We start from the raw sequence: 115,343 nt of genomic DNA, 5'->3' as shown, positions 1-115,343 counted from the left end.
GCAGAAAAAATCAGTCAGCATGGCTTTGATTTTATTAAGAATACAACATTCCAGGATTATAATGATGCGGCTACGCCTTCCTATTGTGCACGGTTCATAAAGGAAAATAAAGACCAGCCTTTTTTGCTGGTAGCCTCTTTTTTGAACCCGCACGATATTTGCGAATGGGCCCGGGGCGATGCCTTAAAGATGGATGTACTTGCAGCGGCGCCACCTCCATCCCAATGCCCGCAACTGCCCGCTAACTGGGCCATTCCTGCCAATGAGCCCCGGATCGTACGGGAACAGCAGTCGTCCAATATACGCACCTATCCTTCTGTGAACTGGACAGGAGATCAGTGGCGGCAATACCGCTGGGCCTATAACCGGCTGGTGGAGAAAGTAGACCAGTATATTGCAATGGTGGTGGCTTCCCTGAAAAAATACGGTGTAGATAAGAATACCATCATCCTGTTTACCGCCGATCATGGTGATGGCTATGCAGCGCATTCCTGGAACCAGAAACAGATCCTGTATGAAGAATCGGCCCGGGTCCCTTTTATCCTTTCAAAACCGGGAAGTTGGAAACCCCGGACCGATGCGGCACTGGTATGCAATGGTACGGATATCATTCCAACGATCTGCGGGCTTACCGGTGTGCCGGCTCCGGCTTACCTGAAAGGAGCGGATCTTAGCAAACGCCTGAATGACCCAACTACCGTGCCTAGAGACACGCTGGTGATTGAAACGGATTTTGCGGATAATGAAACATTGCTGGGCATCAGCGGAAGAGCGGTGATCACAAAGGATTTTAAATACATTATATATAACAAAGGGCAGATCCGGGAGCAATTGTTTGATCTTAGTAAGGACCCGGGCGAAATGGATAACCTGGCCATAAAGCCGCAATACAAAAAGCAGTTGCAGCAGATGAACCGATACCTGAGGACCTGGTGTAAAATGAGCGGGGATCCTTTTGGAAAAGAGCTGTTAGGCTTATAAAACCTAACAGGTTTGCGCATTCGACTGCAGCAACATTGGTGTGGAAAAAACCCGGCTGGCACAGCCCAGCAGGCATGCTTCGTTTTCCATTTGTGAATGAACGATCATCGCATTACTGAAGGTATCCGGCATTGCGCGCCCGGCCACCCGCCGGCTGATTTCCTGTGCATAAAAGCTGTCTGCACCAGAAACACCTCCGCCGATGATCAGTTTTTGGGGACTGAAAATATTGATCAGGCTGGTGACACCGATGGACATATAATGCAGGTGTTGTTCCATTACTTCCACTGCTGCGGCTTCACCCGAAAGATAATGATGGGTAATCATCCGCCCGTTTAAACCGGAGGACGCTTTACCCGTCAGCTTCGCATAATCCCGGATTAGAGCTTTTATAGAAGCATAGGCCTCAAAACAGCCGCGGCTGCCACAGGAACAGAGCGGCCCGTCGAAATTGATGATGATATGCCCAAATTCCATTCCTTTGTTCCTGTAACCGCCATATAGCTTGTTATTGATCACGGCACTGCCGCCGATACCAGCTCCCACAGTGAGGAATACCGCATCGGAGCAGTTTTTCCCTGCCCCGAACTGGATCTCCCCCCAGGCCATCATATTGGCATCATTATCTACCACCACATTCAACCCGGTTGATGCAGCAATCAACGCCCCCAGGTCTACATGATGAAACCCCGGCAGGTTATCGGCACCTCCCAGGATCACATTGTTTTCCACAATCCCCGGGAAGCCTACACCCACGCCCAGGATCTGGCCTCCCGCAGCGCCGGCACATTTGCGCACGGCAGCATTAATAAGTGCAATGATTTCGCCTTCCGACAAAATATCCCTGGAAGGCATTTTAAACGAATAAAGGATCTCACCTTTCAGGTTGACCAGGCCGCATCTCACATAGGTGCTGCCCACATCAATGGCGATTGCATACATCTTTACCAGCTTTTCTGTTTATGAATTTCCGGAACCCCATGGCCTCGTTTCTTTCTCAAAATAACAGCATGCAATAAAAAGACGGTTTCAAAAATGGATTTATTTCTTTAGAAATGGGAGATTTTGGCCGGTTATGACTCGGTCTGTTTTTTCGATATGTATTCCGTAGGCAAACATCCGTAATATTGCTTGAATGATGTTGAGAAATAAGACAGGGAACTGAAGCCCGACATATAAGCGACCTCTGTAACGGAGTATTCCTTACTTTCTAAAAGGGCAGCCGCTTTTTTGAACTTAATACGTTTGATAAAATCGGTGGTGGACTCACCGGTTATGGCTTTTAACTTCAGATAAAGACTGGAGCGGCTCATGCCGATGCTCCGGCTGAACTTGAGCACGGAAAATTCCGGATCGCTGAGGCTTTCCTCAACGATGGTGATGGCCTTGCGCAGAAAATCTTCATCAAGGGTGTTGAGCGCAATGTTTTCCGGAACAATTTCGGTTGCCGAGGAATAGTATTCCTTTAGTCGCCGCCTGGACCGGAGGATATTCTGCACTTTTGCATCCAGCACCGGAAGCGAAAAGGGCTTGGTTACATAATCGTCAGCGCCTGCCTCCAGGCCTTTTACCTGGTTGGTAGGTTCGCTTTTAGCGGTTAACAAAATTACAGGAATGTGGCAGGTGATGATGTTTTGCTTAATCTTTTTACAAAACTGGATACCGTCTGTTTCCGGCATCATCACGTCACAGATAATCATATCCGGGGCCTGCGCTTCCACCCGTTGCAGGGCTTCCTGTCCGTTGTAAGCCGTTACCACCGTAAAATGATTTCCAAAATAACCGGCCAGGTAATCCACGATCTGCTCATTATCGTCTACAATGAGCAGCTGTTGCTCATGGGCAACAGCTGCTACGGGAATTGCTGCTTCTTTATCGTCTTGCACCGCTGTGGTAAGATTATCCAGCAGCAAGGTATAATGATTTTCTGTGTTGAATGCTTCAGCCTGGTAGGCATCACGGTTTGCGGGCAGTTGAACCGTAAAAATCGTGCCTTTATCCGGTACGCTTTCTATAGAAATGGTACCCTGGTGTAATTCGACCAAACTTTTGGCAAAAGCCAGCCCTACACCAGAGCCCCAGTTGGCGTCAGAATGGTTCACCTGGTAAAACCGCTGAAAGACCCGTTCATGGTCTGCAGATGCAATGCCCACGCCGGTATCGCTTACGGTAATCAGCATCTGTTCGTTCCGGTGTTCAAAGCTCAGTTCCACCGTGTCTTCCGGGTGCGTGTACTTGAACGCATTTGATAAAAGGTTGTTGCAGATCTTTTCCACAGCATCCCTGTCGAAGTAGCAGGAAAATTCCGACCGGTTTGCTTTGAAATAGTATTTAATATTTTTTTGCCGGGAAAGCTCAAGAAAGGAGGAGTAGATTTCCCGCATAAAAGAAACGATATCGCCCTGTGTTAATTCCAGCTTTTTCAAACCGTTTTCGGTTTTCCGGAAGTCCATCAGCTGATCTACCAGCTGGTAGAGCCGTTTGGCGTTGCCCAGCATGCGCTCATGGTATTTCCGCAGTTTCTTTTCAGGAACAGGTTTGGCCATCATTTCTTCCAGCGGTGCAATAATAAGCGTAAGCGGCGTTTTAAATTCATGCGAGATATTCGTAAAGAAATCCATCTTCATCTGGTTCAGGTATTCGGCTTTCTCCCGGTCATTACGCTCTTTTTTCAACGCCGTTTTTGCTTTTATACGTTCATTAATGACGCGGTAGGCGATATAAGCGATGACGCCCAGAACTGCCGCAAGCAATAAATAGAAGCCATTGCTCCGCCACCAGGGAGGTAACACCCGGATCTGCAGGGTTCGCACGGGACTTTTCTCGCCAACAGGGCCGGTTGCCTGCACTTCAAGGGTGTAATCACCGGGCTTTAGATTGGTGTACATAGCCTTGGGAATATTGTCGCATACCTGCCAGTTATTGTCAAAACCCTTTAGCCGGTAATGATATTGAATGCTTCCGGGAGCGATATAATTGAAGGTGCTGAAATAAACGGTGAATTGTTTGTACTCATGAGACAGGCGCAGACTATTGGTTTCACTGATGGAATGATTCAATACCTTGTAGCTGCTTCCGGGGGTTACATGGGTATTAAAAATATCCAGTCCTGTAAAGGTAACACGAAGATCAAAGGGCTTGAGCTGGATGGATTGCGGGTAAAAATAAATAAGCCCGTTCAGCCCACCGAAGAGAACCAGGCCGTCGCTGGCTTTGCAAAATGCAGGAAGGCTGAGTTGCATATTGCCCATGCCGGTTTGGTTATTAAAGACCTGGAGTTTATTGAAGGCGTCGTACAATTTGATCAGTCCCTTGCTGGTTGAGACCCAAACCCCGCCCTGGTCATCGGACTGAACGCCGAATATGGCACCTTCGATCGTATGGTCGGCACCGGTATAGGCAATAAATCGCTGCTGCCGTTCGTCAAAAAAATTCAGGCCGTCGCGGGTGCCTACCCAAATGCGGCCTTGCTGATCCTCTGCGATGCAGTTCACCAATTCATTGGAAAGGGTGGTGCCCGCAAATACATTAAGGCGGCTAAGGTCCGGGCTCAGTGCGTTCATGCCATTAATAGTACCGATCCAGATCCGCCCTTTCCGGTCCTGCAGCAGGGAAGTGATACCTTCGGAGCTGAGTTGCTTTCCCGACGGGTCTTTATCAAAACGAATAAACCGCTGTTGTACCTGGTCAAAGCGGCTGAGCCCGACGCGGGTGCCCACCCAGATCCGGTTCTGCTGGTCGCGGAGCAGTGCATGCACCATATCACTGTTAACAGAAAAAGGATCTGACGGATCGTGCATATATTTTTTTACGGCGCCTGTTTTTTTGTTCACGATATTCAAACCTGCATTAAAAGTGCCGATCAGGGCGTTGCCATCCGGATCAAAAGCGATGGCCTTGATATTATTGGAGCTGATGCTGTTGGCATTGGCTTCTGTATGCGACAGGTAGGAGAGCTGGTTGGTTTTCCGGTTCCAGATATTGATCCCTTTATCATTGGTGCCGATCCAGATGTGCTGAGCCGGATCTTCCTTGATCACATTCACCACCTGGTCGTTTAACAATACGCTTCCGGTGGTTTGACTAAGAATATTAAAGCGGATATCATCTTTGTGATAATAGTTCAGTCCACCAAAAAAAGTGCCCAGCCACATACCGTTCTGCCGGTCTTTGAAAATGCAGCGAACGGAATTCTGGCTAAGGGTCAGATGCCGGTTGGATTGATGATCAAAATTGCTGAAACTGGCCGTTCGGGTATCCAGAATCGAAAGGCCTCTGAATGTACCGATCCAGAGATGTCCCATCTCATCCCAGGCAAGGCTCCGGATATCATCATCGATGAGGCTGTTGGCTGTTTGAGACTGGTGAACGTAGTTGGTAACCTGATCATTTTTGAGATCCAGGCAAAACAGGCCGCTGTTCTCGGAGCCCATCCACAGTAATTGCCCTTGCGGCAGCAGCGCATTAATACGCGCATTGACCTGTGCCGGTTGCCGTTGCCTTGCGGTTTGTGTACCAGGATCGAGGTCATAGACCCCCTTATCCGTAGCCAGGAATAAATGGCTGCCGATAAAAAGCAATTGCTGGATGGTATGGATGGGCGTACCGCTCACTTTATAGGGAAACGGTACAAAGCGGTTGCCTGCAGCATCGAGATAATAGAGCTCTCCGGTATTGGCAGCAATCCATAAGCGGTTGTTTTGATCAGCTGTGATGCCGGAGACAAACCATTCGCCCGGTTTTACGGGCAGCGGATAATTGTCGAACCGCTCTTTTTTATAGTTGTAGCAGCTCACTCCCTTGTTGCCTCCAACCCACAGCATACCCCGATGGTCGGTATACAGGCTCCTGATATAACTGGAAAAAAGACTGCTACCATCTTTTTTACTGGGCCGGAACACGGTAAAGGCTTTCCCGTCGTAGCGGTTCAGTCCATCCTGTGTGCCCACCCAGATAAAGCCCTGCTGATCCTGTTGCACAACAAATACCGTGCTTTGCGACAATCCCTGGTCAACAGAAATGGTTCTGAAGTACCTGTTTTCAGCGATTGATTTTAGGGGTTGTCCTGGGGAGAAGTGGTAGATCTGTAAGCAATAGAATAGTATCCAAAAACCCTTTCCTTTCATTGGCGGCAATTTAAGCAAAATAGCGCTTCGGCCCTTGTCCGGAGACCGCGAATAAATGCGAAAGGTTCGGAGAAGCAGAATATGCGTTTGATTATTTGGCTCGCTTTGAAAGAGTCTTTGAACGAAAGGTTTCACAACGGGAGCATATTGCATGTTCAAGTAAGCATGCAAAGTGCCTTAAGTGATGTAGTTTTTGAAAAATAAACTGTTCGGCTGTAGACGTCTATAAGCCGGGCCATTATCCGGTCCGTTGATTTGCTACAGTCGCATGCTTTAATCGCGCAAACAAAAAAAGAGCTGCGATTAAAGCACAACTCTTTGATTTTTAAGTGGTCCCACCTGGGCTCGAACCAGGGACCCTCTGATTATGAGTCAGATGCTCTAACCGGCTGAGCTATAGGACCAATGCTGTTTACAGCAATAATATTTTTAAAGAACCGAATGACAATGGCCAGACCCCGCAGAACCGGTTTCCTCCGGGGGAGGGCGAAATTAAACAAAATAATCATTCCGCAAGCAGAAAATCTGGTTTTCAACGAGAAAAGTTTTCAAAGAACAAGGGGGTATTAACCTAATTTTAACCCAAAGACAAGCTATATTTGCGCAACTTAAAATATTTATGAAGAAAATAGTTCTATTCCTGGTTGCCAGCTTTTTATTGGGCGGAGCATTGCATGCTCAGGTTGATACATCCATGGCCGCCGCCGTAGTGGCTGCAAATCCTCCCAAACCTAAAAAGAAGAAATATGATCTGTCCAAGAGGGCTAATGATCATTTCTTGCTTCAGCTGGGGTATACCAATTGGGCCAGCTTGCCGGATAGCATCAAAACAGGAAACCTGCCCCGGAGCATCAATGCGTATTTTATGCTCGACTTCCCTTTCAAAAGTAATCAGAAACTGAGTGCCGCCATCGGACTGGGTGTAGGATCCGATCATATGACCCTGGACAAAAATCTGAACTTTGTAAACGTAAAAGCCACCGGTACAAGGCTTCCGTTTAATGATACAACCCGCTTTGACGTTAAGAAAACAAAACTATCTACGGCTTATCTGGAGGCGCCTATAGAACTCCGTTTTGTATCTGACCCGGAACATAGCGACCGGAGTTTTAAAATGGCGCTGGGTGTGAAACTAGGCACCATGATCAAGGCCTCCACCCGTTCAAAAGTGTTACAGTCGGGCGGCGACTACCTCTTGAAAGAGTCCAGTAAACGTTATTTTAATACCACGAGGGTAGTGGGTACTGCCCGGGTGGGCGTTGGTCATTTTACCTTATTTGGAACCTATCAGTTTACCAAATTGCTGAAGGATGGTGCAGGTCCGGAAATAAAACCCTATACAATCGGCTTGAGTTTTGGCGGCCTGTAGGATTTTCAAATTTTTTGATGAGCGGATCCCGGCAGGATCCGCTTTTTTTATGGCATCAATGGCTGATTTTATTATCTTTCCGCACCCGTGTGGTTGTAGAAGCGCAGCTGTTTGTCCAAAGAACTGTAGTTTCAAAGTAACAAAAGATATTGCCATGTAAACAACGACGCGGGTTCATCAAAACAGGGAAATGAAAAGAACGTTCAATTTTTTGTTGCAGGGTAGGGTAAATGCCCTGCTGCTTTTAACGATGCTGGTGCCGGGCACTTCTTTTGCGTACGTAAAAAGGGACCTGCTGCAAAAACAGGCCAATGTTCAACAGGTGAAAAATATGTTATTGCCCCGGGAGCAGTGGATCCCTTATCCGGCCTATAAAGACCGTGCAGGTTGGGACCGGTTGACCGGCAGCTATAAAAACGCCTTTATTGAAAAGGGCAATGCAGCACTGACGTATCAATGGAAAGTAATAAAAGCCACCGATTACCTGGAATATACCCGCAGCGGCTCCCGGGTGATCATGGAGACTCCATTGAATGAGAATGTAACAACCATTGTAAACCTGTTTACCGCGGAGCTGGCTGAGGGAAAGGGCCGGTACCTCGATCAGCTGGCCAATGGTGTTTTTGCTGCTTGTGAAATGACTTCCTGGGCCCTTTCGGCGCACCTGAGCCTGCAATCGAGTAAAATAGGATTTCCGGACCACCGTGAGCAGGTCATCGACCTGATGGCTGGAGATATGGGATCATTGTTTGCCTGGATCTATTATTATTTTCATGATGACTTTAAAAAGATAAACCCGCTGCTTGAGCTGCGGTTAAAAAAGGAACTGGAAGACCGCATCCTTATTCCTTATATGAACACGGATCACCTTTGGTGGATGGCGCTGCGGTACAAACCCGGGGCTCTGGTGAATAACTGGAACCCCTGGTGCAACTCCAATGTACTACAAACATTTGCACTGATTGAAGACGATCCGGAAAAACTGGCCCGCGCCGTTTACCGTACGATGATGTCGGTAGACCAGTTTATCAACTATACTAACGAAGACGGCGCCTGCGAAGAGGGCCCCTCTTACTGGGGGCATGCGGCCGGTAAACTGTATGATTATCTTCAACTGTTATACGATATCACGGGCGGAAAGATCTCCCTCTTCGGCGAACCCATTATTAAAAACATGGGTACCTATATTTCCCGCGCCTATGTGGGCAATGGCTGGGTGGTGAATTTTGCGGATGCATCTGCAAAGCTTTATCCGGATGCGCCGTTGATTTACCGTTATGGCAAGGCCGTAAACAGTACAGAATTAATGCAGCTGGCGGCTCTTATCCGGAGCAGCCGGCAAGATGGACCGCCGGCAGCAGGAAGGGATGCTTACCGGTTGTTTCAAACGTTGCGCTTCGATAAAGAGCTGGCCGCCTGTACGGCGGCGCATAACACACCGGCGTTTACCTGGTATCCGCAAACGGAAGTATGCTTTATGAAACAGGGTGCATTGTTCTTCGCAGCTAAAGGCGGTCATAACAATGAGAGCCATAACCACAACGATGTGGGTTCATTTAATTTATACATAAACGATATGCCCGTCTTTATTGATGCCGGGGTGGGAACCTATACGCGTCAGACCTTCGGGCCCGGGCGCTATTCGATCTGGACGATGCAGAGCGGTTATCATAATATACCGGTCATAAACGGGTACGAAGAAAAGAATGGCGCTACCTATAAAGCAGGGGACGTGCAATTTGATGCCCGTACAAAAACCTTCTCACTGAACATCAGCAACGCTTATCCTGATGCAACCCGTGTAACGCGATGGTTGCGGAGCTACCGGTTGAGCGATGGCCAGTTAGAAATCAGCGATGCGTTTTCGATCGATCGGCCGGAAAAAGAAAACCGGATTCACTTTCTTTGTTATGGTACCATAAAAAAAGATGCACCCGGAAAAATCCTCATTCAACAGGAAAACGGTAACACACAGCTTACTTATAATAGCCGGGATTTTGAAGCTGTTATTGAGACGGTTCCGCAGGAAGACGCCCGCTTATCGGCGGTTTGGGGAAAACAGATTTACAGGATCGTGTTAACAGCCCGCAAGCTGCAGCGGTCGGGAACTTATGTATTCCGGATCCGGCGCTTGTAACAGGCAGGAATACAAGAATGATTTTGAAGTGGAATGACAGGCCCTGCTTCGGGGAACCTGCTGATTTCCGGATCGGCAAATTAAAAAATAAAACGTAACATGAAGCCCTGGACAAGAAGGAGGCTGTATCAGGGAACTCCATCGATGCTGCCTCTCCTTTTTGAATCAAAAAAACGTAAAATGAAGATAAAGTTGTTACTGGTTACTGTGGGATTTGTATCCGTTTGCGGGACTATACAAGCTCAAAAGCGAAATTTCGTTTCCATCGCTCCCGGCGAGTCAGAGAAACAGATCATTCAGCAAGCTGCTAACATTGTGCCCACAGCCCGGCAGTTACGCTGGCAGCAACTGGAGCTTACAGCCTTCTTTCACTTTGGGGTGAACACCTTCACCGGCAGGGAATGGGGCGACGGTAAAGAAGATCCGGCAATCTTTAACCCCAAGAAGTTGAATGCGCAGCAATGGGTAAAGACGATGAAGGACGCGGGCTTCAAACAGGTGATCATTACGGCCAAACATCACGACGGGTTTTGCTTATGGCCTACCAGCACTACTTCGCATTCCGTAAAAAACAGCCCCTGGAAAAACGGGCAGGGCGATGTGGTAAAGGAAGTGGCGGAAGCCTGTAAAAAACTCAACATGGGCTTTGGCGTTTATCTGTCTCCCTGGGACCGTAACGCTCCGGTTTATGGTACCGATGCCTATAATGATTTTTTCGTACAGCAACTGACTGAACTGCTGACGCGGTATGGTAAAGTAGATGAGGTTTGGTTTGATGGTGCAAACGGCGAGGGTCCCAATGGTAAAAAACAGGTATATGATTTTAACCGTTGGTACCGGCTGATACGGAAATTGCAGCCACAGGCAACTATTGCGATTATGGGTCCGGATGTACGGTGGGTGGGTACCGAAAGTGGCCGCGGACGGCGGATGGAGTGGAGCGTGGTTACGACCAATAATCTGGATCAGGATCAAATCGCTGCAAACTCGCAACAAGGCATGCTGTTTAAACCGGTAAGTGACCTGGTGGGGGATGATCTTGGAAGCCGTGAAAAGATTGTAAAGGCAAAGGGACTGGTGTGGTATCCCGCCGAAACCGATGTATCGATAAGACCCGGATGGTTTTATCATGCGGACCAGGATGAAAAAGTAAAAACACCGGAGGAACTGTTGAAGATTTATTTTACGTCGGTGGGCATGAACAGCGTATTGCTGCTGAATATTCCTCCCGATAAACACGGGCTAATTGCCGATGCCGATATAAGATCTCTGCAGGAGTGGACGCAAATACGCAACCGGCTATTCAGTACCAATTACCTCCGGGGAGCAGCGATCTCCTGCAAAAACGGCATTGGCATGAGTACCCTGCTTGATGGTAACAACGCTACACATTTTACTACAACTGGTACAGATACCGCTACAACCATCCTTTTCAAACTCAAAAAGCCGGCAACCTTCAATGTGCTTTCACTCCAGGAAAACATCCGGGTGGGACAGCGTGTGGAAAAATTCAGTGCCTGGTATAAAGAGGGCGGTGTGTGGATGCCTTTCGCAAACGAAACCACCATCGGGTATAAACGCTTGCTTCATTTTGAACCCATAACCGCCGCTGAAATAAAAATTGAAATAGAATCGTCGCGGTTAAACCCCGCAATCGCGGAGGCAGGGGTCTATTTTTGTAAGGAGCTGGCCGGAATGGGAAATAAATAGCTTCGGTTTGTGAGGATACAAACCATTGCTGCTCGTACTCAGTGCCTCACCGCCCTGCAATGAAAATAACTTTCCGCCGTGTTCAGTGTGCCCACTGACCTGTAATAAGCATCAGATACCATGCTCTTCAAAATAGAGCAACACATGGTCTTTTAAGAAATTTTCCTGCTCCACGGGACTCATCACCGGCATTTGTTTTAGCTGTTTGAAATGGGGCCAGCCATCCTTGTCCTTTCCTTCATAGGCATAATAGCCGCTGGGAGCCAGCAAACTACAGATAGCCACATGCATCAGGTCCTGCTTTTGCTCCTTTGAGAATTTGGGCTTTATCTGCCCGAATTCCTGGATGCCGATTAAAAATAAAAGCGTCTCCATATCGGGTTTTTTCCCAAACCGCTCTACCAATTTTGCTTCCAGGTTCCACCAGCGCACCTGCAGATCATCACTCATTACCATACTGCAAAAATACAGGGTTCTGAAATACCTGTACACAGCCTTTTTACGCTGGCTGGCAACCCTTATCTTTGCAGCCCCAAAAGGGATGGCTGCGGCCGCCTCTTAAAATAAAATAAAATCAGCAATGAAAGCGTATAATTTTCTGATAAAGTACCGGTTACCGATCAGCATTATCTTAATCCTGGCAGGTGTATATGTAAACTATGCAGGCAGTTTCTGGCCGGCCTTTCCCCTGTACCTGATCGGCGTTATTCTTTTATTCAGCCATTTTTTCTTTGGACCGCTACGCCTGATCCAGGAGTATATGGAAACCGGAGACCTGGAGGGCGCTGAAAAAGTGCTGAATTCGATCCGCTTCCCCAACCTGCTTTACAAGCCGATCCGCTCAGTGTATTATACCTTGAAGGGAAATATTGCCATGAGCAAGCAGGATTTTGACAGCGCTGAAACGATGATGAAGAAAGGACTGGACCTGGGCATGCCGATGAAAGAGGCAGAGGGTGCCAGTTTACTGCAAATGGGGATGCTGGCCATGCAAAAAGGTAATACCCGGCAGGGCGAGAGTTATATCCGCCAGGCCATCCGAAAAGGACTGCCCGATAAAGAGAACGAAGCAGCGGCTTACCTGCAGATGTGCAGCATTATGATGAATAAAAGAGAGTTCCGGGCGGCAAAGGATTTCTTCCGCAAGGCTAAGGCCTGTAAACCTACCACACCGCAGATCGTAAGCCAGATCAAAGAAATTGAAAAATACATTTCCCGGATGCCGGGATAGCCGTTTTCAGGATCGGGAATTGAGAAGCCCGATTTGAAAATTTGAGAGTGTGGAAATGTGAAAATGAAAATGCCGTTACTGCTCATAATCGTATTCCGGTCGGATCACAGGGAATAGCGGGTAGTGAACCGGAAAAAGCGAAGTCCACCAAGCAGAAACCAAACCCAACCTGAAACAAAAGCATTCAGCGTTTAGCTTTCGGCATTTGGCCTCTGGTAGGAAGCGTAATCTAACAAAAGTTCTCAGGTTTAAGTATGATCATCAGGTCATAAAACAAACTTAAACTTTAACCCTCAAATCAGGAAACATCCCTTCGGAAATGCCAAATATCCAATAAAAAATATTAAGTGCAAAAATGACGGCGGCGTTACAGCTCTGTGATCACACTCCTGTAAAAGATCATTAAATCCAGGAATTGAGCATCGCTCACCAAGCAGAAACGAAGACCAACCCGCCACGGCGGGCACGCCTGAAGCTTTAAACCTCAAACCTGGAACTTCAAACTAACTATTTCGGCGGCGGTTTTAAATTGATCTCCGGTTCCAATGTCCAGTTTGCTTTAAAATTGAGCTTACGGTCCAGGGGCACAATGATCTCCGGCTGAATGTGTTTGCTAAAATTCCCAGCATCCCATTTCCCGTTACCGTTCCGGTCAAAAAGAACCTGCAGGTCATAATCCCCCGGGGTATACAGGTCAATTTCAAGAATATTGGAGCGGAGCGGGAATGCATTTTTTAGCTGCTCGCCCTGCGAAATCAGCAGTACCGGGTGAACCGAAGTATCCAGATTGTTAAAGGTGATCCGCGCCTGGCCGTAATCCTTTCGCGCCAAGGTAGTGAATGTAAGGGTATCGGGTTTTAGCAGGCCCCGGTCCAGGCTGTCGGAGGCAAAATCCTTGGGCAGGATCAAATTATATCTCTTTCCTTCCTCCCATTGTATGTTCATCGTAATGATCTTCCGGGTACTGTCCAGCGTAAATTTATACCCGGTGGCCGAGGCAAAACTGCTGTCGGTGGTAAGGATCATTTTTTCAGGAAAATAGTTCTTTAAAGGATGTGTAAAGGTGATCCTTAGCGGGGACAACAGATCCTGCTGCTGTGCCTGCAAATTGGTTTGAAATTTCAGGCGTTTCTCTTTTTTATCAAGTTCCGGTTCTTCGGCCGCCCCTTTATCTTTCTGTTCCTCTTCCTCTACATACGCGTAGAGCCGGACGGGCGGTGGTGGAACGGCACGCACAACGATCGGAGTATCTGCAAAAGCAAATACCTGTTGTTTACTGGTATACATATAGGAGCTGCCCTCGCTTTTGATCGCATAAAGCCGGTAAGCGCCCGGTTTTAAATAACGGAACAGGAAGTCGCCGGTGCTATCCAGCTTGGCAATATAATCGGGGTTCTGTTTAAAAACAGCACTGTCTTCCAGGTTGGAATGCAGCATAACGGTTAAGGTGGAATCCGGCTTCACGGTTTTTGCCATTTTTACATTGCCGCTCAACTGCAGTGAATCAAAATAATCCCCGGTGGTGACTACGTACAGCATATCCTTGGCCTTATTTCCCTCGGTGATATCTTTAATTACATTGGTGAAATTGAGCACATAAGTAGTATTGGCTTTCAGGCTGTCTTTAAGCCGTACCGTCACCGTTTTCAGTTTCCGGTCTACCTGGGGCATGATCTTCGGCAGGGGAGATATCACCAGGTTCTGATACACGTCATTCAACTCCACGTATTCGTCGAAGTAGAACGTGATCCGCTGCTGGTCAAAATGTTTGGTTTCATTCGCCGGAGTTACCCGAACGATTTGTGGTGGCAGACTATCTTTGGGACCACCCGTTGGGGCAATAATATTAGCGCATCCGCCGCCTGAATAGATCAATATGATCACAGCAGCAGCAGCGAAAAATACACCTGTAAGACGCTTTATTTGCATATGAATTGCAAACATAATCGCTTTTGGGGAAATGGAACACCCCCCGTTGCTTACTGAATGTTAATATCCGCGGATTTCCGCCAGGTGCCTGCTTCCGGGAGTGGGCTGATAACGGTTCCGGCTTCCTGATTTGACGGGAGAAGCCGGGCATTTTCTATTTTCCGGTGTATCTTTGCGGGATGCAGTTTTCTTCCGGTTTATTGGAATCAGCGGTTAATGAGTTTGCTAAACTTCCGGGTATTGGTAAAAAAACGGCGTTGCGGCTGGTGCTGCACCTGCTGCGGCAGGAGCCCGGTGAAGTGAGCCGGTTTAGCGAAACCATCGACCGGATGCGCAGGGATATTTGCTTCTGCAAGCGTTGCTTCAACGTGGCAGACGGCGATTTTTGTTCCGTTTGCTCCAATTCGCACCGGCAGCAACATACCATTTGTGTGGTAGAAACCATCCGGGATGTAATTGCTATCGAAAGTACCCAGCAGTATAATGGCACGTACCATGTACTGGGAGGGGTGATCTCTCCGCTGGATGGGGTGGGTCCCGACCAGCTGAACATCGGGTCCCTGCTGCACCGGGTAGAACATGAAAAGACCGAAGAGCTCATTTTTGCCTTAAATCCCACCATCCAGGGAGATACTACTATTTATTATATCCAGAAAAAGCTGCAGGATCAGCCGGTGCGCATCACCACCATTGCCCGGGGCATTGCCTTTGGCGGTGAGCTGGAATATGCGGATGAACTTACCCTGGGCCGCAGCCTTCAAAACCGCCTCCCCGTGGAGAAATATATGAGCCGGTAGATAGGCTGTTAGCCATCAGCTATCAGTGATCAGCCATTAGGTACAGGCCGGAGCTTTGGCGCTGAAAGCTAATTGCTGATCACTGAAAGATAAAAAAAGCCTACCTTTGCAGCCGCAGGCGGATTTGTTTATTGTTCAGCCTGTTTAAAAATCTGAACTAATAAACGTTAGAATTCCTGCTAAAGATTTTCCACGTTTATTTTTTTGGATCACAGATTCCGGCAACATTGTTGCCATCACTAAAATTTTGTACAATGAGCAAAATAAAGGAACTGTTACAGCAACGCATACTGGTGCTGGATGGTGCGATGGGTACCATGATCCAGCGGTATCGGTTAACAGAAGAAGATTACCGGGGCGAGCGGTTTCAAACCTGGCACAAGGATGTAAAAGGAAATAACGACCTGTTAAGTATTACGCGACCAGATGTGATCAAGGCCATCCATAAGGAATACCTGGAAGCAGGATCGGATATTATTGAAACCAATACCTTCAGCTCCACTTCGATTGCGCAGGCAGATTACGACATGCAGTCCCTGGCCTATGAACTGAATGTGGCTTCGGTAAAATGCGCCCGCGAGGCGATTGATGCGTTTGTAAGTGAACACCCCGGAACCGGGCCGAAATTTATTGCCGGTGCCATCGGACCTCTGAATAAAACGCTTTCCCTTTCCCCGGATGTAAACAATCCCGGATACCGGGCGGTTACATTCGACGAAGTCGTGGCGGCATATACGGAGCAGATCCATGGACTGGTGGATGGTGGTGCGGATCTGCTGCTGATCGAAACCATTTTTGATACGCTCAACGCAAAAGCCGCCATCTTTGCGGTTAAGCAATTTTTCAGAGACCATCCGGAGAAGGCAGCCCGCTTTGACAATGGTGCCGAAGGGGCACCGGTGATGATCAGCGGTACCATTACGGACGCATCTGGAAGAACGTTGAGCGGACAAACGCTGGAAGCTTTTTATATTTCGGTGGCTCATGCCAGCCCGCTGAGTGTGGGACTGAATTGTGCGCTGGGAGCCAAAGAGATGCGACCGCATGTGAGCGAACTGGCCCATCTGGCCGGTTGTTATGTTTCGGCCTATCCCAATGCCGGTCTGCCCAATGCTATGGGTGAATACGACGAACTTCCGGAAGAGACCGCGGCGTTCCTGGAAGATTGGGCAAAGGAAGGGTATGTAAATATTGTAGGGGGGTGCTGCGGTACCACACCAGCCCATATCGCGGCCATCGCCAAAGCAGTAAAGGGAGTGGCTCCGAGGATATTGCCGGTGGCTGCGTATAACTAAAGATAGTGGTAAACTGCAAACAAACGATATTATAAAACCTTAGCGCCACTCTGTGTATTCCGTGCCTCTGTGGTTCAAATGAGTATTCATGTCAGCAATTACAAAAATTCATTCTTATTTAAGTTTATCGGGGCTGGAGCCATTGGTGGTACGGCCCGAAACGAATTTTATAAATGTTGGGGAACGTACCAACGTAACCGGTTCCAAAAAGTTTGCCCGCCTGATTCGCGAAAATAAATATGAAGAAGCGCTGAGCGTGGCGCGCCAGCAGGTGGAGAACGGAGCGCAGGTGATTGATATCAATATGGACGATGCCCTGTTGGATGGGATGCAGGCCATGACTACTTTTATCAACCTGGTGCAGAGCGAACCGGATATTGCCAAAGTGCCGTTGATGATCGACTCGTCCAAGTTCGAGATCATCCAGGCCGGGCTTAAATGTGTACAGGGTAAATGCATTGTTAACTCCATTTCCATGAAGGAAGGAGAGGAGAAGTTCATTGAACAGGCGATCATCTGTAAAAGCTTTGGAGCCGCAGTGGTGGTAATGGCCTTTGATGAAAAAGGGCAGGCCGATACCAGGGAACGGAAGGTGGAGATCTGCCACCGGGCCTATAAGATACTAACCGAAAAAGTAGGGATCGCTCCGCAGGACATCATTTTTGATCCGAATATTTTCGCCATCGCCACCGGGCTCGAAGAGCATAATAACTACGGGGTCGATTTTATTGAAGCTGTAAAAGAGATCAAACAACTGATGCCGGCCGTAAGCATCAGCGGCGGGGTGAGCAATCTTTCGTTTTCGTTCCGCGGGAACGAGCCGGTGCGGGAGGCCATGCATGCCGTGTTTTTATACTATGCTATAAAGGCCGGTATGAATATGGGTATTGTAAATGCCGGACAGCTGGCGGTATATGATGAAATTGAGCCGCAGTTGCGCCAGTTATGTGAAGATGTGATCCTGAACCGGAACAACGAAAACAATGAGGCCACCGAAAAGTTGCTGGCCTTTGCCGAAACCGTAAAAGCGTCCGGGAAAACGGAGAAGAAAGACCTTGCCTGGAGGAATACGCCGGTGGAAGAGCGGCTGAAGCATGCATTGGTAAACGGTATCACCGATTATATTGATGCTGATACCGAGGAAGCGCGGCTGAACTATCCCCGCCCGCTGGATGTAATTGAAGGACCGCTGATGGCCGGGATGGATGTGGTCGGCGACCTGTTTGGTTCGGGCAAGATGTTCCTGCCGCAGGTGGTAAAAAGCGCCAGGGTGATGAAGAAAAGCGTGGCCTGGCTGACGCCTTTTATCGAGGAGGAGAAACTGGCTAATCCCAATCTGAATGAAGATGCAGCGCCTACCATCCTGATGGCTACGGTAAAAGGTGATGTGCATGATATCGGTAAAAATATCGTAGGGGTGGTACTGGCCTGTAACGGGTATAAGATCATCGACATGGGCGTGATGGTACCTACGGATAAAATACTGGATACGGCTGAAAGGGAAAAAGCCGATATCATCGGGCTCAGCGGGTTAATTACCCCATCCCTGGATGAAATGGTAAATGTGGCACATGAAATGCAGCGGCGCAACATGCCGCAGCCCCTGCTGATTGGAGGTGCCACTACCTCCCGTATGCACACGGCGGTGAAGATCGCCCCACAATTTGATAAGGGGGTGGTGCACGTGCTGGATGCCTCCCGGAGCGTAACCGTGGTGGGCTCCCTGTTAAACCCGGAGCAGAAGCCACAGTTCCTGGAAAACATCCGGGCTGAATATACCAAACTGGCAGAAGATTTTGCCAGCAAGAAAAAAGTAAAAGAGTTTCTTCCGTTTGGCGAAGCTCAAAAGAATAAAGCGGCCATTGACTGGACCGGTTTTCAGCCGGTGAAGCCTTCTTTTACCGGTGTACGTACCTTTAATAACTACGACCTGTCGGAGATACGGAAGTATATCGACTGGCAGCCGTTTTTTATTTCCTGGGAGCTGCATGGCAAGTTTCCGCAGATACTGGAAGATCCGGTGGTAGGAAAAGAAGCCACCAAACTGTACCGGGATGCCAATAAAATGCTGGATCAGATCATTGCGGAAAAATGGCTTACGGCACAGGGGGCTGCCGGTTTTTGGCCGGTAACAAAAACGGCGGATGATACCGTGCTGGTGCAGCCGGGTGAAGGGGAAATGATACCGCTTCAGTTCCTGCGCCAGCAGATAAAAAAGGCGGCGGGCCAACCCAACCTGAGCCTGGCAGATTTTATTTGTCCCTCCCCGGAGGGCGATTTTATCGGCGCTTTCTCCGTAACCATACAAGGTATAGAGCCGCACCTGGAGCGGTTTATCGCCCAGAACGATGATTATAGCAAGATCAACCTGCAGGCTTTGTCTGACCGTTTTGCAGAGGCCTTTGCCGAATTATTGCATGAGAAAGTACGGAAGGAACTTTGGGGATATATAAAAGAAGAGCAGCTTTCAAACGACGAACTCATCCAGGAAAAATATCAGGGCATCCGTCCCGCACCGGGTTACCCGGCCTGTCCGGATCATACTGAAAAATATAAATTATTCAGCCTGCTGGGCGGCGAGGAAGCCACTGGGATCCATCTGACTGAATCCCTGGCCATGTACCCGGCTTCATCTGTATGTGGCTGGTATTTCAGTCACCCGGAGAGCAAATACTTCGGCGTTGGAAAGATCCAGGAGGACCAGTTCCTGGATTATATGCAACGGAAGGTAATGCCGGAAGATGATCTGCGGCGCTGGCTCCGGCCGGTACTGGAATAAAAGATCATCCTTCCAGCTCCCGCAGCAGCGAATCAAAATAATGGTCGAAGGAAGCAGTGGCATAGCCCAGGAGGCGGCCGTTCTTTCCAAGTTCGGAGGACACAATGGACGCCTTTTCCCGGATCTGCGTCATGCAATAGGTATTGATGGCCTGCTGCATCGGCAGGGTAATGTATTGCCGGGCTTCTGCAATTTTACCACCAAGGATGATCAGCTCCGGGTTAAACAGCTGAATGAGCGTTGAAATACCCTTTCCCATATTGGTACCGATATTGGATAATAATTTGATGGCGTATTGATCTCCGCGGTTTGCGGCCTTAATGACCACTTCTGCTTCAATATTGTCAATTTCTTTTTCAGAAAGTTCTGCCAGTATCGAGTTTTTGCCGGAAAGGATTCCTTCCTTGGCCATCTTGGCCAGTGCCAGTCCGGAGGCTACGGTTTCCAGGCAGCCATGTTTACCGCAGTAACATAAATCGCCGTTATCGATAAAAGGGATATGCCCCATCTCCCCTGAAAAGCCGGAAGCACCCTGCCGCACTTTTCCATCCATAATAATGCCCAGTCCAACTCCCCAGTCCATCAGTAATACCAGGGCATTCTTTTTGCCGAGTGCCTGGCCGTGCCGCAACTCAGCCAGGGCGGTACCCTTTACATCGTTCTGCAGTACTACCGGAAGCTTGAACTTTTCTTCAAACGCGTGCTGGAGTGTTTTCCCCGGAATATCGTTGGTGAGATAGCTGTAGTTTTCCCCCTGGAAGGAATCCACCAGTCCGGGCATACCAATGCTCACGCCAATCAGCCGGCTTTTATCGATACCCGACTGATCCAGCAATGAAACCGCCATCTGGTGCACCTGGTCGATCCCATGCCGGTCTTTTGATAGGGTATGTACGGTGGTTACAATGGGAGTGCTCTCCTTATGCACATTGTCCATGACAACCATTTTCACACTGAACAGTTCAATATCGATACAAAGGGTATACAGGGATCCCGCTTTCAACCCGAACAGGTCGGGCTTCCGGCCCCCCATGGATTTTCCGAATCCACGCTTTTCGATCCACTGCTCCCTGCTCAGTTCGCCCAGCAGTTTCAATGTGGTAGGTGTACTTATAGACAGCGCCTTGCAAATTTCTCCCACGGAAGCAGCATCTACCTCATACAGGTATTTCAGCAGCCGTACTTTAAAAAGGTATTGTTTCCTGCTTTCTGATAGCAGCAGCGGGTGTTCATTCTCTACAATCGTTTTTGATTTCATGATCCGATCTGTTTCGTTAAGGTTATCGAAAATAGCCAAACTTACTTTAAAAATTTAATCAAGAAACGAAAATCGATCAAAAAATAAAGAAGATTCTTTTATTAAATGTTTTTTTTACTTAAATTCTATATGAATTATGCTTAATTCGCCATAATATATACAAGTTTTTTAATTCTCCGGACTTATTTCCGGCGGCTCCTTATCCAAATTATAGAAGGGCAAAAAAAAGAAGTCAAACTTGCTAAAAATAGCAGCAGATTAATGGATAACCCTTACTTTTACGTATCGAATCCAAAACAAACCCGGGAAACAATCAATATGATAATCAACTATATGTCGGCGTGCCATGCAGTGCGCCCGGCAATGCAATGTGGCTGCTCTTAGCCCTCTGAACCGTGGCCGCCGGATTTGTAAATCTGGCGGCTATCTCTTTTTATAACGGATCTTTACGGGAACCACGCCGTCGCTTAGCATGCCGAGTTTTCTTGCCGATTTTTTACTGAGATCAATGATCCTGTCCTGAACAAAGGGGCCCCGGTCGTTGATACGTACTTTTACTTTACGCCCGTTTTTCAGATTGGTGACTTTGACGATGGTGCCAAAAGGCAGGGAAGGGTGGGCGGCTGTTCTTTTGTTTTGACGGAACACAGCACCACTGGCAGTTTTCCGGCCGGAGAAACGGTCGGCATAATAAGACGCCTTGCCGGTTTCGCTGATTTTACGACTGCAGGAAAACAATCCCAAAAGCAACAGAAACAACAGGAGCATACGGCGTATCATGGAGAACGATGTTTACGGGCATAGGCGAACTTAAGATAAATCATCGTTAACGACAGACAGAGGATCACCGCGTTTGTCAAAATGATCACCCAATCGTCTTTCAGAACACCATAAATGATCCACAGTACTTCATTTACAGCTGCAATAACAAACATCATCAGCGAAATGTCTTTTACTGATTTTTCGCGGATCGTCTTTAGCACCTGCGGCAGAAACGTAAGGGTTGTAATGGCACCCGCCACATACCCTAAAAGATCCACTCCCGATACAGCCCATGCCATAATAAAAAATTGAATTATTTTTTTGAGGCCCTGCTTGTTGGGGCGGCGGATTTTTTGTCATAATAAGGGCTCAGGTCGATGATTTCCACCTTTCTGAATTCGATAGGATGCCCTTCGCTTTGCAAAGAGATATACCCGGATTGTAAAAGTTGTCCGTCTTTTTTTACAGCCGGGTCAAAATGCGTTACGCTTCCACCGCCGATCTGCGGTTTCTGATAAACCAACACTGTGTCGCCATTAGCGATATGTTTCACCACCGAATCGCCCAGTACCAATATTTCAGCCCGCACCCATTCCTCGTTGCGGAAGGTTTTTGAGGTAGAGTTGATGCAATGCTGCGTTACCAGTTTCCCGTTCATTTCTACATTGGTTCCGGGCGTACATAAGTTGCAGGTGCTTCGTTCGCCGGTGGAATCGCCGCCCAGCAGCTGCACTTCAATGGAAATCGGAAAATCCTGGTCCTTGCCCATAGTAGCCGGCGGCTGACAGTGGATCATTACACCGCTGTTCTTATAAGCCCATCCGGGAGCGCCGCTATTTTGTTTGCCTACAAAGCGGTATTCCACTGCCAGCAGGTAATACGAGAATGGTGTTTTATAGAACAGGTGACCAAAACGGTCGTTGAAGGTTTTATAATGATCGTAGTTCACCGTAAGCTTTTTATCCACTACACGGAAGGTGTTTCCGTAATTATCGCCATAAGCGTAGCCGGTGATCTTGGGCGTCCATCCGGAAAGATCCCTGCCATTAAAGAGCTGTACCCATTTTCGCGGAAAATTTTCCTGGGCATTTGAAAAAAAAGAAACGGCCGACAGCAGGGTAAGGAAAAGGATCCGCATAAAAACAATTTTTTTAATTACGATATCAAACATTTAAAGGTACTACTTTATGCAATCCCTGCAAAAACAGGGAGCGTTTCTGCAGGGATTTTTAAATTCCGTTACAGACGTCTGGGTATACCGGATGGATTGCTGCTGTATTTTATCTGTTTGTTAATTTTCGGAAGTTAATATAAAGGCAACAAGAGAAAGATAGTTTTGACTGCAAATACCTGCTCATGCAATACCTCCGCAACCTCGCCATTGAGCACAGGACGTTTGCCGGCATCCTGTTGCTCTTTGCCTTCCTGCTGGCTTTCCCCAGCCTGCTGATACCAAAGGAATACAGTTTTTTCTGGTTAAACTTTTTTCATTGCAAAGCGCTGGATGATTTTTTTATTGCGTATACCTATGTGGGCGACGGGTTGTTTTCACTGTTCCTGGCCCTGCTTCTTTTTATGCTGAATAACCGGTTGCTGGGCTTTCGCATATTGCTGGCTTTTCTGATCTCCGGACTGATTGCCCAGGTATTAAAGAAGGTGGCGCATTTGCCCAGGCCCATGGCCGCGTTGGGAACCGATACCTACCATCATTTTATCGACGGTGTTACGCATTCGGGTTATAACAGCTTTCCATCCGGTCATACCACATCGGCCTTTGCGCTGGCGCTCCTGTGCTGTTTGCATACAAAGAGCGCCCGATCCCGCATACTGTTCTTTTTTTTAGCCTGTATGGCCGGGTATTCACGCATCTACCTGGGTCAACATTTCCTGCCGGATGTATTTGCGGGAATGCTGATCGGTAGCGTAACGGCCATTGTAGTATATGCATCTGTGCAATGTCCGTTCTGGCTCAAAAAAAGGAATCCCATTCCCGGCGCGGATGGGGTACCGGCTTAAGTGGTTTTATGGAGCGCTTTCAGAAAAAAGTATGGTACCTGATTGCAGGCGTTGTTTTTTGCAAGCTGCTGCTATCGGCTTTGCTGGAACTGGGCAACGACGAAGTGTATTACCTGGCCTATGCACAGCAGTGGCAGTGGAACTATTTCGATCATCCGCCGATGGTGGCCTTGGTGATCCGGATCGGGTCGCTCAACCTGCTGTTAAAACAGGAGCTGCTGCTACGGTTGGGCTTTATTGCTATCGGGGGCATCAATACCTGGCTTGTATTTACAATCGGGCGAAAACTGTACAGCCCATATGCCGGCTGGATCGCCGCCCTGTTATTTACGGCTTCTGTGTACGCCGGTATGATCAGTGGTTTTATGATTATGCCGGATGCCCCTTTATTGCTATGCTGGCTGCTGGCCCTGTCGCTGGCGTTGGATTTGTGCTGCCAGGCAACACGCAGCCGGCAACGCCGCCTACTGCTGTTGTTTGGATTGGTATGCGGACTGGCGGCTATGAGTAAGCTGAGTGGTGTGCTGTTATGGGCCGGACTGGGGAGCTACCTGCTTTACAGCCGGAGTGCGCTGCTCAAAGAGCCGGTGTTGTACCTGTCATTGATGCTTACGCTTTGTATCGTATTTCCTGTTATCTACTGGAATATGGATAATGGCGGGGTTGGCATCGGGTATCACGCGGGGCGCATTGCCATTGATCATTCCCCGGTACGTGTCGATCGCTTTTTGAAGGAGGTGCTGGCCGAAATGGGATATAATAACCCTGTTTGCTGCATCCTGGGAATTTCAGGCGCCGTTTATTGCAGCAAAAAACGGTTATTGCCCCGGAAACAGCAATGGTTGCTGCATAGTTTTATCCTGCCGCTGCTGCTGCCGGTATGGTTTTTTTCCTTGTTTAGAGACGTGCTTCCGCATTGGACAGGGCCTTCATATGTAGTACTGTCTTTGTTGGGCGCAGTGTTGATTGCACACCGGAATAAAGCAGTGCGGCCCTGGCCCGGGGTGCTGCAATGGGCCAATCTGCTTACTGCTGCGGTAGTGCTGCTGATTACGCTGGCTTCTTTTCTCCTACCGGTAACCTTTTCGTCAAAAGAAGCGCTGAAAACCGGTAACGGCGACCTGCTGCTGGATTTCACCGGATGGCATGCTTTTGCCGCAGGTTTCGATACTCTGTACCGAAAAGACCTGGCCACTGGCCGCATGCAACCGGCAGCGTTTATACTCTCGGACTACTGGTTTCCTGCCGGTCATCTCAACTGGTACCTGGCTGCGGCCTATCATTACCCGTTTATGGCGGTGGGAAGTTTGGATGAGATCCATCAGTTTGCCTGGTTAAATCTGCAACGCGCCGGCCTGAAAACAGGGAGCGATGCTTATTATATAAGCGTGTCGAACTATTACCGCGCACCTTCCGGGAGATTGCTGGAGTGCTTTAAAACAGTGGCGGATACAATGGTGCTGCCGCAGATCCGGATGGGAAAGGTAGTTCGCTATTTTTACATCACCCGGTTGCGGTATTATAAAGGAGGAATTGCGGCCACCGGCATCCCGGACGGGGCTGGCTAACGTTTTTCAAACAGCCAGGGAATGCGCCAGCGCTTTTTTATTTTGTAGTTGGTTGTTATATACTGGCTGATATGACGCATGGCTTCATCAATATCGTCTGTTAGCAGCACCAGGTTCAGATCTTCTTTAGAAATCGTTCCCTGAGCCGCCATACTTTCAATGGCAACCATCAGCTCTTTGTAAAATGCTTTTCCGAAAAGTACAATAGGAAACTGGGTAACGGTCTTGGTCTGGATCAGTGTTACGGTTTCAAAAAATTCATCCATAGTGCCAAATCCGCCCGGCATAATGATGAACGCATAACTGTATTTCACCAGCAGCACCTTGCGTACAAAAAAATGATCAAAGGTTACGGATGCGGTCAGGTATTTGTTATAATGCTGCTCAAAGGGTAATTTAATATTGCAGCCTACTGATTCGCCGCCGTTTTCGAAAGCACCCCTGTTGGCCGCTTCCATAATACCCGGTCCGCCCCCGGTCATGGTGGTAAAGCCCAGTTCCGCAATTCTTTTTCCGAATTCTTCTGCTTTTTTATAATAAATATGGTCTTCCTTAAAACGGGCCGATCCAAAAACGGTGATACAGGGCCCTACAAAATGGAGGGTCCGGAAACCTTTTAAAAACTGCCACAGTACATGGAAGGCAAATCCCAGTTCATAGGTTCTGCTTTTAGGACCGTCTAAATAAATATGTTCCTTGGCCGGGATGATCTGTTCGGCACTCCTGCTCTTTTCTTTTGGATCCATATATTGCGTTATCAGGGATACGAATATAACTTATATAACTTTTTAATAACGAAATCCTTTTATTTTTGTTTTGTTTAATCAACAGTACTCTACACTATGCGTATTATAAGCTATAATGTTAACGGGATCCGTGCGGCTATAAAGAAAGGTTTTTGCGACTGGCTGAAGACCGATCCGGCGGATGTGATTTGCGTGCAGGAAACCAAGGCCCTCAAAGATGATGTAGATACCCGGCTGCTACAGGAACTGGGGTATGAAGATTACTGGTTTTCTGCGCAGAAAAAGGGCTACAGCGGCGTAGCCGTATTTACAAAGGTGAAACCGGATCAGGTAATGTACGGAACCGGCCACCAAACCAGCGATGAAGAAGGGCGGGTGTTACAAATGGACTTTGGAGATATCCGGCTCATCAACGCCTACTTTCCAAGCGGTACCAGCGGAGATCTGCGACAGGCCTTTAAGTATATGTGGCTGGACGAGTTTTATACCTATCTGTCCGAACTCAGCAGAACAGTGCCAAAACTGGTGCTTTGCGGCGATTATAATATTGCCCATGAAGCGATCGACATTCATGACCCTAAAGGCAATAAAAACTCGTCGGGCTTTCTTCCGGAGGAACGGGAGTGGATGACCAAGTTGCTGAAGAGCGGATTCAACGACACGTTCCGGATCCTTCATCCGGATGAACCACACCGGTACAGCTGGTGGAGCCAGCGTTTTCCCTCTGTACGGCTCAACAATAAAGGATGGCGCATCGACTATATCACCGTTACCGATGCGTTGAAGAAAAAAGTGGAAGATGCCGAAATCTATCCGGATGTAAAGCACAGCGACCACTGCCCTGTTTACTTAAAATTAAAGCACTGATGAAACCTGCATATATATGGAATATTACCACCAAAGTAACAGCGGCCGCACATATCCGCTGGCTGGCCTGGCTGAAAGATGAATATATACCTGCATTCCTGGCCACAGGATGCTTCTATGATGCCATGATCTTAAAACTGATGCACCAGGAAGATGATGGCGATCCGACCTATGCGGTGCAGTTCTATGCCCGCACCGGTAACGATTACAGGCAATTTTCCGAATGGCATTATGCGCCTCTGAAAGCAAAAATGAAAACCACCTGGGGTACCGACTGCTATAGCTTTGAGTCGGCATTACAGGTTGTGAATTGAATGTGCATAAGATTTTCAGGTGTGGTCGAATGTTTAAAATTATTTGTATATTACCTGAAAGCCTTGCTCAGACTGGATTTCAGGCGATATGGGCTTGAAACCCTTGTCAGCAGCGGGTTTTGGCGTGTGTAGGTACTTTTGAATAGCCGGAAGGGAACTACTTTTTTGCTGGAAGGCTTGCCTGGAGCGGGTTTCGGGGCAATTAAATAAATGAGAAAGTTGTAAAGTTTTTTGCTACTCTCATTAAAAACCCTCTAATTTTGTTTCGTTATAAAAAACACTCCTTAAATATTTTATTATGAACAAAGCAGAATTGATCGACAAATTATCCGGAGATGCCGGTATTACAAAAACACAGGCAAACGCAGCTTTAGATTCTTTTGTAGATGCAGTTACAAGAACATTGAAGAAAGGTGATAAAGTTACACTGGTAGGTTTTGGAACATTTTCTGTAACCAAAAGAGCAGCACGTAATGGCCGTAACCCCCAAACCGGCGCTGTGATCAAGATTAAAGCAAAAAAAGTTGCCCGCTTCAAGGCTGGTAAAGAGCTTTCTTCCAAGATCTAACGGCTTGGCTAAAAGAATAGATGCCCCGTGATTTGATTGCGGGGCATTTTTATTGAACCGTACCCTCCGGATGCCTGGTTTTACAATTTCATCGGCGTATTTGGAGGTAAAAAGACAAGAAACCGTACATTTGCAAAAATTTAAACCATGGGAAGAGGAGATAAAAAAACCGCAAAAGGAAAGCGTTTCCAGGGATCATTTGGCAAAAGCCGCCCTGCAAACCCCAAGAAGGCAAAAGCCGCTGCAAAGAAAAAAGAAGCGGCTTAACCAGGTTGATGGTTTATAGATCATGGGTCATAGAACTGCTATGAGCTGTGATCTATAGGCTATGAACAATATGGATATGCTCAAACGACCCGTTTGGGCTTTTTCTTTTTTCGCCTTCTGCCATACCATACCAGAAAGCCCGTTACGGGAAGCGAGGCACAAATAAGGCTTGCTATAAAAGCAATTATTTTTGTAGGCAATCCCAGGATGGCTCCCACGTGCACATCATAATTGGCACCAATGGCTTTTTCCCCCAGGTTTTTCTCTTTATAGTTGTAATTTTTTAGCAGCGCACCGGAGTTTTCATCAAAGATCAATTGGTGCATAATATGATAGGAATAGCCCAATTGCTTTACGTATATCGAAAAGTTGGGATGCTCATGACTGTCGAGGTGCTCATTGCCCAGGTCTACCGAATAACTGAATGCCGTTGGATAGAGGGTTTCTACCTGCTGACAGATCTTATCAATGGTATGTGCATTACGCAGGCTGTCCGGTGCTTTGGTGGTGATCTGTGAAAAATCCGGCAGGCTGGTCTTTCCCCCGGAGAAGCTGAAATAGATTGCCTGCTGTATAAAAGCAAAAGCATAGAACAGGCCGGTTATGGCAAGGATTAATGCAATAAAGGAAGCGTAAAACCCGAGTATGCTGTGCAAATCATAATTTTTCCGGCGCCAGGCTTTTACATTTTTCCATTGAAACCAGAAACGCTGTTTCCGGGCCTTTTTATTTTTGGGCCACCACAGAATGATGCCGGTAATGATCATGATGAGGAAAATAAGCACGGGTATACCTGTAACGTATTTTCCCCATTCGCTGTTGAGCAGAAAACTCCAGTGAATGATTTTAACGATGCTGAAAAAGCCGTTTTTTTCGTCGTAAACGGCCAGCACTTTGCCGGTGAACGGGTTTACATAAACCGATTTGTAAATAATATACTCCCCGAAATAGTTCCAGGCCCGGGGATTGGTTTCATAGTAGAAGAACTGGTAAGCGCGCCTTTTGTCAATCGGAACATTGACCCAATGGATGTTATAGGGCTCGCGGCATTGCTCCCGTACTTTTGCTTCCAGTGTTCTAAGAGGGAGTACCGCTTTTGTTTCGATGGAAGGTTCATGATGGAAGATCACATTTTTGCGCAACTGGTTTTCGATCTCGTCCTTAAACACATACAGGCACCCTGTAATGGAGATGATAAAAACAAGAATGCCAACGGTCATTCCCAGCCATAAATGTAGCCTGGACGCCCATTTTTTAAAAAAGTCCGGGGTCTTTTTCCCATTCCGGTTTGCCCTTGAAACCGAAGCGGAAGCGTTGCCTGTATCCATAGTTGCAACAAAAATCGGTTACGATACTGCAATATCTTTTCGTAATCCGGAGTTTTGTTTACGAGATCGGGAATTTTTCCATCGAAGCCCGGGTCAGGGTGCCAGGCGCTCTATTTTCCATTGCTGGTCTTCCTGCAGCACATACCGCAGCCGGTCATGTAAACGGCTGGGTCTTCCCTGCCAGAACTCAACGGCTGTGGGCGTTACCAGGTAGCCACCCCAGTGCTCGGGTCGTATAACGGGCTGTCCGGATGCAACCTGGTCGGTAATTGTTTTCGTTTGCTGATCGAGGAAGGCCCGGTCAGGGATCACCGTACTTTGCGGGGAGGCAATGGCGCCGATCTGGCTGCCGACAGGCCTTGAGTAAAAGTACTGGTCGCTCTCTTCTCCGGGAACCTTAGACACTGTGCCGCTAATCCGCACCTGCCGTTCCAGTTCTTTCCAGAAAAAAACCAGGCAGGCATGGGGATTTTGCTCCAGCTCTTTTCCTTTCCGGCTTTGATAATTGGTAAAGAACACAAATCCCCGGGAAGTGAAGTCTTTTAATAAAACGATCCGTGCGTCGGGGAGCCCATCGGCGCCGGTGGTGGCCAGTGTCATGGCATTCACTTCAGAAAGCTGGCTGTTAACGGCCTCCTGCCACCAACTGCCAAACTGGGTAATGGGATCGGTAGCTACTTCGGCTTCTGAAAGGCTTTTTTTTGAGTAGTTGATCCGTATGTCCGCAATCTCCTGGTTCATGTTGTATGTTGTTTATATATGAATGAAATGTTCAACCTTCCGGATTGTCATCTGCTCCGTTCCTGCAATAATGTAACGGGGAATAAACGGTCCATCCTCCTCCTTTTGACCGGTCGTAACCTTTTTTTGTCCAGGCTTCGTTTTTATAAAAAGTATCGCCAACGGGCCGGTACTTCGGATCCGGAAGATGAATATGATCGTTAAACAGTACATTAAAAATGATTGGTTTCCTGCCCGTATCCAGGTTTTCGAGATACAGGCCTTCCAGTTCCTGCACGTTAATACAATAGGGAACAAATCTGGAGCCCTTAAAAACTGTTTCAATCGCCTCCTCAACACGGATAAACATTTCAGAAAATTCGCCCTGGGGTGGAACCACGAAATAATTTGTTGAATAATAACGAGGAAGCCAGTCATCTTCTTTGACCGTTAATATATTCTGGCTTTCACCGGTAATCGTGTAAAAAGGAGCCAAAAGACTTACAAAAAAATGGATGGTGTTTTGATGCGTGCGGTTATTATAGGTGATGGTGTCGGTTATGCGCGTGGCACTGTAACAGCAATGCCTGCCATAACTGGTGTTAATCATTTCTTTGTTGGTGTTGCCCGACAATTCCTTCAGCAGCTGATTCCAGCTGGCGGTAAGCCAGTTGCCTCCTTTGTAGAAATGTTCATTTAAAATCCCGGTAAATTCTATCTGACCCGGGTACGAACGATAAAAGTCCGGATCGGAATCAACACCAATGGGATAATACCTTTTTATTGCCTCATAAATGGGCCGGAAATCGAACTTTTCGGTATTGAATCGAAACCCATTCATTCGTTTTGATTAGTGAATCAATGTTCCTACTTTTTCTCCGTCAACCAGCTTTTTCAGATTGCCTGTTTTATTCATGTCAAATACGATAATGGGCAGGTTATTTTCCATGCAAAGGGTAAAAGCGGTCATATCCATAATCCGGAGGTTCTTTGTCAGACATTCCTGGTACGTAACCTCTTCGTATTTTGTGGCGGTAGGGTCTTTTTCAGGATCAGCCGTGTATACACCGTCTACCCTTGTGCCCTTTAAAATCACATCGGCATTGATCTCAATCGCCCGAAGGGAGCCTGCAGTGTCAGTGGTAAAATAAGGGTTTCCGGTACCGGCACCAAAGATCACCACACGCCCTTTTTCCAGGTGACGGATGGCCCTGCGGCGAATATAAGGCTCAGCGATCTGTTCCATTTTTATGGCACTCTGTAACCGGGTAAACAGACCTGTTTTTTCCAGTCCGGCCTGCAGAGCCATTCCGTTGATTACGGTTGCCAGCATGCCCATATAATCACCATGCGCACGCTCGATGCCGGTTTCGGCCTCGTTCATGCCCCGGTAAATATTTCCGCCGCCAATTACCAGCGCTACTTCCACACCAAGGTCTGTTACGGATTTGATTTCACGGGCATATTGCGAAATGACATCGGAATCCATTCCAAAATTCTTGTTTCCCATCAATGCTTCCCCGGAGAGTTTCAGCAGGATCCTTTTATACTTAGGCATGAATATTCTTTTTGAATGAAGGTGACTATTTTGACGCAGCGAAGATACTGTTTCAGATAAAATTTCTTACGGGTTATTTCTGGTTGTGAGTATAAAAGTTTTTTTGCGCGGCCTCGTATGGAATCCGCCGGCATTACACAGTAGGGTAAAAAAAGCTATAAAAAGGAGAAAAAAGAATGCATCCTTTTCCCTGTTTACCGGGCGTTTTTATCAGAATGATTGTACCTTCACTCCATAGCATTTTAGGCCTTTTTTAGTATATGAATGAAGTTGTGACAAAAAATAAGATTGGTACGAGCGATGTTTCGATAACGGCCATTACACTAGGCGCCTGGGCCATTGGCGGTGCCATGTGGGGAGGTAATGAAGAAGCTGATTCGCTGGCGGCCATTAAAGTGTCGATCGACAACGGCATCACTTCTATTGATACGGCACCCGTTTATGGAATGGGATATAGTGAAGAACTGGTGGGTAAAGCCATAAAGGGCTATGACCGCAGCAAATTGCAGATCCTCACAAAATTTGGTATGGTATGGGACATGGAGAAGGGTGATTTTGCTTTTGAGCGAAAGGACAATGCCGGGGTTCCAAGAAAAATTTATAAGTATGGAGGATATGCAAATGCGATCAGGGAAGTAGAGATCAGTTTAAAACGGTTGCAGACAGATTATATCGATCTGATTCAGCTGCACTGGCCCGACCGTACAACGCCCATCAGCGAAACGATGGAAGCCATGCAGAAAATGCTGGATGAAGGAAAAGTAAGAGCCGTTGGAGTATGTAATTATAACAGCGCGCAGTTGGCGGAAGCGGAACAAACCGTAAAACTGGCTTCGGATCAGGTGCCCTACAGCATGTTAAAACGAAAAATTGAAACGGATGTGGTACCTTATGCGCTTGCAAACGGGCTTTCAGTAATTGCCTATAGTCCGATGGAGCGGGGGCTTCTTACGGGGAAATACAATGCATCATACCGTTTTGCAGAAGATGATCACCGGAATAATTATTTTAAACAATTTGATATGGACAAGGTGGCCCGGCTTACAGCACACCTGGCAGAAATGGCATCTGGTTACCAGGTGTCTGTAGCACAGCTGGTGCTGGCCTGGACCTTTCACCAGCCGGCGGTTGCAGCTGCACTGGCCGGGGCCCGGAATGCAGCACAGGCTGCAGAAAACGCAGGGGCCTTACAAATAAAACTATCCAGAGCCGATTTGGCGCAGATCGAAAGCTGGCTGGTGGCATAAGCAACCGGATACATTAACCAATAAATAAGAATGATTGCTGTTATGTGGAGGAAAATAAAAAAGGCGGCAGGGCTTGCAGGTATATGGTGCTTGTGTACAACGGCCGGTGCACAGGAGCAGGGTATCCATCAACAATCGACCCTGTATGAGTGGCCTACAGATCCGCTTGTAAAACAAAAACTGGATCAGTGGCAGGATCAGAAGTTCGGAATGATCATCCACTGGGGCTTATACGCGGTGCCGGGTATTATAGAATCCTGGTCCATTTGTTCGGAAGACTGGATCGGGCGCGACAGCACGATTCCCTATGATACTTATAAACAGTGGTATTGGGGACTCAGGAGAGATTTTAATCCCGTTCGGTTCAATCCCGATCAGTGGGCTGCTGCCGCAAAAGCCGCCGGCATGCGGTACCTGGTGTTTACCACCAAGCATCATGACGGGTTTAATATGTTTGATACCAAACAGTCGGATTTTAAGATCTCCAACGGCCCGTTTGCAAACAATCCCAAAGCCGATGTGGCAAAATATGTATTTGATGCATTCCGCAAACAAGGCTTTATGATCGGGGCCTATTTTTCCAAGCCCGACTGGCATAATGAGAACTACTGGTGGCCGATGTATGCAACGCCGGACCGGAATGTGAATTATGATATCAAAAAGTTTCCCTGGAGATGGCAGAAATTTAAAGACTTCACTTATAGCCAGATCAGTGAGCTGATGCATAATTATGGGCGTATGGACATTCTCTGGCTGGATGGAGGATGGGTACGGCCCATCTCCACAGTAACAGAAGAGGTGCGGGCATGGGGGATGCGGATCCCGGAATCGGGGCAGGATATCGATATGCCAAAGATCGCAGCCATGGCCCGGGAAGCGCAGCCGGGCATCCTGATGGTGGATCGTACCGTTCATGGCCCCTATGAAAATTATCAGACACCGGAGCAGCGGGTGCCGGATCACCGGATCAACAATCCCTGGGAAAGCTGTATGACCCTGGGCGGTGCCTGGGGGTATGTACCGGGCGACCGGCTGAAGCCGGCATCGAAAGTGATCCATACGCTGGTGGAAATTGTGGCCAAAGGGGGCAGCCTATTATTGGGTGTGGGGCCGCAGGCAGATGGAACCTTAACAGCTGAAGCGGTTTCCCGGTTGAACGAGATCGGCCGGTGGCTGAAAGAAAACGGTGCGGCCATTTATAATACCCGGTCCATTGAGCAGTATCACAGTGGCCAAACCTACTTTACCCGTTCGAAAGACGGAAAAACCACCTATGCCATAACATTGATTCAGGAGCCGGAACTGCCGGTATCGATCCAATGGCAGGGCAACCTTCCGCGGAAAGGATCGGTGATACGGTCGGTTGCAACCGGGGAAAAAGTGAAATGGACAGTAACCGGAGATCTGGTAACACTTCAGGTGCCTGCGAAGCTAAAGACGATGAACCAGACAGCAGCACTGGCTTTTTCTTTTGTAAATGACTAAAAACAGGATATGAAGAAAATTGTAATCAGCTCATTTTTTTGTATGGGGTTATGGGTATGCGGCTTCAGTCAAAAGGTACCACCTCCGGCACCGGTGCATCCTGTACCTTCTGCCCGGCAACTGGCCTGGCACCAGCTGGAAACCTATGCCTTTATCCATTTTACCACCAACACGTTCACCGATAAAGAATGGGGCTTTGGCGATGAGGATCCAAAGATCTTTAACCCAACAAAGGTAGATGCCGGCCAATGGGCATCGGTGCTGAAACAAACCGGTTTTAAAGCCATGATCCTTACCACCAAGCATCATGATGGCTTTACACTCTGGCCCAGCAAATACACCGAGCATTCTGTTAAGAACAGTTCCTGGAAAAATGGTAAGGGTGATGTGGTAAAAGAGGCCAGCGATGCCGCCAGGAAAGCGGGATTGAAGTTTGGCGTATACCTGTCGCCCTGGGACCGGAACCGCTCAGACTACGGAACGCCCTCTTATATTACTTATTATCGCAACCAGTTAAAAGAACTGTTTACCAATTATGGTCCCATCTTTGAAATGTGGTTCGACGGTGCCAATGGAGGCGACGGCTATTATGGTGGAACAAGGGAAAAACGGAAGATCAACGGTGCTACGTATTATGACTGGCCCACTACTTTAAAGCTGGTGCGCAGCATGCAGCCCCAGGTGTTATTCTTTAGCGATGCAGGCCCCGATATCCGCTGGGTAGGCAATGAACGAGGCATAGCCGGCGAAACCAATTGGAACAGCATTACTCCGGATACCCTGTATGCAGGCAAGGCTGGTATTGAAAAGTTGCTCAATACCGGGTCTGCCGATGGCACCAGGTGGATTCCGGCTGAGGTGGATGTTTCCATTCGCCCGGGATGGTTTTATCATGCTTCGGAAGATAGCAAAGTAAAAACCCCCGAGCAACTCTTTGAGATCTATCTGAGCTCCGTTGGAAGGGGATCAAACCTGCTGCTGAATATACCCCCTGACCGCAATGGTGTTTTTCATCCCACGGATGTAGCCTCCCTGCAAGGGTTTAAAAAATTACTGGATGAACGGCTGACCAGCAACCTGGCAAAAAATGCAAAAGTAGTGGTAAGCAATACCCGGGGCAATGCGGCCGCTTACAATGGCGCAAAGATCACGGATGGAAATAATAATACATACTGGGCTACAGATGACGGGATCACATCAGGTGAAATAGAAATACATCTCCTTTCGGAAAAAAAGATCAGCTATATCCTGTTGCAGGAATACATTGCACTAGGCCAGCGGGTACGCAGTTTTACAATAGAAGCAGCTATAAACGGAAGCTGGAAGGAGATCGCTTCAGGAACCACGATCGGATACAAACGGATTTTAAAGATCGACCCCATATCAACCAGGAAGCTGCGCGTACGCATTGCCGATGCAAAAGCATGCCCGTTGATCTCAAACCTGGCCGTGTATTAGCGGTATTGTTGTTGCTGGTATGAACTTTGCGCGTTAAATGAGAAACATAGCATGTTATGACGGAACCAACCTTTACGGCAGTTTGCTTTGGTGAAATTCTCTGGGATGTGCTGCCGGATGGTTCAGAGCCGGGCGGAGCACCCATGAATGTAGCATACCATCTGAATCAACTGGGTATCCGCACCGGTGTGCTCTCAAAAAAAGGCGCGGATGAAGAAGGGGAGCGGTTGATCCGTTTCCTGGAAGCGCATCATGTGGATACGACGTTAATCCAAACCGACAGCATCCATCCAACCGGGAAGGTGCTGGCTACGCCCGGGAAAAACTACGAGATGCTATATGATATTATTGCTCCGGTCGCCTGGGATTTTATTGATGTTACAGAAGGTGTGCCGGAAACGGTAGCGACATCAGCGTTGTTTATTTTCGGGAGCCTGGCAGCCCGCAATGCACATTCGCGCAAAACCCTGTTTAGCCTGTTATCCCAAGCAAAAACAAGGATCATGGATATCAACCTGCGTCCGCCACATTTTACGCAGGAAATCATTGAAGCCTTACTGGATAAGGCTACGGTTTTAAAATTAAACGAGAACGAACTGGAATTGCTCAGTGGCTGGTATCATTTTGCCGGTAATACGCGCGAACAGGCAGCGGCGTTGGGACGCCGGTTCTCCATCCGGGATATCATGATCACGCGGGGCGCCGATGGGGCAGCCTATTACACCGATGGAGCTTTTTATGAACACCCGGGGATCGAAGTGGCGGTTGTAGATACCGTGGGCAGCGGCGATGCCTTTCTGGCGGGCTTTTTATCCAGGTTGCAAAAAGGTAGCAGCCCGGAAGCTGCGCTGGAGTTTGCCTGCAGGTTGGGCGCTTTTATTGCCACGCAAAAAGGTGCCTGCCCCGATTACGATGCCGGCGCAATATAAAAGTTAGATAATTTGGAAATGGGAATATGGAAATGTGGAAGCCATACTGTTTATGAGATCCGGAACGGTGTAAGAGCAATCGCCCCTGCCAACCTAAACTTTAGTTCGCGGTGCAGGACGACCACATCAACCAGAGAACCGTAGGCCTGGGAGGGCATGGTGCATTTCCAAACCGCTTCTCAAAAAAAGCGCGTTTTATAGAGTTTTATATCCGGTATTGTAATGGTCCTGTTGGGGTTCTGCTGGTAAATATGATAGGTCCACCAGCTTTCTTCCGCCTGGGTAAATAACAGGCGTTTGGTTTGGGGATTGTAATTGACAGACTTGATATTTTCCCTGCCGTTTAAAGGTTCAAATTCGCTAAAACGGTCAGCGGGAATATGAAACGTATACACATGATGATGCGTGGTAACGATCATGTTTTCAGCGTCGGTCGCAGACAGATCATGCCCGCCATCCGACGGGAGCTTCCAGTGTTCTTCCAGTTGCAGTTTCGGACTTGATCCTTCCCAGTCTTTTAAAGAATAGGCCCGTAGTTCATCGAAGCCCAATGCAAAAAGCCGCTTGTATTTTTCGTTCCAAACCACACCATGGCCCGAATAAAGCGAATCCCTGAACAGGCGACGCTCCGGCTGATCCACGGCATAGAGCTCAATACTATTGCCCTGCGGGTGCGTGGAAAGGGCCACCACCACCCGGTTTCCTGGCAGCAAGGCGGCGGAATGCGCCATGGGCACATGTGCGTAAAAAAGCGGTTTGCGGGTTTTAATATCCAGCAACAGTACTCCTCCGCCGGATGAGGTAAGCAGCAGGGCCGACCGGTTCTTTACCGGCTTGCATTCGTCCAGGGGCACCATCCATTTCCGGTATGCAGCAGGCAGTGTACCGGCTTCCGAAACCTGCCAGCGCCAGGTAATGGCGGGTGTGGTTACTGATTTCCGGCTGTTTAGCAGCAATACCTTATCGTCTCCGCATACCACAAGGTCCGCATCTCCGGATACTGTTGTGGTTTTTGAAGTGCAGGAGTTGGTCAACAGGGAAAAAATAAGCAGGACGTAAACGGAACGTATCGTTTTCATAATTTCTTTGAAAGGACTTGTGATGTGGTATATTGATAAAACGCTAAAGTTAGGGCATAAGCAGATGCGGGTCAAATTTTCGGCAGGATCATACAGGGCAGTGCCTGCTATTGTTTAAAGACGTTGAAACCGGTACTTTTGATAGGTCAAAAACAGCTAAAATGTCGTATAAAGAATTTAAAACATCATTACTATCCGATGCGCCGCCGACCAGTTTCAGCTCCCTGCAGCAGGGCCTTTGGTATGCTGCAAAAGGTAACTGGGAAGCAGCGCACCAGGTGGCCCAGGATCATGAGGGGGAACCCGACTTTGACCGGCTGCATGCCTGGCTGCACCGGGTAGAAGGCGATGAATGGAATGCCAGTTACTGGTACCGCCGCGCAGGTGCTGTTATGCCCGCCCAATCTTATGAAGAGGAGCTTGAGTTGCTGATGCAGCGCTGGGCCTGATTCCCTGGTCGCCTGGTGCGGATAACGGAATTGCACGGGCTGCGGGTTGCAGGCTCCGGCCTGCTGCAAAACATAAATTGAATTCTCTGGCAGGGTAAAAAAATATTTATCGTAAATTGATCAGGATATTATTATTAATAGACCACTCCAGTAAGTTCAGCAGGCGCCTGCTGCGGGGCCTGGTACAGTATTCCAAAGACTATGGCCCCTGGCTGTTTTACCGGCTGCCCTCGTATTACAAAACACTGCACGGTAAGGAAGGCATATTAAAGTGGGCAAGGAAATGGAAAGCAGATGCCGTCATCGCACATGGCGACGGAGAAGGTACCAGCTTTCTCAAATGCCTGAAGGTTCCTGTAATTGTACAAAACTATAAAATGAGAAGCTCCTGTTTTTCGAACCTTACCGGAGATTACAGGGGTACCGGTATGATTGCCGCCCGGTTCTTCCTGCAACGCCGCTACCGCAACTTTGCATTTTATGGAAATAAAGGAGTGGTATGGTCAATGGAGCGTGCAGAAGGGTATAAAGCGGAGGTTGAAAAAAACGGGGGGAACTTTTATTATTTTGAAACCGAAGCATTGAACGGGGAAGAGTGGGGCAGCAGTCATGAAAAGCTGGATCAGTGGCTACTTTCGCTTCCAAAGCCCGTTGCACTTTTTGCCTGCGACGATCATTTTGCCTTGCAGGTGTCACTGACCTGTAAACTGAACAGCATTGCCATTCCGGAAGAAATCTCCCTGCTTGGTGTGGATAACGACGAGCTGATCTGTAATTTGTCCGATCCACCCATTTCATCCATAGAATTAGACGTGGAAAAGGGTGGGTACGAAACCGGAAGGGTCCTGCATCAATTGGTTACAAAAGCGCACACCGCCCCCCGCAATATTGTGGTAAACCCGGTGCGTTTTGATTTAAGGAGATCTACAGAAAAATACAATGTGACCAATCAGTATATACAGGAAATACTTCGTTATATCGAAACCTCTTTTACCACGCCTATTACGATTGAGGCGCTCACACGGAAAGTGCCGCTTTCGAGGAGAAGCCTTGAAACCAAGTTTAAAAAAGAAATGAACATTTCGCTTTACCAGTTCATATTAAAACTGCGGATCGACTATTTTGCCGATCTTTTATTGGCCCAGCCCGAACGGTCACTGCTGGACCTGGCCATTCAATCTGGCTTCAACGATTCAAGGAATCTTTCGCGCATCTTTAAGAAAATGAAGGGCTACACGCCTACAGACTACCAGAAGAAATTCGCATTCCTTAAATAAAATTTGCGTTTTTTGAAACAATGATTGCGGGATCCGCTCAAGGGATACAGAACGGGTAGTTTAATTTTAACCAAGACGCCCGGGACGCGATTGTTTTTGCCCATTACGAATGGAAATCATTATATGAAATGCCCTATACCGGACGCACCTCTTATAGAAGAATGGATGTAGAAATGCATGCCTTTGTGAGCAACGACAAGGTAGGCACCGGGGACTGGCCTGTTAATAGGGAGGTACTGGCTTCGGGAAATGGATACTCAACAAAGGAATAAGAACGGGTATTTTACGTGCCTGTGTGAGGAGGCCGGCTTATAAGCCTGGGTGCTGCAATGCTTATTTAATTGAATCAATAAGAAATGGAAGACGTCAACAGAATGATGCGGGTAAAAAAATATGCCACGCGTCAGGCGATGGGCTTGGCGGCCGCATTGGCCGTAGCCTCACAAATCGGCCGGCTGCTACAACAGCAGGAAGAGGTTAACATCATTTTTGCAGCGGCGCCCTCTCAAAACGAATTCCTGGCCGCCCTGTTATTGCAGGATATTGACTGGACGCGTATTAATGTCTTTCACATGGACGAATATATAGGGTTGCCGGCTGATGCGCCGCAGGGTTTTGGACATTTTCTGCAATACCGGCTGTTTGGCCGCGTACCGTTGCGAACCGTTCACTATATGAATGGTAACGTACCCGACCCGGAAGGCGAGTGTGCCCGTTATACCCGGCTACTCCATGAACACCCTACGGATATTGTTTGCCTGGGTATTGGTGAAAACGGGCACTTGGCTTTTAACGATCCGCCTGTGGCGGATTTTGAGGACATGAAAACCGTTAAAATAGTGACGTTGGATGGTGTCTGCAGACAGCAGCAGGTGAATGATGGTTGTTTTAGCGCCTTAGCTGATGTGCCGGCCAGGGCACTAACCGTCACCATTCCCGCATTGATGAAAGGCCGCTTTTTGTACTGTACGGTTCCTGCTGCTTCAAAAGCGGCGGCCGTATACAATACGTTCTACAAAAAAATAAGCCCGGAATATCCATCCACTATTTTAAGAACACATCCGGGAGTGTTCATGTTCCTGGATGAAGCGAGCGCCCGGTTGCTGGATGAACGGTTGTTTGAGCCGGGCTGACTTCGGACGCGGCAGGATTCATAAACGGATTGCCGCATTGCGCTTGCTAAAGAACAAAGAATGAACGAATACTTAACAAAAATTTGTTACTCATGAAAAAAAGAAACCTGCTGTCTGTAAGCCTGCTGCTTTGTTTTTTGCTTGCAGGAGCAACCCTCGCTCGGGTGCAGGCGCAAACAAAAACCATTACCGGTACCATTACACAGGAAGGAAGTAATGCGCCATTGGATGGCGTTACCGTAAACGTGGAGGGTACCACCAATGCCATTCTTTCGGATCAGAACGGCCGGTATGCCATTAAGACTGGTCCGGGAGTTACGCTGCTGTTTACCTATGTAGGCATGGATACGGTACGGGTTGGGACCGGCGCATCTTCCACCATAGATGTGGTGATGAAATTGTCAAAAACTTCGATGGATGAAGTAGTGGTGGTAGGGTATGGAACGCAGAAGAAAAGTAATCTTACGGGCGCTGTTGATGTGATTTCCGGTGAGCGGTTGAAAGATCGTGCGGCCAATAATGTGGGCGATCTGATAAAAGGCGCTTCGCCCAACCTCAATATTTCGATGAATATGCGGGGCGGCGAGCCGGGCTCCGCTGCCAATTGGAACATCCGGGGAATGGGGTCCATCCAGGGGGATGCTTCACCATTGATCCTGGTAGATGGAGTGGAAATGAACATCAACAATGTAGATCCGGAGGCTATAGAAAGTGTTTCCATACTGAAAGATGCTTCGGCATCTGCTATTTATGGATCGCGGGCCCCCTTTGGAGTGATCCTGATCACCACTAAAAAAGGCAGCAGGACCGGCGGCGTCAATATTCAGTATACCAACAACCTGTCCTGGAACAGCCCCGTTCGCTTACCCAGCTTTGTAGACTCCTATACCTGGGCTACCGCATACAACCAGGCGGCGGCCAATGCGAAGGCTACCGCTGTGTACAGCGAGGAGCAAATGAAACGAATTCAGGATTATATCAATGGCGCCTACCCATATGAGTATAACCCGGATAAACCGATTGATAATTTATTTGGTGGCCGCCGGGATGGAAATGCCAATAACGACTGGCCGCACCTTCTGATGCGCGATTATGCCTTCAATCAAAAACACAATCTCAATGTTTCCGGAGGCAATGACCGCAACCAGTATTGGCTTGGAGGCGGGTACGTAAACGAGAATGGATTGTACGAGTGGGGCAACGATAGCTATAAACGGGTTAACTTCATCGGTAACTATAATACCACGATCACTTCCTGGCTGAAGTTCAACTCCAGTGTCAAGTATGCCTCGGGAAAAACCGATTACCCCATTGGCTATACGACCGTAGGGCGCGAACATTTCTTTAACGGGCTGCTGACCTTTGCACCCATGATGCCGTTTTATAATATCAACGGTACGGTGCAAAGCCCGCTGGTACGGTACCTGCAGGGCACCGGGCGTGACAAGGGATATACGAATGATTTTTTCATCACCCTGGGCGGCGAACTGGAGCCTGTTAAAGGCTGGAAGACTATTTTATCTTATAACTACAATAACCAGGGCTACCGGAGCACTTCCAACCCGAGGCCGGTTCCTGTTGAACTGGGCACCGGCCAGTTTGCCAATATAGGAAAACCCGTTGCAGGCTATGCATCGGCATTTTCCCAAAACATTTATACCCTGATCAATGGAACTACATCCTATGAGCGGAAAGTAAACAGGCATTATTTTAAAGCGCTGGCGGGTTATGAACAGGAATACCGGTATTATACGGGGCTGAGCGGATCCGGTGCCAACCTGGTCAATGTAGATGTGCCCTCCATCAGCGGTTCATTGGGGACGCGGGTTGTAAGCGACCAGATCTATCATTGGGCTACGCAGGGGGTGTTTGGCAGGCTCAACTATAACTTTGATGAACGGTACCTTATCGAATTCAGTGCCCGGTATAACGGGTCTTCCAGGTTTGCGCCAGGAAAGCGATGGGGCTTTTTCCCCGCGGGTGCAATTGGGTACGCCATTTCAAAGGAGCGTTTTTGGGAGCCCATCAAAGCATATGTGAATACCCTGAAATTAAGGGCCTCCTACGGAGCGTTAGGTAATCAGAATATTATTTCAACCGGCTTGCTAAATGAACAAAACTACCGGTACCTGGCCACGATACCCACGGGCAGTCAGCTGAACTGGATCATTGACGGTGTGCGGCCGCCCTTTGCCAATGTTCCTTTGCTGAAAAGTGCCGATCTGACCTGGGAAACCATTACCTCCTTTAACGCGGGGATCGATGCGGCATTTTTGAATAACCGGTTGAACCTGACAGCCGACTGGTACAAACGGATAACGGATGATATGGTGGGGCCCGCCCTTAGCCTGCCTTACCAGATCGGGGCAACGGCTCCGCCCACGAACAATGCGAAGCTGTCGACCACAGGATTTGAGCTGGTGTTATCATGGAAGGATCAGGTATCGCCTCGCTTTGGCTATAATGCCAGTGTTAGCTTCGGTGATAACCGCTCCGTGATCCTTCAATACCGTAATGATAAGGAGGGCATTGATACCTGGTATAGGGGCAAACAGGTGGGGGAGATCTGGGGTCTTGTCAGCGACGGGTTGATCCAGCGCGAGGGTGAGCCCATGGCCGATCAATCCAAATACTGGAGCACCTGGGGCCCGGGCGATATGAAGTATAAGGATGTGAATGGCGACGGCATTATTAACGATGGCCAGCGGTCACTGAGTAATCATGGAGACCTGGTGGTGATCGGTAATAACCAGCCGAGGTACAATATCGGTATCACCGGTGGAGTAAACTGGCGGCAGTTTGATTTTTCGATGTTCTGGCAGGGCGTTGGAAAACAGGATTATTACCCAGGTACGGATTCGCCGGTGTTCTGGGGTCTGACCACCGCCTGGGGCGGGTCTGCCGTTTTTAAAAACTCACCCAACCTGGACTATTGGCGCCCCGCCGATGAGACCAATATCCTGGGGCCCAATACCGACGCCTACCTGGCCAAACCCTATTTTACGGCAGAAACCAATAAGAACCGGCTGGTACAAAGCCGGTACCTGCTGAACGCTGCCTACCTGCGGCTTCGGAACGTTCAGCTGGGGTATACATTGCCGGCAGATCTCCTGCGCAGGGTTAAGATCAGCAACCTCCGGGTATATCTTTCAGGGGAAAATTTATTGCTGATCACCAGTGTGCCCAAGGTGTTTGATCCTGAAACGATGATCGCTTCAGACAGGAGTTTCGGGGGGTATCAAACCGCCGGTATGATCTACCCGCAAACCAGCTCACTTTCATTCGGATTGAATCTTACCTTCTAATATGTAACTATGAATATCATGAAAAAATATTGCATCATCATGGTACCGGCAATCTTGCTGCTCGGGGCCTGTAATAAAAATTTCCTGGATCGCGAACCGTTGGATGCGACCACGTCAGATGTGTTTTTTGAAACGCCTGACCAGATGCGTACCTATATCAATTCATTCTATAGCTCGGCTAATTTCCCGAAATATGAAAATCATGGAAGCGACTACGAAAGCGATAACCAGGTGACCAATACGCCCAACCAGCGACTCCAGGGCACCCGGGTAGTTACTACTTCCGGCACCATTAGTTTTACCGATGTACGCCGGATCAATTTCTTCTTTGATAATTACCGCAGAGTGGAAAAAAACTACAAGCTTGATCAATATAAGCAATACCTTGGAGAAGCTTATTTCTTCCGGGCGTTGATCTATTTTAAGTTGCTGCAGAGTTATGGAGCGATACAGATCGTTACAAAAGAGCTGGGTGTCGATTCTCCCGAGTTGTTTAACCCGCGGGATCCCCGGAATGCCGTAGCAGACTTTATCATCGGTCAGCTGGATTCTGCTGCCCTGTACCTGACCACCGATAAGACCTCCGGAGCCGGGCGGATCAACCGCTGGATCGCTTTGCTGATCCAAAGCCGTGTGGCCCTGTACGAGGGCTCCTGGGAAAAATACCATGCCAGCACCGCATTCGGCGTAGACAACGCCAAACCGGATGTGTATTTCACAAAGGCAGCTGAAGCGGCCGAAGCCGTGATTAATGCAAAAGTATACAGTGTGTACAGCACCGGCAAACCCCAATCCGATTACAAAGACCTGTTTGCGCTGATGGATTACAGTACCAATAGTGAGATGATGTTTTGGCGGAAATATGATAATAGCCTTACGGGTGGAGATCCGGATTTTACGAATGACCGCTTTTACCGGATGACGACCCCAACGAACCGAACCATTACCCGGCAACTGGCAGATGCCTACCTCTGCGCCAACGGCAAACCCATTACCGGCAATGATCAGTTTATGGGGTACAATACACTGGCGCAGGAGGCCCAAAATCGCGATCCCCGCTTTTATCAAACCATTGCAACGCCCGACCAGGTTTGGAAAATTCAGCCAAATGGAAGTACTGAAAACTGGAGTGGCGCTTATGCACAACTCAATACAGCAGCCGATTATAACGCGCCCAGCGGCTATATCATTCAGAAAGGCTATAATCCCACGATGGCATACCATGTGCAGCAATATGAAGAGTCGCCCGGCATTATTTACCGGTATGCGGAAGTGCTACTTAACTATGCAGAAGCCAAAGCTGAATTGGGCACGCTTACACAGGCCGATATCGACAAGTCGATTAAACCGTTGCGCGACCGTGTGGGCATGCCCAACCTGCTGATCTCCGGTATTGCTACCGACCCCAAATGGGATTTCCCGGAGTTATCACCATTGATCAATGAAATACGCCGCGAGCGCAGGATAGAGCTGGCCGCTGAGGGTTTCCGGTGGAATGATATCGCCCGCTGGGCTGCAGCGGATGAATTGATCGTAGGTACCCGGCCAAAGGGCTTCAAGGCTTCGCAGATTGCAAAAAATCCATTCCCGGTAGACGAGCAGGGGTTTCTTGATCCGTTCCAGAAATCCCTTCCTTCGGGCTATGGGTTTAAACTGAACCGGGACTATTTGAACTCGATTCCGGAGAGCGAAATTTTACTAAATGATAACCTGAAGCAAAACCCGGGATGGTGAGGAAAGTTCAATGTTGCTGGTTTCGGGTTTCAACAGAACAGACGCATCATTTTCGGGGCCGCTGATTCTGCACCGGGGGAATTAATTTTTTGAAACTTTGCTATAATGAATGCGCGTCCGAAAATCTGCGCATCTGTGGCAATTTAATTGAAAAATGGCGAAACAATCATACCGCTGCTATTTATGCGTTCGCCCTGCAGGTTTCAGGTCCGGTATCTTTTGTAAAAAGGCATTCAAGGAATTTCAACTAAAAAATAATTGTATGGCAAAACAACCAACAAGGAGAACTTTTATAAAAAGCTCGTCATTGGCGTTGGCCGGCATAACGGTGTCGGGGGTGGGCACCACAACGTTTGCTGCGCCATTCATTGATTCCGGGCGAAGGATTATAGGGGCTAATGACCGGGTACGCACCGGCTTCATTGGCGTAGGCAACCGCGGAACCCAGTTATTGCATTTGTTTATGGAGCAGCCGGACTGCGAGGTGGCGGCCCTATGTGATGTATACAAACCCTATATTACACGTAACTATGCTGAAGTGGATCCTCGCTATATAAAAGCAATGCCCCGGCAGATCCCTAAAATGGGAGAGCCGTTTGCTGCACAGGTAAAGCGGCATACGGATTACAGGAGGGTATTGGACGATAAAAGTATCGACGCTGTATGTATTGCTACGCCCGACCACTGGCATGCGCTGCAAACCATTGATGCCATAAAGGCCGGAAAAGATGTGTATGTAGAAAAGCCGTTGTCAAAAACGATCCAGGAAGGGAGGGCCATGGTAAACGTGGGGAAAAACAGTAAGCAGGTGATTACGGTTGGATTGAACCGCCGGGGAGCACCCACTTTTCAAAAGCTGGCCAAAGAGATACCGGAGGGCAAAATCGGGAAAGTGACCTTTGCCACCTGTAGTCATATCAGCAATATGTTTGCTAACGGCATTGGAAAGCTGAAGCCTGAGAATCCGCCTGCGAATTTTGACTGGGACCGTTGGTTGGGACCCCGGGCTTACCGGCCGTATCAATACAATATCGCGCCCTATATGTTTCGCTGGTGGAACGATTATGCCAACCAGTTATCGAACAATGGCATTCACTACCTGGACCTGATCCGGTGGCTGATTGGTGAAGAGGCGCCGGTGGCCGTTAGCGCACATGGAGGGAACTATGCGCTGGACGATGACCGCACCATTCCGGACACCATGCATGTTACTTACGAGTTCCGGTCCGGCGTTTTGGTAACGGTAACGATCCTGGAAGCGAGCAGTGGCAGTTTTATACCTCATGGCTTTCTTGAACTCAGGGGCACTAAGGGGACCCTGTATACCGGAGAGGATGATTATAAAATTGTACCTGCCCAACCCGGGCAATTCCAGGCCTGGCCATCGCAGCTGAAGCCGGAAGATTTTATATTGGATAAGAATGATCCGGCACTTCCTAAGGGGGGGTATAAGAGCAGCACCTTTAGTAATATACGGAACTTCCTGGATTGTGTAAAATCGCGTGAAGAGCCATGGGCCACGCTGGAAACAGGCCATCGTTCCACAACAATGGCACATTTGGGCACCATCGCCATGCAAACAAAAAAACGATTGGAATGGGATGCGATAAACGAAAGATTTACAAACGCAGCAGACGCTAATGAACTACTGTCGTATGAGTACCGGAAGCCCTGGAAGTTAGAGGTGTCATGATTGAGGAATCCGTTTTATTTATGATCCCGTTTTCCCTACAATTACAGTGCCGGAGCAACGGATGCGGATGAATCGCTGGCTGCTGGAAAAATTAATGAAATAAAAACCAGATCAAAAATGAAAAAACGATGGGCTGGTGTCAAAATAGGAACAGGAGCATTTGCCGTGGCGATGAGTTTTATTCTTTTTCAATGCCGGCAGGTGCAGCGAGAACCGCAGACCCGGTTTAATATTGTATTGGATACATCTGTGTTGGCTGTACAGGAGCTATCAACCAATAATAAAGTACCCTGGGAGCTCATGTGGGGCCCGGATCATACGCTTTGGTATAATGAACAGGAAGGGCGCATTTACCGGTTGGATCCCGCCAGCGGGAAGCGTAAATTATTGCTTCGTATCAATGATGTTGCAGGTAAAACCACCGCGGGTCTCCTGGGCATGGCATGTTCCGCCCCGGATCCGGGAACCGGCAGGTCCTATTTATTTGCAGCCTATACGTTTGCTATAAAGGATAGCATTGGTTTAAAGCTGGTACGGTACCTGGTTCAGAAAGATACGCTTATTGAGCCCAAAGTCATTGCTGTTGCTTCCGGTTTTCGCGGGCATTATGGCAGCAGGATAGCCATATTGCCGGATCATAAAGTATATTGGGCAACCGGCGATGGAGCACAGCAGGGCAGTGCCCAGGATGCAGCAGATCTTAAGGGAAAGATCCTGCGTTTTAACGTGGACGGCAGCATTCCGGCAGACAACCCTGTGCCCGGAAGCCCGGTTTGGGCCAAAGGGTTCAGGAATATACAGGGGCTTACATTTTCAGATAGTACCCGGCTATATACATCGGAGCATGGGGATGCGGCAGAGGATGAAATAAACCTGGTCCGCAGGGGCGGCAACTTTGGATGGTCCGCCATTGAAGGGAATGCCGACCTTCCGGATGAAAAAGCCTTTGCAGACAGCACTGGTGCCATTGACCCGTTACGGTCCTGGACGCCTACCATCGCACCTTCAGGAATGGTTTTTTATAATCATTCTAGGATCCCCGAGTGGCAGAACAGCCTGTTGCTGGTGTCTTTAAAAGACCGGAATCTCCGGGTGCTCAGTCTTTCAAAAGACGGCCATTCTGTTGTAAAAGAAATGATCTACCTGGATAAACTTTATGGCCGGCTAAGGGCGGTTTGTGTATCACCGGAGGGGGACATTTACCTGTCCACCAGCAACCACGACTGGAACCCCTATAGCAAGCCTGCGCCAGGTGATGATAAGATCATCCGCATTACCAAAGCGGGCCGCATCACTGCCAAACTGCTCCCGGGAAAAGCACCGGAAACAAAGGTGAGCAGGGAAAATGCAATGGGACTGTATACCGTTTACTGCGCCAGCTGCCATAAGGAAGATGGATCGGGAAGTCCGGGTACGTTTCCTTCACTGCAGACAACGCCCTTGCTGGATCAGCCACAGCAGCTGATCGATGTGTTTTTATTTGGAAAGAGTACCGGAAACAATCCAAACCGGATGCCTTCATTTAAATTTTTGAATAATGAGGAAGCGGCTGCGGTACTGAATTTTATAAGAAGCCGCTGGGGCGATAACAACCGAGATTCAATAACGGCAACCGCGGTACAGGAACGGAGGGGCATAAAAAAGAAAGGGTAGCAGGTCGAGCTGCACCATCTCAAAGGGTTTGTGGAGACACGGTCGCACCGCCCGGCTCGGAAATTGATAAAAATAATTTTGATACCGGTTCGTTATTAAATATGCGTTCATGAAAAATTTGTGGATAAATGCTTCAAATACCAAATAAGGTGGTTCACTTCATAAAATTATATGCGCTGCTTGTTGTTTCGTGCGCTTTCTCCTTTCAAACCTACGGTCAGCATCACCAGGCGTTATGGAACCGGATTGCCTCTTGTTTTCATCCCCCTGTTTATTTGAAAAACAGCTATGGCAACTACCGGCCTTTATTACGATTTTACAATGGGGATACGGTTCTGACCAAACGGGCCTGGAAGCAGCGGCGGGCCGAGATCGCAAATACATGGAACCAGATGATGGGCCCCTGGCCACCGTTGATCAGGACGCAAAAAATGGAAGTGCTGGATACCGTCCGAAGAACGGGTTTTACACAATACCGGATCCGGTTTAACTGGACCTCAACAGAGAAAACCATTGCTTATCTCTGCGTGCCTGGCCTAAAGGGAAGGCTGCCTGCAGTGATTACCACATTTTATGAGCCGGAAACCGCAATAGGAAAGGGAAAGCCCAACCGCGATTTTGCTTTTCAACTGGCTAAAAGAGGATATGTTACCTTGTCATTGGGTACCGCTGAAGCATCAAAAGCAGGAACCTATTCCGTTTATTACCCCTCTGTAGAAAATGCAACGGTAGCACCCCTGTCGATGCTGGCTTATACGGCAGCAAATGCGTGGTATCTGTTGTCGGGCTTACCTTATGTTGACGATCGGCGGATCGGGATCATGGGACATTCATTCGGGGGTAAATGGGCGATGTTTGCTTCCTGCCTGTTCGATAAGTTCGCCTGTGCCGTATGGTCGGACCCCGGTGTGGTATTTGATGATACCAGGGGAAGTGCGGTCAATTATTGGGAGCCCTGGTATTTAGGATACTATCCGCCTCCATGGAAAGATGCCTGGCGAAAAAGAGGAAATACGGCGGACGCTAAAGGACTTTATCCAAAATTAATCCGGGAGGGATACGATCTGCATGAGATCATGGCCTTAATGGCGCCGCGCCCATTCCTGGTATCAGGCGGATCTTCGGATCCGGTAGACCGGTGGACCGCATTAAACCAGGTGGTCCGGGTAAATAGCTTGTTGGGTTATACCAGCCGGGTGGCTATGACAAACCGACCCGGGCACGATCCTAACGATGAATCCAACGAAATAGCTTATCTCTTTTTTGATTACTTTCTAAAGAAATAAAAGGCCGGGCTGCATGTTTAAAAGCAATGATTGACTGGATATATTTTATTCTTTCGAAGGTTGCCGCTGCTGGCGCTTACACAATACCGATTTCCTTTGCCTTTTTGTTCAGGAATTCCAGGGCTGCTTCTTTTGTATTGGGGATCTCCCCGTCGAGGATAGCATCTTTTAAAGTATCTTTTAAAATGCCCACGGGTTTTGAAGGTGCAAGATTGAACAACTGCATGATCTCGATGCCGTCGATAGGCGGCTGCCAGTTGCGGATCTGATCTTTTTCTTCCACTTCCTTGCAGCGTTCCCGAACCAGTTTAAAATTATCCAGGAAACGCTGTACCTTCTTCTTGTTTTTACTGGTAATATCGGCTTCACAAAGCAGCATCAGCGCGTCAAAATCCTCACCGGCGTCAAACAACAGGCGACGGATGGCGGAGTCGGTGATGTCTTCTTTGGAAAGGCTGATGGGCCGCAGGTGAAGCTCCACCAGTTTTTTTACAAACCGCATTTTTTCATTTTGCGGTAGTTTGAGTTGCGCAAAGATCTTGGGTACCATACGGCCGCCCACGATCTCATGTCCGTGAAAAGTCCACCCCGTGCCTTCTTCAAAGCGTTTGGTGGCGGGTTTTGCAATATCGTGCAGGATCGCAGCCCAGCGCAGCCATAAGTCATCGGTGGTAGCGCTGATATTATCCAGTACCTGCAGGGTATGGTAAAAATTATCTTTATGTCCGATCCCTTCTTTAAATTCTGCACCGGCCAGTTCTACCATTTTGGGGAAGATGATCTTAAGCAACCCGGTCTTATACAGCAGGTCAAATCCTATCGAAGGTTTGGGCGCCCGGATGATCTTGTTCAATTCATCCGTGATGCGTTCCTGCGATATGATCCGGATCCGGTCTTTGTTTTTGGTAATGGAAGCCCGTGTTTCGGGAGCAATCTCAAAGTTGAGCTGCGTGGCAAAACGGATGGCGCGCAGCATGCGCAGCGGATCATCAGAAAAGGTTTGATCCGGTTCCAGTGGGGTGATGATGATCTTGTCCTGAAGGTGTTGCTGCCCGTTAAAAGGGTCTACCAGCTGGCCATAGCTGTGTTTGTTTAAACTGATGGCCATGGCGTTGATCGTAAAATCACGGCGGTTCTGATCATCTTCCAGGGAGCCCGGACTTACTTCCGGCTTGCGGCTGTTGTGCTGGTAGCTTTCTTTGCGCGCACCTACAAATTCCACATCAAAACCGGCGGTATGGATATGTGCCGTACCGAAATTCTTAAAATAATTAACCTGGGGAGCCGGCTCGCATCTGGCGGCAACGGCTTTTGCCAGCGCAATGCCGTCTCCGATTGTAACGATGTCTGCATCCTTCGTAGGCCGGTTCAGTAGTTTATCCCGCACAAATCCCCCCACCAGGTAACTTTCCATTCCCAGCTCCTGTGCGGCAGCGGCTACCTTATTTATTATGTAGTGTTCCTTATCGTTTAACTGAATGTCCATGTAGCGGGCAAAGATAGTTCAGGTTTCTGATTTGAAATTTCTAATTTCTTATCGCGCTCCATTTGCTAAATGCTGATAGCTGAATGCTAAAAAGCTAAGGACTGAAAGCTTCTTCACCGGATCACTTCAACCTCCCCGTTTTTCCACCGAATGATGGAAGAAGGCTGGTGCGGTGTATGATCATCGCGCCGGTGCTCCACGATATAGTCCACCTGGTCTTTGATGGCACTTGAAATGGCGTCAAAGCGGGCCGGCGTGGCCTCCCCCGAAATATTTGCGGAAGTGGAAACGATGGGCTTACCAAAACGTTTGATGAGCGCCCGGCAAAATTCATCCCCGCAAATGCGTATGGCAATACTGCCGTCCTCCGCCGTAAGATTTTCAGCAAAACCGATCCCGTGCTCATAAATGACGGTCGTTGGCCGTTCCGTGGTTTCCAGGTAGTCGAACAAACTAAGATCGGTGGCAGCCGTATACTGCATTACATCGCGCTCACCGGTTACTAAAACGATCATGGCCTTGCTGTCGCTGCGCTTTTTTATAGCATAGATTTTTGCAACGGCTTCCGCATTGGTAGCATCGCAACCCAGTCCCCATACCGTGTCGGTTGGGTAAAGGATCACCCCACCCTGTTCCAGTATGGTTACGCATTGTTTGATATCCTGTTCAAAAGAGTGCATCTTATAAAATCGATTGATAAAGTTTCATTACATCACCGGCATATACCTCCGGCAGGAAGCGCTGTGCGTTGCTCAGGCCGTTGCTGCGCATATCAGCAGTAAAAGCAACATCGGTGTAGATCTTTCGGAAGCCGGCGGCCATTTCCTCCGGACTGTCCGGGTCTACCAACCAGGCCGCTGTGCCCGCAATTTCCGGGAGGCAGGACGTGTTGGAGGTAATCACCGGCACACCACCCGCCATGGCTTCGATGATCGGCATGCCGAATCCTTCAAAATAAGAAGGGTAGATCATCGCCGTGGCCAATTGGTATAAGGCAGGCAGGTCTTCTGTTGCAACAAAGGGCTTTTTCCCGGCCAGGGCCAGCTGCTCCGATAAAAAATAAACCCGGTCTTCCAGCTGTACTTCCTTCAGGTAGGCCTTTACCTTGTCCTTAAACCCGCCGTCGTTACCCACCACTACCAACGGGATGGGAATTTCATTGCGAACCTGGTTCAGGGCTTTACAAATATTCAGCAGGTTCTTCCGTTCGATGATCGTTCCTACATGAAGAAAGAAGGCTTCCGGCAGGCGATATTTTTGCCGGACCGCTTCTTTTTTTTCTTCCGGTTCTGCCGCCATAAACGCAGGTGCGCAACTCTGATAAATTACGTCGATCTTTTCAGGAGCTGTTCCGTATATCTTTATGATATGGCGCTTGGTTTCTTCACTGATGGCCATGATTTTTGTGGCGTTCCTGCAGGCATAGCGCAGTTTTGCCCGGTAAATCTTCACATCGATGGGCGTATACTGTTCGGGGTAGATCTCGGGAAACAGATCGTGGATGGTTACCACCGAGGGGACGCCCGTTTGCGGCAGACCGGCGGGAATCTCATGACTTAATCCATGATACAGGTTGATGTCCATGCGGACGAGGTCCCTGGTCACCCAGCGGCTTCTCCAGGCCGAGCTGAAAAGCCGGTTCAATACGGTTTGTGGTAACACCTCCCGGATATTGGTTTGCTCCGGGTGAAACGATTTGCCGGGCTTGGGATTAAACAGGTAATAGGTATGCTCCGGATATTGATCGGCCAGCAGTCGGATCAGCACCCGGCTGAAAAAACCCAGTCCCGTATTGTTATGGTATGCCCTTTTAGCGTCGAACCCGATATTCATAGCTGCAAAGAAAGACATTTTTAATTTGAAAATTTGAAGATGTGAAAATATGAAAATGAAAATTCCGTTCCTGCTCCGGACTCCTCCTCGCGCCGATATTCTGTAGATGGTAGACATCTAATGTCTAGTCTCTGGCGTCTGGTATCTAACGCCTTACATCAAGCATAAAACGGATCCAACTTCAACTTTAAGCCTCAAACGTTACACAAACAAGCACCTCGGGCATAACGGAACCAAACCTGGAACTTTAAAGGTGAAACCTGGAGTGCAAAACGCTATCTTTGCCCGAACAAAAAAAGGATTATGCAAGACTTGATTACAGCGGCCTGGGCCAACCGGGAATTGTTAAAAGACAGTAAGTATACAGATGCCATTCATGAAGTAATTGCGGCATTGGATAAAGGGGAACTGCGTGTTGCCGAGCCCGATGGACGTAAATGGAAGGTGAATGAGTGGGTAAAGCAGGCCATCCTTATGTATTTTGGTATCCAGAAAATGCAAACCTGGGATGTGCCTCCTTTTGAGTTCTACGATAAGATGCTGCTGAAAAAGAATTATAAAGATATCGGCGTACGGGCCGTTCCGCATGCAGTGGCACGCTATGGGGCCTACCTGGCACCCAATGTAGTACTGATGCCGTCCTATGTCAATATCGGCGCATATGTGGGAGAAGGTACCATGGTGGATACCTGGGCTACAGTGGGTAGCTGCGCCCAGATCGGCAAGAACGTACACCTCAGCGGTGGCGTAGGTATCGGCGGTGTACTGGAACCCTTGCAGGCAAGCCCGGTAATTATCGAGGATGGCTGTTTCCTGGGGAGCCGGTCCATTGTGGTAGAAGGTGTTATTGTGGAGAAAGAAGCGGTATTGGGAGCGAATGTAGTGTTGACCCAAAGCACCAAGATTATCGATGTAAGCGGTTCCATTCCCATAGAAGGCAAGGGGAGGGTACCGGCAAGAAGTGTGGTCATTCCCGGGTCTTATGCAAAAAAATTCCCCGCAGGAGAGTACCATGTTAACTGTGCACTGATCATTGGTAAGCGAAAGGCAAGCACCGATTTGAAAACCAGTCTCAACGACGCATTGCGCGATTTCAAGATCAGCGTATAAATTTTTGTTTAAGGTTCAACGTTTAAGGTTCAACGTTACGTAGAACCTTAAACTTAAACTTGAAACTTTGAAAGCTTTAGTTTATAAATCAACCGGTAGCTGGTATACCGTAAAAGATGAAACCGGGAAATTTCACAATGCCCGGATAAAAGGCGTTTTTAAAATTGATGGGATCACCAGCACCAACCCGCTTGCGGTAGGCGACTGGGTAAATATAGAAACCGAAGAGGGCGCAGAAGGGTCGGCAATGATTGATGAAATCTTTCCCCGTTCCAATTATATCAACCGCCAGTCGCCGCGTGTAAAATACCAGCAGCATATCATTGCGGCAAACCTGGATCAGTCCATACTGATCGCTACGTTAAAAGAACCCCGTACCTCCCGCGGGTTTATCGATCGCTTCCTGGTGGTTTGCGAAATGTACCACGTCCCGGCGATCCTGCTGTTTAATAAAACGGATATTTACCGGGAAAAAGAGTGGACGGCTTACGAAGCGCTATCGGCTGTTTATCAGTCACTGGGATACCAGGTATATGCAATTAGTGTAGAAAAACAAAGCGGCCTGGAAACACTGAGTACGCTATTGAGGGGTAAAACTACATTGATCAGCGGGCATAGCGGCGTGGGAAAATCGTCGCTGATTAACCGGCTGCTGCCACAAGAAGGTATAAAAACGCAGGATGTCAGCGGCTGGAGCGGCAAGGGCATGCATACCACTACTTTTGCCACCATGTACGACCTGCCGGAAGGCGGCCGGATCATCGATACACCAGGAATCCGGGAGCTGGCTATTACAAATCTTGAACGGGAAGAATTGTCGCATTATTTCCCCGAAATGCGCGAACGGCTCAAAGATTGCCAGTACAATAACTGTATCCATGTAAACGAACCGAAATGTGCGGTGAAGCAAGCGGTTGCGGATGGAGATATTAAAGAAGAGCGCTATGTCAGCTACCTGAATATCCTGGAAAGTCTTAATGAACATAAGGGCTATTAAGCAACCGGCATCCCTGTAAAAGCGGCTGTGTCAGAATTTGCTCCGCACGTCGGATTTTTTCTTTTGGCGTTAAACAGATCTTATAAGGATGTGGCGCTTCAATCCAACCAAAAAATTGCTCGCAAAGACGTGGTGGGGCAAGGGCGCAACGCTTTTTGGGGTCTGTAATAAACTTCACATTCACTATTATAAGCGGTGATTACCCTTTTACATTATATTTTTCTCAGCGGGGTCTCTCACAGAGGACCCTGCGATTTGAATACGCTGTTGCCACTTCGAATCCGATTCAGTGCTGTAACGGTTTAAGATTGCTGAACCGGCTGCTCTGCTTCATTGGCATCTTTAAACCAGCTGGCGTATTTAATATAGTTGTTGGCAATCCGGTCGATCTCACCGCTCAATAGTTCCTGGGAAATGTCTTTGATCTTTTTGGCCGGGGTTCCGGCATAAATGCTGCCCGGACTGCAAATGGTGTTTTCCAAAACCACGGCGCCGGCGGCAATAATGGAATTGCTGTGTACCACTGCGTTGTCCATAACAATGGCACCCATTCCGATGAGCACATTGTCGTGTATGGTACACCCGTGCACAATGGCATTATGACCGATGGAAACGTTATTGCCAATGGTAGTGCCACATTTCTGATAAGTGCAATGGATGACCACCCCATCTTGTATATTCACCTTGTTGCCAATGCGTATGAAATTCACATCACCTCTTACAACAGTATTGAACCAGAAACTGCAGGCATTGCCAGCAACGACGTCACCAACAATGGTAGCATTTGGGGCCACAAAACAATCCGCACCCATCTGCGGGTATTTTCCTTCTACGGGTAATATAACAGCCATAAAAAATTGCTTTCCTGCTAAGGTACAAAAAGGAAATGTGAGAATGCGGGAATGTACGAATTTGAAAATGCAGGTATCCGGTATTAGCTGGTTTCAGACATGGGATTGCAAAGCAAAAACCGTCACCTTAATTTTGATTTAAAATTTTATATTAATTATTTTACATTCCCCGCAGGGCCTCCCTATTTTTGCCGCATGCAGGATAAAATCGAAAAAATAACCGGACTGTTTCAACAGTGGAACGGGCAGTCACCGGATTCCGTGGACGTGTTACAGCAGGCGGGCAGCGAACGCCGGTATTTCCGGATCTGGAAGGATGGCCGGTCTGTTATCGGCACCTATGGTGCGAACATTAAAGAAAATGAGTCTTTTTTTTACTTCTCAGAGTATTTTCAGCAACGCCAGCTTCCTGTTGCCAATATCCTGGCAATCAGCGCAGACAGGGCTTGTTACCTGCAGGAAGATTTTGGAAATATCTCACTGATCAACCATCTGGAAGAACAGGGCGAATGCGCCCCCGTGTATGCGCTGTTTAAGAAAAGTCTTGAAGAACTGGCACGGGTACAGGTGTTGGGCGATAAGGGCCTGGATTATGACAAATGCCTAACCAATAAGGAATTTGGTAAGCAGGCGATTATGGCCGACCTGCTGTACTTTAAATATTATTTCCTGGATGCCTTAAGGAAGCCCTACGATAAACAGGCACTGATCGATGACTTTGAAGCATTGAGCACATACCTGACGCATACCGATTATAAATTCTTTATGATGCGTGATTTTCAGAGCCGTAACATCCAGGTAATGGAGGATGGCTCGGTTCATTTTATCGACTACCAGGGTGGCATGAAGGGTGCGCCTCAATATGATGTGGCCTCCTTGTTATGGCAGGCAAGAGCCAATTTATCTGAAGGCTGGAAAGAAGCATTGCTGAAAGACTACATGGATGCCGTAGAGCCCTTGCTGGACCGGCCTTTGAACCGGACAGTCTTTGTGAGCCAGTATAACGGTTATGTGCTCATCCGGCTGCTGCAGGTGTTGGGGGCCTATGGATTTAGGGGCTTGTTTGAACGGAAGGCCCATTTTTTAACCAGCATTCCGCTGGCCTTAAAAAACCTGCGGTCCTTTATTCAGAAGAACGCCATGGGTATTTCGGTGCCGGAATTTGATAAAGTGCTGCAGCTTTGTATTGCCGATGAAATCATCGAACAATTTACACCTGTGCAGGCAACTGCTGAAACTCCGCTGGTCGTAAAAGTTTCCAGCTTCTCGTTTAAGAAAGGCCTTCCGGTAGCAGATGAGGAAAATGGTGGCGGGTTTGTATTTGATTGCCGGGGCATTCTAAACCCCGGGAGGGTTGAAAGTATGAAGACTAAGACCGGGCGCGACAAAGAAGTGATCCAGTACCTGGAGCAGCAGACAAAAATGCCCGAATTCCTGCACAGTGTTTTTGATGTGGTAGATATCACCGTAGCCGATTTTATCCAGCGTGGATTCGATAGCCTGATGGTCAGCTTTGGGTGCACAGGCGGACAGCACCGCAGTGTTTATGCCGCAGACGCCTTAACTCGGCATTTGAAAAATAAATTCAAAGTAAAAGTAGAACTGAACCACTGGGTGCAGGACGCAAAGAACTGGATGAATGAAGCCGTGAATCCGGATCCGGTAAAGGCCCCGCAATAGGACAGCAGCTTGATTCACATATTCCACTGTATAAATGGAGATCATGACAAACAAACAACCCTTTAGCCAGGCCCTTATTTTCTGTGCCGGTCTGGGCACGCGTTTTAAGCCCTGGACGGACCGGCATCCGAAGGCCTTGGCGGTAATTAACGGGAAAAGCCTGTTGCAGCGTAATATTGAATATTTACAAGAATATGGCATCACGCGGGTCATTGTGAATGTGCATCACTTTGCCGAACAGATCATTGATGCGGTGAAAAAAAACAGGGGCTGGGGCAGCGAAGTCCTTATCAGTGATGAAACCGATGCTGTACTGGAAACGGGCGGCGGCCTGCTGAAAGCAAAACCGCTTTTTACCCCGGGAGTGCCCTTCCTAACCTGTAATGCCGATATCCTTACGGACCTGGATATTCATGCACTAATGCAGTTTCACCAGCAAAATGATGCACTGATCTCCATGACGGTAAGTGAGCGGAAAACCTCTCGCTATCTGTTGTTTGATACCGAAAACACACTTTGCGGCTGGCGCAATGACACCACCGGAGAAGAACGGATTTCGAGACAAACACCTGACCTGCAGCAACGTGCCTATGATTGCGTGGTAGCATTTGATTACAAAGTGTTTGAGCTCATCCCTTTTACCGGTAAATTCTCGCTTATCGACCTCTACCTGCACCTGGCAAAAGAGCATACTATAAAAGGACTACCACATAAAAATGACCGCTGGGTAGATGTAGGTAAACCGGAAAGTGTAGCCATAGCAGAAGCCCTGTTTCCCTGAGATGTAGCGAAAACAAACAGCCGCAGTTGCGCCATTGGCATAACAAAAACAATGTCATTTCCTTTAGCCGCAGATGTGCAGATTGAACACTGGCTTTAGCTGTACTCAAACATATCCAACCAATCAGCGAATCATTGACCTAGAAAGTTCTCAGTCATGGTCAGTATTTGTGCTGGCCGCCGAAATAAAAATGTGGTACAGACCCTGTTCCGGCATTTTGTTTGATTTCCGTAACTTTGGCTTATGGAAAAAGCAGAAACCGTCGAAGCTTTCTACAAACGGATCAATCACAATACCTCCAAATTATCCCTCCACAATGTGGGGCTGGGCCTGGGGCATTTCAATATCTTTCCCCGGTCATCCTGTTCGCCGCACACCAGTTATTCAAGACGCGATTATTACAAGGTATCCTATATCATTGGCACCGGCAAACTGTATTACGCCAACCAGTGGATCTATATCGACCGTCCCGCACTGATGTTTTCCAATCCCCTGGTGCCTTATTCATGGGAGGCCGAATCGGCCGAGCAGGGCGGATGGTTTTGCTTATTCACGGAGGAGTTTATCCGGCACGATGAGCGGATGGTCAGTCTTCAGGATGCGCCTTTATTTAAGGCAGGCGCCCGGCCGGTTTATTTTTTAAATGAACAGCAGCAGCGGGAAGTCAGTACAATCTTCCGGAAAATGCTGGAAGAGCTGCAATCCGACTATGTGCATAAGTTTAGCGTGCTGCGCAATTACCTGCACCTGGTCATCCACGAAGCCATGAAATGGAGCGCCACAGACCGATTTGAAAAGCCCGTCAATGCCAGTGCCCGCATCACCCATTTGTTCCTGGAGCTGCTGGAGCGCCAGTTCCCCATCGACGCGCCGGACCTCTCTTTGCAATTACGTACCCCCCAGCACTATGCGCACCAGCTGTCCGTACACGTCAACCACCTCAACCGGTCAGTTAAAGAAGTAACCGGAAAAACCACATCCACACATATTGCAGACCGGATACTAAAAGAAGCAGTAGCCCTTATAAGGCATTCCGACTGGAATATCTCGGAGATCGCCTATAGCCTGGGGTTTGAATACCCTGCCCACTTCACCAACTTTTATAAAAAGAAAACCGGTCAAAGCCCTGTAGCCCTGCGAAAGGCAATTGTTTGATTTTTGTAAGTATTGGTTTGATTGGGGTAACCGGGAAATAAAAGAGCCGCTCTAATTTTGTGGCGTAAAATAACCACATGATTCCAACTCAATCAATGATATCCCGTCAACAACAACCTGGTGTTAAGCGGCTGCAGGAAAAGAACAAAAAAGCCGCCACGCTGATTGCGTTTTTGCTCATCCCGTTATCCGGACTGATCACAGATATTTATATCCCTTCCATGCCGCATATGGCGCAGGAATTGCATCGGCCGGAAGGAGCCGTTCAGCTCACCCTAACGCTCTTTCTGGTTAGTTACGGGCTGGCCCAGTTCATAACCGGGAGCCTCATCGACAGTTATGGGCGGTTTCGCCTTACAATGGTTTCCCTTGCCGTCTTTATTGCCAGCAATTTTGTAATCATTTTTACAAAACAGATTGAGCTCATATATGCCATGCGCATTGTACAGGGGATTACGACGGGCTTTATCATCGTGGCCAAGCGGGCATTTTTTGTGGATGTATATGAAGGAGAAGAGCGGAAACACTATCTCAGTCTCATGTCTATCGTATGGTCTTCCGCACCCGTGATCGCACCCTTTATCGGAGGTTACCTGCAGCTGTATTTTAACTGGCAGGCCAATTTTTACGTACTGGCGATCTATGGTATGCTGATGTTGATATTGGAATGGATCTTTTCCGGTGAAACTGTTCCGGTGTACCGGCCATTTAAGTGGAACGCCTTACTGAAGGACTATCGTTTTATGATGCGGAGCCGTACTTTTGCCTATGGCTTGCTGATCTGCGGCCTCTGTTATGGAACCACGATGATCTTTGGACTGGCAGGCGCCTTTATCATCGAGCACCAGATGCATTACTCATCTGTGGTGGCGGGGTATGGCGCCCTGGTAATGGGCCTCGCATGGATGTGTGGCGGATTCCTGGGCAAAGCCAGTTTAAACAAGGCCTTCCTGCCCAAGTTGAGAAGGAGCAATGCGGCGCAGTTGCTGTTCACCCTCGGTATGATCCTGACAGCAGCATGGCTGCAAAATCTCTATACCCTGTTGTTCTTCGCCTTCCTCATCCATGTATGTGTGGGGTTCATCTTCAATAATTATTTTGCCTACTGCCTGGGCCGCTTTCCGCAGATGGCAGGCCTGGCCAGCGGATTAAGCGGAGGTGCCAACTTTATTGTTACGGCAGTTACCAGTTATACAGTTGTAGGAATTTTGCGTCCACAGTCACAGGCAGTACTGGGTTATGGATATCTCGTTATGGGAATCATCGCGTTATTGATTTTACAGCTACTGGTTAAAAAAGAACAGGAACCGGTGTAACGGGTAATCATTTTTAGGGGTCCAACTGCAGTACATGTAGCAGCCAGGTTGCTACGCTCAGTTTATCGTTCCCCTACATTTCACCAATAACCTCTCACTTCTTACTAAAAAAAGAAAATATGAAATACAGAAAATTAGGAACAACAGGGGAAACCCTCTCCGCCATCGGTCTGGGTTGTATGGGAATGAGCTTTGCCTACGGTCCCACAGATGATGCCGAAAGTGTGGCCACTCTGCACAAGGCGCTGGATCTGGGTATCAATTTCTGGGATACGGCGGACATGTACGCCAACGGTGCTAATGAAGAACTGATTTCAAAAGTGCTGGTACCCAACCGGGATAAGGTTTTTATTGCCACCAAATTCGGATTCCGTTTTAAGGATGGAGTCGCCGGGCCGAGCAGCGCCTCCGGTACGTACTTTGATGGCCGGCCGGAGTGGCTGAAACAGGCGGTGGACAAGAGCTTGCAGCGATTGAAGATCGATACCATAGACCTGTACTATGCCCACCGGATAGATCCCAATGTGCCGGTGGAGGAAATGGTGGGCGCCATGGCCGACCTGGTAAAGCAGGGGAAAGTACGTTACCTCGGGTTAAGTGAAGCTTCGGCAGCTTCTATCCGCAAGGCGCATGCGGTGCATCCGATCGCAGCATTGCAAAGTGAGTACTCCATCCTTACAAGGGATGTGGAAGGTGCCATCCTCGATACGGTTCGGGAATTGGGCATTACGCTGGTGCCGTATTCGCCCCTGGCAAGAGGACTCGTAACCCACACCCTGGATACGAGTACTCTGGCAGAAAATGATTTCAGGAGAACATTGCCGCGTTACCAGGAGGCGGTGGCCGATAATAATAAGCGGCTGGTGGAAGCATTTGCAGCATTGGCGGCAGATAAAAGCTGCACACCGGCACAGCTGGCCCTGGCCTGGGTATTGGCCCAGGGGGATAATATCATACCGATTCCCGGAACCAAGAAAAGAAAATACCTGGAAGAGAACGCTGGCGCGGTAGACATTGTTTTAACCCCTGAGGACCTCAATGCTATCAATGCGCTGGTTAAAAAATACCCGGATACCGGTGCCCGTTACAGCGAGGGCGCCATGAAACTGGTAAACCATTAGCCCGGCCAGCCGGGCCAGGCCGGACGCCAGACCTATAAGGGTTTTAAACCCTTATAGGTCTGGCGTCCGGTTTTTTCGTTTTTTCAACACATGCCTGATCAACACCAACCTTTAATTCCGGGCAGGGTTTACCACCGTTCAACCGGGGTGTCGGATTCGAAAAATTATTGCTGGAACATGAAAATGATCTCTATTTCCTGAAGAAAACGGTACAGTATATTTTGCCGGCTGCGGAAATATACGCCTACAGCCTCATGCCCAATCATTTCATCTCCTGGTGAGCATAAAGACGCAGCCGGAGCTGGAAACCTTCTATTGCAAAAGAAAGGGAAGCTTTAGCAATGGTGATCGCATGCCTTCATTTGTAATGCAGCAATTCAGCAACTGGCTGAACGGGTACGCAAAGGCTTTTAATAAACGGTATAGAAGAATGGGCGGACTGTTTATGGATTACATAAAAGAACGCCTGTAGACAAGGATTCGGATATACCCGGCTTTGTCTTTTATATTCATAAGAATGCGGTACATCACGGGCTTAAGAAACATATCGGCGAATGGGGGTTTGATAGTTATAACATACTGATCCGGCAGGATGACCTGTTCCTGAAGTGTGATGATGTGATCCGGTATTTTGGCTCATTGGGAGCGTTTGTAAGATTTCATGATCAGCCTGTAAGATTTGTGAAATCCTGGAGATCTGTTTAGGCTTGTAAAGAAACGTTAATGTCGTTCAGCTTTGTTGCAGCGGAATGTTACCCGGCGTCTTCACTCCAAAGCTTACAACAATGCGTTTCATCCGGTTCCTCACGCTGCTTCCCTTCGCATGCAGGCTGAAAAAGCAGCATATCGGTCATATTTTATAGCAGGTGCTGCCAGACCTTTTGTACGACCCTGGTGCGGTTTATCATATTTTGCCGGCGCGAATGGCAAAAGAGCCATTATTTTGCTATTTTCATCCGGTAAATGTTTATATATGAAGAAAAGCAGTCTGCTGGCAATCTTTGCACTTGTATCCGTTTTTGTTGACGCACAATCCAAATACAGTCATACGGAAGCATTTGCTCCCTTTTTCTATCCATCGCCGGGAAATGAGTATCGGAGCGCTTCCGGTGAACCTGGGCCTAAATATTGGCAGAACAGGGCCGATTACACGATCAACGCTACCCTGGATACAGCTGGTCATACCGTTTCTGCAAAAGTGGAGATCCTGTATACAAATAATAGCCCGGACAATTTAAAATTTCTTTGGTTGCAGACGGATCAGAATGCCTACCGGAAAGATTCCCGGGCAACCGCTACCACTACAGCTTCCGGCGGACGTTGGGCCAATGCCATGTTTACTGAAGGTAATGTGATAAAGTCCGTTACAGTTGAGGAAAACGGTAAAAAATATACACCGGAATATACTACTACTGATACGCGTACTCAAGTATGGCTGGGCAACCCGCTCAAAGCAGCCGGCGGAAAAATAAAGCTAACCATTGAATATGCCTTCCAGGTTCCGGAATACGGCAGCGATCGCATGGGAAGACTCAACACAAAGAACGGGTGGATTTATGAGGCGGCCCAATGGTTCCCCCGGATGGCCGTTTATGACGATATCCAGGGGTGGAACATACTTCCCTATCTCGGACAGGGAGAATTTTATCTGGAGTACGGCGATATTAATTTCAATATTACTGCTCCGGCCAATATGATTGTGGTTGGTTCCGGTGAGTTGCTGAACCCAGCTGAATGTTTTACACCCGAAGAGGCAAAGCGGTATGCCGCGGCAAAACTCAGTGATAAAACAACCATGATTCGGGATGCAGCGGAAATCGGAAAAGACGGAATCAGTGCCAAAAAAGGTATCACTACCTGGCGGTATAAGATCCAGAATACCCGTGACGCAGCCTGGGGAGCCTCAGCGGCATTTGTACTCGATGGGGCAAAAATTGACCTGCCCAGCGGTAAGAAGTCCCTTGCATTAAGTGCTTATCCTGTTGAATCCATCGGCACCGATGGCTGGCAGCGCAGTACGGAGATGGTAAAAGGATCCATTGAGTTTTATTCCAAAAACCTGTTTGAATTTCCTTATCCTGCCGCCACCAATGTGGCCGGTATCGTAGGGGGCATGGAATATCCCGGTATTGTGTTCTGCAGCTACAGAGCAATGGGAAGCGAACTTTGGGGCGTAACCGATCACGAGTTCGGGCATACCTGGTTCCCGATGATCGTGGGCAGCAATGAACGCAAGTACGCATGGATGGACGAAGGCTTTAATACGTTTATCAACGACCTGTCCAGCGCAGCTTTTAACAAAGGAGAGTTTAAAAAGCAAAGCTATTTTAATGATCCCGCGGCAGCCAAAACCGTTCAGTCTGTTTTTAGTGATGCGGGCGATATTTTACTGACCGAACCCGATGTGGTGCAGCAGGTCAATCTGGGAAATGCAGCGTATTTTAAACCTTCTTTAATGCTGCATGCCCTGAGGAATACGGTGCTGGGAACAAAACGCTTTGATGCGGCCTTCAGGGAATACATCAGCCGCTGGGCATTTAAACACCCTACTCCATGGGATTTTTTCCGTACGATGGAGAACGTGGGTGGGGAAGACCTGGGCTGGTTCTGGAGAGGCTGGGTGTTTAATAACTGGAAAATTGATCAGGCAGTACGCGGGGTAAAATACAAGAACCGGATACCCGCTAATGGGGCACAGATTACCCTGGAAAACCTGGAACAGATGCCCATGCCCATAACCGTTCTTATAAAGGAAAGCAATGGAAAACAGCAAACCGTCAACCTTCCGGTGGAAATATGGCAACGCGGCAGTTCTTATTCGTTTGAAGTAGCTACTACCACCCCAATCGTGGAAGTAACCATTGATCCGGATAAGAAAGTGCTCGACTGGGACCGTACCAATAACACCTGGACCGGCAATAAATAAAAAAATCACTAGAAGCTGTCTCAAAAGTCCGAAACCGTCATTTCGATCCCGCCCTTGCGGGACGAAGCGGCCCCGATTGCTATCGGGAGAAGAAATCTCATTACCTGGAAATGATGTATTGGAGATTTCCCGGCTTCACTACATAACGCTCGAAATGACGGATTTTTGACAGCCTCTTTGATGTATGGCCGAACGGCGGTGCTATATTATTCTGATGCGGGTTTGCTGCCTGGCAGCCTGCTTTTTAAGAACGCGATCTGGCCCCGGTGGTTCGACTCGTGTTCGCATACATGAAACCATTTCCAGTAAGTATTTAACGGGCGGTCTGGTTTCGACCACTGCGCATCCACTGCCATCAGCCATTGATCATCTTTTTCTTTAAAAGCGGCCAGCGTCTTGCTTCTGACTTCTGCAATCAGATCCAGGTAATACCCGATATCTTTACCCTTAATTTCCTTACGTCCCTTATCGCCCAGCTCCATGGGGGCTTCCCATAACTTTTTTTCTTCCGCGTTAAATTCCTGGCGTCCTTCAAAAGTGTTGATCTGGTAAAATTTCTCCGTTGCTCCTAAATGCATGACCAATGCGGCAATCGTGTTCGCATGGGAATCAAAAAGAAAATCGATTTGTTCCCTGTTCAGTTTTTGTACGGCCTGAATGACCGTGTAACGGTTATAGTTCAGCATGGATACAAGAGTGCCGATCTGCGGACTGTAGCCTTTTACCGGTCCGATAGTGAAAAGTGTTTCATCGCCAGGGACACTACCGGGCAATATACGTGCCGGCGCTGCTGCAGGCAAAAAAGTGCCCAGGGCGAATGCTGCACTGTTGATAATAAAGTTCCTGCGATTGGACTGAAGGGTCTGCATAGTGTATGAAATTTAGGAATGAGGAATTAAAACACCTTACAAGGTACAATAAATTACCGGATAATAATACCGTACTTGTCCAGCAATCCGGCAATATGCGGAAGGCTGAAAACAGCTTTTTTGAGCTTGTTGGTTTCCGGGTTGATCCGGTAATTGTAAGCACTGGAAAGATCCGCTTTTTCAAGGTTGGTGTTTTCAAACCGGGCACCAGAAAGATCACAGTTGCCAAATACAACGCCGCTACAATCGGCATCTACAAAGTCCACTTCCTGTAACAGGCATTCATCAAAACAAACGTATTTCATCTTTACCCCATAAAAAGAACTAAGCGTAAGTGTAGTTTTTTCAAAACGGGGAGAAAATAAAAACGTGTTGGCCTCTTCAAAATGAACCCCCACCAGCTTGCAATTTTTGAACACAGTGTCACGGAACGAAGCCTGCCCGATCTGAACGCCGCTGAGATCGCAATCTTCAAAACAACAGTCGATAAAATTAACGGATGAAAGATCGGAAGCAGCAAACCCACATCCCTTAAAGCAGCAGCCCTCATAATCTCCTTTGGGCAATGCTTTCTGAACATAGTCCTGTTTCTCATACGCGATATCTTCAAAATAGCGGCTCATACCTTTTTGTTCAAAGATACCTTTTCAAAAAAGGAAGCATAAAAATTTGTGGAATTATATGAGGTTCATGTCTAATAAGTAAAGCATACGCTATGAGCAGCATGGAAATGGTTCCGGTGCCTGTTGACCGCAAACGCCATAGGGGACTGAGTTTTAGCCGGTCCGCTATTAAAATAGACATGACTCCAATGGTGGATCTGGGCTTTCTGCTGATCACCTTTTTTATCTATACGACTGCGATGGGTGATCCTTCCACAATGAGCTTATCCATGCCAAAGGATGGTCCGCAGGCTCCAACGGCGTCATCCGGTGTATTTACGATCCTGGTAGGGGATCATGGACGTCTTACTTATTACGAAGGCCCGTTGCAACCGAAGGGACTCAATCTTCATGAGATCACGCCCGGTGCACTGCGAACAGAACTGATGCGCAAAAAAGCAGAAGTAATGGCGCAGTATGTGCCGGATCCGGTCTGCGAAGCAAAAGCACAGGCGGAAAACCGTTCACCGGAAACCTGCCGTCAAAACAAACTGATGGTAATTATAAAGCCAGGAAAAAATGCCGATTACAAAACGGTGGTGCGGGTGCTGGATGAAATGCTAATCAACCAGGTTGCGCGGTATGCACTGACGGCGCCCGATGCAGAAGAACTGAAGCATATTCCCTGATTGATAGTAACCGTACCGATACATCCTTTCCGGGCCGCTGGTTCGGGAACAGGCCTTGCTATACATTTTTATAACTAAAACATAAATTATGGAAACAACAAAAATCCTGTCAGCCTCTTTCCTCGATATTTTATTTGACGGAAGGAACAAGACCTACGGCGCTTACGAGCTGCGTAGTACCTATAACCGGCGGCTGATAAAAGCGCTGGGCGCCACCGGGCTGATCATTGCCACCTTTATGGGGGCTTCCGCATTAAAAGGTGCTGAGTCCAAAAAGGCACCGGTTACGATCATCAGCCATGTTGTAGATCTTACTAAAATAGAAGAGCCGGAAAAAATAGAGCCACCGGCACCACCGCCACCCAAACAGCAGGAACCCCAAAAGATCGCTACTGAAAAATTTGTAATACCAAAGATCGTTCCGGATGAAAAAGTAACAACGCCGCCCCCTTCACAGGAGGACCTTGTGGACGTAAAAATCGGCTTGGAACATCTGGAAGGGGAGAAAATGGGTAATGTAGCGATACCACCGGATGGCGTTCCTGACGGGAAAGGAATCTTGGAAATGAAGCCAAAAGAAAAGCAGCCGGAGATCTTTGAAGTGGTTCAGGTTGAAGCCAGCTATCCGGGCGATTGGCATCGGTTCCTGACAACGAACCTTCGCGGTGAAATACCGGTAGATAATGGAGCAACCCCGGGTAAGTATCAGGTCCTGGTGCAGTTTGTAGTAGATGTAAATGGAGTGGTAAGTGATATTAAGGTACTAAAAGATCCGGGTTTTGGTATGGGTGATGAGGCCATCCGGGTCATTAAAAAATCGGGGAAATGGAAAGCAGCGATTCAAAACGGATACCCGGTTAAGGCGTACCGGAAACAACCAATCACCTTTGAAGTGCTGGACCAGTAATTCGGCTTCACTGTTAAAGGAATGTTAGAATACGTTAAAGCCTGGATAGCGCAGCGAAGCGCCCATCTCCTGCATTGACAAAAAAGTAAACCAAAGAAAGGGTTTTTTAACTACGGGTATTCATTTTCAGGAACATGGAAAGCGTCCGGGTCCGGGCCGGGGTCAGTTGGCCCCGGCTTTTTAGGGCGGAAATCGCAACATTTGTGACAAAAAATTTGTGACAATATTTTTTTGTCACAAAAAAACGGTCACAAACCCGGGCTTCGTGCATACCAGATGAGCGATCTGTTGCGGAATACCAAACCTCGCGGCTTTTGTGTAATTTTGCGGCCTAAATAAAAGCAAATGACATTACACAGGGAGGGAAGCACTACCATTACCATAAGTACGATACTGTTTTTGATCGTAAGTTTTGTTTTTTACTATTTCCTGTTTCAGGCATACCCGGTTATTTTCTGGATACTCGAAATAGCCCTGGTAGTGGTATTCGCACTGATCATTTCGTTTTTCAGAATTCCCGCACGGAATTATACGGTGGATGATGCGGCGATCATAGCGCCCTGTGATGGCAAGGTAGTAGTGATTGAAGAAGTGGAAGCGGATGAATACTTTGAGGACCGCAGGATACAGGTGTCGATTTTTATGAGTCCGCTGAATGTGCATGTGAACCGCAACCCGGTAAAGGGGGAAATCGTATACAATCAATATCACAAAGGTAAATACCTGGTAGCCTGGCACCCGAAATCATCTACCGAAAACGAACGGCACTCCAATGTATACCGACATAGCAGCGGAAAAGAAGTGCTAACTAAACAGATTGCGGGGGCATTGGCAAAACGGATCGTGAACTACAACGAGGTTGGTAAAAAGGTAAATCAGAATGACGAAATGGGATTTATCAAGTTTGGCTCGAGGGTCGACCTGTTGTTGCCGCTGGATGCAACCATCAATGTAAAAATCGGCGATGTGGCGGTAGGAGGAGTGACGGTGATTGCCCGCTGGTAAAAAGAGAATAAGATAAACGAGGCCCTGTGCAGATCCTGCGCAGGGCTTTTTAGTGTGCATTCATCTCCGCCATCTATAGTAAAAGATTTTATATAGATTTTATCTATGAGCTATAGAAACTATCGTTTGAAAGGCCTGGCATTTTATGGTACTTTTGCACCGCAATTGGAAAACATAATCATTTTTAAAATCATAAAACAGAAAGTATGTCTTTAGTAGGAAAGAAGTTCCCTAGTGTGGCCATTGACGCGATGTCTGAAATGGGAGATGCGTTGAAGATCGATGTATACAAAGAGGCCGTAGAAAATAAAAAGAAAGTATTGCTGTTCTGGTATCCCAAGGACTTTACGTTTGTATGTCCCACAGAACTGCACGCTTTTCAGGAAGCTATCCAGGAGTTTGAAAAACGTAATACGCTTGTTATTGGCGCATCCTGCGATACCGCAGAAGTACATTTCGCCTGGTTAAATACACCCAAGGACAATGGCGGAATTGAAGGCGTAACCTACCCGATCCTTGCCGATACGCACCGTTACCTGGCGGGTGAACTGGGTATCCTGGATGCTGATTACGAGGTGAATGATGAAACCGGGGAAGTAAAGCTGAGCGGATCCAATGTAAGCTACCGCGCTACTTATCTTATTGATGAAGAGGGTAAAGTGTTTCATGAAAGCGTAAATGACATGCCCGTGGGACGAAACGTCCAGGAATACCTGCGGTTAATTGATGCGTATGCACATGTGCAAAAACACGGTGAAGTGTGCCCGGCAAACTGGGAAGAAGGTAAAAAAGCCATGAACGCCGATCGCGAAGGTGTGGCCGCTTATTTTAGTAAGAATTAAAAAGAACGATCATGTACGTAGAATTGAGTGAAGATAATTTACAGCAGCTGGTTGCCGATAATGAGAAAGTGATGGTGCAGTACGGTGCCGGCTGGTGTGGTAACTGCCGGATCATGAAGCCCAAGTTTAAAAAGCTGGCCAGCGAAAATGAAGGTGTTGCGTTTATTTATGTGGACGCTGAAAAGTTGCCGGAATCCCGGAAACTGGCGAAGGTGGACAACCTCCCTACTTTTGCCGCTTTTAAGAATGGCCAGTTGTTAAACCAGGTGCAAACAAACCAGGCTGCATCTTTAAATGAATTATTTAATGAAATTACCAATAATTAGAAAATTATACCAGGCGGCTCCTCCAGAGAAGTTGCAGGCAACGGTGGAAGTGCTGGAAGCATTTTGCGAAATGAATGTAAAAGACGAGGAACTTGACGTGGCGGGTGAACTGATCACCAACCTGTGCGGAGCGATCGAAGTGCATGAACTGGTGAAGAGCGGTATGCGGGAATCAGATGCGCTGAATCATTTTTCAAAAAAAGTGCTGGGGTCGATAGACCGGTAATGTGTCGTGTATTTTTTTGAGCATCCTGTCAAAAGCAGGATGCTTTTTTATGGAGGTTATTGGGGCGTTGTCGCACATGGCCCGGGTCTATATCGCAAATACGTTAGGCCAAACCTTAATGGAAAGCACCCCGGCTTCAATGTAAATACCCTTCCTGCAGACGGGCAGAAGGCGGAAGGGGCGGACAATCTGCAACCTTGCCAACGAGACGCTAAGACACCAGGAAACACGAAGATTCTGGAACTTTTATAATTCTTTATGTTCTTTGTTTGCGGTTGCATTCCGTCAGGATGCGGGGGCTTGAGATGTATAAAGGGAGCTGTTATAGCCGCTTCCTATGCCATCAGCTGAGGGCTAAATGCTGAATGCTGCCATAAGCTCCAGCTGCCGGTTGTTTTGTAAAAATGGGAGGAATCTGTGAGCATATATTGGATGTCCGTGTGCTAAGGAAACGGCATTGATCTATGGATCCTTAAACAATTCCGAACCTTGGAACCGGATGAACACAAGCTTGTTTGTCATTGCCTCATCCGAACGTTCGTATGATTTTATTTTACAAAGGAAAACTCAGCCTGACAAGAATGCGCACTTATTCCAACACCCGGATGATCTTTACAAACTGTTTTTTATAATAACCGGAGAAGGTAGAGATGATCACGCCGCTGCCGGTTCCGGCTGCATGAATAAAGCTCAGCGGCGCTTCGGTTGCTGTAATAATCCCGATATGCCCGATCCGGCGGCTGTTTTCTCCCCTGAACAGGATAAGGTCGCCAGGTAATGCCTTTTGCGGGCTTATTTCCCGCCCTGCATGTTCATAGTTATAGGAACTGCGGGGCGATTTTACACGGTAATGCTGGAAGATATGGTAGAGAAAGCCGGAACAATCGAACCCTTTATCCGGATCAGCGGAGCCATATTTGTAGGGCGTGCCCAGGAAGCTTTTTGCATAGGCAATAAATGCTTTCCGGTCAATCGGCAGCGGCCGGTCTATTGACAGAGCCGCAGGCATATCGGGCATCGGGCGGGATGGTTCAGACGGATCGGTTACTGCCGCATTGGGTGCAGCGGACTGCCTGGTTTTTTTAGAAGCCGTGCAGGCGCTCAGGAACAGTAACAATACTATAAAGAATGTAAGCGGAGGTTTCATCATCGATGATGGGTTACCGCAATTATAATGCCGGTACCATTTAAATAGAAGCGGTTTCGTTTTGAAAAATTATCGGGTATATTTGCGGGTTAAACAATGTTCATTATGCGTATACGATTTTTTGCATTCTTTTTAGCAATGACGCTTGCTTCGGGTACCACATTGTTGGCACAGGGGAAAAGCACTCGCCAGGTAGAAGCCGCTGTTAAAAAACTCACCAAGGCGATGCTGGATAGCGATATACCGGTATTAAGCGCATTGGCATCGGAGCAACTGACCTATGGCCATTCCAGCGGTAAAGTACAGAATAAAGCGGAATTTCTGGAATCTTTTAAAACAGGGGCCAGCGATTTTACAAAGATCGATATTAAAGATCAGACCGTTTATATTGTAAACAATACGGCCATTGTACGGCATCTGCTGGATGCAGATACCAATGATAATAAGCAACCCGGGCATACCACATTAAAGATCATGACGGTTTGGACAAAAGCCGGTAGCCAATGGGTATTGATCGCGCGCCAGGCCGTAAAAGCCCAATAAAATAATACGTACATGAAAGGATTCTTTTTCACAATAGCGGTGGCTGTTGGAGCGGCAGTGTCTGCCCAAACAAAAACCATTGAAGTCATCAACCCGTCAGCCATAGAGCGGCAGGACGAGCTGGTGGTATTAAAACGTGCCTGGATCAAACGCAAACTACCGGCATTGAAGGAGGGACAGTACCTGTTGATAACGGATAAAAAGACTCCGCAGCTGGTACAGTTTGACGACCTGGATGGCGATGGCAACTGGGACGAAGCGGTGCTGTTGCTGAACCTGGCACCCCGTCAAAAAAAGGTACTTTCAATTGCTGCCAGCGACCGGCCTGCGGCCATAAAGGCGGCGGTACGTGCTTATGTGCGGCAGAAGCATCGGTTACCGGACAATAATTTTGGAAATAATGTAATGGCGGATACCATGCCGTATAATAACGTTCCGACCGATTTCTCGAAACAGCAGTTGCCTCCTTACTTAACCGAAGGGCCGGCCTGGGAAAATGACAAAGTGGGGTTTCGTAAATATTTCGATATACGGAATGCCAATGATATCTGGGGAAAGCGTGTGCCGCAGATGGTGTTGGATGAAGTGGGTACCCACCCTGGAAACAGCTATCATAATTTATCCGATTGGGGCATGGACATTCTGAAAGTGGGAAAATCGCTGGGGGCCGGCGCCCTGGCGCTTCGCACAAAAGTAAAAGGGAATGATTCCCTCTTCCGGTTTGGCCGTAACGTACAACAGACGGTGTACCGGCAGCTGAGCTCCGGGCCGTTGCGCGCAGTATTTGAAATACAGTATAAAAACTGGAACTACCTGCCGGATGCAACGCCTATCAATGTTACAGAGCAGATCAGCATCTGGGGCGGCCAATATTTTTTCGAAAATAAGGTCACCTTCAGCAACCTGCCGGCAAACGCATCGCTGGTGACCGGTACCATCGATTTTTACAGCAAACAAGATTATAGAATAAACCGTTCGGGCATTGCAGGCCTGTATACCTACGATCAGCAAAGCGAAAATAAAGACCAGCTGGGTCTGGGCATTTTAACAGCCGCTTCAAATGTGAAAACATGGGGCCATATTACAACGGCCAATACCGATGTTACCAATGTATTTACACTGGATATGAAGATATCAGCCGGCCGGCCTGTAGTGTACCGCTACTATGTAGGCTGGGAGTTAACGGATAAGGCCTTTGCAACCCAACAGGGGTTTGAAAAAATGATGAGACGAGAAGCAGAGAAGTTTACAAAACCACTGGTTGTACGGTAGGCCGGGGAATGTAAAATGTGGAATTTCAATTTAAAAGTGCAGGAGGAATAACAGTTTGTCGAAAAAGTTACGGAGCGGTATCCGCCACCCACTTCGATATTTATTATTCTTCATTTGTTATTCTGGCATCCCGCAGGGAACGCTTCAGGTTTAATATTTCAGGCTGATCTCGTTTGGCGTCTGATGTGTAAAGCGGCACTCCGGGATCCTGCAGCTGCCGACGAAGTATAGGTTACGGAGCAGTAAGGATACTCCCACTTCTGCATTTAATATTTTTCGTTTGTTATTTTAAATTCCTGGCTATTACCAGTCTTTCTCGTTACTGGTTCCATATTGTGATTTGTCCTCAGAAATCCGTTGCTGGGTATTTTTTTCCTTGTTTTCCAACTTATTAAGCTGGTTTTGAGCCTGGTGCTGATTGAGCCGGGATTTGTCGGGTTTCCGGTTTTCATCTTCTTTTTTGTCCTGGCCGCCGCCGCCGCCACTTTGCTTTTTCCTTTCCAGTAATGCTTTCTGAAGGTTTTCACGCGCTTTTGTATCCTTACTGTTGAAGCGCAGGGCATTCTTATAAGCTTCAATGCTTTCTTCCAGCTTGTTCTGGTTGGAGTATACGACCCCGGTATTATAATAAGCGCCCGAGCGCAGTTCCTCACTGGTTTGCCGCGATGTAGCCACCTGTTCATAGATCTTAATCGCCTCCTCCTGTTTTTTCAACCGGTATAAGGCATTGCCTTTGTTCATCAAAGCAATGTATTTTTGGGAACCATCCATTGCCTTATCATAAGCTTTTACAGCTTCCTCCATTTTTCCAGCCTTGTAATATTCGTTCCCTTGTTTTATAAAGTTATTGCCGTTCTGGGCCAGCAGGGGAAGGACCATCAGGTTCAGCAGGTATAAGAAACGCGCTTTCATTCTTTTGTTTTTTTGCCTTCCGGCAGCAACTGTTCTGCCACCAACAGTAAGAGCATGGCCGCAGCAAATACCCAGAAATAATAGGAGAAACTCATCAGGTTGGTATCTCCGGTTACCTTTTTGTCGATCTGGGCCAGCTGCGCATTAATCGATTTGATAGCAGCGTCAATATCGGTCAGGTGCACATAAACTCCATTGGTATTGGCTGCAATCTGCTGCAGTTCTTTCTGGTTGAGTTTTGAAACGATCGGCTGGCCGGTCTGCGGATCCAGCTTATTGCCGCCGGTTGAATCATCCGGTATATAGGTGCCTTCAGGAGATCCGATGCCTACGGTATTCACCATCAGCCCGCGTTTCTGCATTTCCTTTGAAAGCTCCAGGGCTTTTTCATCATGATCTTCTCCATCAGATATCAGGATCACCGCCTTAAACTTGGCTTCGCGTTCTCCAAAAGTTTTCAAGCTTTCTTCCAGTGCATCACCAATAACTGTGCCTTTTACCGGAACCACGTCCGGAGAGGCATCATTTACATAGATCTGGGCAGCGCTGTGGTCGGCACTGATGGGCATCTGGATATAAGCCTTACCGGCAAACCATACCAACCCGATCCGGTTATTGGGCATGGCATCCATCATCTTGCTGATAAACTGTTTGGCCAATAGCAGTCTGCTGGGCTTTACATCCTGGGCCAGCATGCTTTTGCTGAGATCCAGTGCAAAAACCACATCAATGCCTTCGCGCCTGATGCCATCGTCTCCCCCTGGTTTGCGCAAACTCATGGTACAAAGTACGCCCATCAGAAAAGCCAGGCATAGCAGGATAAATTTAAGGTTAAACCGGAAAGGGCTGTATCCCCTGATCATTGATTTTACGAGGGCCGGTTCCCCTATTTTGCGGATGGTTCTCTTTTTCCATCGCTTTACTGCTGAAAACAACAGCAGGAACAACAGCACCGCCGCGCTCAGCCAGATAAAATAAACGTATTGAAATTCAAAATTCATTACCCCGTAAAGTTAACAAGTTGAACGGGTTAAAACGTTAACAACTTGATAAGTTCCAACATTCTGATTTTTGATTTCTCATGTCTCATTTCAGACCACTGATTGGTTATTTTAAAGTGCGATTACCGAGCGGAACGGCATCTTCACTTTTACATTTGATATTTCTTATCGGATATTTTACATTCCTAAAGGGGTTACATCTTCCCTTCAAAAAAGCCCAATTGCTTTAAAATGTCTTTCAGCATTTTCAGTCGCACCGTGGTCATATCGTATTTGGGATCGGGCGATTCTACATTCAGTACGAAGAAATAAGGATGACGGTTTTCTTCGATCCAGCCGACGATCCAACCGAGCGCGTGGCCCTTTTCCGTTGTAGCCCAACCGGTTTTATAGGCCAGTTTATAGTTAGAGTTATTCTCAAACAGCATGGCGTTTTTTACTTTCTCCTGGTAAAGTTTGAAAAAGGGAAGTTCATTGAAGTACAGCTTTTTTACGAGGCCCAGGTTTTCATCGGGAGTTAGTTTCAGGGTATTATCGAGCCAAAATGTATCGATAGCCGAACGGATCTTAAAAAGTGTATCTTTCTTTCCGGCGCCGTAGTGCAGCGAATCCAGCCAGTATTGCATTTTTTCTTTGCCGATCCGTCGCGCTACTTCCTGGTAATAGGGCACGGCCGAAACACGGAAAGCCTGGTACATGGTCAGGTCTTTATTCCATTCAGGAACTGACCGTTGAACGCCATCCCAGGGAATAACCATGCTGTCGCTGGAAATGATCCCGGTTTGAAGACCGATCAGCGAATTTACAATCTTAAAAGTGCTTGCCGGAAGATAGGCACTATCCCGGTAACGGGCCAGGTTATATACGGTAAATTCACCCGTACCGTTATTCAAAAGGGCAAAAGTGCCATTGAGCTGGTGCGCATCAAAATATTTTTTTAAGGAATGGTCTTGTTTTACATTATTTTGTGTACAGGATACGATTAAAACGGCTGCCACAAACCCCCAAAGCAGGTGAGCAGTGTTGCTGATCCGGCTTACCGAGGCATTTTTCTTTCTTGTTGCTTTAGTCAAAAACATAATAGATATTAAACAAAGGACTGAATTAGCCGCAAAAATACAATCCGTTTACGTTTAGGAAGGATTTAATAATTTCTGGCATCTGAATTGCATCGTTTTTTATATATAAAATCCTATTATGCAGGATATTATAACCTATAAAAGAGCGGCTTTACACAATTACCGTTTAATCCTGGATACGCCTCCGGCTGTAAAGCGGAAAATAGCGGACATCAGCACCCGGCTCAATGCCTTTTTTCCGGGGATGCCGCTGGCGGGCGGCAGTGTGTTTATCTATCTTGCAAGTTTTTCCGTATATGAACCCGATGAAGTTGTAGTAACCGACCTGTTGTACCGCGCGGCATTGGCTACCATGCCGCATAAGGTTTATTTAAAGGGGGTTGCACATCTTGATGAAAAGGAAATTTATATCCCGGTAATGGAGGCGGATTGGATTAAAGCGTTGATTCAAAACATCTCAGCATTGACAGCCCCCTGGTGCAAAGAGCGGTTTAACGCCCAACCCCGCATCTCGCTCGCCCGTAACCTGCAGCCCTGGCAGTTTGAGCGGGTATGGCCATATTTTGAAAAAGAGTCTTTTCGTACCCGGTTCATTATGAATGGAATGCTCCTGTTACAACAGTTGGAAGGATATCAGTCCTGGCACGTGGAGCGAAAATTTACATTTGAAAATCAGCTGATTACAGACTAACTATACTTTGATATAAATCTTTCTTTTATCAAGCCAGTAACAGATAGCCCACATAAAAAGAATCACACAGAGGGCATATAAAAGGGAACCGTTCTCTTTTGCGCCGGGCGTATATACCAGCACCTTTGTGTAGAGCCAGTTCCAGGGAGTAACACCTTCTTTTGTTTTAAAGAGAGCCGCTGTTTTTGGTAAAAAGGCACTTAAAGCGAAGATAAACAGGGGGTTTTTTCCAAAAACCTCGAAAAACCGGCCTAAAAATCCGTTTTTTTGCCGGATTTCGATAAAATAGATCATCGTTGCGATCGTCACGATGGCGAGTCCCGTGGTGTATACAGTATAAGAACTGGTCCAGATCTTTTTATTGATCGGGAATACCATATCCCAGCAAAACCCGGTGAGTAACAATGCGATACCTGCTACAAAAAGCCCGGTCAGCATTTTAAACATCGGGTTTGCCGGACTGTTTTTATCCAGGGGTTCCGGCATATCAGTACTGCAATTACGGATATACATTCCCACCAGGTAGCCAAAAACCACCTGTACGATGGCCGGCAATGTGCTGGCAATACCTTCCGGATCAAAGGGAACGCCCTCGCCTTTATACATATGAGCGGTATGAAGAATCAGCTTGTCTACCCATTCCGTTCCAAACCAGCCGACCAGGCTGTAAGGGTCGGCCGGGTTTCCGATAATGCAAAGCGCCCAATACAATAATAACAGGACCACAGAAAGCAATGCGGCGGCCCGGGGCTTCAGATAGTAAGCGATAATGGAAGCAAAAAAATAGCAAACAGCGATGCGTTGCAGCACCCCAAAAATACGAACGCCTTTTTCGGGGCCGGAGGTCCAGGGAATCAGTTCCAGTGCGCCTTCATTCCAGCGCATAAAAGGGTACCAGTTCAAAAAAAGCCCGATTCCGAAGATCATCAGCGTTCTTTTGATTATTTTTTTCCAGAAAACCGTTGGGCCTGCTTCCTGCAAACGCGGCATCACGAACGCCATAGCATTTCCCACAGCAAATAAAAAAAAGGGAAATACCAGGTCTGTAGGAGTAAGTCCATGCCAGGGGGCATGCTCCAACGGAGCATAAATATGGGCCCAGCTGCCCGGGTTATTGACCAGGATCATCAGGCAAACAGTAGCGCCTCTGAAAACGTCAAGCGATCGATACCGGATTCTCATTTTAAGTGAATAAATGGTAAAATACAAATTTAGCCCATATCCCTTAAGGGCCGGAGAGAATTTTCTGTATAAACATTGTTACCGCTATATTTGCAGGGATGTTCCTGTAGCATTTTGTCTGGTCATATTTGATAGGGATGTGACTGAGGGGGCGAAGCCGTGTAAACAAATGAAAGAGAAAAACTGGTATGCGATCTATACAAAGCCCCGGTGGGAGAAAAAAGTATCAAAACTACTTACAGACCGGAATATTGTTACCTATTGCCCCCTAAACAAAGTAAAACGAAAATGGAGCGACCGCATGAAAACCGTTTGGGTTCCGTTGTTGCCGTCTTATTTATTCGTGTACATTCATAACGCGGAGCAGCAGAATGTGAGAGAGACACCTGGGGTTATTAATTTTGTATATATTGAGGGGAAGCCTGCGATTGTGAAGGATTTTGAAGTGGTCCGGATCCAGAAATTCTTAAGTGAGTTTGAAAATGTGGAACTGGAGCCTTTTAATCCTCAAAGGAATCAGCGGGTAATGATTAACCAGGGCATCCTGGTAGAGGAAGAGGGCCGGGTAATCGATTTAAAAAACAATAAGGTGGAGGTGGCGATTGAAAGCCTTAACTATAACCTGGTTGCCTTGTTTGATAAATCAAAACTGATCAATAACTAAATCAACTTTATGAAACTTATTAATTATACATCGTCGCTAATTGCGGTGTTGTTGACAGTATCCTGTGCTACGCAACAGAAAATGCCAAAATACCTGGAAGCCGCAACCAATGAGTCGATTGATAAAGAGACCCGGTTTCCAGAACTGGTGATTCAGAAAAATGACCAGCTGGCCATTCAGGTGTACAGTGATTTCATACCAACAAAAGATCCCAACCCGGATCTCCTTTACAACCAGCCCCTGCCGGGTGGAGGAGGTGCTACTGGCACCGGAAATACCGCCAGTAATACCAGCACTGCCAGCGGATACCTGGTAGACGGGGAAGGAAATATCGACTTTCCGCGGCTGGGAAAAATTCATGCGGAAGGGCTTACTAAAAAGCAACTGGAAACGGAGATTAAAAAAAGGCTGACGACACCGGTAGAACTCCTGAAAAATCCCACCGTGCTGATCCGCTTTCAAACCTACAAGATCGTTACCATTGGTGAATTCAATAATCCGCAAGTACTGAATATTCCCACAGAAAAAGTGAACATTTTTGAAGCCATTTCAATGGCCGGAGGTATTACTGAATGGGGCCGTAAAGACGAAGTAAAAGTGATCCGGGAACAGGACGGCAAACGGGAAATGGGTATCGTGGACCTTTCTTCTGCAAACGTTTTTGCATCTCCTTATTATTATCTGAAACAAAACGATATTCTCCTGATTGATCCTGTTAAGGATAAGCAGGAAATAAAGGATGAAACCAGGCGACTGAGCCGGCTTTCATTTGCGACATCTATTGCGTCTACTGCTGCGGTAATTGCGTCCATCATTATCACCATTACCAGAAAATAATAGAGATGCAGCTTTCCAGGGCATTTATATCATAAAATACTGCAATCATAGCTATGCAACCCATCGAGAAAAAAGAAATTTCTGGCAACCTTAGTGCAAGAGAACTTTTTTATAAGTATATCCGTTTTCTTCCCGTTATAGTTTTCAGCCTTATACTGGCTTTTTTTATTGCCTGGCTGTACCTGCGCTATACGCAGGAGCAATACAGCTCCGTTGGTAATATGCTCATTACTACAGAGGAGTCGAAGGGCGATAAGGTAGAGGAGCTGATCGAAGGGAAAAGTAAAACAACGAATCTGTTAAATGAGGTGGAGGTGCTGAAGTCGCGCCCTCTGATGATGCGTGTGGTTCGAAGTCTGGGTCTGCAGGTTGGTTACATCAAAAAAGGCAACGTAAAAAATATGAATGCCTATAAAAGGACTTCCTTCGCATTCGTTCCCGTACAACTGGTAGATTCCGCATTGTCTTTTTCCGTGGATATCGACTTTGTGAATGCGCATCAGTTCCGGGTAGATAAAAAGAACACGCTGTACAGTTTTGATCAATTGTTCCAGACGAAGAATGGTGTATTTAAATTGGTAAAAAATGGCGGGCAACCGGAGCCGGGCGCAGAATTTACCGTAACATACAGCCATGAAGATGTGGTGGCTGCCAATATGATCCGGGACCTGAACGTTCAACCCAAACTGGCAAATACGGGCATTTTGTTGGTAGAATATCATTCCGCCAACCCCTACCTTTCCTCCGATGTGGTAAATACCCTGATGAAAGAATACACCATCTGGAAGGTGGAGCAAGGGAATACTTCGATGGATCTCACCATCGAATTTATCAATAACCGACTGGGTATTGTACAGCATGATATCGACAGCCTGCAGCGGAAACTGGTGGCATACCAGCAGAATAATAACCTGGTAGATGCTACCCTGCAAATTACATCACTGTTGCAGCGGGCCCAGGAGCAGGATGCGGCGGGGCAGGAACAAAGAATGGCCATAAATACACTTGATCTGCTGGAAAGCAGTATTGCAAAGGGAGAAAATAGTGTATTAACACCTTCAGCACTTGGAGTAAAGGATCCCGGTCTGGGTGATGTATTGACAAAATTAAATGAAGCGCAGCTGCAGCGTAAAAATCTGGTGGATGGCAATGTTCCGGTAGACAACCCGCAAATAAAGCAACTGGATCAAACCATTGAAACCCTGCGGAAGGGGGCAGTAACCAATATACAAACGCTGAAAAACAGCTATAAGAAAAACCTGGGTTTTGTTTCCACGGAAAAGTCGAAAAATACCGGTGGTGCATTGCAAATGCCGGCAAAAATTACGGAACAAGCCGAAATTGAACGGGACCTTACTTCCAAACTGGCATTGGCGAAAGTGCTGGGAGAAAAGCGGGAAGAGGCGGCGATCAAACGGGCCAGTACTATTTCAAACACCAAGATCATAGAGAAGGCGGAACCCGACCTGGTGCCGGTAAAGCCCAACCCCAGGAATGTAAAACTGGCGGCCCTGCTTTTTGGCCTCGCTATCCCGGGCTTATTCCTGGTATTAAAAGAAGCACTTAACGACCGGGTCAATACCCGCTCAGATATAGAGCGGGCCACCAATGCACCGATACTGGGAGAGATCGGGCACTCCAAGTCGGACCAAACCCTGGTGGTGAGCAAAACCAAGCGCACCCTGATTGCCGAGCAGTTCCGGCTGCTGAGGTCCAATCTTCAGTATATTACCGGCAAGCGGGATAAGGTGGTGATCCTGGTAACTTCTTCGTTTGGAGGAGAAGGGAAATCGTTTATCAGTACCAATATGGCGGCGGTTTACGGTCTTACGGATAAAAAAACGATCGTGCTGGAATTTGACCTGCGGAAACCCAAGGTGCTGAGCGGACTCGATATGCAGAAACGGCAGGGGATCAGCAACTATATGATCGGGGATGTAGACCTGGATAGCCTGATCATTCCGGTGGCAGGGGAAGAGAATATGTATGTGCTGCCCTGTGGCCCGATACCCCCCAACCCCGCCGAGCTGCTGCTGAATGAAAAAACAGACCAGTTATTTGCACAACTAAAAAATAAGTTTGATTATATCATTATTGATACGGCGCCTATCGGTATGGTAAGTGATGCGCTTACCCTGGCCAAATATGCAGATTGTACCCTGTATGTAACCCGGCAGGGACATACGTTTAAGAAGCAGCTAAGCCTGATCAATGAGATGTATGAGAATAAAAAAATGCCCAATCTTTCTATTGTACTGAACGACACGAAGCTACCCACCGGCGGCGGCTATTATGGCAACTATGGCTATGGGTACGGCTATGGCGAAAAGAGCGGAAACGATTATTACCAGGATGATGCATTTATTGAAGGAAAGAAGAAAAAAGGCTTTTTTAGCGCTTTGGGAAAAACAAAAAAAGGGTAACCAGGTACACAGGAGTTGGTGCACAAGGAAAAGGATACCTGAGGTTCCTGATATCTAACGGGTAAGTATTTTAAACACCTAATAATTAATGTCAAGAAAAATTATCATTACCGGCGGAGCGGGATTTATCGGATCCCATGTAGTGCGGTTGTTTGTAACAAAGTATCCGGCGTATACCATTGTCAACCTGGATGCGCTTACTTATGCGGGCAATCTTGAAAATCTCCGGGATATTGAAAACCTCCCGAATTATATTTTTGAAAAAATTAATATCGTTGACGCAGCGGCGGTGAAAGCGGTTTTTGAAAAACATCAGCCGGATGGCGTGATTCACCTGGCAGCAGAGAGTCATGTAGACCGTTCGATCGCCGCTCCCCTGGACTTTGTCTATACCAATGTGATCGGAACCGTAAACCTGCTGAACGCTGCCAGGGAATTGTGGAAAGATAACCATCAGGATAAACGGTTCCACCATGTTTCTACGGACGAGGTATACGGCGCATTGGGAGAAACGGGGTTCTTTACCGAAGCAACCAAATATGATCCGCATTCCCCGTACTCTGCTTCCAAAGCTGCTTCCGATCACTTCGTATGTGCCTATTCTGACACCTACGGCTTACCGGTGGTGTTGACCAATTGCTCTAATAACTACGGGCCCAATCATTTTCCGGAGAAACTGATCCCGTTAATGATCCATAACATCATCCACAACAAGCCACTGCCGGTATATGGCGACGGCAAATACACGCGCGACTGGTTATATGTGATTGATCATGCCCGGGCAATAGACCTGGTATTTCATCAGGGGGCGGTTGGTGAAAAATACAACGTGGGTGGTTTTAATGAATGGAAAAATATCGACCTGGTGAAACTACTGTGCAAACAGATGGATGAAAAGCTCGGCCGTCCTGCAGGTACCAGTGAACAGCTCATCACGTTTGTAAAAGACCGGCCGGGGCATGACCTGCGTTATGCGATTGATGCCAGTAAGATCAATAAAGAGCTGGGCTGGATGCCTTCCGTCACTTTTGAGGAAGGACTATCCAAAACGATCGATTGGTATTTGGAGAACAAGGAATGGCTGAACCATGTGACCAGCGGGGCGTACCAGGCGTATTACGAACAGCAATATACGCATTAGCCGAAGGAAACGGATCGGACTAATGAATGGCAGCGGAATTTTTTTAGAGAAGAAAGTTTATAATTCGCATTCATGAAAGGAATCATTTTAGCGGGCGGATCGGGCACCCGCTTATATCCCATTACAAAAGCAATCAGTAAGCAGCTGATGGCAATCTACGATAAACCCATGATCTACTACCCGCTTTCTATACTGATGATGGCGGGAATCCGAGAGATCCTTATTATCACTACACCAGAAGATCAGCCAGGATTTAAACGCCTGCTCGGTGACGGAGCCCGTATCGGTTGCCGTTTTGAATTTGCTGTGCAGGAGCAACCCAATGGCTTGGCGCAGGCCTTTGTGATCGGGGCCGATTTTATCGGTACGGATAAAGTAGCGTTGGTGCTGGGTGATAATATTTTTCACGGAGTAGGACTCGGGTCTCAATTAAAAAAGCTGACCGATGTGGAAGGCGGGTATGTGTTTGCCTACCAGGTATCGGATCCTGAACGGTATGGCGTGGTAGAATTTGATGAGAATAAGGTAGCGCAATCGATCGAAGAAAAGCCGGCGGTGCCCAAGTCTAATTATGCGGTGCCGGGACTTTATTTTTATGACAATACTGTAGTGGACATTGCAAGAAATCTGAAACCTTCTCCTCGTGGAGAATATGAGATCACCGATGTAAATAAAGAATACCTGAAGAAGGGCCTGCTGCAGGTGGCGGTACTGGACCGGGGAACGGCCTGGCTGGATACAGGCACCTTTGATTCACTAACCGATGCAGCCGAGTTTGTGCGGGTAATTGAGAAACGGCAGGGATTAAAGATCGGATGCATTGAAGAGATCGCTTATCGTAACGGATTTATCAGTAAGGCACAGTTAGACTTGTTGGCGGATGAACTGGCCAAAAGCGGTTACGGAGATTATTTGAGAAAGATAAAATAATTTGAAAATGTGGAAATGTGAAAATGAAGAGCCGGTTATGGTCATTGCAGCCACAGCCTCCGGTCCGGATTCTTAATTTTTTTTGAACCTTGATATTTGTTTCTTGGCTTTTGTAATTTGTTATTTGTTGTTTATTATTTGAATCGCAATGAACGTACAACTTTTACAGGGAGGACAGCATACAGACCAACGGGGTTCGCTGCTGTTTAACAATGGTTTTGATGCAAGCCCGGTAAAAAGGATTTATACCATCGAACATAATAATACCTCGCTGATCCGGGGATGGATGGGGCATGAAATTGAAAACCGGTGGTTCACGGTCGTAAGCGGCGGGTTCCAGGTAAAAGTTAAGCCTGTTAGCGACTGGCTGCAACCGGAGCTGGATGAAAAGGATACGGCTGTTTTTACTTTAAAAGCCGGGGCCCTGGATGTGTTGCATATACCTCCGGGACATATTTTTTCTTTACAGGCATTGGAACCCAGCTCAAAAATCCTGGTGATGGCCGATCACCCGGTGGGTACTACCAATGATGAGCACCGGTACCCTGTTTAGACAGATCCAGTATTCGACATTTGAAACTTAGAGCTTAGTATTTATAGCATGATGTCTCCAAACTTCTTCGCACACCCTTCTGCTGTTATCGATGAAGGTTGCGTTATTGGTGCAGGTACTAAGATCTGGCACTTTTCGCATATTATGACAGGATGCACGATCGGAGACCATTGTAATCTTGGTCAAAATGTAATGATCGCTTCCAAAGTGTTTCTTGGCAATCACGTGCGGGTGCAGAACAATGTATCCATCTATGAAGGAGTAATCTGTGAGGATGAAGTATTCCTGGGGCCCAGTGTGGTTTTTACAAATGTAATTAACCCGCGCAGCGCGATTAGCAGAAAAAATGAGTTTAAGCAGACGCTTGTTAAGAAAGGTGCAACCATAGGCGCCAATGCAACCGTCGTTTGTGGAAATATAATCGGTGCATATGCTTTTATTGGTGCGGGCGCCGTGGTCACTAAAGATGTACCGGCCTATGCTCTGGTAGTGGGAAACCCGGCACGCCAGACGGGCTGGATGAGTGAGTACGGGCAGAAGCTGCAATTTGATGCTACAGGAATAGCGATTTGCCCGGAAAGTGGTGTAACATACGAACTGAGAAGCGGAGCAGTATATAAAAAGTCTTAAGAAGGTGAGTGGGAAAACAAGATTTTCGGTTATTGGGTATGGACATATGGGAAAACGGCATGCAAGTGTGATTGGGGAACACCCTGATTGCGAACTGATGGCAGTTGTGGACATGCACCCGCAGCAGGAATTACCAGGGATTCCTTTTTATAAGGATCTGGATCACTTTTTGGAATCCCTCACTGCTGCAGCAACCGATGTGGTTGTAATTGCTACACCCAACGGGCTACACGCGCAACAGGCATTAAAATGTTTAGATGCCGGGAAGCACGTATTGATTGAAAAGCCGATGGCGCTGAACAAGGCCGATGCCGAGGCGATCCTCGCAAAGGCTGCTGATGTGCAGCGACAGGTATTTGTAATGATGCAGAACCGGTTCAGCCCTGTAAGTGCCTGGTTAAAGGAGGTGGTGGATAGCGGTGTGCTGGGGAAGATTTTTTTAGTTCAGGTCAATTGTTTCTGGAACCGGGATGACCGCTATTATAAAAAAGGAAGCTGGCATGGCACCAAAGAGCTGGATGGCGGCGTATTATTTACGCAGTTCAGTCATTTTATTGACCTGCTGTTGTGGTGTTTTGGAGATGTGACCAATATTCAGGCAAAACTGGCCAATTTCAATCATGGCAATGCCATTGAAATAGAAGATACAGGAACAGTTCAATTTGATTTTGTAAACGGAGGTCTTGGCTGTTTGAGTTATACCACAGCGGTATGGGATAAAAACCTGGAGAGCAGTGTCACGGTGATTGCGGAAAACGGGTCGGTAAAAGTGGGAGGGCAGTATATGGATAAAGTAGCGTTTTGTCACATCAAAGACTACGCACTTTCCGAAAGAAGGTTCCCGGATATGGAAGATGGTGATACGGGACGGGCCAATCATTATTTTGTTTTAGAAAAAATCAGAAACGTACTGAAATCGGGGGCCGGTATTACAGCAGAAGCCAGCGGAGGGTTAAAGGTGGTTGATATCGTTCAGAATATTTATAAAACGGAAACCATATGAGTTTGAAACCAGATATAATACAGCTGCCTAAAGTACTTGATAAACGAGGGAATCTCTCTTTTTTTGAACACCCCCGTCAATTGCCTTTTAGCATTGCTCGTACTTATTGGATTTACGATGTGCCTGGCGGTGAAACCAGGGGAGGACATGCCTTTAAGGTGCAGCAGGAGTTTATTGTTGCCTTATCCGGTAGCTTTGATGTGGTGTTGCACGATGGTGAAAAGGAGCAGGTGTTTTCTTTGAATAGAAGCTATTACGGTTTATACGTTCCTCAGATGTATTGGAGACATATGGAGAATTTCTCTACGAATTCTCTTGCGTTAATTGTATCTGATAGAGCTTATGATGCATCTGATTATATCAGGGATTTCGTGGAATATAAACGGCTGAAAAATGACTAAAAACCTAAACGTGTTTGATTGTTCAGTTATTGACCTGGGAAAAGTTGGTTTCGATAAAGGCCATTTGACCATTGTAGAAAATGAAAGTCATTTCCCATTTGCAGTGAAGAGGGTGTTTTATTTATATGATATTGTAGGTGGAGAAAGCAGGGGCGCACATGCACATAAAGAATGCCATCAATTTTTAATTGCAGCCAGCGGCAGCTTTGAGATTAGTCTGGATGACGGGAAATTTAAACGCCAGGTTTTTATCAACCGCCCGGATATGGGATTACATATACCGCCTGGTATTTGGGCTAGTGAAATGAATTTTTCATCAGGCGCTATTTGCCTGGTTTTGGCATCGCATAGCTATGATGAGAATGATTATATAAGAGATTACCAGGTTTTTTTAAATTTTAGAAATGGCTCAAATCCATCCTTCGGCGGAGGTCCAATCTGACAAGATTGGCAATGGCACTACGATTTGGCAATTCTGCGTGATCTTAAAAAACGCGACCATTGGAGAGAACTGTAATATTAATTGCCAGGTTTTTATAGAAAATGATGTAATAATCGGGAATAACGTTACGATCAAATCCGGTGTTCAGGTCTGGGATGGCGTTGTATTGGAAGATAATGTATTTATTGGACCTAATGTGACCTTTACAAACGACCTGATTCCCCGTTCCAAACGATACCCCACAGCATTTTTGAAAACCCTTGTAAAAAAAGGAGCTTCTGTGGGGGCGAATGCTACGATTGTTGCCGGAAACACAATCGGTGAGAATGCACTTATTGGCGCAGGCAGCGTAGTAACCAGAGATATTCCCGCCAATACCGTTTGGTTTGGCAATCCGGCCAAACAAAAAGGTATAATTGATGAAAACGGTAAGATAATATACGATAAAAACAATGATTAAATTTCTTGATCTGCAAAAAATAAATCTTGCCCATCAGCAGGAAATAGAAGATCGGTTAATAAAAACATTCAGATCTGGGTGGTATTTATTGGGTGAGGAACTTAAAAATTTTGAAGCTAACCTGGCTAATTATATTGCAACTTCTAACGCTATCGGTGTTGCCAATGGTCTGGATGCCTTGCGTCTGATATTTAAAGCCTACATCACTTTAGGAGCAATGCGGGAAGGCGACGAGGTTATAGTGCCTGCCAACACTTATATCGCTTCTGTTTTGGCGGTAAGTGATAACCGCTTAAAGCCGGTGCTGGTAGAACCAGATATCAATACTTATAACATTGATGTTTCGAAAATTGAAGCAGCGATTACTGCCAGAACAAAGGCCATAATGCTGGTGCATTTGTACGGTCGGGTTGCCTGGTCGGGAGATCTGAAGCGTCTTGCTGAAACATATAACCTGAAAATTATAGAAGACAATGCACAAGCCATTGGAGCTTCGTTTATGGGAGTAAAAGCGGGGAATCTGGGGGACGCCGCCGGCCTTAGCTTTTATCCCGGGAAAAATTTAGGAGCATTGGGCGATGCGGGGGCTGTAACAACAAATGATGACAGGCTGGCCGCTGCTATACGAGCATTGGCAAATTACGGGTCTAATCAGAAATATGTAAATATCTACCAGGGGTTAAATTCCCGTTTGGATGAAATACAGGCTGCTGTGTTGGATGTTAAATTGAAGTATGTTGACGAAGAGAACGCAATTAGAAGAACGATTGCCAGCCGTTATATACGGGAGATAAAGAATCCTGCAATCATACTTCCGGAAGCACCTTTAGATAGCGCAGAACATGTTTGGCATTTGTTTGTAGTACGTGCAAAAGAGCGGGACCGGCTACAAGCGTACCTGTCAGAAAATGGAATACAAACATTGATTCACTATCCTGTTCCTCCACATAAACAGGAAGCATATAGCGAATGGAGTGACTTGTCTTTCCCCATTACGGAGCAAATACACGAGGAGGTATTGAGTTTGCCTATTAGTCCGGTGGTTACGAGGGATGAAGTGAATAATGTAATAGCTGTTATAAATCAGTATGTTTAAAAAAGTAATAGGAAAATGTTTTGACAGAATAAAGAAGTATAAGAAAATATTTTTTTATTTTCTTCTGCCTAATTTAGGAGCAGGGAAAAGAATTAAGTATAAATCCTTGCCTGTTGTTCAGCAACGGCTAGTTATTACAGGGAAAGGGTGTGTTGAAATTGGAGAAAATTGTTCTTTTGGATTTACCTTAGGCGGATTTAATTACAAAGGAATAATCGAATTGCAACCTAGGTTTGCCAATGCTAAAATTGAAATAAAGGACAATGTTTCAATGAACAACAATGTATGCATCATTTCCGCAAATAGAGTGGTAATTGGGAGTGAGACATTGATTGGGCAAAATGTTTTTTTAATGGACTTCGAGGCCCATGGGGTCGCCCTCGATGGGAGAAAGAAAATAGGTGAAATAGGCGAAATTAATATTGGTCGAAATGTTTGGATAGGAAACAATGTTTTGGTGTTAAAAAATTCATGTATTGGAGATAATTCAGTGATTGCCGCAGGTGCAGTTGTTAGTGGCCGTTTTCCAGCAAATGTGATCATAGGAGGCGTGCCCGCAAAAATAATAAAGCAATTGTAAAAATTAAATATTGAAGAATCAGCATCAGCAGTCCTCCTATCGTCAATTGTTTAAGGCTACTTCGTTGTTTGGGGGGGTACAATTAGTCAATATCTTTATTTATGTACTCCGTTCCAAAATGATTGCGATACTACTGGGTCCTGCAGGCATGGGTGTTTTTGGTTTGTTTACTACAGCCCTCAATCTTATAGGAGGTATTTCAGGGTTCGGATTGGGTAGTAGTGCAGTTAGAGCTGTAGCTGAGGCTAATGAAAATGGAGATACTAACAGGTTGCTAAAGACTGTTGCAATAGTTAGAAAATTGGTTTGGATTACCGGCGTTTTGGGAGCTTTAATGGCTATTATTTTTGCTCCATTGTTGAGCAAAGCGACATTTGGAACATTCAACTATACAACGGCTTTTTATATTCTTTCTGTCTCCCTGTTGTTTAATCAGCTTACTGTTGGTCAAAATGTGTTACTGCAAGGTTTACGGCAATTGAAGTATTTGGCAAAAGCGAATGTACTTGGGGCCGCAATTAGCTTGTTCGTTTCATTGCCTTTATATTATTGGTTTCGTATAAATGGTATAGTACCAGCAGTTGTTATAACAGCCGGGGCCATGATGTTTATAGCTTGGTACTTTTCACGTAAAATGCAAATTGACAAAGTTTGGGTAAGCAGAAAGGAGATTTGGGGAGAGGGAAAGGAGATGCTAAAAATCGGTTTTTTTTTAAGCTTAAGTAGCTTTGTCGGGTTGGGGGAATCATATCTTGTTCGCATTTTTATAGGTAAAATGGGCACTATAGAAGATGTCGGCTTTTATAATGCCGGATTTATGATTATTGGCACATACGTGGGCATGATATTTACGGCGATGTCGACAGACTATTATCCACGTTTAGCGGGCATTGCTTCCAAAAGAGATCAGTTACGCAATTTGGTTAATCAACAAGCTGAATTGGCAGTCTTAATATTGGCGCCTATTTTGTGTATCTTTTTGGTGTTTATTCACTGGGGAATAATAATACTGTATACGAATCAATTTGCGCCAATAAATGGCATGGTTCAATGGGCGGCTCTGGGCATGTACTTCAAAGCGGTGACTTGGGCTGTTGGTTTTATTTTTTTAGCATCGGGTAATGCAAAGCTTTTTTTTTGGAGTGAGATGATATCAATAGGAACCTTGTTACTATGTAATATTACTGGGTATTGGCTTTGGGGGTTGGAAGGTTTAGGAATCTCTTTTCTGGTAGGATATATCATATGTTTTTTTCAGGTTTCATATTGGACTAGGCGATTTTATTTGTTTTTTTTTGAGAAAAGATTTTGGCTAGTCTTCTTAATACAATTAAACATTGGGATATTATGCTTTTTAGCGGTGAAATTTTTGGCGGAACGATGGGCCTACGGGGTTGGGGGAATATTAATTGTTGTATCTGCATCATATTCCTTTTTCCAAATTGACAAAAAGATCGGGTTGCTAAATATGATACAACGTTTTATAAAAGAAAAGAAGGGAAGCTAGAGAATTTGCGTTTCCAATGCCTAGACTAATGAGCTTATTGTCAGAAGAGTATTGCTGGGGTAGTCAAAATAGTGTATTTTTTATTTAATTGTTCTGAAGTGGAAGGGGAAGATCTTCTTGTATCGATAATAATCATTACCTATAATTCAGGTGACTATGTTCTGGAAACATTGGACAGTGTAAAAGAGCAAACATATCAAAATATCGAATTGATAATTTCAGATGATGGTTCATTTGATGATACGGTAACACTCTGCGAAAAATGGCTTTCGTTCAATATGGAACGATTTGTAAGAACTAAGTTATTGGTTGCAGATCAAAACAGGGGTATTCCGGCAAATTGCAACAATGGTATAAAATCAAGTAGCGGTAGCATTGTTAAGTTATTAGCAGGAGATGATGTTTTTTACAATACAGCAATAGAAGATTGTGTAAAGCTCTTTAAAACCAGTCGGTTCGATCTATTGCAAACGAACGCAACAGTTTTTAAAGGGGCTTTAAATGCACCGGGTATGAAAGACGATTGGGTGGCTGCGAGATTGGATAGACTTTTTTTTGAGCTAGCTCCCAGGCAACAATATAAGGTTCTAAAATACAGAAACTTTTTGCATGCTCCGGGAGTTTTTTTTAATTCAGATATTTTTAAAAAAATTCAGTTTGATGAGGATTTTGCACTTATCGAAGATTATCCGTTTTGGATAATGGCCGCCAAGGGCGGGCTGAGAATTTCTTATTCAACTATTTTAACGGTAAAATACAGAATACACGATCAATCGGTTCAATATACGGGAAAGCCCTTCGCCTCAGAAAAAAAAATTAATATGCTTTCGGCTATACTTTCAAAGTACTATAGCGACTATCAATATAGTTTATCCCGATTGAATCATTTATGCTACATTTTGCTGGATCGGATGGGCGCAAATGTCAACAACAAGCTAAGCAGAACCATTTATTCCGTCCTCGAGAATATTACGAGGTTTTCTGTTCATCTTTACATGAAATGGCTTCTATGGTTTTCCTCTTCTGATTCACGCCCTATCACCCGTAAGAGCTCATAGTATAGATCTAATAGTTCAGCACCAATGAAGATTATTCGTTTGTCAACTTTTTTAGATTATGGTGGTATCGAGTCTAAAATGGTCAAACTTTCATCCCATGAAGATTTTGATAATGAGTGGGTGTTTATGGCGCTTGGAAAGGGCGGAAAGGCTGCTGACGCAATTGCGAGGAATGGCAAAAGAGTAGTTTGTCTTAATTTAGATCATCGGATTCCTGCCTTCACAACGATCTGGGGACTGTCGCGGTCGTTAAAAAATGAGAAGCCAGATGTTTTGCATACCTCAGGCGCGGAGGCTAACTTTTTTGGATTTATTGCAGGGAAAATTGCTGGTATTCCAAAAATAATCGTTGAGGAGATAGGGATAGCAACCCAATCCAGAATAGGAAGATTGATCTTTAAGTATATTTTTAGGAATTCTTCAATTGCTGTCGGAGAATCTAAAATTGTTTTAAACAATATAAAGGAGAAGTATGGTTTAACGAACGATAGGGTAAAAGTAATTTACAATTTTGGAACCTTTGATTATGATTTCCGCGGATTGACGGCAAATAAAAAGAATAATTTCTTCCAGATCATAATGGTTTCTCGTCTTGAACCTGTTAAAAATATTACAGGTGTTTTACATGTTATGGCTAAGTTGGTTCATGTAGATCATATTCACATTAACCTTGTGATTCTTGGATCTGGTTCTCTTGAAGTCGATCTAAGAAATGAAGTCAAGTCTCTCGATATAGAAGATTACGTCGATTTTAAGGGGCTTGTTGAGGATCCATACCCGTATCTTTTGCAATCAGATTTATATATTCTTAACTCTTTTTCTGAGGGATTCTCAAATGCTTTGTTGGAAGCGATGTATTGCAAAGTCCCATCACTTAGCACGAATGTAGGAGTTGCTCCTGAAATTATTAATGACGGAGTTAACGGGTTTATTGTGCCAGCAGATGATACTGACGCATTGTATGAGCGGCTACGTAAGGTTGTGACCTTACCTAAAGAAGAATTACTTGAAGTAGGTTTGAGTGGATATGAATGTGTTGTGAGTATGTTCTCCCTGGACAAGCACATCAAAGAATTGATGGAAATTTACATCTAGAAAAAATGCCGGAGGAAGTACTTTTTGTTACGTGGGACGGCCCTCAAACAAATTATTTGGAGGGGCTTTTTATGCCGATTTTTTTCGAAATTTCGCGAAAGAGGGATGTGACATTTCATATCATTCAATTTTCGTGGGCTGATCAAAGTGAACATAACCAGTTGAAGCAATTGGCTCAGAAATATGGATTCGTATACATTCATTATCCGGTTTTGAGAAAGCCCAGTATTTCTATGGGCGCGATGTTAACGATTGCCGGCGCAAAGAAAAAAATAGCCAAATATCTTGTTCAAAATAACATCGATATAGTAATGCCCAGGAGTACCTTTCCTGCAATGATGTTATCCAGCCTTCGGAACGATAATCTTAAAATTATATATGATGCTGATGGGTTACCTATCGAAGAACGGGTAGATTTTTTTGGGATGAAAAAGAACTCTTTTCAATATAGATTTCTAACTTCTGTAGAGAATAAGATGATCGCAAAGGCTGATGCAGTAGTTACTCGATCTCGGAAGGCAAGTGAAATACATATTGCTAGAATAGGAAGAGAGTTGCGGAGTAAGCTTTTTGTTGTAAACAATGGAAGAGATACTTCTTTGTTTCGGAGGAGTGAGCTGGATAGAACCTCTGCACGTAATGAACTGGAGATAGAGGACGATGAAACTCTTTTTGTTTATGCCGGCTCCCTAGGTAGTCAGTATTGCTTGGCCGAAATGTTGAATATATTTGGACGATATCTAAAACAGTATAAGGCCAGATTTTTAATCTTAACGGGCGATACTGAGTATTTAGAAGCAACGATTCCCGAGGCTTTACGATCTTTTGTAATTTACAGAACAGTAAACTATGAGAAAGTCCCGTATTTCCTGAATGCCGGCGATTTGGCTTTTGCATTGCGGAAACCGACGTTTAGTATGCAAGGTATAGCTCCGATAAAGCTAGGAGAATACCTGCTCTGCGGCTTACCGGTAATTGCGAGCAAAGGTATTGGTGATACGGAGGACTATATTAAGTTTTTTGAGGAATGTTATCTTTTTGATCATACATTGCCTCTGGAGTTTCAGTATGAGAACATTGTTAATTTTATCAATAGAGCTAAGGAGTGTGATAAATTTGAAATTGCTTCGAAGGCAATTCCCCTTTTCTCTTTAGAAGCAGCTGCGGAGTCGTATATAAAGGCATTTGACAGCATTGGGATATAAGAATATTGAGAAGAATAAGTGTCCAACATCTAATTCGTTATTTTCATGTGTGGTATTGCTGGGTTCATAGATTTTAATCAAAAAAGCTCCAAAGAGACGGTTTATAAAATGGCTGCTTCCATGCCTCATCGGGGGCCGGATGGGCAGTCTGAATTTTTTGAGCAGTGCGAGGGTTACCAGGTTGGTTTGGGGCACCGTCGTCTTTCTATTATCGATCTCAGTCATGCAGCAGATCAGCCCATGACCTATGAAGACCTGGTGGTTGTTTTCAATGGTGAGATCTATAATTACAATGAAATTAAGGAAGAATTAACCGCCAGGGGGCACCAGTTTCAGACGACTTCCGATACAGAGGTAATCCTGCACAGCTGGAAGGAATGGGGTGCGGCAGCTATTCATAAATGGCATGGGATGTTTGCGCTGGTATTATATGACCGGAGCGGGCAGGAGCTGACGGCTATCCGGGACCGGGCGGGGGTAAAGCCTTTTTACTACTCGTTCCGAGATGGCCTGTTTCTTTTTGGATCGGAGTTAAAGGCTCTGGTGGCCCATCCTGCGTATCAAAAGGAAGTTAGCCCCGAAGTGGCGGCATCCTTCCTTCAATATGGAACCGTTCCGGCACCATATTCTATCTTTAAAAATACCTTTAAGCTCAGGGCCGGGCATTTACTGCGTATGAACCTTCGGAAACGAGAGCTGGTAACAGAGCAGTACTGGAATGTATACGACTATTACAATAAACCTAAACTTAGCATCAGTTTGCCGGATGCTATCAGTGAAACGGAGCGCATCCTCGAAAAGGCTTTTCAATACCGTATGGTAGCAGATGTGCCGGTAGGCGTGTTCCTGAGTGGCGGATTTGACAGCACCTGCGTAACCGCCCTGCTTCAAAAAAACAGCACGGGGAAAATCAAGACCTTTACCATCGGTACAACTGATAACAGATTGGATGAAGCGCCTTTTGCAAAACAAATTGCAGCACATCTGGGTACGGATCATACCGAATATTATTGTACGGAAAAGGAGGCCATGGACATCATTCCGGAGCTGCCTTTTTATTATGATGAGCCCTTTGCAGATAGTAGTGCCATCCCTACCATACTGGTAAGCCGGCTGGCCCGACAAAAAGTGACTGTAGCGCTTTCCGCGGATGCAGGCGATGAGATCTTTGCCGGGTACAACCGGTATGATTATATTAACCGTTACGGGCAAAAACTGCAAAGGATACCGGTGTCTCTTCGGAAAATAGCTGCCAGCTTGATGGAGTATATTTCATCTGAAACGATACCTGTGCTGCGGAATAAAGCCAATTTTCATAGTCGCTATGATAAATTAAAGAACCTGCTGCGTGAACCCTCTCCTGCAGAACTTCTAAAAAATCTTAGCATTGTTTTTCCGGACAGCGAAATAAAAAAAATATTTGCCTGCGCACCGGTCGGGCTTACCACCCTATATCAAAGCTGGGAGCTGAAGCCGGAGTATTATGATGCGCTTTCTTTTATGATGGCCGTGGACTACCAGACCTATCTAGCGGATGATATTTTGCAAAAAGTAGACCGGGCTACCATGAGCATCTGCCTTGAAGGACGGGAGCCATTTCTGGATCAGGATGTTATTGAATGGGCGGCACAGTTACCTACGGATTATAAATATCACAAAGGTATTAAAAAACATATCCTGCGAGAGATCGTGTACCCGTATGTGCCCAAAGCATTGATGGACCGCCCCAAGATGGGCTTCGGTATTCCGATAGCAGATTGGTTAGCTGGTCCATTAAGGCCCCTGGTGGAGGAGTATCTGGACGATGCGGTCCTGGCCAGGCATGGCCTGTTTCAGTTCGCGGAAGTGCAGCGTTTAAAGCGTGATTTCTTGGCCGGCAGGAAGGAGAAATATCTTAAAATCTGGCACTTACTGATGTTTCAGATGTGGTATAGGAAATGGATGCGCGTGTGAAAAATAGGCTGTCTTGTATTCTTTTCGTTTATTAAAATACGGATCTTGGCAAAAAAAAATGTTCTTTTTATAGTACCTTATCCAGTGGGCATGGCGCCTTCACAGCGCTTTAGGGTTGAACAGTTTTTCCCGTTGCTTCGTGAAAATGCAATCTCTTATGACATCTGCCCTTTTTTAGATGTAAATACTTGGCGTCTACTTTATAAGAACAGTTCTTCTATCCGGAAGGTTTGGGGAATATTATCCGGGTATGTTAATAGATGGTTGGTCTTTTTCAGATTACACAGGTATTCACTTGTTTTCATTCACCGTGAAGCAGCTCCGCTCGGTCCTCCTCTGTTTGAATGGCTGATTGCCAAAGTATGGAGAAAAAAAATGATCTATGATTTTGATGATGCAATATGGATTCCCAATACGAGCGCAGAGAATAAGCCGATGAATGCGCTTAAATCATTTTGGAAAGTACCGCTGATCTGTAAATATGCTACCATTGTATTTGGTGGCAACGATTTCTTATGTGAATTTGCAAAAGAAAGCGGTGCCAGGCGGGTCCTTTATCTTCCTACAGTTGTCGATACCGAAGGACGATATGGAAAAACAAAATCGAAAAAGAGGGATAGCGGGATTACTATTGGTTGGACGGGTTCGCACTCAACGCTTAAATACCTTAATCTGATTGTTCCGGTACTGAAAAGACTGGAAACGGAATACGAATTCAGATTTGTTGTTATTGCAGATAAGAACCCGGCTATACCGTTGAAGAATTATATGTTTATACCTTGGAACGTTTCAACAGAAATAGAAGATTTAGAAAAGATGGATATAGGCCTTATGCCACTGACCAATGATAAATGGAGCGAAGGTAAATGCGGGTTCAAACTTATTCAATATATGGCTTTGGGTATTGCATCCGTTGCATCACCCGTGGGCGTCAATAAAATAATTATTACGGACGGACATGACGGATTTTTATGCGAGGATCCTGATGAATGGCATACGGCCCTGAAAGAGTTGATCCTGAATGCAGATCTAAGAAGATCTATATGTGAAAATGGGCGGAAACGTATTGAACAAAAGTACAGCATTATTTCTCAGAAAAACGTCTTCATCGACGCCCTGAAATCGTAAAATGTAATGGTCGTGTTGTTGCTCTGTGTATAGATTTTAATCTGTTGTGATCGTTTTATTGTTACCTCCGTCAATATTAGAGGAGTCACAGCATTGGGTTATATAATATTTTCTTTGGTGTTGCATTATTGTGTTTTTATAATATACGCCCCTTAAAACGCCAATAAAATCCCCGGCCGGATAGCTGTTCGCGAGGCTAATAAACTTGCAGTTTATCAAGTGATATTTTTCCTTTGGCTGCCAGCCCGCCGGGGCGCTGATCCAAAAGAGCTTTTTATAACGCGCGGTCAACGTACAATTTTCAAACCGCACACGTCTCTTGTCATTTGTTTCGATAAGGAATGCTCCCGACGGTTGTTGCCCATTATATGGTTTGTCTTCAATCTGGCATTTAATAAATTTGGTAGCATCCTGATCATTTGGCGAGTCGTAGCCATGCACGATGGGGCCATAAATTTTGCATGCATTGAAGGTGAACCTGGGTTTTGTGGTCCAGATGCTCCATGTAGTACTACTCCAAAAGGTACAGTTATTAAAAGTCATATTACGGCTATCACCGCCATCAGCGACCATGCAGCATCCCGTTGCATTTATAAACTCGCAATTCTCAAACACGCCATTTTGATTAGGGCCATATTCAGCTTCAATGTCTAATCCAGCTCCGGGAGGAGAATAGAATTTTCCCTTTCCGGAATGATTGAACTGACAGCTCAGGGCGTAGACTCCATTTCCCCCAATCCATGAAAACCCCTGGCGGGCGTTATAGTTAAATTTGCTATTGAGTATTTTTATATTGTCAGCTGTGCCTGTCTTTATATTGGCAACGCAAATCCCATCTAAGCCGAAGTGATGTGAATTCACGTTTTGGATCGTTATTTCTTTGCTGTTTTGTATAAAAACGCCGTAATGAGGCAGCTGATAACCCACATCGCCATAAGATCCTCCCAATACAATCTTATCACTATTCCCGTCCAGCTCTATGTCTTTCACCACAATATTTTGGGATTTGTCAATGAATATACAATGTCCTAAACTGGCTGCCCACCGTGAATCAACAAAATAACCATTACCCTTACGCGGGTGTCCGCTGGCGGGATCGAAGGAGCCAAATTTCATCGCGTTGGAATATCTTAAAATCGTGCCGGGAGCTCCTTCAATTGTAAGGTTCCGGACATTTGTAAAATGTAATATATCCTGCCCTTTCCACTTGAATTGCTCGCTCTTGCCATTGTCAATGATTTGATTACCGACAATATAGACGCCTTTGGAAATTTTTAATTTTCCATTGCCGCCTCGTTCATTGAAAAATGCGGCAGCTTTTTGGAATGCTGCATGATCGTTGGTTCGCCCATCTCCTCGAGCTCCAAACGATTTGATGTCACGAACTACTATTGATTGCGCGTTCAATTGGTTTTGCGAACCGGCCACAATTTGTAGAACGAAAAAAAAGACAAAAGTTTTCATAGTATAAGAGATGCTAAGTATTTCTGCAAATGTACAAAATACCGATAGTGCGTTCCTTTAAGCGATAATTGTTTCAAACTTCATGGACAAACCTAACTAAGTATCAGGAGCTTTGGATTTCGGCAAATAATGAAAAAAAATTAAAAGATGAGAACCTTTAAAGGCAGATCTGTCAGAAATTAAATTCTCAAAAGTCTCAAAAAAAACTTTTGAGCGGGTTTGTTTTTATAGTATATAATTAATAAAGGAAATATATAAAATGGAAGGCAGGGTATCTTATATCTCGAAAGAGTGCCGAAATTTCCCGTGCTGATGCCTATAGAAAAAGCGAAAACTATAGCAAAAATTAAACAGAATTGAAGCGTAGGGTCCTTCGTAATTGTGACCCAGCACTGCTTGGGCCCTACGACAACAAGCAATTTAATAGTTAAAAAAAGAAATAAAAACGCTTCTATTGCTGAGGCTAAAATGATAATCTTTCCTGATTCCCATAAATAAGGGCGAAACAGACTAACGTTGACCGCTTGCGGAAACGTTAAGATCATATCACCTATGTTTTTAATATTTCCCAGATCATAGGCCGATCCCTCATCCTTAGAAGAATATTGGATCCAATCCCGGGTTATCTGAGCCGTCTGCTCAATGTTGTTCAGAGAATAACGCCCAAGCATATCTTCTCCCAATGAGGTCATAATATAAAAGGAACCTGTAAGTGTCGTTGTCAATGCCAACAGTTTAACAAGAAACCGCCCGGCAGCATTTTTCATTTTTGCCGTATAAACCGAAAGGACCCAAATTAGCAGAGCCGGTACAAAGGCCAGGAGGATATAAACCTTTACCCGGGCTACCAGCCAGAAGCTAAGAAGCGTTAAAAGAATATTTCCGGCCCGGAAGTTCCGCTGAATTAACATCTGGAAAACACCATAGGTAAGCCAACCCAATCCAAAAAGACAAATAGTGTCCTTAAAGATGCCGGACCCCCATACGACAACACTTGGAATAAAGAGTACTGCGATGCCTACCGGCTTTACAAGGTCTGGATAGATCCGGGCAAAGGTTCTAAACAACGCCCACATCCCCGTAAAGGAGATGGCTGCAAAGATTACAGCAATAGGCAGGTAAGTGGTGCCTACAAGTGTGCCGAAAAGAGCAGCCAGTGCGGCCACACTATAGCTGGCAGGATCCAGGTACCAATACATCCTGCTGATATAGTTATAATAGCCAATGGTACTTTCGTCCGGAATGCGAAGTAAGAGATTGATCCATTTAACCGGTGAATCATCAAAAGCGCTGTTGATGATCTTGGCATGCAGGAAATAGTTCATGGTATCTCCTCCCTTATAATAATACTCGTATACCAGCCCAATAAAAACTGCACCGATAATCTTTAAGGTTAACCCGGTAATAAAATAAGGCCGGTAGGGATGACCCGGGGGGTAGTGGCGGTTACGGAACCGGAAAGAAATGCCGTAAATAGCAGCCAGCACAAAAGGGAGAATCGCATAATCCAGGAGCGTTATATTTGGAGCCATCTGCAGCGGTTATTAATTAATGGGTAAAAATAAAACATTCGGCAGGAAATCCGCTTCCAGCTTCGTAAAAAGTGCTGCCAATAAAGTAGCTTTGCTGTTTTAGCATTGAATATGAAAAAACGCGTCTTGATTACCGGTGCCGCGGGTTTCCTGGGGTCGCATCTTTGTGATAAATTTATTGCAGAGGGATATAAAGTGATTGCAATGGATAACCTGATCACCGGCGATCTAAGAAACCTGGAGCATTTATTTCCCATCCCGGATTTTGAATTCTATCATCATGATGTTACAAAGTATATTCATATTTCCGGACCGCTGAATTATATCCTGCATTTTGCATCCCCGGCCAGCCCGATCGACTATTTAAAAATCCCCATTCAAACCCTGAAGGTTGGTGCCATGGGAACACATAACTGCCTGGGCCTGGCGAAAGATAAAAAAGCGCGGATCCTGGTGGCCTCCACCAGCGAAGTATATGGCGATCCATTGGTGCACCCGCAAACCGAGGAATACTGGGGAAATGTAAACCCGGTGGGGCCGCGTGGAGTTTATGACGAGGCTAAGCGATATATGGAGTCCATTACCATGGCCTATCATAGTTTTCATAAGGTAGATACAAGAATTGTTCGCATTTTTAACACTTACGGGCCCCGAATGCGCCTGAATGATGGCCGGGCGCTGCCGGCTTTTATAGGCCAGGCGCTAAGAGGGGAAGATATCACCGTGTTTGGAGACGGATCTCAGACCCGCAGTTTCTGTTTTGTATCAGATTTGGTAGAAGGGATCTATAAGTTGTTATTAAGCAGTTATACATCGCCGGTTAATATCGGGAACCCCGACGAAATCTCTTTAAATGATTTTGCGGAGGAAATTCTGGCTTTAACGGGTAATAAAGTTAGAATTATACACAAGCCGTTGCCTGCTGACGATCCAAAACAACGTCAGCCGGATATTACAAAGGCGCGGACTATTTTAGGATGGGAACCCCAGGTGACAAGAAAATCCGGACTGGAGATTACATATCAATATTTTAAAAATCTTGGCCCGGATGAATGGTATCACCAGCCAAAAGAATTTACGGTTCCCGGGGCTTCGATATAATTTGTTCATCGATTTTTCATAAAACTTTGTTACTTTGTAACGTAAAGCCCTGTTAATTCAAATAAGACAGGGCGTTTTTTATGATGAAAACTGAAGTTTTTTTATTCTGCACAGGCTTAAACTTTTTGCAAAAATGCCAAAGATACTGCGTATTCATAACCGACTGATTACCGGAGGACCGGTTTATAATGTATTGAATCTTACCAAGTTCCTGGAACCTGATTTTGAAACCCTGCTGGTGGTAGGCGAAAAAGAATCGCATGAGCAGGACGCCGGATTCCTTGCTGAAGAAATGGGGGTCAAGCCCTTATTGGTTCCGGAAATGGGACGTTCCATTCATCCGTTAAAAGATTATAAAGCATACCATAAAATTACCGAAATTATTAAGGCTTTTAAACCGGATATTGTACATACGCATGCGGCGAAGCCAGGTGCGGTGGGCAGGCTTGCGGCGTACCACATGAAAGTGCCGGTGGTAGTACATACCTATCATGGGCATGTATTTCATTCCTATTTTAATAAGGCCAAGACCCAGGTTTTTTTGAATATTGAACGCTACCTGGCAAAGAAAAGTACCACATTGATCGCCATTAGTCCGGAGCAAAAAACAGAACTGGTAGACCAGTACCGCATTGCTAAAGAAAGTAAATTCGAGGTGGTGCCCCTGGGCTTTCAGCTGGAGCGGTTTATGGAAGACCGGGAAGCAAAAAGAACGGCCTTTCGCAGGGAATTTGGTATTGCAGACGACGAGATCGCGCTGGGAATTACAGGGAGGCTGGTGCCGATAAAGAATCATGACCTGTTCCTGGAGGCGTTGGCTTATGTGCTGAAGAAAACCACAAAAAAAGTCCGGGCATTTATTATCGGAGACGGCACTTCCTGTCCGGATATTCAAGCCAAGGCAGGAACACTCAATATCCCGTATTCCGTCAAGGGTGAGGAGTTACAGGGCCGGCCGCTGGTTTTCACTTCCTGGAGATCTGATATGGATGTGGTGAATGCGGGTTTGGATATTGTTTGCCTCACTTCGCTCAATGAAGGCACGCCGGTAAGCCTGATTGAGGCCCAGGCTGCCAGTAAACCGATCGTTGCTACAACTGTAGGAGGAGTGAAGGATGTTGTGAAAGAAGGAGACACTGCACTTTTAGCGGGAGTACATGACAAGCAGCCGCTTTTTAATCATTTATTATCATTGGTGGAAAACGATGCGCTAAGGGAGCGTATGGGAGAAAACGGCGTTGATTTTGTTTCGGAACGATTTGGTGTAAAAAGGCTGGCTTCCGACTTCCGGGCATTATATTATTCTTTATTGGAAAAGAATGTACAGCTCAATGGCAACAGGCTGCCGGCCTTTTCCGATAAGCGGCGGGAACTTGCCATTCGGCAACAACAAAGCGGCGCGCGGCTTTTGTAACCCTCTGATCCTGCAAAAGCAGTATCCGGTATTGTTGACGTTCATTACCGAAATGCGGCGCTGATCCGGATAAAAATCTATCTTTGCGCACAATTTCATAAAAATGTTCGGGCTTTTTTCGAGGAAAAACAGGATGCACAAAATGGATTATACTTTGGTAGGAACCGATATGCATTCTCATTTAATTCCTGGAATTGACGACGGCTCACCCGACCTGGAAACTTCTGTGGCATTAATCCAGGGCTTTAAGGAACTCGGTTACTCCAAACTGATCACTACACCGCATATACTCTGGGATCTGTATAAAAATACACCGGAGCGCATTGAAAAAGGGCTGGACCTGCTCCGGAAGGCGTTGGAAGAAAACCAGGTTGCTGTCGAAATTGAAGCGGCTGCAGAATATTTCCTGGATGATCATATGCAGGAGCTGCTGCAAAAAAAGGAGCGGCTGCTGACCATTAAAGACAACCTGGTGCTGACGGAGTTTTCTACCATGCATCAGTCAATGTCAATGAAAAATATTTTATTTGACGTACTGATGGCCGGATACCAGCCGATACTTGCACACCCGGAACGCTATATTTATTTATACAAAAAATGGGACCTGTTTCACGAAATAAAGGATAACGGAATACTGTTTCAGCTAAACCTGCTGTCTGTAACAGGCGGATATGGTGCGCGGGTACAGGAAATTGCCCAATACCTCCTCGACCACGATTTTTACACATTCGTAGGCACCGATCTGCACCATGAAGGACATATGGCCCGGCTGAAAACGCTGGAGATCCCTGCCAAACTTCAGGAATTACTTACAAATGACCGTATTCAGAATCGTCATCTTTAGCCATGAAGGCGCCGGTGAGCCGCAGATATCGTTCTCCTTGGGGAAATGTAAAATATTGAATAAAAAATATTAAATGTAAAAGTGAAGAGCCGTTCCTGCTCCGTGAACTTCCTCCGATCGGTATTGTACAGACGTTAGACTATAGCCATCTGGTATCAACGTCTTCCATCAGGCATACGCCCCTTCGGGAATGTAAAATAACCAGTGAGGAACGGGAATTTGTCCCGTTTTGGCAGGATGGAAATGCAGAGTGTAAGAATGAAGATGCCGTTCCTACTCGATAATCGTACTTCTGTAAAAGATTATGAGATCCGGAAATTGAATGCCCCGCGCCAGCAGACGGAACCCAACGTGAAACCTTGAACCTTAAACCTGAAATCCTCCCACCGGCAAAATGGCAGCCCTGTTCAAACGGTAAACTTTTTGTTATAATTGGACGAGCGGCTTTGCGCTTACCGGGTAAAGCTTTAATTTAGACAAATTTCAAAAAGGCGGGTTATGGCAAATAAAGAATTTAATGAACTGTTGGTAGACAATGCAGATTTTCTGAAACCCTTTGCTGTAAATCTTACAAAGAATTCAGAATCAGCGAATGATCTTTATCAGGAAACACTGTATAAAGCGCTTGCAAACTCTGAAAAGTACCATTCCGGAACCAATATAAAGGCCTGGCTATTTACCATTATGCGGAATATCTTTATCAATGATTACCGCAGGAATGTAAAACGGAAGACTATTTTAGACAGTACCCCCGAAGATTACCTGATCAATATGAGCCAGGTTTCCGTGGTCAACACGGCAGAAAGCTCGCTGAGAGAAAAAGAGATCAATGCTGCTATTGAAGGACTTCCGGAAACATTTAAAGTTCCGTTCCGCCTGTATTTCGAAGGGTATAAATACCAGGAAATAGCCGAGTATTTAAAAGAACCCCTTGGAACCATTAAAAGCCGCATTCACTTTGCCCGCAAGCTGCTGAAGGAACAGATCCGCAGGTATTAGAATTTGTCCCGCTTTGGCGGGATGAAAATGTGGAATGAAGATCCTGTTCCTGCTCTGTGAACTTCGATCGATATGCTGTAGACGTCAGACAACACCTTAGACGATAAACATCTGGTATCTGGCGTCTTACATCAAGCCTCAAACGAATCCAAACTTTAAAACGTTAACCTTTTTCCCGGACTATAACTCCTGAATAAAGGGGTTATTTTTTTTCTCATACCCAATGCTGGTGCCGGGCCCATGACCCGAATAGACCTTTGTAGCATCGGGCAGGGTATAGAGTTGGGTGCGGATGGAATGTTCCAGGGTGGCAAAGTCTCCGCCGGGCAAATCGGTACGCCCGATGCTGCCGCTGAACAGTGTATCGCCGCTGACCAGGATGCCGCTTTCCTTGTTATAAAATGACAGACTGGCGGGTGAATGACCGGGCGTAAAAAGCAGTGTCATTGTATCATCGCCCAGGGAAATTGTGTCCGTCACATCAAGAAATACCAGGGTTCCGGTATAGGGCGCAAAGGAAAACCCATACATCTCAGCCACTTTTGGCCCCGATTGCAACACTCCCTGCTCGCCTTTGTGAATATGAAGCGGCAATTTCCAGGTGTCGTATACAAACTGGTTGCCCAGGATGTGGTCAATATGACAATGGGTATTGACCAGGTAAACCGGTTGCAGTTTTTTTTCGTCAATAAACCGGAGGAATTCGCTCCGCTCCGTTTCGTTGGAAAATCCCGGGTCGATAATGATGCATTTCCCGGTTTCGTTGTAAAGGATATAGGTGTTTTCCTGGAAGGGATTAAAGACAAAACGATGAATCGATAACATAACAAATCTTTATTTTACTTTTAGGCCATGAAATGTTCCGGACCTTTCTGCAATTGGAATGAAAATAATGCACCGCATATACGCCGGCATTGCCTTTCCGGGAGATATAGCCGTTTTAGAACGAGCAAATATACGGACGACATAACTGAAAGTATTGAAAACCCCATGACAGAATGCGAATGATGAGATCGGTTTTATTGTGCTGGATGCTACTGCTGCAGGTGAATCTATGGGCACAAAACGGTATTTCCGGTGTAGTAAGAGATAAACATAGTGAAGAATTGGTTCCCTTTGTTTCTTTTCAGTTCAAAAATACCAATACGGGCTTTATTGCCGATTCGGCAGGAAACTTTCATTTTGAGGCGGTGCCGTGGCCTTCGGATACGCTGGAGATCTCTAATGTTGGCTATGAAACCCAGCTAATGCCGGTGAGCGCATTTAAAAAAGAGACCATCATTTACATGGAGCCCAAAACCTACGACGACGGGGTGGTGGTAAAGGCTAAAATAGATCTGGGACTCTGGCTTTGGAAGAACATTGTGAAGCACAAACCGGAAAATGATCGTTTCCGGCGGTTTGACAATTTCTATTATGAGCTGTACAACAAGATGGAAATGGATCTCAAAAATATCCGGAGCATCCAGAAGATCGCTAATATCAAACCCTTCCGGCCCATGAATGAACTGATCAAAAAAAACCTGGACAGTTCAGAAGGCGTAAAAGTATTGCCCACCTATCTTACAGAATCGCTTTCCGACTACTATTTTCAAAAACGGCCGCTGCGCCGGCGGGAAGAGATCAAGGGCGTGAACACCAACGGCATTAAAAATGAAAGCATGGTTAAGTTCCTGGGCGGTATGGACCAGGTGATCAATATTTACAATGATTTCATCAATGTGTTCAATAAAGAGTTCATTAGCCCGGTGAGCAGTAATGGTGATTTTTACTATAAATACAATGTCAGCGATACCCAGCGGATCGGCGGAATAAAATATTATCATCTTGTGTTTATACCACGGCGGCAGGGTATGAATACGTTTGAGGGCGATTGCTGGGTGGAGGGCGGAAGCTTTGCCGTTCAGAAAATGAACCTGCGGTTAGACAAAAAAGCTGACATCAATTTCCTGGAACGGCTTAGCCTGATCCAGGAATACAAAAAGATCAACGACAGCACCTGGTTTATTTCGAAAGATAAACTGGTCGTGGATTTTTCACCGTTTAACAACCGGGTGCCGGGAGTGATCGGGCGCAAAACCAGTACCTATCAACATGTGCTGGTAAACGATACCGCAGTGCGGAACCGGCTGCTGCAGAATAAAATCCAGGAAGAGATCATTGTGAAGACGGGGTCTGGCGAAAAAGACCGGCTCTATTGGGACAGTGCCCGGCACGAGGGACTCTCGAACACAGAGCAGGGGATCATTAAAATGATGGACACCATTGTAAATGCTGCTCCTTTCCGGAAAATAACCCGGCAGGTGGGCTTTCTGGCTACCGGGTATATCAATATCGGCAATGTGGAACTGGGCTCTGCATATAACTGGTTTACCGGAAATTCATGGGAAGGATTCCGCACCCGCTTTGATATTGCCAGCAACAAGCACTTTAATAAAAAGTTCCGCTGGCACACCTACCTGGCTTATGGCTTTGGCGACAAAAAATTAAAAGGAGAAGGGGAACTTTTTTACCTGCCGAAGAAGGATCCCCGCAAGTATTGGTACCTGGGATATAAAAAAGACCTGGATTTTGGACAGGTATACTTCGGAGAAATTACTTCCGACAATATTTTTGCCTTCGCCATACGGAAACCGAATATACCGCTGAAATTCATTAGCCTTGAAAAATGGCAGTTTGAGTTTTTTAACGAAACCCGCGGGGGCTTTTCCACGTTACTAGGGCTCAATTCCCGGACCTATGCACCTTTAAAAAACCTGGTACCGGCTGATTCCTTTGGCACGGGAGCTCATCCGCTCAGGGCAACGGAAATTTCCCTGCGGTTGCGGTATGCCTTCCAGGAAAAATTCATTGAATCGCATTTTTACCGGAGCAGTCTGGGTAGTCCTTATCCCATTGTGGAGGCTACCGTTTCAAAAGGCGTTTCAGGGTTATTAGGCGGCCGGTATAATTACACGAAAGTTCAGGGAAGTATTTCTGATAATATTAAAACACCACCTTTCGGGATCATTTCTTACCAGGCATATGGAGGCAAAACCTTTGGTACGCTGCCCTATACCTTCCTGAATGTGGCACCTGGTAACGAGCTGTATTATTATAATAAGTATGCGTTTAATATGATGAACCGCTATGAGTTCATTCATGACCAGTTTCTGGGAATTAATTTTGAACATAATATTGGCAATGGTATTTTTAAGGCGATACCGGCATTAAAATTCCGACAGTTCTATACCGTTAAGGCACTTTGGGGATCCTTATCGGAAGCCAACAAGACATTGAATTTTAAAGAAGGGCATACCTTTCAGTCGCTCGATGGGAAAACCTATCTTGAAGTGGGAACGGGGATTGATAATATCCTGCATTTTCTCCGTGTAGACTTTATCTGGAGACTGTTGCCCAAGGATGCACTCCGGAGTTCTACGGAGAAGTTTGGTGTTTTTGGAAGCATCCGGCTGAATTTGTAGGAAGGCGGTTTGAGAATTTGAAAATGAAGATGCCATTCCTGCTTCGTAAACCTCCGCCGATCGGTATTCTATAGACAATAGGCACTAATGTCTGACATCTGGTATCCAACAGCCTCCCACCGTTAAACGTTAAACCCGGAACGTTCCTCCCCCGCCTTAATAACCGCAGTCCCGTCGCCTTTTCCAACAATGACATAATCAGCCAGATTGATAAACAACCCGTGTTCTACAATACCGGTGATATGATCCAGTTCTTTTGCCAGGGACGCTGGGTCGTCAATGAGCCCGAAGCTGACATCCAGGATATAATTTTCCTGGTCCGTGATATACGTACTTCCGTTCTTTACCCGAAGCGTCGCCACTCCGTTCAGCGCGCTTAATTTTCGAATAACAACATTGGCGGCAAAGGGAATCACCTCAATGGGCACTTTAAAGGCGCCCAGTTTTTCCACCAGCTTGGATGCATCCGCAATGATGATCTGTGTTTTGGTAATGGATGCCACGATTTTTTCGCGCAGCAATGCGCCGCCACCACCCTTGATCAGCTGAAGACGGCTGTTAAATTCATCGGCTCCGTCAATGGTCACATCGATGGTCTGGACATTATTGATATCAACCAGAGGAATCTGCAACTCCTCCGCCAGCTGCCGGGTGGCTTCCGAAGTGGGAATGGCCCGAATCTGCAGCCCCTCTTGCACCATCTTTCCGATTTCCTTTATTGCGAAATAAGCAGTGGATCCCGTGCCCAACCCTACTATCTGCCCGGTTTTCACAAATGAAACTGCTTTTAACGCAGCATTGATTTTTTCCGTTTCGCTCATGTTTTCTGTTTTAAGCTTGTACAATACCTGAGGCGTTTCAATCTTACAGGGTTTCCAAAACCTCACTGATCAGGCTGCACGCCTTTTTTATTTCTGCTTCTGTGATGGTTAAGGGCGGGCAAATGCGGAAGCTGGATGCTGCAAATAAAAACCAATCGGTAAACACGCCCTTTTCCAGCAACCGGTCAATCACTTTTTTGTTGGTTTCAAATGAATCGAAGGAGATGGCCATCCAAAGTCCAAATGAACGGATCTGTTTGATTTGAGGATGCTTTAGCAATGAAAGAAATAATAGTTCCTTGTAATGCACCGTGTCTGTCAATTGTTCTTTCAGTAATACCTGCAGCGCGGCATATCCTGCAGTACAGGAAACAGGATGCCCTCCAAAAGTGGTGATATGGCCCAGCACCGGGTTTTCCGTCAGAGACATCATGATCTTCCGGTCGCTGATGAAGGCTCCCAATGGCATCCCCCCGCCCAGGGCCTTGCCCAGTAAGAGTATGTCCGGGATGATCCCGAAATGTTCAAAACCCCATAATTTTCCCGTTCTTCCAAAACCGGCCTGTATCTCGTCCAGTATCAGGAGCGTGCCGGTTTCGGTGCATCTTTTCCGCACCGCCTGCAGCCAGGCTTTATCCGGCGCAATAACGCCGCCTTCGGCCTGTATGGTTTCCAGGATCACACAGGCGGTATGGGTATCGATCTGGTGCAGCCAGTTGCTATGATTATAATCGACATGCAGGATGTCAGGCAACAATGGCCGGTAGGCATTGCGCCAGTACTCATCGCCCAAAATACTCAATGCGCCCTGGGTAGAACCGTGATACGAATTTTTAGCCGCAATGATCCGGGTGCGTCCGGTGTATCTTTTAGCCAGCTTCATGGCACCTTCCACGGCCTCTGCGCCCGAATTGGTAAAGTAAACCGAATTGAGTTCATCTGGTAAATGATCGGCCAGCAGTTTGGCATACCGTACCTGCGGGCTTTGAACCACTTCTCCGTAAACCATTACATGCAGGTAATCGTCCAGCTGTTTTTTAATAGCTGCAATCACCTCCGGGTGTCCGTGCCCGGTATTGGCCACGCTAATGCCGCCGATCAGGTCGATGTATTCTTTACCATCGGTATCAAAAAGACTGCAGCCTTTTGCCCGGGCAACCTCAAGCGCTAGCGGAGCTGTGGAGGTTTGTCCTACGTGCTGCAAAAAAAGTTCCCGCTGATTCATTGGGGCAAATTTACAGGGATTATCATTTGAGCATGTGGAAATGTGAGCATATGAGCATGCGGAAATGTGAAAATGAAGATAACATTACTGCTTCATAATCTTTCCTTTGGTCAATATTGCCCGGCAATGGCGAGTAGCGAAACACATCAAGCAGGGATCCAGCTTCAAACGTTAAACAAAGAAGCCCAGCTTTTTGCCCTCAGCTTTTAGCATTCAGCATCGGGCATTCAGTATCTAATATCTAACAATGAACCCCACCCGCCACGGCGGGCAGCCTGAAACTTTAAACATGAAACGTGAAACCATCTCCCGAAACCTTATTTTTGCTAACAATTGTTCGGTGAAAATGAAAAAGAATACATTACGCATGGTGACGGCTGCCTCCCTGTTCGACGGGCATGATGCGGCGATCAATATTATGCGCCGGATTTTACAGGCAAAAGGAGTAGAGGTCATTCACCTGGGACATAACCGGGGCGTGCAGGAGATCGTGGAATGCGCAATTGAGGAGGATGCGCATGCCATTGCCATTACCAGTTATCAGGGAGGACATATCGAGTTTTTCAAATACATGAAAGACTTGCTGGAGGAAGCAGGTTGCGGCCATATAAAAATATTCGGCGGTGGCGGCGGCACCATTCTGCCGCAGGAAATCGAAGCGCTGCATGCCTATGGTATTTCAAAAATATACAGCCCGGATGATGGCCGAAGGTTGGGATTGGAAGGGATGATCGACGACCTGATCCATACCGTGCGTTCGGAAGCCTCCGTTATGGCTTTTAATAACGCTCCGGATCATTGGAAAGAAGCGCCGCCGCTGGGTGAAGTGAAGGAGATCCGGCGGATCGCGCGGGCGATCACATTGGCAGAAGCAGGTGCAGAAGTACCAGGGCCGGAAGTAAAGGTTCCCGTACTGGGAATTACCGGTACGGGCGGTGCCGGAAAATCATCGGTGACCGACGAACTCGTGCGTCGTTTTTTAAATGCATATACCGATAAAACCATTGCGGTGATCTCGGTAGATCCTTCCCGCAAAAAAACCGGCGGTGCCTTACTGGGCGACCGGATCCGGATGAATGCGATCGCCCATCCCAGGGCTTATATGCGTTCGATGGCAACACGCGATGATCATGTAGCTCTGAGCGGAGCCATGCAAAAAGCATTGGATGTATGTAAACAGGCCGCGTTTGATCTGATCATCCTGGAGAGTGCAGGAGTAGGACAAAGTGATGCGTCTATTGCAGATTATGTGGATGTAAGTATGTACGTAATGACGCCGGAATATGGAGCTGCTTCCCAGTTAGAAAAAATCAATATGCTGGATTATGCAGACCTGATCTGTATCAATAAGTTTGATAAGGCCGGTGCGGCAGATGCATTGATGGAAGTAAAGAAGCAATACAGAAGGAATCACCAGCTATGGACGGCAAAGGAAGAGGAGCTGCCGGTTACCGGCACCATCGCTGCCAAATTCAACGACCCCGGCATCAATGATTTGTTTTTGCAGGTGATAAGGACGTTAAATAAACGATGCGGAACTGCATTTAGTGAAGCGCTTTCCTTCGAGTATACGGCGCAGCTGGAACGTGCGATCATTCCGGGCAAACGGGCAAGATACCTTTCAGATATCACAGAATCGATACGGGCGTATAACGACCACGCAAACGCGCAGGCTGAAATTGCCTCCAAGTTGTACCAGTTAAAGGGCGTATTAAGAATGTATGAAGCCTAGCGGCCGTTACTGGTCTTTAAAGAATTAAAAACGCAAAGTCAATCGAATGTTGGAGCATCCATCCATAAAAGAAGCATTAGAAGAAGCATATCAAACCCTGCGCCGGCAGCTGGATCCGGCGTACCGGCAACTTTTGGATGAATGGCCGGAGCTTCGGAAAAAATATGAACATGAAATGCTCGAGTTCACCGTCCGCAACCGAACGATCCGTTTGCCGCTTACCACTACGTCCTTAAGCGGAACAACCGTGCGTAAAATTGTATTACCCCGCTATAAGGATTGGGGGGATCTTTTGAAATGGCAGCTGCAGGAGAATATTCCCGGCCGGTTTCCTTTTACTGCAGGCGTGTTCGACCTCAAGCGGGAGGGAGAAGACCCCACGCGTATGTTTGCAGGTGAGGGTAGCCCGGAACGTACCAATAAACGGTTTCATTATGTAAGTGCAGCGGCTCCCGCAAAGCGGCTGAGCACGGCCTTCGACAGTGTAACGCTTTACGGGGAAGATCCGGAACACCGGCCGGATATTTATGGAAAGATCGGGAACAGCGGTGTCAGCATTGCTACCGTAAATGATGCAAAAAAATTATACAGCGGTTTCGATCTTTGCAATCCGGCAACCTCTGTTTCCATGACCATTAACGGTCCTGCTCCGGTTATCCTGGCTTTTTTTCTGAATGCGGCCATTGATCAGCAGTGTGAAAAATATATAACGGAGCATGGTTTATGGGACCGGGTACATGCGGTACGCAACAAAAAGTTCAGCAAGCTGGCGGCCCCGGAATATTACAATCCGCTGGCGCCGCAGGGTTTGCCCGAAGGGCATGATGGCCTGGGACTAAAATTACTGGGCATCAGCGGGGATGAGGTACTGGAGGCGAATGTATATACGGCCATCAAAGCGGATACACTCACGAAGGTGCGGGGCACGGTGCAGGCCGACATCTTAAAAGAAGACCAGGCGCAGAATACCTGTATTTTTTCCACGGAGTTTGCATTAAAACTGATGGGTGACGTGCAGGAGTATTTTATACAGCACGCGGTAAAAAATTTTTATAGCGTCAGCATCAGTGGGTATCATATAGCGGAAGCCGGTGCCAACCCGATCACGCAACTGGCATTTACGCTGGCCAACGGGTTTACCTATGTGGAGTATTACCTCAGCCGGGGTATGCATATTGATGATTTTGCGCCAAATCTTTCCTTCTTTTTCAGCAACGGAATGGATCCGGAGTATAGCGTCATCGGCCGGGTGGCCCGCCGCATCTGGGCCAAGGCCATCCGGGATGTGTATAAAGGAAACGAACGCTCGCAAAAATTGAAGTATCATATCCAAACCTCCGGCCGCAGTTTACATGCGCAGGAGATTGATTTTAACGATATCCGTACCACACTTCAGGCCCTGTATGCCATTTATGACAACTGCAACTCTCTGCATACAAATGCCTACGATGAGGCCATTACCACGCCTACAGAGGAAAGTGTGCGTCGCGCTATGGCCATCCAGCTGATCATTAACCGGGAACTGGGAACCGTAAAAACAGAGAATTTTATACAGGGCAGCTTTGCTATCGAGGAACTGACCGACCTGGTAGAAGAAGCGGTATTGGTGGAATTTGACCGGATCAATGAACGTGGCGGGGTATTGGGAGCGATGGAGCGTATGTACCAGCGCAATAAGATCCAGGAAGAGAGTCTGTATTATGAGATGAAAAAAAATGATGGTAGTTTACCCCTGGTAGGCGTAAATACCTTTTTAAATAAGCAGGGGAGCCCCACCATGCTTCCAAACGAAGTGATCCGGAGTACAGAACAAGAGAAAGAACAGCAGATCGGCAATGTAAAAGCTTTCCGGGAATTGAATACGGCGCAAAGTGCAGCAGCCCTATCTCAGTTAAAGCGGGCGGCAGTTTCGGGTGCGAATCTTTTTGAAGTGCTGATGGATTGTGTAAAGACCTGTACATTGGGGCAAATCACCCACGCCTTATATGAAGTAGGCGGCCAATACAGACGCAGTATGTAATATTTCCTTAATTTCGCTGGATTCACTGTCAAACAAAAAAAATAAATATGGAAACGGGTTTGCTACATCTACACAGTTTCTTGCGTTGGGTTATTTTGTTGTTATTGCTAATTGCTATTTTTAAAAGTATTGGTGCAGGAAGCCGGCCCTTTACCAATGGACATCGCAAGACTGGCCTGTTTTTGATGATCGCCGTGGATATTGAATTTTTGGTAGGCCTTATTCAATGGATAACCGGAGCACATGGTTTAAAGGTGATACAGGATCAGGGGATGTCAGCCGTAATGCAGAATGCCACACTTCGTTTTTTTGCGGTAGAGCATATTACCATGATGCTGATCGCCGTGGTATTGATTCATATCGGAAAATCGTTTGCAAAGAAAAATATATCCGACCGTAAAAAACACCGGAAAACCGTGTTGTTTTATGTGCTGGCGCTGATTATTATCCTCGCCGCTATTCCCTGGCCTTTCCGTGAAGTAGGTATGGGACGGGGATGGTTTTAGAATGCGCTCCCGATGCATAAATAATAGATCTATGAAGCAGCCATCGGCTGCTTTTTTGTACGGCTGAAAAAATCCGAAGGGTACCGGGGGTAAACAGGCCGCCATGATTTTGCCGATAAATGGATCTCGATGACATCGCTATAATAAAAAGAATACATGCATCAGATGTAAAAGCATTTGAGTGGCTTTTTCATCATTACTATCAGCCTCTGTGTTTGTTTGCCAACCGCTTTTTAAACGGCACGGAGCGCTCCAGGGAATGCGTTTCTGACCTGTTCTCCCGTTTTTGGGAAAATGATCATCTTTTCCCTGCCATTCCATTTGCAACCCTGCCGTAGCGTGCAACAATCTTCCGAATGACCGGTATCGGGCATCCGCTTTAAAAATACTGGTTTACGGGTATTGGCTGTCCTGATTACCCGGGATATTTTTGCTTCGCTTATGAGGCAGGGATGCCGAAAACTGCATAAGAGTAGGCATAATATCTATAAAAGTAAACTATGAAAATGTTT

The 115,343-nt window shown here is 46.7% G+C and carries 103 protein-coding genes and 1 tRNA gene (2 of these 104 running past the window's edge); 73 read left to right on the top strand and 31 right to left on the bottom strand.

Going from position 1 to position 115,343, the window contains the following annotated elements:
- Window positions 1-981, top strand: partial view of a sulfatase family protein gene (locus LL912_RS14620; protein WP_235554314.1) — the 3' portion only. 396 nt of this gene lie to the left of the window's left edge; only the last 981 of its 1,377 coding nucleotides appear in the window; its start codon lies beyond the left edge, outside the window; the stop codon is at window positions 979-981.
- A gap of 3 nt (window positions 982-984) precedes the next feature.
- Here LL912_RS14620 and LL912_RS14615 read toward each other — a convergent pair whose 3' ends face one another.
- The 3 genes from LL912_RS14615 to LL912_RS14605 all read right to left on the bottom strand — a co-directional run bounded on the left by LL912_RS14615 (window position 985) and on the right by LL912_RS14605 (window position 6,511).
- Window positions 985-1,923 carry an ROK family protein gene (locus LL912_RS14615; RefSeq protein ID WP_235554313.1) on the bottom strand — a complete coding sequence of 313 codons (939 nt, stop codon included), beginning with the start codon at window positions 1,921-1,923 and terminating at the stop codon, window positions 985-987.
- Between the two features lie 131 nt (window positions 1,924-2,054).
- Window positions 2,055-6,107 carry a hybrid sensor histidine kinase/response regulator transcription factor gene (locus LL912_RS14610; RefSeq protein ID WP_235554312.1) on the bottom strand — a complete coding sequence of 1,351 codons (4,053 nt, stop codon included), beginning with the start codon at window positions 6,105-6,107 and terminating at the stop codon, window positions 2,055-2,057.
- Window positions 6,108-6,437: 330 nt separating this feature from the next.
- A tRNA-Ile gene (locus LL912_RS14605) sits at window positions 6,438-6,511 on the bottom strand.
- Window positions 6,512-6,726: 215 nt separating this feature from the next.
- Between LL912_RS14605 and LL912_RS14600 the strand changes: the two genes are divergently transcribed.
- From LL912_RS14600 to LL912_RS14590, 3 genes are all read left to right on the top strand, one after another.
- Window positions 6,727-7,476 (top strand): hypothetical protein, encoded by a 750-nt coding sequence (locus LL912_RS14600; protein ID WP_235554311.1) that lies wholly within the window; start codon window positions 6,727-6,729, stop codon window positions 7,474-7,476.
- 190 nt (window positions 7,477-7,666) lie between these two features.
- Window positions 7,667-9,613 carry a heparinase II/III domain-containing protein gene (locus LL912_RS14595; RefSeq protein WP_235554310.1) on the top strand — a complete coding sequence of 649 codons (1,947 nt, stop codon included), beginning with the start codon at window positions 7,667-7,669 and terminating at the stop codon, window positions 9,611-9,613.
- Window positions 9,614-9,793: 180 nt separating this feature from the next.
- Window positions 9,794-11,323 carry an alpha-L-fucosidase gene (locus LL912_RS14590; RefSeq protein ID WP_235554309.1) on the top strand — a complete coding sequence of 510 codons (1,530 nt, stop codon included), beginning with the start codon at window positions 9,794-9,796 and terminating at the stop codon, window positions 11,321-11,323.
- A 111-nt stretch (window positions 11,324-11,434) separates the two neighbouring features.
- Here the strand turns inward: LL912_RS14590 and LL912_RS14585 are convergent, their stop codons facing one another.
- Entirely contained in the window at window positions 11,435-11,815 is a 381-nt protein-coding gene (locus LL912_RS14585) for a hypothetical protein (RefSeq protein WP_235554308.1), read from the bottom strand.
- An 88-nt stretch (window positions 11,816-11,903) separates the two neighbouring features.
- Here LL912_RS14585 and LL912_RS14580 point away from each other — a divergent pair, with 88 nt between their 5' ends.
- Window positions 11,904-12,554, top strand: a complete 651-nt coding sequence (locus LL912_RS14580; RefSeq protein ID WP_235554307.1) for a tetratricopeptide repeat protein — start codon at window positions 11,904-11,906, stop codon at window positions 12,552-12,554.
- 507 nt (window positions 12,555-13,061) lie between these two features.
- On the opposite strand, the gene LL912_RS14575 is transcribed toward LL912_RS14580, so the two are convergent.
- The gene (locus LL912_RS14575) at window positions 13,062-14,498 is read right to left on the bottom strand and encodes an Ig-like domain-containing domain (RefSeq protein ID WP_235554306.1); all 1,437 of its coding nucleotides are present in this window, start codon (window positions 14,496-14,498) and stop codon (window positions 13,062-13,064) included.
- Window positions 14,499-14,662: 164 nt separating this feature from the next.
- On the opposite strand from LL912_RS14575, the gene recR reads away from it, so the two are divergent.
- From recR to metH, 3 genes are all read left to right on the top strand, one after another.
- Entirely contained in the window at window positions 14,663-15,280 is a 618-nt protein-coding gene (recR, locus tag LL912_RS14570) for a recombination mediator RecR (RefSeq protein ID WP_235554305.1), read from the top strand.
- A gap of 254 nt (window positions 15,281-15,534) precedes the next feature.
- Window positions 15,535-16,575, top strand: coding sequence for a homocysteine S-methyltransferase family protein (locus LL912_RS14565; RefSeq protein WP_235554304.1), 1,041 nt, complete (start codon window positions 15,535-15,537; stop codon window positions 16,573-16,575).
- An 88-nt stretch (window positions 16,576-16,663) separates the two neighbouring features.
- The gene (gene metH, locus LL912_RS14560) at window positions 16,664-19,354 is read left to right on the top strand and encodes a methionine synthase (protein ID WP_235554303.1); all 2,691 of its coding nucleotides are present in this window, start codon (window positions 16,664-16,666) and stop codon (window positions 19,352-19,354) included.
- A gap of 4 nt (window positions 19,355-19,358) precedes the next feature.
- On the opposite strand, the gene LL912_RS14555 is transcribed toward metH, so the two are convergent.
- The 4 genes from LL912_RS14555 to LL912_RS14540 all read right to left on the bottom strand — a co-directional run bounded on the left by LL912_RS14555 (window position 19,359) and on the right by LL912_RS14540 (window position 22,512).
- Window positions 19,359-20,612 carry an ROK family protein gene (locus LL912_RS14555; RefSeq protein WP_235554302.1) on the bottom strand — a complete coding sequence of 418 codons (1,254 nt, stop codon included), beginning with the start codon at window positions 20,610-20,612 and terminating at the stop codon, window positions 19,359-19,361.
- A 423-nt stretch (window positions 20,613-21,035) separates the two neighbouring features.
- The gene (locus LL912_RS14550; RefSeq protein ID WP_235554301.1) at window positions 21,036-21,392 is read right to left on the bottom strand and encodes a septal ring lytic transglycosylase RlpA family protein; all 357 of its coding nucleotides are present in this window, start codon (window positions 21,390-21,392) and stop codon (window positions 21,036-21,038) included.
- Complete coding sequence (locus LL912_RS14545; RefSeq protein ID WP_235554300.1) at window positions 21,389-21,673, bottom strand: SemiSWEET family sugar transporter; 285 nt, start codon at window positions 21,671-21,673, stop codon at window positions 21,389-21,391. The genes LL912_RS14550 and LL912_RS14545 overlap by 4 nt, the downstream gene beginning before the upstream one ends.
- 14 nt (window positions 21,674-21,687) lie before the next feature.
- Window positions 21,688-22,512, bottom strand: a complete 825-nt coding sequence (locus LL912_RS14540) for a 3-keto-disaccharide hydrolase (RefSeq protein ID WP_235554299.1) — start codon at window positions 22,510-22,512, stop codon at window positions 21,688-21,690.
- 218 nt (window positions 22,513-22,730) lie between these two features.
- Here LL912_RS14540 and LL912_RS14535 point away from each other — a divergent pair, with 218 nt between their 5' ends.
- Both LL912_RS14535 and LL912_RS14530 read left to right on the top strand, forming a co-directional pair.
- Window positions 22,731-23,390: a phosphatase PAP2 family protein gene (locus LL912_RS14535; RefSeq protein WP_235554298.1), complete on the top strand. Its 660-nt coding sequence runs from the start codon at window positions 22,731-22,733 to the stop codon at window positions 23,388-23,390.
- 8 nt (window positions 23,391-23,398) lie between these two features.
- Window positions 23,399-24,958, top strand: a complete 1,560-nt coding sequence (locus LL912_RS14530) for an ArnT family glycosyltransferase (protein WP_235554297.1) — start codon at window positions 23,399-23,401, stop codon at window positions 24,956-24,958.
- Here the strand turns inward: LL912_RS14530 and LL912_RS14525 are convergent.
- Window positions 24,955-25,704: an LOG family protein gene (locus LL912_RS14525; protein ID WP_235554296.1), complete on the bottom strand. Its 750-nt coding sequence runs from the start codon at window positions 25,702-25,704 to the stop codon at window positions 24,955-24,957. The genes LL912_RS14530 and LL912_RS14525 overlap by 4 nt on opposite strands.
- Window positions 25,705-25,800: 96 nt before the next feature.
- Here LL912_RS14525 and LL912_RS14520 point away from each other — a divergent pair, with 96 nt between their 5' ends.
- The 4 genes from LL912_RS14520 (at window position 25,801) to LL912_RS14505 (ending at window position 27,720) form a co-directional block, all read left to right on the top strand.
- A complete protein-coding gene (locus tag LL912_RS14520) occupies window positions 25,801-26,571 on the top strand; it encodes an exodeoxyribonuclease III (protein ID WP_235554295.1) in 771 nt (256 codons plus the stop codon).
- The gene (locus LL912_RS14515) at window positions 26,571-26,885 is read left to right on the top strand and encodes a DUF4286 family protein (RefSeq protein ID WP_235554294.1); all 315 of its coding nucleotides are present in this window, start codon (window positions 26,571-26,573) and stop codon (window positions 26,883-26,885) included. Before LL912_RS14520 ends, LL912_RS14515 begins: the two co-directional genes overlap by 1 nt.
- Before the next feature lie 298 nt (window positions 26,886-27,183).
- The gene (locus tag LL912_RS14510) at window positions 27,184-27,453 is read left to right on the top strand and encodes an HU family DNA-binding protein (RefSeq protein WP_231007561.1); all 270 of its coding nucleotides are present in this window, start codon (window positions 27,184-27,186) and stop codon (window positions 27,451-27,453) included.
- Between the two features lie 147 nt (window positions 27,454-27,600).
- Window positions 27,601-27,720 (top strand): 30S ribosomal protein THX, encoded by a 120-nt coding sequence (locus LL912_RS14505; protein ID WP_235554293.1) that lies wholly within the window; start codon window positions 27,601-27,603, stop codon window positions 27,718-27,720.
- 80 nt (window positions 27,721-27,800) lie between these two features.
- Here LL912_RS14505 and LL912_RS14500 read toward each other — a convergent pair whose 3' ends face one another.
- The 4 genes from LL912_RS14500 to pyrH all read right to left on the bottom strand — a co-directional run bounded on the left by LL912_RS14500 (window position 27,801) and on the right by pyrH (window position 31,326).
- A complete protein-coding gene (locus tag LL912_RS14500; RefSeq protein WP_235554292.1) occupies window positions 27,801-29,048 on the bottom strand; it encodes a PepSY-associated TM helix domain-containing protein in 1,248 nt (415 codons plus the stop codon).
- Window positions 29,049-29,141: 93 nt separating this feature from the next.
- Window positions 29,142-29,789, bottom strand: a complete 648-nt coding sequence (gene pdxH, locus LL912_RS14495) for a pyridoxamine 5'-phosphate oxidase (protein WP_235554291.1) — start codon at window positions 29,787-29,789, stop codon at window positions 29,142-29,144.
- 31 nt (window positions 29,790-29,820) lie between these two features.
- Window positions 29,821-30,609, bottom strand: coding sequence for a hypothetical protein (locus LL912_RS14490; RefSeq protein ID WP_235554290.1), 789 nt, complete (start codon window positions 30,607-30,609; stop codon window positions 29,821-29,823).
- A gap of 9 nt (window positions 30,610-30,618) precedes the next feature.
- Window positions 30,619-31,326 (bottom strand): UMP kinase, encoded by a 708-nt coding sequence (pyrH, locus tag LL912_RS14485; protein ID WP_235554289.1) that lies wholly within the window; start codon window positions 31,324-31,326, stop codon window positions 30,619-30,621.
- Between the two features lie 272 nt (window positions 31,327-31,598).
- Here pyrH and LL912_RS14480 point away from each other — a divergent pair, with 272 nt between their 5' ends.
- Genes LL912_RS14480 through LL912_RS14465 form a run of 4 tightly spaced genes read left to right on the top strand, consistent with a single transcriptional unit; the run spans window position 31,599 to window position 36,445 of the window.
- Window positions 31,599-32,573 (top strand): aldo/keto reductase, encoded by a 975-nt coding sequence (locus LL912_RS14480; RefSeq protein ID WP_235554288.1) that lies wholly within the window; start codon window positions 31,599-31,601, stop codon window positions 32,571-32,573.
- Window positions 32,574-32,615: 42 nt separating this feature from the next.
- Window positions 32,616-34,058, top strand: coding sequence for an alpha-L-fucosidase (locus LL912_RS14475; protein ID WP_235554287.1), 1,443 nt, complete (start codon window positions 32,616-32,618; stop codon window positions 34,056-34,058).
- Between the two features lie 9 nt (window positions 34,059-34,067).
- Window positions 34,068-35,516, top strand: a complete 1,449-nt coding sequence (locus LL912_RS14470) for an alpha-L-fucosidase (protein WP_235554286.1) — start codon at window positions 34,068-34,070, stop codon at window positions 35,514-35,516.
- A gap of 56 nt (window positions 35,517-35,572) precedes the next feature.
- Window positions 35,573-36,445: a carbohydrate kinase family protein gene (locus tag LL912_RS14465; RefSeq protein ID WP_235554285.1), complete on the top strand. Its 873-nt coding sequence runs from the start codon at window positions 35,573-35,575 to the stop codon at window positions 36,443-36,445.
- Window positions 36,446-36,624: 179 nt separating this feature from the next.
- Here LL912_RS14465 and LL912_RS14460 read toward each other — a convergent pair whose 3' ends face one another.
- On the bottom strand, window positions 36,625-37,524 hold the full coding sequence (locus LL912_RS14460) for a DUF6528 family protein (RefSeq protein WP_235554284.1): 900 nt from the start codon (window positions 37,522-37,524) through the stop codon (window positions 36,625-36,627).
- 161 nt (window positions 37,525-37,685) lie between these two features.
- Here LL912_RS14460 and LL912_RS14455 point away from each other — a divergent pair, with 161 nt between their 5' ends.
- From LL912_RS14455 to LL912_RS14415, 9 genes are all read left to right on the top strand, one after another.
- Window positions 37,686-37,973 carry a hypothetical protein gene (locus tag LL912_RS14455; protein WP_235554283.1) on the top strand — a complete coding sequence of 96 codons (288 nt, stop codon included), beginning with the start codon at window positions 37,686-37,688 and terminating at the stop codon, window positions 37,971-37,973.
- A gap of 116 nt (window positions 37,974-38,089) precedes the next feature.
- The gene (locus LL912_RS14450) at window positions 38,090-39,250 is read left to right on the top strand and encodes an AraC family transcriptional regulator (RefSeq protein ID WP_235554282.1); all 1,161 of its coding nucleotides are present in this window, start codon (window positions 38,090-38,092) and stop codon (window positions 39,248-39,250) included.
- A gap of 128 nt (window positions 39,251-39,378) precedes the next feature.
- The gene (locus tag LL912_RS14445) at window positions 39,379-39,522 is read left to right on the top strand and encodes a hypothetical protein (protein WP_235554281.1); all 144 of its coding nucleotides are present in this window, start codon (window positions 39,379-39,381) and stop codon (window positions 39,520-39,522) included.
- An 84-nt stretch (window positions 39,523-39,606) separates the two neighbouring features.
- Window positions 39,607-40,383, top strand: a complete 777-nt coding sequence (locus LL912_RS14440; RefSeq protein WP_235554280.1) for a glucosamine-6-phosphate deaminase — start codon at window positions 39,607-39,609, stop codon at window positions 40,381-40,383.
- Between the two features lie 92 nt (window positions 40,384-40,475).
- Window positions 40,476-43,688 carry a SusC/RagA family TonB-linked outer membrane protein gene (locus LL912_RS14435; RefSeq protein ID WP_235554279.1) on the top strand — a complete coding sequence of 1,071 codons (3,213 nt, stop codon included), beginning with the start codon at window positions 40,476-40,478 and terminating at the stop codon, window positions 43,686-43,688.
- Window positions 43,689-43,706: 18 nt separating this feature from the next.
- Complete coding sequence (locus LL912_RS14430; RefSeq protein WP_235554278.1) at window positions 43,707-45,422, top strand: RagB/SusD family nutrient uptake outer membrane protein; 1,716 nt, start codon at window positions 43,707-43,709, stop codon at window positions 45,420-45,422.
- A 262-nt stretch (window positions 45,423-45,684) separates the two neighbouring features.
- Window positions 45,685-47,115, top strand: a complete 1,431-nt coding sequence (locus tag LL912_RS14425) for a Gfo/Idh/MocA family protein (RefSeq protein ID WP_235554277.1) — start codon at window positions 45,685-45,687, stop codon at window positions 47,113-47,115.
- A 117-nt stretch (window positions 47,116-47,232) separates the two neighbouring features.
- Window positions 47,233-48,768, top strand: a complete 1,536-nt coding sequence (locus tag LL912_RS14420) for a PQQ-dependent sugar dehydrogenase (protein WP_235554276.1) — start codon at window positions 47,233-47,235, stop codon at window positions 48,766-48,768.
- A 128-nt stretch (window positions 48,769-48,896) separates the two neighbouring features.
- A complete protein-coding gene (locus LL912_RS14415; RefSeq protein WP_235554275.1) occupies window positions 48,897-50,054 on the top strand; it encodes a prolyl oligopeptidase family serine peptidase in 1,158 nt (385 codons plus the stop codon).
- Window positions 50,055-50,130: 76 nt separating this feature from the next.
- Here the strand turns inward: LL912_RS14415 and LL912_RS14410 are convergent, their stop codons facing one another.
- From LL912_RS14410 to LL912_RS14400, 3 genes are all read right to left on the bottom strand, one after another.
- Window positions 50,131-51,540 (bottom strand): CCA tRNA nucleotidyltransferase, encoded by a 1,410-nt coding sequence (locus LL912_RS14410; RefSeq protein ID WP_235554274.1) that lies wholly within the window; start codon window positions 51,538-51,540, stop codon window positions 50,131-50,133.
- Between the two features lie 113 nt (window positions 51,541-51,653).
- Window positions 51,654-52,220 (bottom strand): L-threonylcarbamoyladenylate synthase, encoded by a 567-nt coding sequence (locus tag LL912_RS14405; RefSeq protein ID WP_235554273.1) that lies wholly within the window; start codon window positions 52,218-52,220, stop codon window positions 51,654-51,656.
- A gap of 1 nt (window position 52,221) precedes the next feature.
- Complete coding sequence (locus LL912_RS14400; protein WP_235554272.1) at window positions 52,222-53,391, bottom strand: glycosyltransferase family 4 protein; 1,170 nt, start codon at window positions 53,389-53,391, stop codon at window positions 52,222-52,224.
- Between the two features lie 285 nt (window positions 53,392-53,676).
- Here LL912_RS14400 and LL912_RS14395 point away from each other — a divergent pair, with 285 nt between their 5' ends.
- Together LL912_RS14395 and rsgA are read left to right on the top strand one after the other, a co-directional pair.
- Entirely contained in the window at window positions 53,677-54,483 is an 807-nt protein-coding gene (locus LL912_RS14395; RefSeq protein ID WP_235554271.1) for a 2,3,4,5-tetrahydropyridine-2,6-dicarboxylate N-succinyltransferase, read from the top strand.
- Between the two features lie 67 nt (window positions 54,484-54,550).
- The gene (gene rsgA, locus LL912_RS14390; RefSeq protein ID WP_235554270.1) at window positions 54,551-55,480 is read left to right on the top strand and encodes a ribosome small subunit-dependent GTPase A; all 930 of its coding nucleotides are present in this window, start codon (window positions 54,551-54,553) and stop codon (window positions 55,478-55,480) included.
- 302 nt (window positions 55,481-55,782) lie between these two features.
- Here rsgA and LL912_RS14385 read toward each other — a convergent pair whose 3' ends face one another.
- Window positions 55,783-56,331, bottom strand: a complete 549-nt coding sequence (locus tag LL912_RS14385) for a gamma carbonic anhydrase family protein (RefSeq protein WP_235554269.1) — start codon at window positions 56,329-56,331, stop codon at window positions 55,783-55,785.
- A gap of 195 nt (window positions 56,332-56,526) precedes the next feature.
- On the opposite strand from LL912_RS14385, the gene LL912_RS14380 reads away from it, so the two are divergent.
- The 7 genes from LL912_RS14380 to LL912_RS14350 all read left to right on the top strand — a co-directional run bounded on the left by LL912_RS14380 (window position 56,527) and on the right by LL912_RS14350 (window position 65,310).
- Window positions 56,527-58,011, top strand: coding sequence for a RapZ C-terminal domain-containing protein (locus LL912_RS14380; protein ID WP_235554268.1), 1,485 nt, complete (start codon window positions 56,527-56,529; stop codon window positions 58,009-58,011).
- 43 nt (window positions 58,012-58,054) lie between these two features.
- Window positions 58,055-58,792: a nucleotidyltransferase family protein gene (locus LL912_RS14375; protein WP_235554267.1), complete on the top strand. Its 738-nt coding sequence runs from the start codon at window positions 58,055-58,057 to the stop codon at window positions 58,790-58,792.
- Window positions 58,793-59,035: 243 nt separating this feature from the next.
- Complete coding sequence (locus LL912_RS14370) at window positions 59,036-59,947, top strand: helix-turn-helix domain-containing protein (RefSeq protein WP_235554266.1); 912 nt, start codon at window positions 59,036-59,038, stop codon at window positions 59,945-59,947.
- Between the two features lie 77 nt (window positions 59,948-60,024).
- Entirely contained in the window at window positions 60,025-61,263 is a 1,239-nt protein-coding gene (locus tag LL912_RS14365) for an MFS transporter (RefSeq protein WP_235554265.1), read from the top strand.
- A 119-nt stretch (window positions 61,264-61,382) separates the two neighbouring features.
- A complete protein-coding gene (locus LL912_RS14360; RefSeq protein ID WP_235554264.1) occupies window positions 61,383-62,384 on the top strand; it encodes an aldo/keto reductase in 1,002 nt (333 codons plus the stop codon).
- A gap of 277 nt (window positions 62,385-62,661) precedes the next feature.
- The gene (locus LL912_RS14355) at window positions 62,662-62,856 is read left to right on the top strand and encodes a hypothetical protein (RefSeq protein WP_235554263.1); all 195 of its coding nucleotides are present in this window, start codon (window positions 62,662-62,664) and stop codon (window positions 62,854-62,856) included.
- Window positions 62,857-63,357: 501 nt separating this feature from the next.
- Window positions 63,358-65,310 (top strand): M1 family metallopeptidase, encoded by a 1,953-nt coding sequence (locus tag LL912_RS14350; protein ID WP_235554262.1) that lies wholly within the window; start codon window positions 63,358-63,360, stop codon window positions 65,308-65,310.
- 206 nt (window positions 65,311-65,516) lie between these two features.
- Here the strand turns inward: LL912_RS14350 and LL912_RS14345 are convergent, their stop codons facing one another.
- A complete protein-coding gene (locus tag LL912_RS14345; RefSeq protein ID WP_235554261.1) occupies window positions 65,517-66,179 on the bottom strand; it encodes a DinB family protein in 663 nt (220 codons plus the stop codon).
- A gap of 53 nt (window positions 66,180-66,232) precedes the next feature.
- Complete coding sequence (locus LL912_RS14340; protein WP_235554260.1) at window positions 66,233-66,802, bottom strand: pentapeptide repeat-containing protein; 570 nt, start codon at window positions 66,800-66,802, stop codon at window positions 66,233-66,235.
- A gap of 92 nt (window positions 66,803-66,894) precedes the next feature.
- On the opposite strand from LL912_RS14340, the gene LL912_RS14335 reads away from it, so the two are divergent.
- From LL912_RS14335 to LL912_RS14310, 6 genes are all read left to right on the top strand, one after another.
- Window positions 66,895-67,470, top strand: a complete 576-nt coding sequence (locus LL912_RS14335; protein WP_235554259.1) for an ExbD/TolR family protein — start codon at window positions 66,895-66,897, stop codon at window positions 67,468-67,470.
- Window positions 67,471-67,558: 88 nt separating this feature from the next.
- Window positions 67,559-68,377, top strand: coding sequence for an energy transducer TonB (locus tag LL912_RS14330; protein WP_235554258.1), 819 nt, complete (start codon window positions 67,559-67,561; stop codon window positions 68,375-68,377).
- A gap of 345 nt (window positions 68,378-68,722) precedes the next feature.
- Window positions 68,723-69,382: a phosphatidylserine decarboxylase family protein gene (locus LL912_RS14325; RefSeq protein ID WP_235554257.1), complete on the top strand. Its 660-nt coding sequence runs from the start codon at window positions 68,723-68,725 to the stop codon at window positions 69,380-69,382.
- Window positions 69,383-69,588: 206 nt separating this feature from the next.
- Entirely contained in the window at window positions 69,589-70,224 is a 636-nt protein-coding gene (locus tag LL912_RS14320; RefSeq protein ID WP_235554256.1) for a peroxiredoxin, read from the top strand.
- A gap of 11 nt (window positions 70,225-70,235) precedes the next feature.
- A complete protein-coding gene (locus tag LL912_RS14315) occupies window positions 70,236-70,550 on the top strand; it encodes a thioredoxin family protein (protein ID WP_231007599.1) in 315 nt (104 codons plus the stop codon).
- The gene (locus LL912_RS14310; protein ID WP_235554255.1) at window positions 70,531-70,776 is read left to right on the top strand and encodes a DUF6952 family protein; all 246 of its coding nucleotides are present in this window, start codon (window positions 70,531-70,533) and stop codon (window positions 70,774-70,776) included. The genes LL912_RS14315 and LL912_RS14310 overlap by 20 nt, the downstream gene beginning before the upstream one ends.
- A gap of 589 nt (window positions 70,777-71,365) precedes the next feature.
- Here the strand turns inward: LL912_RS14310 and LL912_RS14305 are convergent.
- Window positions 71,366-71,926, bottom strand: a complete 561-nt coding sequence (locus LL912_RS14305; RefSeq protein ID WP_235554254.1) for a C40 family peptidase — start codon at window positions 71,924-71,926, stop codon at window positions 71,366-71,368.
- A gap of 102 nt (window positions 71,927-72,028) precedes the next feature.
- Between LL912_RS14305 and LL912_RS14300 the strand changes: the two genes are divergently transcribed.
- Together LL912_RS14300 and LL912_RS14295 are read left to right on the top strand one after the other, a co-directional pair.
- Window positions 72,029-72,466, top strand: a complete 438-nt coding sequence (locus tag LL912_RS14300) for a nuclear transport factor 2 family protein (RefSeq protein ID WP_235554253.1) — start codon at window positions 72,029-72,031, stop codon at window positions 72,464-72,466.
- Between the two features lie 12 nt (window positions 72,467-72,478).
- Window positions 72,479-73,738, top strand: a complete 1,260-nt coding sequence (locus LL912_RS14295) for a DUF4861 domain-containing protein (protein WP_235554252.1) — start codon at window positions 72,479-72,481, stop codon at window positions 73,736-73,738.
- A gap of 303 nt (window positions 73,739-74,041) precedes the next feature.
- Here the strand turns inward: LL912_RS14295 and LL912_RS14290 are convergent, their stop codons facing one another.
- From LL912_RS14290 to LL912_RS14280, 3 genes are all read right to left on the bottom strand, one after another.
- A complete protein-coding gene (locus LL912_RS14290; RefSeq protein ID WP_235554251.1) occupies window positions 74,042-74,650 on the bottom strand; it encodes a tetratricopeptide repeat protein in 609 nt (202 codons plus the stop codon).
- A complete protein-coding gene (locus tag LL912_RS14285; RefSeq protein ID WP_235554250.1) occupies window positions 74,647-75,651 on the bottom strand; it encodes a VWA domain-containing protein in 1,005 nt (334 codons plus the stop codon). The genes LL912_RS14290 and LL912_RS14285 overlap by 4 nt, the downstream gene beginning before the upstream one ends.
- Window positions 75,652-75,845: 194 nt before the next feature.
- Window positions 75,846-76,730, bottom strand: a complete 885-nt coding sequence (locus LL912_RS14280) for a penicillin-binding transpeptidase domain-containing protein (RefSeq protein WP_235554249.1) — start codon at window positions 76,728-76,730, stop codon at window positions 75,846-75,848.
- Window positions 76,731-76,848: 118 nt separating this feature from the next.
- Here LL912_RS14280 and LL912_RS14275 point away from each other — a divergent pair, with 118 nt between their 5' ends.
- The gene (locus LL912_RS14275; protein WP_235554248.1) at window positions 76,849-77,421 is read left to right on the top strand and encodes a hypothetical protein; all 573 of its coding nucleotides are present in this window, start codon (window positions 76,849-76,851) and stop codon (window positions 77,419-77,421) included.
- Here the strand turns inward: LL912_RS14275 and LL912_RS14270 are convergent, their stop codons facing one another.
- Entirely contained in the window at window positions 77,422-78,603 is a 1,182-nt protein-coding gene (locus tag LL912_RS14270) for an acyltransferase family protein (protein ID WP_235554247.1), read from the bottom strand.
- Window positions 78,604-78,772: 169 nt separating this feature from the next.
- Between LL912_RS14270 and LL912_RS14265 the strand changes: the two genes are divergently transcribed.
- The 19 genes from LL912_RS14265 to LL912_RS14175 all read left to right on the top strand — a co-directional run bounded on the left by LL912_RS14265 (window position 78,773) and on the right by LL912_RS14175 (window position 97,709).
- Window positions 78,773-79,267, top strand: coding sequence for a UpxY family transcription antiterminator (locus tag LL912_RS14265; protein ID WP_235554246.1), 495 nt, complete (start codon window positions 78,773-78,775; stop codon window positions 79,265-79,267).
- A 9-nt stretch (window positions 79,268-79,276) separates the two neighbouring features.
- Window positions 79,277-80,104: a polysaccharide biosynthesis/export family protein gene (locus LL912_RS14260; protein ID WP_235554245.1), complete on the top strand. Its 828-nt coding sequence runs from the start codon at window positions 79,277-79,279 to the stop codon at window positions 80,102-80,104.
- A 53-nt stretch (window positions 80,105-80,157) separates the two neighbouring features.
- Complete coding sequence (locus LL912_RS14255; RefSeq protein WP_235554244.1) at window positions 80,158-82,527, top strand: GumC family protein; 2,370 nt, start codon at window positions 80,158-80,160, stop codon at window positions 82,525-82,527.
- Between the two features lie 88 nt (window positions 82,528-82,615).
- Complete coding sequence (gene rfbB, locus LL912_RS14250; protein ID WP_235554243.1) at window positions 82,616-83,668, top strand: dTDP-glucose 4,6-dehydratase; 1,053 nt, start codon at window positions 82,616-82,618, stop codon at window positions 83,666-83,668.
- Window positions 83,669-83,740: 72 nt separating this feature from the next.
- On the top strand, window positions 83,741-84,598 hold the full coding sequence (gene rfbA / locus LL912_RS14245) for a glucose-1-phosphate thymidylyltransferase RfbA (protein ID WP_235554242.1): 858 nt from the start codon (window positions 83,741-83,743) through the stop codon (window positions 84,596-84,598).
- Between the two features lie 148 nt (window positions 84,599-84,746).
- On the top strand, window positions 84,747-85,151 hold the full coding sequence (locus tag LL912_RS14240; protein WP_235554241.1) for a WxcM-like domain-containing protein: 405 nt from the start codon (window positions 84,747-84,749) through the stop codon (window positions 85,149-85,151).
- A 48-nt stretch (window positions 85,152-85,199) separates the two neighbouring features.
- Entirely contained in the window at window positions 85,200-85,781 is a 582-nt protein-coding gene (locus LL912_RS14235) for an acyltransferase (protein ID WP_319941330.1), read from the top strand.
- 4 nt (window positions 85,782-85,785) lie between these two features.
- A complete protein-coding gene (locus tag LL912_RS14230) occupies window positions 85,786-86,784 on the top strand; it encodes a Gfo/Idh/MocA family protein (protein ID WP_235554240.1) in 999 nt (332 codons plus the stop codon).
- Window positions 86,781-87,185, top strand: a complete 405-nt coding sequence (locus tag LL912_RS14225) for a sugar 3,4-ketoisomerase (RefSeq protein ID WP_235554239.1) — start codon at window positions 86,781-86,783, stop codon at window positions 87,183-87,185. The genes LL912_RS14230 and LL912_RS14225 overlap by 4 nt, the downstream gene beginning before the upstream one ends.
- The gene (locus LL912_RS14220) at window positions 87,178-87,627 is read left to right on the top strand and encodes a sugar 3,4-ketoisomerase (protein WP_235554238.1); all 450 of its coding nucleotides are present in this window, start codon (window positions 87,178-87,180) and stop codon (window positions 87,625-87,627) included. The genes LL912_RS14225 and LL912_RS14220 overlap by 8 nt, the downstream gene beginning before the upstream one ends.
- Window positions 87,590-88,087 carry an acyltransferase gene (locus LL912_RS14215; protein ID WP_235554237.1) on the top strand — a complete coding sequence of 166 codons (498 nt, stop codon included), beginning with the start codon at window positions 87,590-87,592 and terminating at the stop codon, window positions 88,085-88,087. Before LL912_RS14220 ends, LL912_RS14215 begins: the two co-directional genes overlap by 38 nt.
- Window positions 88,080-89,183, top strand: a complete 1,104-nt coding sequence (locus tag LL912_RS14210) for a DegT/DnrJ/EryC1/StrS family aminotransferase (protein WP_235554236.1) — start codon at window positions 88,080-88,082, stop codon at window positions 89,181-89,183. The genes LL912_RS14215 and LL912_RS14210 overlap by 8 nt, the downstream gene beginning before the upstream one ends.
- Window positions 89,176-89,763 carry an acyltransferase gene (locus LL912_RS14205; RefSeq protein ID WP_235554235.1) on the top strand — a complete coding sequence of 196 codons (588 nt, stop codon included), beginning with the start codon at window positions 89,176-89,178 and terminating at the stop codon, window positions 89,761-89,763. Before LL912_RS14210 ends, LL912_RS14205 begins: the two co-directional genes overlap by 8 nt.
- A 10-nt stretch (window positions 89,764-89,773) precedes the next feature.
- A complete protein-coding gene (locus tag LL912_RS14200; RefSeq protein WP_235554234.1) occupies window positions 89,774-91,270 on the top strand; it encodes an O-antigen translocase in 1,497 nt (498 codons plus the stop codon).
- Window positions 91,271-91,368: 98 nt separating this feature from the next.
- Window positions 91,369-92,328 carry a glycosyltransferase family 2 protein gene (locus LL912_RS14195; RefSeq protein ID WP_235554233.1) on the top strand — a complete coding sequence of 320 codons (960 nt, stop codon included), beginning with the start codon at window positions 91,369-91,371 and terminating at the stop codon, window positions 92,326-92,328.
- Between the two features lie 24 nt (window positions 92,329-92,352).
- Window positions 92,353-93,423 carry a glycosyltransferase gene (locus tag LL912_RS14190; protein WP_235554232.1) on the top strand — a complete coding sequence of 357 codons (1,071 nt, stop codon included), beginning with the start codon at window positions 92,353-92,355 and terminating at the stop codon, window positions 93,421-93,423.
- Window positions 93,424-93,428: 5 nt separating this feature from the next.
- Window positions 93,429-94,628, top strand: coding sequence for a glycosyltransferase (locus tag LL912_RS14185; protein WP_235554231.1), 1,200 nt, complete (start codon window positions 93,429-93,431; stop codon window positions 94,626-94,628).
- Between the two features lie 45 nt (window positions 94,629-94,673).
- Complete coding sequence (gene asnB, locus LL912_RS14180) at window positions 94,674-96,581, top strand: asparagine synthase (glutamine-hydrolyzing) (RefSeq protein WP_235554230.1); 1,908 nt, start codon at window positions 94,674-94,676, stop codon at window positions 96,579-96,581.
- 45 nt (window positions 96,582-96,626) lie between these two features.
- Complete coding sequence (locus LL912_RS14175; RefSeq protein WP_235554229.1) at window positions 96,627-97,709, top strand: glycosyltransferase; 1,083 nt, start codon at window positions 96,627-96,629, stop codon at window positions 97,707-97,709.
- Window positions 97,710-97,745: 36 nt separating this feature from the next.
- Here LL912_RS14175 and LL912_RS14170 read toward each other — a convergent pair whose 3' ends face one another.
- Both LL912_RS14170 and LL912_RS14165 read right to left on the bottom strand, forming a co-directional pair.
- Window positions 97,746-99,173, bottom strand: coding sequence for a right-handed parallel beta-helix repeat-containing protein (locus LL912_RS14170; protein ID WP_235554228.1), 1,428 nt, complete (start codon window positions 99,171-99,173; stop codon window positions 97,746-97,748).
- 179 nt (window positions 99,174-99,352) lie between these two features.
- Window positions 99,353-100,705 (bottom strand): hypothetical protein, encoded by a 1,353-nt coding sequence (locus tag LL912_RS14165; RefSeq protein ID WP_235554227.1) that lies wholly within the window; start codon window positions 100,703-100,705, stop codon window positions 99,353-99,355.
- A gap of 111 nt (window positions 100,706-100,816) precedes the next feature.
- On the opposite strand from LL912_RS14165, the gene LL912_RS14160 reads away from it, so the two are divergent.
- From LL912_RS14160 to LL912_RS14145, 4 genes are all read left to right on the top strand, one after another.
- Window positions 100,817-101,806 (top strand): UDP-glucuronic acid decarboxylase family protein, encoded by a 990-nt coding sequence (locus LL912_RS14160; protein WP_235554226.1) that lies wholly within the window; start codon window positions 100,817-100,819, stop codon window positions 101,804-101,806.
- A gap of 133 nt (window positions 101,807-101,939) precedes the next feature.
- The gene (locus LL912_RS14155) at window positions 101,940-103,220 is read left to right on the top strand and encodes a glycosyltransferase (RefSeq protein WP_235554225.1); all 1,281 of its coding nucleotides are present in this window, start codon (window positions 101,940-101,942) and stop codon (window positions 103,218-103,220) included.
- Between the two features lie 142 nt (window positions 103,221-103,362).
- Window positions 103,363-104,064, top strand: a complete 702-nt coding sequence (locus LL912_RS14150) for a tyrosine-protein phosphatase (protein ID WP_235554224.1) — start codon at window positions 103,363-103,365, stop codon at window positions 104,062-104,064.
- A gap of 498 nt (window positions 104,065-104,562) precedes the next feature.
- The gene (locus LL912_RS14145) at window positions 104,563-105,063 is read left to right on the top strand and encodes an RNA polymerase sigma factor (RefSeq protein WP_235554223.1); all 501 of its coding nucleotides are present in this window, start codon (window positions 104,563-104,565) and stop codon (window positions 105,061-105,063) included.
- Window positions 105,064-105,243: 180 nt separating this feature from the next.
- Here the strand turns inward: LL912_RS14145 and LL912_RS14140 are convergent, their stop codons facing one another.
- The gene (locus LL912_RS14140; protein WP_235554222.1) at window positions 105,244-105,888 is read right to left on the bottom strand and encodes an MBL fold metallo-hydrolase; all 645 of its coding nucleotides are present in this window, start codon (window positions 105,886-105,888) and stop codon (window positions 105,244-105,246) included.
- Window positions 105,889-106,061: 173 nt separating this feature from the next.
- Between LL912_RS14140 and LL912_RS14135 the strand changes: the two genes are divergently transcribed.
- Entirely contained in the window at window positions 106,062-108,527 is a 2,466-nt protein-coding gene (locus LL912_RS14135) for a DUF5686 and carboxypeptidase-like regulatory domain-containing protein (RefSeq protein ID WP_235554221.1), read from the top strand.
- A 122-nt stretch (window positions 108,528-108,649) separates the two neighbouring features.
- Here LL912_RS14135 and rpiA read toward each other — a convergent pair whose 3' ends face one another.
- Entirely contained in the window at window positions 108,650-109,348 is a 699-nt protein-coding gene (gene rpiA, locus LL912_RS14130; RefSeq protein WP_235554220.1) for a ribose-5-phosphate isomerase RpiA, read from the bottom strand.
- A 43-nt stretch (window positions 109,349-109,391) separates the two neighbouring features.
- Complete coding sequence (locus LL912_RS14125; protein ID WP_235554219.1) at window positions 109,392-110,573, bottom strand: aspartate aminotransferase family protein; 1,182 nt, start codon at window positions 110,571-110,573, stop codon at window positions 109,392-109,394.
- 346 nt (window positions 110,574-110,919) lie between these two features.
- On the opposite strand from LL912_RS14125, the gene LL912_RS26345 reads away from it, so the two are divergent.
- From LL912_RS26345 to LL912_RS14105, 4 genes are all read left to right on the top strand, one after another.
- Complete coding sequence (locus LL912_RS26345) at window positions 110,920-112,305, top strand: cobalamin-dependent protein (protein ID WP_235554218.1); 1,386 nt, start codon at window positions 110,920-110,922, stop codon at window positions 112,303-112,305.
- Between the two features lie 46 nt (window positions 112,306-112,351).
- Entirely contained in the window at window positions 112,352-114,325 is a 1,974-nt protein-coding gene (locus tag LL912_RS26340) for a methylmalonyl-CoA mutase family protein (protein ID WP_235554217.1), read from the top strand.
- 47 nt (window positions 114,326-114,372) lie between these two features.
- The gene (locus tag LL912_RS14110; protein ID WP_235554216.1) at window positions 114,373-114,831 is read left to right on the top strand and encodes a hypothetical protein; all 459 of its coding nucleotides are present in this window, start codon (window positions 114,373-114,375) and stop codon (window positions 114,829-114,831) included.
- Between the two features lie 500 nt (window positions 114,832-115,331).
- Window positions 115,332-115,343, top strand: the start of a protein-coding gene (locus tag LL912_RS14105; RefSeq protein WP_235554215.1) for a hypothetical protein. The gene runs 459 nt beyond the window's last position; the window shows 12 of its 471 coding nt (coding positions 1-12); the start codon lies at window positions 115,332-115,334; its stop codon lies off the right edge, out of view.

The sequence above is a fragment of the Niabella agricola genome (assembly GCF_021538615.1).
Classification (GTDB): Bacteria; Bacteroidota; Bacteroidia; order Chitinophagales; family Chitinophagaceae; genus Niabella; species Niabella agricola.
Note: the sequence above shows the minus strand (reverse complement) of the source record. Positions and strands in the feature narration are given on the sequence as shown.

Bases quoted from the DNA above. Each gene is read 5' to 3' on its own strand.
- LL912_RS14615 (WP_235554313.1), bottom strand. From the start codon at position 1,923: ATGTATGCAATCGCCATTGATGTGGGCAGCACCTATGTGAGATGCGGC.
- LL912_RS14610 (WP_235554312.1), bottom strand. From the start codon at position 6,107: ATGAAAGGAAAGGGTTTTTGGATACTATTCTATTGCTTACAGATCTAC.
- LL912_RS14600 (WP_235554311.1), top strand. From the start codon at position 6,727: ATGAAGAAAATAGTTCTATTCCTGGTTGCCAGCTTTTTATTGGGCGGA.
- LL912_RS14595 (WP_235554310.1), top strand. From the start codon at position 7,667: ATGAAAAGAACGTTCAATTTTTTGTTGCAGGGTAGGGTAAATGCCCTG.
- LL912_RS14590 (WP_235554309.1), top strand. From the start codon at position 9,794: ATGAAGATAAAGTTGTTACTGGTTACTGTGGGATTTGTATCCGTTTGC.
- LL912_RS14580 (WP_235554307.1), top strand. From the start codon at position 11,904: ATGAAAGCGTATAATTTTCTGATAAAGTACCGGTTACCGATCAGCATT.
- LL912_RS14575 (WP_235554306.1), bottom strand. From the start codon at position 14,498: ATGTTTGCAATTCATATGCAAATAAAGCGTCTTACAGGTGTATTTTTC.
- recR (WP_235554305.1), top strand. From the start codon at position 14,663: ATGCAGTTTTCTTCCGGTTTATTGGAATCAGCGGTTAATGAGTTTGCT.
- LL912_RS14565 (WP_235554304.1), top strand. From the start codon at position 15,535: ATGAGCAAAATAAAGGAACTGTTACAGCAACGCATACTGGTGCTGGAT.
- metH (WP_235554303.1), top strand. From the start codon at position 16,664: ATGTCAGCAATTACAAAAATTCATTCTTATTTAAGTTTATCGGGGCTG.
- LL912_RS14555 (WP_235554302.1), bottom strand. From the start codon at position 20,612: ATGAAATCAAAAACGATTGTAGAGAATGAACACCCGCTGCTGCTATCA.
- LL912_RS14550 (WP_235554301.1), bottom strand. From the start codon at position 21,392: ATGATACGCCGTATGCTCCTGTTGTTTCTGTTGCTTTTGGGATTGTTT.
- LL912_RS14545 (WP_235554300.1), bottom strand. From the start codon at position 21,673: ATGGCATGGGCTGTATCGGGAGTGGATCTTTTAGGGTATGTGGCGGGT.
- LL912_RS14540 (WP_235554299.1), bottom strand. From the start codon at position 22,512: ATGCGGATCCTTTTCCTTACCCTGCTGTCGGCCGTTTCTTTTTTTTCA.
- LL912_RS14535 (WP_235554298.1), top strand. From the start codon at position 22,731: ATGCAATACCTCCGCAACCTCGCCATTGAGCACAGGACGTTTGCCGGC.
- LL912_RS14530 (WP_235554297.1), top strand. From the start codon at position 23,399: ATGGAGCGCTTTCAGAAAAAAGTATGGTACCTGATTGCAGGCGTTGTT.
- LL912_RS14525 (WP_235554296.1), bottom strand. From the start codon at position 25,704: ATGGATCCAAAAGAAAAGAGCAGGAGTGCCGAACAGATCATCCCGGCC.
- LL912_RS14520 (WP_235554295.1), top strand. From the start codon at position 25,801: ATGCGTATTATAAGCTATAATGTTAACGGGATCCGTGCGGCTATAAAG.
- LL912_RS14515 (WP_235554294.1), top strand. From the start codon at position 26,571: ATGAAACCTGCATATATATGGAATATTACCACCAAAGTAACAGCGGCC.
- LL912_RS14510 (WP_231007561.1), top strand. From the start codon at position 27,184: ATGAACAAAGCAGAATTGATCGACAAATTATCCGGAGATGCCGGTATT.
- LL912_RS14505 (WP_235554293.1), top strand. From the start codon at position 27,601: ATGGGAAGAGGAGATAAAAAAACCGCAAAAGGAAAGCGTTTCCAGGGA.
- LL912_RS14500 (WP_235554292.1), bottom strand. From the start codon at position 29,048: ATGGATACAGGCAACGCTTCCGCTTCGGTTTCAAGGGCAAACCGGAAT.
- pdxH (WP_235554291.1), bottom strand. From the start codon at position 29,789: ATGAACCAGGAGATTGCGGACATACGGATCAACTACTCAAAAAAAAGC.
- LL912_RS14490 (WP_235554290.1), bottom strand. From the start codon at position 30,609: ATGAATGGGTTTCGATTCAATACCGAAAAGTTCGATTTCCGGCCCATT.
- pyrH (WP_235554289.1), bottom strand. From the start codon at position 31,326: ATGCCTAAGTATAAAAGGATCCTGCTGAAACTCTCCGGGGAAGCATTG.
- LL912_RS14475 (WP_235554287.1), top strand. From the start codon at position 32,616: ATGTGGAGGAAAATAAAAAAGGCGGCAGGGCTTGCAGGTATATGGTGC.
- LL912_RS14470 (WP_235554286.1), top strand. From the start codon at position 34,068: ATGAAGAAAATTGTAATCAGCTCATTTTTTTGTATGGGGTTATGGGTA.
- LL912_RS14465 (WP_235554285.1), top strand. From the start codon at position 35,573: ATGACGGAACCAACCTTTACGGCAGTTTGCTTTGGTGAAATTCTCTGG.
- LL912_RS14460 (WP_235554284.1), bottom strand. From the start codon at position 37,524: ATGAAAACGATACGTTCCGTTTACGTCCTGCTTATTTTTTCCCTGTTG.
- LL912_RS14455 (WP_235554283.1), top strand. From the start codon at position 37,686: ATGTCGTATAAAGAATTTAAAACATCATTACTATCCGATGCGCCGCCG.
- LL912_RS14445 (WP_235554281.1), top strand. From the start codon at position 39,379: ATGCCCTATACCGGACGCACCTCTTATAGAAGAATGGATGTAGAAATG.
- LL912_RS14440 (WP_235554280.1), top strand. From the start codon at position 39,607: ATGGAAGACGTCAACAGAATGATGCGGGTAAAAAAATATGCCACGCGT.
- LL912_RS14435 (WP_235554279.1), top strand. From the start codon at position 40,476: ATGAAAAAAAGAAACCTGCTGTCTGTAAGCCTGCTGCTTTGTTTTTTG.
- LL912_RS14430 (WP_235554278.1), top strand. From the start codon at position 43,707: ATGAAAAAATATTGCATCATCATGGTACCGGCAATCTTGCTGCTCGGG.
- LL912_RS14425 (WP_235554277.1), top strand. From the start codon at position 45,685: ATGGCAAAACAACCAACAAGGAGAACTTTTATAAAAAGCTCGTCATTG.
- LL912_RS14420 (WP_235554276.1), top strand. From the start codon at position 47,233: ATGAAAAAACGATGGGCTGGTGTCAAAATAGGAACAGGAGCATTTGCC.
- LL912_RS14415 (WP_235554275.1), top strand. From the start codon at position 48,897: ATGCTTCAAATACCAAATAAGGTGGTTCACTTCATAAAATTATATGCG.
- LL912_RS14410 (WP_235554274.1), bottom strand. From the start codon at position 51,540: ATGGACATTCAGTTAAACGATAAGGAACACTACATAATAAATAAGGTA.
- LL912_RS14405 (WP_235554273.1), bottom strand. From the start codon at position 52,220: ATGCACTCTTTTGAACAGGATATCAAACAATGCGTAACCATACTGGAA.
- LL912_RS14400 (WP_235554272.1), bottom strand. From the start codon at position 53,391: ATGTCTTTCTTTGCAGCTATGAATATCGGGTTCGACGCTAAAAGGGCA.
- LL912_RS14395 (WP_235554271.1), top strand. From the start codon at position 53,677: ATGCAAGACTTGATTACAGCGGCCTGGGCCAACCGGGAATTGTTAAAA.
- LL912_RS14385 (WP_235554269.1), bottom strand. From the start codon at position 56,331: ATGGCTGTTATATTACCCGTAGAAGGAAAATACCCGCAGATGGGTGCG.
- LL912_RS14380 (WP_235554268.1), top strand. From the start codon at position 56,527: ATGCAGGATAAAATCGAAAAAATAACCGGACTGTTTCAACAGTGGAAC.
- LL912_RS14375 (WP_235554267.1), top strand. From the start codon at position 58,055: ATGACAAACAAACAACCCTTTAGCCAGGCCCTTATTTTCTGTGCCGGT.
- LL912_RS14370 (WP_235554266.1), top strand. From the start codon at position 59,036: ATGGAAAAAGCAGAAACCGTCGAAGCTTTCTACAAACGGATCAATCAC.
- LL912_RS14365 (WP_235554265.1), top strand. From the start codon at position 60,025: ATGATTCCAACTCAATCAATGATATCCCGTCAACAACAACCTGGTGTT.
- LL912_RS14360 (WP_235554264.1), top strand. From the start codon at position 61,383: ATGAAATACAGAAAATTAGGAACAACAGGGGAAACCCTCTCCGCCATC.
- LL912_RS14350 (WP_235554262.1), top strand. From the start codon at position 63,358: ATGAAGAAAAGCAGTCTGCTGGCAATCTTTGCACTTGTATCCGTTTTT.
- LL912_RS14345 (WP_235554261.1), bottom strand. From the start codon at position 66,179: ATGCAGACCCTTCAGTCCAATCGCAGGAACTTTATTATCAACAGTGCA.
- LL912_RS14340 (WP_235554260.1), bottom strand. From the start codon at position 66,802: ATGAGCCGCTATTTTGAAGATATCGCGTATGAGAAACAGGACTATGTT.
- LL912_RS14335 (WP_235554259.1), top strand. From the start codon at position 66,895: ATGAGCAGCATGGAAATGGTTCCGGTGCCTGTTGACCGCAAACGCCAT.
- LL912_RS14330 (WP_235554258.1), top strand. From the start codon at position 67,559: ATGGAAACAACAAAAATCCTGTCAGCCTCTTTCCTCGATATTTTATTT.
- LL912_RS14325 (WP_235554257.1), top strand. From the start codon at position 68,723: ATGACATTACACAGGGAGGGAAGCACTACCATTACCATAAGTACGATA.
- LL912_RS14320 (WP_235554256.1), top strand. From the start codon at position 69,589: ATGTCTTTAGTAGGAAAGAAGTTCCCTAGTGTGGCCATTGACGCGATG.
- LL912_RS14315 (WP_231007599.1), top strand. From the start codon at position 70,236: ATGTACGTAGAATTGAGTGAAGATAATTTACAGCAGCTGGTTGCCGAT.
- LL912_RS14310 (WP_235554255.1), top strand. From the start codon at position 70,531: ATGAAATTACCAATAATTAGAAAATTATACCAGGCGGCTCCTCCAGAG.
- LL912_RS14305 (WP_235554254.1), bottom strand. From the start codon at position 71,926: ATGATGAAACCTCCGCTTACATTCTTTATAGTATTGTTACTGTTCCTG.
- LL912_RS14300 (WP_235554253.1), top strand. From the start codon at position 72,029: ATGCGTATACGATTTTTTGCATTCTTTTTAGCAATGACGCTTGCTTCG.
- LL912_RS14295 (WP_235554252.1), top strand. From the start codon at position 72,479: ATGAAAGGATTCTTTTTCACAATAGCGGTGGCTGTTGGAGCGGCAGTG.
- LL912_RS14290 (WP_235554251.1), bottom strand. From the start codon at position 74,650: ATGAAAGCGCGTTTCTTATACCTGCTGAACCTGATGGTCCTTCCCCTG.
- LL912_RS14285 (WP_235554250.1), bottom strand. From the start codon at position 75,651: ATGAATTTTGAATTTCAATACGTTTATTTTATCTGGCTGAGCGCGGCG.
- LL912_RS14280 (WP_235554249.1), bottom strand. From the start codon at position 76,730: ATGTTTTTGACTAAAGCAACAAGAAAGAAAAATGCCTCGGTAAGCCGG.
- LL912_RS14275 (WP_235554248.1), top strand. From the start codon at position 76,849: ATGCAGGATATTATAACCTATAAAAGAGCGGCTTTACACAATTACCGT.
- LL912_RS14270 (WP_235554247.1), bottom strand. From the start codon at position 78,603: ATGAGAATCCGGTATCGATCGCTTGACGTTTTCAGAGGCGCTACTGTT.
- LL912_RS14265 (WP_235554246.1), top strand. From the start codon at position 78,773: ATGAAAGAGAAAAACTGGTATGCGATCTATACAAAGCCCCGGTGGGAG.
- LL912_RS14260 (WP_235554245.1), top strand. From the start codon at position 79,277: ATGAAACTTATTAATTATACATCGTCGCTAATTGCGGTGTTGTTGACA.
- LL912_RS14255 (WP_235554244.1), top strand. From the start codon at position 80,158: ATGCAACCCATCGAGAAAAAAGAAATTTCTGGCAACCTTAGTGCAAGA.
- rfbB (WP_235554243.1), top strand. From the start codon at position 82,616: ATGTCAAGAAAAATTATCATTACCGGCGGAGCGGGATTTATCGGATCC.
- rfbA (WP_235554242.1), top strand. From the start codon at position 83,741: ATGAAAGGAATCATTTTAGCGGGCGGATCGGGCACCCGCTTATATCCC.
- LL912_RS14240 (WP_235554241.1), top strand. From the start codon at position 84,747: ATGAACGTACAACTTTTACAGGGAGGACAGCATACAGACCAACGGGGT.
- LL912_RS14235 (WP_319941330.1), top strand. From the start codon at position 85,200: ATGATGTCTCCAAACTTCTTCGCACACCCTTCTGCTGTTATCGATGAA.
- LL912_RS14225 (WP_235554239.1), top strand. From the start codon at position 86,781: ATGAGTTTGAAACCAGATATAATACAGCTGCCTAAAGTACTTGATAAA.
- LL912_RS14220 (WP_235554238.1), top strand. From the start codon at position 87,178: ATGACTAAAAACCTAAACGTGTTTGATTGTTCAGTTATTGACCTGGGA.
- LL912_RS14215 (WP_235554237.1), top strand. From the start codon at position 87,590: ATGGCTCAAATCCATCCTTCGGCGGAGGTCCAATCTGACAAGATTGGC.
- LL912_RS14210 (WP_235554236.1), top strand. From the start codon at position 88,080: ATGATTAAATTTCTTGATCTGCAAAAAATAAATCTTGCCCATCAGCAG.
- LL912_RS14205 (WP_235554235.1), top strand. From the start codon at position 89,176: ATGTTTAAAAAAGTAATAGGAAAATGTTTTGACAGAATAAAGAAGTAT.
- LL912_RS14190 (WP_235554232.1), top strand. From the start codon at position 92,353: ATGAAGATTATTCGTTTGTCAACTTTTTTAGATTATGGTGGTATCGAG.
- LL912_RS14185 (WP_235554231.1), top strand. From the start codon at position 93,429: ATGCCGGAGGAAGTACTTTTTGTTACGTGGGACGGCCCTCAAACAAAT.
- asnB (WP_235554230.1), top strand. From the start codon at position 94,674: ATGTGTGGTATTGCTGGGTTCATAGATTTTAATCAAAAAAGCTCCAAA.
- LL912_RS14170 (WP_235554228.1), bottom strand. From the start codon at position 99,173: ATGAAAACTTTTGTCTTTTTTTTCGTTCTACAAATTGTGGCCGGTTCG.
- LL912_RS14165 (WP_235554227.1), bottom strand. From the start codon at position 100,705: ATGGCTCCAAATATAACGCTCCTGGATTATGCGATTCTCCCTTTTGTG.
- LL912_RS14160 (WP_235554226.1), top strand. From the start codon at position 100,817: ATGAAAAAACGCGTCTTGATTACCGGTGCCGCGGGTTTCCTGGGGTCG.
- LL912_RS14155 (WP_235554225.1), top strand. From the start codon at position 101,940: ATGCCAAAGATACTGCGTATTCATAACCGACTGATTACCGGAGGACCG.
- LL912_RS14150 (WP_235554224.1), top strand. From the start codon at position 103,363: ATGGATTATACTTTGGTAGGAACCGATATGCATTCTCATTTAATTCCT.
- LL912_RS14145 (WP_235554223.1), top strand. From the start codon at position 104,563: ATGGCAAATAAAGAATTTAATGAACTGTTGGTAGACAATGCAGATTTT.
- LL912_RS14140 (WP_235554222.1), bottom strand. From the start codon at position 105,888: ATGTTATCGATTCATCGTTTTGTCTTTAATCCCTTCCAGGAAAACACC.
- LL912_RS14135 (WP_235554221.1), top strand. From the start codon at position 106,062: ATGCGAATGATGAGATCGGTTTTATTGTGCTGGATGCTACTGCTGCAG.
- rpiA (WP_235554220.1), bottom strand. From the start codon at position 109,348: ATGAGCGAAACGGAAAAAATCAATGCTGCGTTAAAAGCAGTTTCATTT.
- LL912_RS14125 (WP_235554219.1), bottom strand. From the start codon at position 110,573: ATGAATCAGCGGGAACTTTTTTTGCAGCACGTAGGACAAACCTCCACA.
- LL912_RS26345 (WP_235554218.1), top strand. From the start codon at position 110,920: ATGAAAAAGAATACATTACGCATGGTGACGGCTGCCTCCCTGTTCGAC.
- LL912_RS26340 (WP_235554217.1), top strand. From the start codon at position 112,352: ATGTTGGAGCATCCATCCATAAAAGAAGCATTAGAAGAAGCATATCAA.
- LL912_RS14110 (WP_235554216.1), top strand. From the start codon at position 114,373: ATGGAAACGGGTTTGCTACATCTACACAGTTTCTTGCGTTGGGTTATT.